This is a genomic window from Xanthomonas sp. NCPPB 2866 (assembly GCF_041475745.2).
GTDB classification, from domain to species: Bacteria; Pseudomonadota; Gammaproteobacteria; order Xanthomonadales; family Xanthomonadaceae; genus Xanthomonas; species Xanthomonas arboricola.
On sequence record NZ_CM192975.1, the window covers coordinates 4,179,063 to 4,290,821 of the forward strand.

General features: G+C 66.8%; 102 protein-coding genes, 1 tRNA gene, 1 other RNA gene and 4 pseudogenes (2 of these 108 running past the window's edge). 52 read left to right on the forward strand and 56 right to left on the reverse strand.

Annotation, left to right across the window (positions count from 1 at the left end):
• The 4 genes from ACCQ04_RS17680 to ACCQ04_RS17695 form a co-directional block, all read right to left on the reverse strand.
• Positions 1-212 carry the beginning of a UdgX family uracil-DNA binding protein gene (locus ACCQ04_RS17680; protein ID WP_226427585.1) on the reverse strand. The gene continues 1,225 nt to the left of window position 1, outside the view, so the window shows 212 of its 1,437 coding nt (coding positions 1-212); its start codon is at positions 210-212; its stop codon lies beyond the left edge, outside the window.
• 203 nt (positions 213-415) lie between these two features.
• Positions 416-1,660: a putative DNA modification/repair radical SAM protein gene (locus ACCQ04_RS17685; RefSeq protein ID WP_016900902.1), complete on the reverse strand. Its 1,245-nt coding sequence runs from the start codon at positions 1,658-1,660 to the stop codon at positions 416-418.
• Positions 1,661-2,051: 391 nt separating this feature from the next.
• Positions 2,052-2,882 carry a dioxygenase family protein gene (locus ACCQ04_RS17690; RefSeq protein ID WP_046344515.1) on the reverse strand — a complete coding sequence of 277 codons (831 nt, stop codon included), beginning with the start codon at positions 2,880-2,882 and terminating at the stop codon, positions 2,052-2,054.
• Positions 2,883-2,913: 31 nt separating this feature from the next.
• Positions 2,914-3,324 (reverse strand): DoxX family protein, encoded by a 411-nt coding sequence (locus ACCQ04_RS17695; RefSeq protein WP_226427506.1) that lies wholly within the window; start codon positions 3,322-3,324, stop codon positions 2,914-2,916.
• Between the two features lie 105 nt (positions 3,325-3,429).
• Between ACCQ04_RS17695 and ACCQ04_RS17700 the strand changes: the two genes are divergently transcribed.
• The 5 genes from ACCQ04_RS17700 to ACCQ04_RS17720 all read left to right on the forward strand — a co-directional run bounded on the left by ACCQ04_RS17700 (position 3,430) and on the right by ACCQ04_RS17720 (position 9,295).
• Positions 3,430-4,323, forward strand: a complete 894-nt coding sequence (locus tag ACCQ04_RS17700) for a LysR family transcriptional regulator (protein ID WP_039525174.1) — start codon at positions 3,430-3,432, stop codon at positions 4,321-4,323.
• Between the two features lie 95 nt (positions 4,324-4,418).
• Positions 4,419-4,988 (forward strand): flavodoxin family protein, encoded by a 570-nt coding sequence (locus ACCQ04_RS17705; protein ID WP_039518741.1) that lies wholly within the window; start codon positions 4,419-4,421, stop codon positions 4,986-4,988.
• A gap of 278 nt (positions 4,989-5,266) precedes the next feature.
• Positions 5,267-6,262, forward strand: a complete 996-nt coding sequence (locus tag ACCQ04_RS17710) for an aldo/keto reductase (protein WP_024940767.1) — start codon at positions 5,267-5,269, stop codon at positions 6,260-6,262.
• Between the two features lie 117 nt (positions 6,263-6,379).
• Positions 6,380-7,075: a glycosyltransferase gene (locus tag ACCQ04_RS17715; protein WP_039510084.1), complete on the forward strand. Its 696-nt coding sequence runs from the start codon at positions 6,380-6,382 to the stop codon at positions 7,073-7,075.
• Positions 7,076-7,225: 150 nt separating this feature from the next.
• Positions 7,226-9,295, forward strand: a complete 2,070-nt coding sequence (locus tag ACCQ04_RS17720; RefSeq protein WP_226427586.1) for a M13 family metallopeptidase — start codon at positions 7,226-7,228, stop codon at positions 9,293-9,295.
• A 50-nt stretch (positions 9,296-9,345) separates the two neighbouring features.
• Here ACCQ04_RS17720 and ACCQ04_RS17725 read toward each other — a convergent pair whose 3' ends face one another.
• Entirely contained in the window at positions 9,346-10,272 is a 927-nt protein-coding gene (locus ACCQ04_RS17725) for an oxygenase MpaB family protein (protein WP_065032927.1), read from the reverse strand.
• A gap of 446 nt (positions 10,273-10,718) precedes the next feature.
• Here ACCQ04_RS17725 and ACCQ04_RS17730 point away from each other — a divergent pair.
• Positions 10,719-11,440, forward strand: a pseudogene (locus tag ACCQ04_RS17730) (hypothetical protein).
• Positions 11,441-11,688: 248 nt separating this feature from the next.
• Here the strand turns inward: ACCQ04_RS17730 and ACCQ04_RS17735 are convergent.
• The 4 genes from ACCQ04_RS17735 to ACCQ04_RS17750 form a co-directional block, all read right to left on the reverse strand.
• Positions 11,689-13,284, reverse strand: coding sequence for an APC family permease (locus ACCQ04_RS17735; protein ID WP_024940772.1), 1,596 nt, complete (start codon positions 13,282-13,284; stop codon positions 11,689-11,691).
• 162 nt (positions 13,285-13,446) lie between these two features.
• A complete protein-coding gene (locus ACCQ04_RS17740) occupies positions 13,447-13,818 on the reverse strand; it encodes a hypothetical protein (protein ID WP_024940773.1) in 372 nt (123 codons plus the stop codon).
• A 35-nt stretch (positions 13,819-13,853) separates the two neighbouring features.
• Positions 13,854-14,630, reverse strand: a complete 777-nt coding sequence (locus ACCQ04_RS17745; RefSeq protein ID WP_104608206.1) for a LytR/AlgR family response regulator transcription factor — start codon at positions 14,628-14,630, stop codon at positions 13,854-13,856.
• Positions 14,627-15,922, reverse strand: a complete 1,296-nt coding sequence (locus tag ACCQ04_RS17750) for a sensor histidine kinase (protein ID WP_180968612.1) — start codon at positions 15,920-15,922, stop codon at positions 14,627-14,629. Before ACCQ04_RS17750 ends, ACCQ04_RS17745 begins: the two co-directional genes overlap by 4 nt.
• 311 nt (positions 15,923-16,233) lie before the next feature.
• On the opposite strand from ACCQ04_RS17750, the gene ACCQ04_RS17755 reads away from it, so the two are divergent.
• Positions 16,234-17,448: an FAD-dependent oxidoreductase gene (locus ACCQ04_RS17755; RefSeq protein WP_226427507.1), complete on the forward strand. Its 1,215-nt coding sequence runs from the start codon at positions 16,234-16,236 to the stop codon at positions 17,446-17,448.
• 23 nt (positions 17,449-17,471) lie between these two features.
• On the opposite strand, the gene ACCQ04_RS17760 is transcribed toward ACCQ04_RS17755, so the two are convergent.
• Entirely contained in the window at positions 17,472-17,666 is a 195-nt protein-coding gene (locus ACCQ04_RS17760; protein ID WP_039513305.1) for a hypothetical protein, read from the reverse strand.
• 545 nt (positions 17,667-18,211) lie between these two features.
• Here ACCQ04_RS17760 and ACCQ04_RS17765 point away from each other — a divergent pair.
• A complete protein-coding gene (locus tag ACCQ04_RS17765; RefSeq protein WP_016900918.1) occupies positions 18,212-18,718 on the forward strand; it encodes a YciE/YciF ferroxidase family protein in 507 nt (168 codons plus the stop codon).
• Positions 18,719-18,853: 135 nt separating this feature from the next.
• A complete protein-coding gene (locus ACCQ04_RS17770; RefSeq protein WP_046344546.1) occupies positions 18,854-19,753 on the forward strand; it encodes a manganese catalase family protein in 900 nt (299 codons plus the stop codon).
• Positions 19,754-20,009: 256 nt separating this feature from the next.
• Here ACCQ04_RS17770 and ACCQ04_RS17775 read toward each other — a convergent pair whose 3' ends face one another.
• Entirely contained in the window at positions 20,010-20,582 is a 573-nt protein-coding gene (locus ACCQ04_RS17775; protein ID WP_046344548.1) for a hypothetical protein, read from the reverse strand.
• 264 nt (positions 20,583-20,846) lie between these two features.
• Positions 20,847-24,401 (reverse strand): CheR family methyltransferase, encoded by a 3,555-nt coding sequence (locus ACCQ04_RS17780; RefSeq protein WP_372358579.1) that lies wholly within the window; start codon positions 24,399-24,401, stop codon positions 20,847-20,849.
• Positions 24,402-24,599: 198 nt separating this feature from the next.
• Here ACCQ04_RS17780 and ACCQ04_RS17785 point away from each other — a divergent pair, with 198 nt between their 5' ends.
• Positions 24,600-24,983 carry a response regulator gene (locus ACCQ04_RS17785; protein WP_372358580.1) on the forward strand — a complete coding sequence of 128 codons (384 nt, stop codon included), beginning with the start codon at positions 24,600-24,602 and terminating at the stop codon, positions 24,981-24,983.
• Here the strand turns inward: ACCQ04_RS17785 and ACCQ04_RS17790 are convergent.
• The 3 genes from ACCQ04_RS17790 to ACCQ04_RS17800 all read right to left on the reverse strand — a co-directional run bounded on the left by ACCQ04_RS17790 (position 24,977) and on the right by ACCQ04_RS17800 (position 27,233).
• Positions 24,977-25,204 (reverse strand): hypothetical protein, encoded by a 228-nt coding sequence (locus ACCQ04_RS17790; RefSeq protein ID WP_024938476.1) that lies wholly within the window; start codon positions 25,202-25,204, stop codon positions 24,977-24,979. The two genes, ACCQ04_RS17785 and ACCQ04_RS17790, sit on opposite strands and share 7 nt — an antisense overlap.
• A complete protein-coding gene (locus tag ACCQ04_RS17795; RefSeq protein WP_046344551.1) occupies positions 25,204-26,484 on the reverse strand; it encodes a sigma-54-dependent transcriptional regulator in 1,281 nt (426 codons plus the stop codon). The genes ACCQ04_RS17790 and ACCQ04_RS17795 overlap by 1 nt, the downstream gene beginning before the upstream one ends.
• Positions 26,485-27,047: 563 nt before the next feature.
• Positions 27,048-27,233 carry a hypothetical protein gene (locus ACCQ04_RS17800; protein WP_016900925.1) on the reverse strand — a complete coding sequence of 62 codons (186 nt, stop codon included), beginning with the start codon at positions 27,231-27,233 and terminating at the stop codon, positions 27,048-27,050.
• Between the two features lie 216 nt (positions 27,234-27,449).
• Here ACCQ04_RS17800 and ACCQ04_RS17805 point away from each other — a divergent pair, with 216 nt between their 5' ends.
• A complete protein-coding gene (locus ACCQ04_RS17805) occupies positions 27,450-28,316 on the forward strand; it encodes a glucose 1-dehydrogenase (RefSeq protein WP_372358581.1) in 867 nt (288 codons plus the stop codon).
• Positions 28,317-28,372: 56 nt separating this feature from the next.
• Positions 28,373-29,548: pseudogene (locus ACCQ04_RS17810) on the forward strand (ABC transporter ATP-binding protein); the annotation flags it as partial.
• Between the two features lie 194 nt (positions 29,549-29,742).
• Here the strand turns inward: ACCQ04_RS17810 and ACCQ04_RS17815 are convergent.
• Entirely contained in the window at positions 29,743-30,387 is a 645-nt protein-coding gene (locus ACCQ04_RS17815; RefSeq protein ID WP_039518702.1) for a DUF4142 domain-containing protein, read from the reverse strand.
• 261 nt (positions 30,388-30,648) lie between these two features.
• On the opposite strand from ACCQ04_RS17815, the gene ACCQ04_RS17820 reads away from it, so the two are divergent.
• Complete coding sequence (locus ACCQ04_RS17820) at positions 30,649-31,812, forward strand: zinc-dependent alcohol dehydrogenase (protein ID WP_024938479.1); 1,164 nt, start codon at positions 30,649-30,651, stop codon at positions 31,810-31,812.
• A 75-nt stretch (positions 31,813-31,887) separates the two neighbouring features.
• Here the strand turns inward: ACCQ04_RS17820 and ACCQ04_RS17825 are convergent, their stop codons facing one another.
• A complete protein-coding gene (locus ACCQ04_RS17825; RefSeq protein ID WP_372358582.1) occupies positions 31,888-32,055 on the reverse strand; it encodes a hypothetical protein in 168 nt (55 codons plus the stop codon).
• A 350-nt stretch (positions 32,056-32,405) separates the two neighbouring features.
• Between ACCQ04_RS17825 and ACCQ04_RS17830 the strand changes: the two genes are divergently transcribed.
• Entirely contained in the window at positions 32,406-32,738 is a 333-nt protein-coding gene (locus tag ACCQ04_RS17830; RefSeq protein ID WP_226427509.1) for a YkgJ family cysteine cluster protein, read from the forward strand.
• Positions 32,739-32,748: 10 nt separating this feature from the next.
• Positions 32,749-33,015, forward strand: a complete 267-nt coding sequence (locus ACCQ04_RS17835) for a hypothetical protein (protein WP_024938480.1) — start codon at positions 32,749-32,751, stop codon at positions 33,013-33,015.
• A 183-nt stretch (positions 33,016-33,198) separates the two neighbouring features.
• On the opposite strand, the gene ACCQ04_RS17840 is transcribed toward ACCQ04_RS17835, so the two are convergent.
• Positions 33,199-33,411: a hypothetical protein gene (locus tag ACCQ04_RS17840; protein WP_024938481.1), complete on the reverse strand. Its 213-nt coding sequence runs from the start codon at positions 33,409-33,411 to the stop codon at positions 33,199-33,201.
• Between the two features lie 267 nt (positions 33,412-33,678).
• A complete protein-coding gene (locus ACCQ04_RS17845; protein WP_024938482.1) occupies positions 33,679-34,590 on the reverse strand; it encodes a LysR family transcriptional regulator in 912 nt (303 codons plus the stop codon).
• Between the two features lie 103 nt (positions 34,591-34,693).
• Between ACCQ04_RS17845 and ACCQ04_RS17850 the strand changes: the two genes are divergently transcribed.
• From ACCQ04_RS17850 to ACCQ04_RS17870, 5 genes are all read left to right on the forward strand, one after another.
• On the forward strand, positions 34,694-35,893 hold the full coding sequence (locus ACCQ04_RS17850; protein ID WP_372358583.1) for an MFS transporter: 1,200 nt from the start codon (positions 34,694-34,696) through the stop codon (positions 35,891-35,893).
• Between the two features lie 281 nt (positions 35,894-36,174).
• Positions 36,175-36,924, forward strand: coding sequence for a DUF3348 domain-containing protein (locus tag ACCQ04_RS17855; RefSeq protein ID WP_372358584.1), 750 nt, complete (start codon positions 36,175-36,177; stop codon positions 36,922-36,924).
• Between the two features lie 10 nt (positions 36,925-36,934).
• The gene (locus tag ACCQ04_RS17860) at positions 36,935-39,607 is read left to right on the forward strand and encodes a DUF802 domain-containing protein (RefSeq protein WP_372358585.1); all 2,673 of its coding nucleotides are present in this window, start codon (positions 36,935-36,937) and stop codon (positions 39,605-39,607) included.
• Positions 39,604-40,278 (forward strand): OmpA family protein, encoded by a 675-nt coding sequence (locus ACCQ04_RS17865; RefSeq protein WP_065032939.1) that lies wholly within the window; start codon positions 39,604-39,606, stop codon positions 40,276-40,278. Before ACCQ04_RS17860 ends, ACCQ04_RS17865 begins: the two co-directional genes overlap by 4 nt.
• On the forward strand, positions 40,275-40,925 hold the full coding sequence (locus tag ACCQ04_RS17870) for a DUF2894 domain-containing protein (protein WP_065032940.1): 651 nt from the start codon (positions 40,275-40,277) through the stop codon (positions 40,923-40,925). The genes ACCQ04_RS17865 and ACCQ04_RS17870 overlap by 4 nt, the downstream gene beginning before the upstream one ends.
• A 230-nt stretch (positions 40,926-41,155) precedes the next feature.
• Here ACCQ04_RS17870 and ACCQ04_RS17875 read toward each other — a convergent pair whose 3' ends face one another.
• The 3 genes from ACCQ04_RS17875 to ACCQ04_RS17885 are packed head-to-tail and all read right to left on the reverse strand — an operon-like array spanning position 41,156 to position 44,597.
• Positions 41,156-42,424 carry a DUF3526 domain-containing protein gene (locus tag ACCQ04_RS17875; RefSeq protein WP_372358586.1) on the reverse strand — a complete coding sequence of 423 codons (1,269 nt, stop codon included), beginning with the start codon at positions 42,422-42,424 and terminating at the stop codon, positions 41,156-41,158.
• Positions 42,424-43,860, reverse strand: coding sequence for an ABC transporter permease (locus ACCQ04_RS17880; RefSeq protein WP_372358587.1), 1,437 nt, complete (start codon positions 43,858-43,860; stop codon positions 42,424-42,426). Before ACCQ04_RS17880 ends, ACCQ04_RS17875 begins: the two co-directional genes overlap by 1 nt.
• Positions 43,857-44,597: an ABC transporter ATP-binding protein gene (locus ACCQ04_RS17885; RefSeq protein ID WP_184551759.1), complete on the reverse strand. Its 741-nt coding sequence runs from the start codon at positions 44,595-44,597 to the stop codon at positions 43,857-43,859. Before ACCQ04_RS17885 ends, ACCQ04_RS17880 begins: the two co-directional genes overlap by 4 nt.
• Positions 44,598-45,010: 413 nt before the next feature.
• Between ACCQ04_RS17885 and ACCQ04_RS17890 the strand changes: the two genes are divergently transcribed.
• Positions 45,011-46,858: a M14 family metallopeptidase gene (locus ACCQ04_RS17890; RefSeq protein ID WP_372358588.1), complete on the forward strand. Its 1,848-nt coding sequence runs from the start codon at positions 45,011-45,013 to the stop codon at positions 46,856-46,858.
• 276 nt (positions 46,859-47,134) lie between these two features.
• Here ACCQ04_RS17890 and ACCQ04_RS17895 read toward each other — a convergent pair whose 3' ends face one another.
• A complete protein-coding gene (locus tag ACCQ04_RS17895) occupies positions 47,135-48,061 on the reverse strand; it encodes a LysR family transcriptional regulator (protein ID WP_372358589.1) in 927 nt (308 codons plus the stop codon).
• Positions 48,062-48,188: 127 nt separating this feature from the next.
• On the opposite strand from ACCQ04_RS17895, the gene ACCQ04_RS17900 reads away from it, so the two are divergent.
• The 5 genes from ACCQ04_RS17900 (at position 48,189) to ACCQ04_RS17920 (ending at position 54,181) form a co-directional block, all read left to right on the forward strand.
• Positions 48,189-48,590 (forward strand): Rid family hydrolase, encoded by a 402-nt coding sequence (locus ACCQ04_RS17900; RefSeq protein ID WP_126966576.1) that lies wholly within the window; start codon positions 48,189-48,191, stop codon positions 48,588-48,590.
• Positions 48,591-49,116: 526 nt separating this feature from the next.
• Positions 49,117-50,286: a hypothetical protein gene (locus ACCQ04_RS17905; RefSeq protein WP_372358590.1), complete on the forward strand. Its 1,170-nt coding sequence runs from the start codon at positions 49,117-49,119 to the stop codon at positions 50,284-50,286.
• A gap of 10 nt (positions 50,287-50,296) precedes the next feature.
• Positions 50,297-50,725 carry a type 2 periplasmic-binding domain-containing protein gene (locus ACCQ04_RS17910; RefSeq protein WP_024938495.1) on the forward strand — a complete coding sequence of 143 codons (429 nt, stop codon included), beginning with the start codon at positions 50,297-50,299 and terminating at the stop codon, positions 50,723-50,725.
• A complete protein-coding gene (locus tag ACCQ04_RS17915) occupies positions 50,722-52,854 on the forward strand; it encodes a methyl-accepting chemotaxis protein (protein WP_372358591.1) in 2,133 nt (710 codons plus the stop codon). Before ACCQ04_RS17910 ends, ACCQ04_RS17915 begins: the two co-directional genes overlap by 4 nt.
• Before the next feature lie 589 nt (positions 52,855-53,443).
• On the forward strand, positions 53,444-54,181 hold the full coding sequence (locus tag ACCQ04_RS17920; RefSeq protein WP_039518674.1) for a DNA/RNA non-specific endonuclease: 738 nt from the start codon (positions 53,444-53,446) through the stop codon (positions 54,179-54,181).
• Between the two features lie 39 nt (positions 54,182-54,220).
• Here ACCQ04_RS17920 and ACCQ04_RS17925 read toward each other — a convergent pair.
• The 4 genes from ACCQ04_RS17925 to ACCQ04_RS17940 form a co-directional block, all read right to left on the reverse strand.
• A non-coding RNA gene (locus tag ACCQ04_RS17925) (sX9 sRNA) lies at positions 54,221-54,297 on the reverse strand.
• Between the two features lie 157 nt (positions 54,298-54,454).
• A complete protein-coding gene (locus ACCQ04_RS17930; RefSeq protein ID WP_039525078.1) occupies positions 54,455-54,796 on the reverse strand; it encodes a hypothetical protein in 342 nt (113 codons plus the stop codon).
• Positions 54,797-54,847: 51 nt separating this feature from the next.
• Complete coding sequence (locus ACCQ04_RS17935) at positions 54,848-55,081, reverse strand: DUF1653 domain-containing protein (RefSeq protein ID WP_226427521.1); 234 nt, start codon at positions 55,079-55,081, stop codon at positions 54,848-54,850.
• Between the two features lie 126 nt (positions 55,082-55,207).
• Positions 55,208-55,414 carry a hypothetical protein gene (locus ACCQ04_RS17940; protein ID WP_024938500.1) on the reverse strand — a complete coding sequence of 69 codons (207 nt, stop codon included), beginning with the start codon at positions 55,412-55,414 and terminating at the stop codon, positions 55,208-55,210.
• A 176-nt stretch (positions 55,415-55,590) separates the two neighbouring features.
• Between ACCQ04_RS17940 and ACCQ04_RS17945 the strand changes: the two genes are divergently transcribed.
• On the forward strand, positions 55,591-55,836 hold the full coding sequence (locus tag ACCQ04_RS17945; RefSeq protein WP_226427522.1) for a hypothetical protein: 246 nt from the start codon (positions 55,591-55,593) through the stop codon (positions 55,834-55,836).
• On the opposite strand, the gene ACCQ04_RS17950 is transcribed toward ACCQ04_RS17945, so the two are convergent.
• The 5 genes from ACCQ04_RS17950 to ACCQ04_RS17970 all read right to left on the reverse strand — a co-directional run bounded on the left by ACCQ04_RS17950 (position 55,789) and on the right by ACCQ04_RS17970 (position 61,896).
• Entirely contained in the window at positions 55,789-57,267 is a 1,479-nt protein-coding gene (locus ACCQ04_RS17950; RefSeq protein ID WP_226427523.1) for a SulP family inorganic anion transporter, read from the reverse strand. The genes ACCQ04_RS17945 and ACCQ04_RS17950 overlap by 48 nt on opposite strands.
• 407 nt (positions 57,268-57,674) lie before the next feature.
• Positions 57,675-59,474: a chloride channel protein gene (locus ACCQ04_RS17955; protein ID WP_167709784.1), complete on the reverse strand. Its 1,800-nt coding sequence runs from the start codon at positions 59,472-59,474 to the stop codon at positions 57,675-57,677.
• A gap of 167 nt (positions 59,475-59,641) precedes the next feature.
• Positions 59,642-60,418 (reverse strand): type I methionyl aminopeptidase, encoded by a 777-nt coding sequence (map, locus tag ACCQ04_RS17960; RefSeq protein ID WP_046344586.1) that lies wholly within the window; start codon positions 60,416-60,418, stop codon positions 59,642-59,644.
• Positions 60,415-60,627 (reverse strand): ParD-like family protein, encoded by a 213-nt coding sequence (locus ACCQ04_RS17965; RefSeq protein WP_024938505.1) that lies wholly within the window; start codon positions 60,625-60,627, stop codon positions 60,415-60,417. Before ACCQ04_RS17965 ends, map begins: the two co-directional genes overlap by 4 nt.
• A 132-nt stretch (positions 60,628-60,759) precedes the next feature.
• On the reverse strand, positions 60,760-61,896 hold the full coding sequence (locus ACCQ04_RS17970; protein WP_226427588.1) for an MFS transporter: 1,137 nt from the start codon (positions 61,894-61,896) through the stop codon (positions 60,760-60,762).
• 294 nt (positions 61,897-62,190) lie between these two features.
• Here ACCQ04_RS17970 and ACCQ04_RS17975 point away from each other — a divergent pair, with 294 nt between their 5' ends.
• From ACCQ04_RS17975 to ACCQ04_RS17995, 5 genes are all read left to right on the forward strand, one after another.
• Positions 62,191-62,802, forward strand: a complete 612-nt coding sequence (locus ACCQ04_RS17975) for a TetR/AcrR family transcriptional regulator (RefSeq protein WP_166773092.1) — start codon at positions 62,191-62,193, stop codon at positions 62,800-62,802.
• Between the two features lie 225 nt (positions 62,803-63,027).
• Positions 63,028-63,366 carry an ArsR/SmtB family transcription factor gene (locus ACCQ04_RS17980; protein ID WP_081400636.1) on the forward strand — a complete coding sequence of 113 codons (339 nt, stop codon included), beginning with the start codon at positions 63,028-63,030 and terminating at the stop codon, positions 63,364-63,366.
• Positions 63,367-63,426: 60 nt separating this feature from the next.
• Entirely contained in the window at positions 63,427-63,837 is a 411-nt protein-coding gene (gene arsC / locus ACCQ04_RS17985; protein WP_080931373.1) for an arsenate reductase (glutaredoxin), read from the forward strand.
• 14 nt (positions 63,838-63,851) lie between these two features.
• The gene (arsH, locus tag ACCQ04_RS17990) at positions 63,852-64,559 is read left to right on the forward strand and encodes an arsenical resistance protein ArsH (RefSeq protein ID WP_184379437.1); all 708 of its coding nucleotides are present in this window, start codon (positions 63,852-63,854) and stop codon (positions 64,557-64,559) included.
• Positions 64,560-64,576: 17 nt separating this feature from the next.
• A complete protein-coding gene (locus tag ACCQ04_RS17995) occupies positions 64,577-65,881 on the forward strand; it encodes an arsenic transporter (RefSeq protein WP_255618567.1) in 1,305 nt (434 codons plus the stop codon).
• 88 nt (positions 65,882-65,969) lie between these two features.
• Here ACCQ04_RS17995 and ACCQ04_RS18000 read toward each other — a convergent pair.
• Positions 65,970-66,433 (reverse strand): annotated as a pseudogene (locus ACCQ04_RS18000) (DNA methyltransferase); the annotation flags it as partial.
• Between the two features lie 573 nt (positions 66,434-67,006).
• Between ACCQ04_RS18000 and ACCQ04_RS18005 the strand changes: the two are divergent.
• Both ACCQ04_RS18005 and ACCQ04_RS18010 read left to right on the forward strand, forming a co-directional pair.
• Positions 67,007-67,243, forward strand: a complete 237-nt coding sequence (locus ACCQ04_RS18005) for a hypothetical protein (protein ID WP_104568914.1) — start codon at positions 67,007-67,009, stop codon at positions 67,241-67,243.
• A complete protein-coding gene (locus ACCQ04_RS18010; protein ID WP_226427526.1) occupies positions 67,240-67,518 on the forward strand; it encodes a hypothetical protein in 279 nt (92 codons plus the stop codon). The genes ACCQ04_RS18005 and ACCQ04_RS18010 overlap by 4 nt, the downstream gene beginning before the upstream one ends.
• 131 nt (positions 67,519-67,649) lie before the next feature.
• On the opposite strand, the gene ACCQ04_RS18015 is transcribed toward ACCQ04_RS18010, so the two are convergent.
• The 4 genes and pseudogenes from ACCQ04_RS18015 to dtd form a co-directional block, all read right to left on the reverse strand.
• Positions 67,650-67,725: transfer RNA gene (locus tag ACCQ04_RS18015), tRNA-Ile, on the reverse strand.
• 283 nt (positions 67,726-68,008) lie between these two features.
• A pseudogene (locus ACCQ04_RS18020) lies at positions 68,009-68,322 on the reverse strand (hypothetical protein).
• Positions 68,323-68,508: 186 nt separating this feature from the next.
• Positions 68,509-70,383, reverse strand: coding sequence for an RNA polymerase sigma factor RpoD (gene rpoD / locus ACCQ04_RS18025; protein ID WP_016902493.1), 1,875 nt, complete (start codon positions 70,381-70,383; stop codon positions 68,509-68,511).
• Between the two features lie 107 nt (positions 70,384-70,490).
• A complete protein-coding gene (gene dtd / locus ACCQ04_RS18030) occupies positions 70,491-70,931 on the reverse strand; it encodes a D-aminoacyl-tRNA deacylase (RefSeq protein ID WP_046344664.1) in 441 nt (146 codons plus the stop codon).
• On the opposite strand from dtd, the gene ACCQ04_RS18035 reads away from it, so the two are divergent.
• The gene (locus tag ACCQ04_RS18035; protein WP_226427527.1) at positions 70,930-71,946 is read left to right on the forward strand and encodes a lauroyl acyltransferase; all 1,017 of its coding nucleotides are present in this window, start codon (positions 70,930-70,932) and stop codon (positions 71,944-71,946) included. The genes dtd and ACCQ04_RS18035 overlap by 2 nt on opposite strands.
• Positions 71,947-72,000: 54 nt before the next feature.
• Here ACCQ04_RS18035 and ACCQ04_RS18040 read toward each other — a convergent pair whose 3' ends face one another.
• Positions 72,001-72,522: a GNAT family N-acetyltransferase gene (locus ACCQ04_RS18040; RefSeq protein WP_226427528.1), complete on the reverse strand. Its 522-nt coding sequence runs from the start codon at positions 72,520-72,522 to the stop codon at positions 72,001-72,003.
• Positions 72,523-72,766: 244 nt separating this feature from the next.
• Between ACCQ04_RS18040 and ribA the strand changes: the two genes are divergently transcribed.
• From ribA to ACCQ04_RS18055, 3 genes are all read left to right on the forward strand, one after another.
• Positions 72,767-73,900: a GTP cyclohydrolase II RibA gene (gene ribA, locus ACCQ04_RS18045; protein WP_054591098.1), complete on the forward strand. Its 1,134-nt coding sequence runs from the start codon at positions 72,767-72,769 to the stop codon at positions 73,898-73,900.
• Between the two features lie 139 nt (positions 73,901-74,039).
• Positions 74,040-74,516, forward strand: a complete 477-nt coding sequence (locus ACCQ04_RS18050) for a PH domain-containing protein (protein ID WP_024938517.1) — start codon at positions 74,040-74,042, stop codon at positions 74,514-74,516.
• Positions 74,513-76,018: a PH domain-containing protein gene (locus ACCQ04_RS18055; protein WP_226427529.1), complete on the forward strand. Its 1,506-nt coding sequence runs from the start codon at positions 74,513-74,515 to the stop codon at positions 76,016-76,018. The genes ACCQ04_RS18050 and ACCQ04_RS18055 overlap by 4 nt, the downstream gene beginning before the upstream one ends.
• An 88-nt stretch (positions 76,019-76,106) precedes the next feature.
• On the opposite strand, the gene ACCQ04_RS18060 is transcribed toward ACCQ04_RS18055, so the two are convergent.
• Complete coding sequence (locus ACCQ04_RS18060) at positions 76,107-77,165, reverse strand: CDP-glycerol glycerophosphotransferase family protein (RefSeq protein ID WP_184632661.1); 1,059 nt, start codon at positions 77,163-77,165, stop codon at positions 76,107-76,109.
• Here ACCQ04_RS18060 and ACCQ04_RS18065 point away from each other — a divergent pair, their 5' ends adjacent.
• Complete coding sequence (locus ACCQ04_RS18065; RefSeq protein WP_226427530.1) at positions 77,166-77,990, forward strand: glycosyltransferase family 2 protein; 825 nt, start codon at positions 77,166-77,168, stop codon at positions 77,988-77,990.
• A 122-nt stretch (positions 77,991-78,112) separates the two neighbouring features.
• On the opposite strand, the gene ACCQ04_RS18070 is transcribed toward ACCQ04_RS18065, so the two are convergent.
• From ACCQ04_RS18070 to def, 5 genes are all read right to left on the reverse strand, one after another.
• Positions 78,113-79,390 (reverse strand): O-antigen ligase family protein, encoded by a 1,278-nt coding sequence (locus ACCQ04_RS18070; RefSeq protein ID WP_184615234.1) that lies wholly within the window; start codon positions 79,388-79,390, stop codon positions 78,113-78,115.
• Positions 79,391-79,543: 153 nt separating this feature from the next.
• Positions 79,544-81,265 (reverse strand): ArnT family glycosyltransferase, encoded by a 1,722-nt coding sequence (locus ACCQ04_RS18075; protein WP_226427531.1) that lies wholly within the window; start codon positions 81,263-81,265, stop codon positions 79,544-79,546.
• Between the two features lie 48 nt (positions 81,266-81,313).
• Complete coding sequence (gene rsmB / locus ACCQ04_RS18080) at positions 81,314-82,624, reverse strand: 16S rRNA (cytosine(967)-C(5))-methyltransferase RsmB (RefSeq protein ID WP_226427532.1); 1,311 nt, start codon at positions 82,622-82,624, stop codon at positions 81,314-81,316.
• On the reverse strand, positions 82,624-83,547 hold the full coding sequence (gene fmt, locus ACCQ04_RS18085) for a methionyl-tRNA formyltransferase (protein ID WP_104646464.1): 924 nt from the start codon (positions 83,545-83,547) through the stop codon (positions 82,624-82,626). The genes rsmB and fmt overlap by 1 nt, the downstream gene beginning before the upstream one ends.
• A gap of 307 nt (positions 83,548-83,854) precedes the next feature.
• Positions 83,855-84,367 (reverse strand): peptide deformylase, encoded by a 513-nt coding sequence (def, locus tag ACCQ04_RS18090; RefSeq protein WP_024938525.1) that lies wholly within the window; start codon positions 84,365-84,367, stop codon positions 83,855-83,857.
• 131 nt (positions 84,368-84,498) lie between these two features.
• Here def and ACCQ04_RS18095 point away from each other — a divergent pair, with 131 nt between their 5' ends.
• From ACCQ04_RS18095 to ACCQ04_RS18135, 9 genes are all read left to right on the forward strand, one after another.
• A complete protein-coding gene (locus ACCQ04_RS18095) occupies positions 84,499-85,635 on the forward strand; it encodes a LysM peptidoglycan-binding domain-containing protein (RefSeq protein ID WP_102250988.1) in 1,137 nt (378 codons plus the stop codon).
• Between the two features lie 71 nt (positions 85,636-85,706).
• Entirely contained in the window at positions 85,707-86,843 is a 1,137-nt protein-coding gene (gene dprA, locus ACCQ04_RS18100) for a DNA-processing protein DprA (protein ID WP_046344682.1), read from the forward strand.
• Between the two features lie 43 nt (positions 86,844-86,886).
• Positions 86,887-87,360, forward strand: coding sequence for a DUF494 family protein (locus ACCQ04_RS18105; protein WP_003484452.1), 474 nt, complete (start codon positions 86,887-86,889; stop codon positions 87,358-87,360).
• 37 nt (positions 87,361-87,397) lie between these two features.
• Positions 87,398-88,132, forward strand: a complete 735-nt coding sequence (locus ACCQ04_RS18110) for a pilin (RefSeq protein ID WP_226427533.1) — start codon at positions 87,398-87,400, stop codon at positions 88,130-88,132.
• Between the two features lie 27 nt (positions 88,133-88,159).
• Positions 88,160-89,392, forward strand: coding sequence for an RDD family protein (locus ACCQ04_RS18115; RefSeq protein WP_226427534.1), 1,233 nt, complete (start codon positions 88,160-88,162; stop codon positions 89,390-89,392).
• Positions 89,393-89,574: 182 nt separating this feature from the next.
• On the forward strand, positions 89,575-92,073 hold the full coding sequence (locus ACCQ04_RS18120) for a DNA topoisomerase I (RefSeq protein ID WP_226427535.1): 2,499 nt from the start codon (positions 89,575-89,577) through the stop codon (positions 92,071-92,073).
• 9 nt (positions 92,074-92,082) lie between these two features.
• Complete coding sequence (tsaC, locus tag ACCQ04_RS18125) at positions 92,083-92,643, forward strand: L-threonylcarbamoyladenylate synthase type 1 TsaC (RefSeq protein WP_226427536.1); 561 nt, start codon at positions 92,083-92,085, stop codon at positions 92,641-92,643.
• Between the two features lie 90 nt (positions 92,644-92,733).
• Positions 92,734-93,501 (forward strand): DUF4124 domain-containing protein, encoded by a 768-nt coding sequence (locus tag ACCQ04_RS18130; protein WP_226427537.1) that lies wholly within the window; start codon positions 92,734-92,736, stop codon positions 93,499-93,501.
• On the forward strand, positions 93,498-94,157 hold the full coding sequence (locus ACCQ04_RS18135) for a DUF4124 domain-containing protein (protein ID WP_226427538.1): 660 nt from the start codon (positions 93,498-93,500) through the stop codon (positions 94,155-94,157). The genes ACCQ04_RS18130 and ACCQ04_RS18135 overlap by 4 nt, the downstream gene beginning before the upstream one ends.
• Before the next feature lie 271 nt (positions 94,158-94,428).
• Here ACCQ04_RS18135 and ACCQ04_RS18140 read toward each other — a convergent pair whose 3' ends face one another.
• Positions 94,429-95,205, reverse strand: a complete 777-nt coding sequence (locus tag ACCQ04_RS18140) for an SDR family oxidoreductase (protein ID WP_047129492.1) — start codon at positions 95,203-95,205, stop codon at positions 94,429-94,431.
• 106 nt (positions 95,206-95,311) lie between these two features.
• Here ACCQ04_RS18140 and ACCQ04_RS18145 point away from each other — a divergent pair, with 106 nt between their 5' ends.
• Positions 95,312-95,527 carry a hypothetical protein gene (locus ACCQ04_RS18145; protein WP_226427539.1) on the forward strand — a complete coding sequence of 72 codons (216 nt, stop codon included), beginning with the start codon at positions 95,312-95,314 and terminating at the stop codon, positions 95,525-95,527.
• A gap of 277 nt (positions 95,528-95,804) precedes the next feature.
• Here ACCQ04_RS18145 and sppA read toward each other — a convergent pair whose 3' ends face one another.
• The 4 genes from sppA to ACCQ04_RS18165 form a co-directional block, all read right to left on the reverse strand.
• Entirely contained in the window at positions 95,805-97,706 is a 1,902-nt protein-coding gene (sppA, locus tag ACCQ04_RS18150; protein WP_226427540.1) for a signal peptide peptidase SppA, read from the reverse strand.
• 84 nt (positions 97,707-97,790) lie between these two features.
• A complete protein-coding gene (locus ACCQ04_RS18155) occupies positions 97,791-99,167 on the reverse strand; it encodes an MATE family efflux transporter (protein ID WP_054591083.1) in 1,377 nt (458 codons plus the stop codon).
• A gap of 355 nt (positions 99,168-99,522) precedes the next feature.
• Positions 99,523-100,125, reverse strand: a complete 603-nt coding sequence (locus ACCQ04_RS18160) for a DUF3106 domain-containing protein (protein ID WP_065032964.1) — start codon at positions 100,123-100,125, stop codon at positions 99,523-99,525.
• Positions 100,112-101,146: a hypothetical protein gene (locus ACCQ04_RS18165; protein WP_226427541.1), complete on the reverse strand. Its 1,035-nt coding sequence runs from the start codon at positions 101,144-101,146 to the stop codon at positions 100,112-100,114. The genes ACCQ04_RS18160 and ACCQ04_RS18165 overlap by 14 nt, the downstream gene beginning before the upstream one ends.
• Positions 101,147-101,616: 470 nt before the next feature.
• Here ACCQ04_RS18165 and ACCQ04_RS18170 point away from each other — a divergent pair, with 470 nt between their 5' ends.
• Entirely contained in the window at positions 101,617-103,839 is a 2,223-nt protein-coding gene (locus tag ACCQ04_RS18170; protein ID WP_024938890.1) for a primosomal protein N', read from the forward strand.
• 347 nt (positions 103,840-104,186) lie between these two features.
• On the opposite strand, the gene ACCQ04_RS18175 is transcribed toward ACCQ04_RS18170, so the two are convergent.
• Genes ACCQ04_RS18175 through ACCQ04_RS18185 form a run of 3 tightly spaced genes read right to left on the reverse strand, consistent with a single transcriptional unit; the run spans position 104,187 to position 106,188 of the window.
• A complete protein-coding gene (locus tag ACCQ04_RS18175) occupies positions 104,187-104,843 on the reverse strand; it encodes a glutathione S-transferase family protein (protein ID WP_160955060.1) in 657 nt (218 codons plus the stop codon).
• 2 nt (positions 104,844-104,845) lie between these two features.
• Positions 104,846-105,676 carry an NYN domain-containing protein gene (locus tag ACCQ04_RS18180; RefSeq protein WP_024938888.1) on the reverse strand — a complete coding sequence of 277 codons (831 nt, stop codon included), beginning with the start codon at positions 105,674-105,676 and terminating at the stop codon, positions 104,846-104,848.
• The gene (locus tag ACCQ04_RS18185; RefSeq protein ID WP_226427542.1) at positions 105,673-106,188 is read right to left on the reverse strand and encodes a hypothetical protein; all 516 of its coding nucleotides are present in this window, start codon (positions 106,186-106,188) and stop codon (positions 105,673-105,675) included. Before ACCQ04_RS18185 ends, ACCQ04_RS18180 begins: the two co-directional genes overlap by 4 nt.
• A gap of 118 nt (positions 106,189-106,306) precedes the next feature.
• On the opposite strand from ACCQ04_RS18185, the gene ACCQ04_RS18190 reads away from it, so the two are divergent.
• Positions 106,307-107,599 (forward strand): NAD(P)/FAD-dependent oxidoreductase, encoded by a 1,293-nt coding sequence (locus tag ACCQ04_RS18190; protein ID WP_026064621.1) that lies wholly within the window; start codon positions 106,307-106,309, stop codon positions 107,597-107,599.
• 52 nt (positions 107,600-107,651) lie between these two features.
• Positions 107,652-108,266, forward strand: a complete 615-nt coding sequence (locus ACCQ04_RS18195; RefSeq protein ID WP_016903683.1) for a trimeric intracellular cation channel family protein — start codon at positions 107,652-107,654, stop codon at positions 108,264-108,266.
• A gap of 150 nt (positions 108,267-108,416) precedes the next feature.
• Here ACCQ04_RS18195 and rpoH read toward each other — a convergent pair whose 3' ends face one another.
• From rpoH to ftsX, 4 genes are all read right to left on the reverse strand, one after another.
• Positions 108,417-109,292 carry an RNA polymerase sigma factor RpoH gene (rpoH, locus tag ACCQ04_RS18200; protein WP_024938885.1) on the reverse strand — a complete coding sequence of 292 codons (876 nt, stop codon included), beginning with the start codon at positions 109,290-109,292 and terminating at the stop codon, positions 108,417-108,419.
• Between the two features lie 200 nt (positions 109,293-109,492).
• Positions 109,493-110,218, reverse strand: coding sequence for a uracil-DNA glycosylase (ung, locus tag ACCQ04_RS18205; RefSeq protein WP_226427590.1), 726 nt, complete (start codon positions 110,216-110,218; stop codon positions 109,493-109,495).
• A gap of 5 nt (positions 110,219-110,223) precedes the next feature.
• Entirely contained in the window at positions 110,224-111,066 is an 843-nt protein-coding gene (locus ACCQ04_RS18210; RefSeq protein WP_016903686.1) for a response regulator, read from the reverse strand.
• 8 nt (positions 111,067-111,074) lie between these two features.
• Positions 111,075-111,759 carry the 3' portion of a permease-like cell division protein FtsX gene (gene ftsX, locus ACCQ04_RS18215; RefSeq protein WP_046344707.1) on the reverse strand. It continues 266 nt past the right edge of the window, so only the last 685 of its 951 coding nucleotides appear in the window; its start codon lies beyond the right edge, outside the window; its stop codon occupies positions 111,075-111,077.

Consider the following 111,759-nt stretch of genomic DNA (forward strand, 5'->3'; position numbering starts at 1 on the left):
ACCGCTCCGGCCATCTGCAGGAACTCCGCCGACACCCGCGGCGCTGCAGCCACGGCCGGCAAATCCAGCAGCCCCTGCCCCATCAACAAGCCGCCCTGCGCTCCGCCAGTCCACGCGATGGAGTCGGGCTCCACCTGCGCGCACCACCCCGCCCGCGCCAGCGCACGCCATGCTTCAAGGCTCCAGCCCGGCTCGACGTCAGCGTTGAGCATCGCGGTGGTCAGCATGGAGAGGTGGGATTGGGGATTTAAGATTGGGGAGTCGCAAAGCGTCGCGTTCCTGTGTCAGCAATGGCGTTCGGTGGCAGCTTTGCGCCTGATGCGACCCTTCTCCGCACTTCGAGCAGCTTGCCCGGCAACACGGCAGACGCCAGCGGACGCGGCGGATCGCCGGACGCCGGCGACCAGCTGCGGTTTCAATCGAACAGACTCGCCTGCCGGGGTGCCGGCGCCAGTTGCGCGCGCAAGCGCACCGGGTCGTCCAGGCGCTGGCGCGGATGATGGTCCAGCACGCTCACAAACGGCAGCAGCTTCTTCATCGGCACCCGCAACCGCGCCAGGTCGCCCACCCGCAAGCGCGCATGCCGGCGCGACAACAACAGGCGCTCCACATTGCGCGTGCCCAGGCCCGGCACCCGTAGCAGCATCTCGCGCGGCGCCGCGTTCAGATCCACCGGAAACCGCTCCGGATTGCGCAGCGCCCAGGCCAGCTTCGGATCCACGTCCAGATCAAGCATGCCGCTGGACTGCGCCGGTGCGATCTCCTCCACGCTGAACTCGTAGAAGCGCAGCAACCAGTCGGCCTGATACAGCCGGTGTTCGCGCTGCAACGGCGGTGCCTGCAGCGGCAATTTGGACGAGGCATCCGGGATCGGGCTGAAGGCCGAGTAGTACACCCGGCGCATCCGGTAATTGCCGTAGAGATTGTGGCTGGTGTCCAGGATGCTGCGGTCGTTGGCATCGTCGGCGCCGACGATCATCTGCGTACTCTGCCCGGCCGGCGCAAAACGCGGCGGCTTGGCGCGGCGCAGCTTTTCGGCCTTGCGCTCCAGCTGGTTTTCTTCGATGCGCCAACGCAGTTCACCCATTGCCGAGCGGATGCCGCCAACGCTTTTTTCCGGCGCCAGCAGCGTCAACCCCTGCTCGGTCGGCAGCTCCACATTGATGCTCAGGCGGTCGGCGTAGCGGCCGGCGGCGGCCAGCAATTCCGGCGTTGCATCGGGGATGGTCTTGAGGTGGATGTAGCCGGCGAAGTGATGCACCTCGCGCAGCTGCCGCGCCACTTCCACCAGCTGCTCCATCGTGTAATCGGAGTTGCGGATGATGCCGCTGGACAGGAACAGGCCTTCGATGTAATTGCGCTTGTAGAAGTCCAGCGTCAGCGTGACCACTTCTTCCGGCGTGAAGCGCGCACGGCGCACATTGCTGGACACGCGGTTGACGCAATATGCGCAATCGAACACGCAGAAATTGGTGAGCAGGATCTTCAACAGCGACACGCAGCGGCCGTCGGGCGTGTACGAGTGGCAGATGCCCATGCCCTCGGTGCTGCCGATCCCGCCGGTGCCGAGCGAATTGCGCTTGTTCGCGCCACTGGAGGCGCAGGACGCGTCGTATTTGGCCGCATCGGCCAGCACTGCGAGTTTGTCGAGGATTTTCACGCAAGCAGCATGTCGTGAAGGCGTCTCAGCCTATGAGACTGCACCGCACTTCATCGTGAATGCTTCAGAGCGCTGCGCTGCCGGCTCTCGTCGGCAGCATGCCTGGTCGCTGCGCTGCCGGCTCTTGCGGGCAGCATGCCTTGTCGCTGCGCCGCCGGCTCTTGCGGGCAGCATGCCCGGTCGCCGCGGGCCGGTGCGCCGTAGGTACCAAGCCGTATCGCCATGGGTCTTGCCTGGTGTAGCCACCGCACCACAGCGGTTTGCAGCGGCAGTAACTGGCCACATGTCATGGCTTGCAGGCGGCTGGGCAGTGCCTCGAGATTGCGGGGACGGCATGCCGCCTGCACAGGCGATGACAGCGACGGTGCAAGCGTGCTGCGGCCGCCAGGGCTCAGGCGGCGACCGGGCCCGCAAGCGCGCGATCATCACCGGGATCGCCGTCGAACCGGTAGATATCCATCGCCAGAAACCCCGCGTCGATGCCGGCATCGATGCGCTGTGCGCCGAGCCGGTCGGCGCCGGCGGCGCCCATCGCCACGTACAGCGGCAACAGGTGCTCGTCGGTGGGATGCGCCCGTGCCGCATGCGGTGCCTGCCGGCGATAGTCCAGCAACGCGGCGATGTCGTCCTCCACCAGTTTGCGCTCGGTCCACTCGATGAAGGGCCGCACATACGGCGCCTCGCGCTCGGCGCTGTAGCCATGGCGGAAGTCGTGCAGGTTATGGGTGATGCTGCCCGAGCCGATTACCAGCACCCCGTCCTCGCGCAGCGGCGCCAGCGCGCGGCCGACCGCAAACTGGTGCGCCGGGCCCAGCTCGGGCTGGATCGACACCGACACCACCGGAATGTCGGCGGCCGGATACAGCAGGCGCAGCGGCACCCACACGCCATGATCGAAACCGCGCTGCGGGTCCAGATGCGGATGCAGGCCGGCCTGTTCCAGCCGGCGCAGGATCTGCTGCGCCAGCGCCGGCTCGCCGGGCGCAGGATATTCCAGCTCGTACAACGGCGCCGGAAAGCCGCCGAAGTCATGGATGGTGGGCGGCCGCGCCGCGCCGCTGACCAGCGGGCGACGGCCCAGCCAGTGCGCGGATGCAACGACGATCGCGCGCGGCCGCGGCAAGGTCTGCGCGAGCTCGGCCAGGCGCTCGCCGACCTGCCCTGGCTGCAGCGCAGTCATCGGCGATCCGTGCGAGATGTACAGGGAAGGCAAACGGGTCATGGCGTACTCCTCGAAAGAACGACAGGCAGCCTCAACGCGCCGGCTTCAGCGCCCACGCGCCTTCGCCGAGCAGGGCTTGCACGATCAGCAACACCGCCCACAGCGCCGGGTATTCCCAGCCGCCGCCCGGATTGGAGAAACCGAAGCCGTTGCCGCCGTGCACGCTGACGATGGTGCCCAGCAGCAGCGGCACGCCCAGCAGCCCGATCCAGCGCGCATAGATGCCCAGCAGCAGGGACAGGCCCAGGCCCAGTTCCAGCGCGATGGTGAGATAGGCCAGCGCGCCCGGCAGGCCCAGCGAGTGGAAATAGGCCACGGTGCCGGCCGGGGTGAACACCAGCAACTTGATCAGGCCGTGGGCCAGGAACAGCGCGCCCAGGCTGATGCGCAACAAGCCGGCGCCATAGGCAGCGGTACGCGGGGAAGCAAGCGAGGTGGACATTGGACGGACTCCAGTGAGGACCTGCACAGCCTATTGCTTACAAATTTCTGATAAATAGTTTTAGTTCGGATAATTTATTGCGATCAAAGCAACAATCGGACATCCATGGATACCCTCGATGCGATGCGCGTGTTCGCAGCAGTGGCCGAACGCAGCGGTTTCAGTGCTGCCGCCGATGCGCTGGACCGCTCTACCGCCAGCGTGACCCGGCAGGTCGCCGCGCTCGAGCAACGGCTGGGCACCCGCCTGCTCAACCGCACCACCCGGCGGGTCAGCCTGACCAGCGCCGGCACCGCGTATTACCAGCGCTGTCTGCAACTGCTGGCCGACCTGGACGATCTGGAGGCCACGGTCGGCGCGCAGGCGCTGGAGCCGGCCGGGGTGCTGCGGGTCAATGCGCCGGTGAGCTATGGCATCGAGCGCCTGGCCGCGCTGCTGCCGGGCTTTTGCGCGCGCTACCCGCAGGTGGAACTGGACCTGTCGCTGTCGGACCGGCTGGTGGACATGGTCGAAGAAGGTTTCGATGTCGCCATCCGCATCACCCGGCAGCCGGCGCCGACGCTGATCGCCCGGCGCCTGGGCACGGTCCGCCTGGTGCCCTGCGCGGCGCCGGCCTACCTGGCACGCGCCGGCACCCCGACGCATCCATCCGACCTGGCCGGCCACGACTGCCTGCTGTACCACTACTCGCCCAACGGCGACGAGGTGCGCTTCCATGGGCCCGATGGCGATAGCGATGTGCGCATCCACGGCAGCCTGCGCGCCAACAACGGGCATGTGCTGAGCGCGGCGGCGGTGGCCGGCCTGGGCATCGCGATGCAGCCGGACTTCCTGGCCGACGAGCATCTGGCCGCCGGCCGGCTGGTGCGCATCCTTCCGCAATACGCACTGGGGGAGATCGGCATCTTTGCCGTCTATACCAGCCGCAGCCACCTGGCCCCGAAGGTGCGCAGCTTCATCGACTACCTGGTCGACAGCATGGGCGATCCCGGGCGCTGATGAGCCCGGCAACAGTACGTCCCGTCGATGGTCATTAACCTGACACGGCATGTGTGGTCACAATCGGGCCCCCACCCGGATCAACAGGATTGCGCATGAGCAAGATCGCCATCATCTACTTCAGCGGCTACGGCCACACCGTCAAACTGGCCGAAGCCGTGCATGCCGGCGCTGCCAGCGTCGGCGAGGCCACGCTGTACCGCATCGATCAGGACGGCAACCTGCCCGACGACGCCTGGGAGGCGATCGGCGCAGCCGACGCCATCATCTACGGCAGCCCCACCTACATGGGCGGGCCGGCGTGGCAGTTCAAGAAGTTTGCCGACGCCAGCTCCAAGCCGTGGTTTGCGCAGGCCTGGAAGGACAAGATCGCCGCCGGCTTCACCAACTCGGCCTCGGTGAACGGCGACAAGTACGCCACCATCCAGTATTTCTGGACGCTGTCGCAGCAGCACGGCCAGGTCTGGGTGGGTACCGGCCTGCTGCCGTCCAACACCAAGGCGCACGGTCCGCAGGACATCAACTGGACCGCCGGCTCGGCAGGCGCGCTGGCGATCTCGCCCTCCGATGCCTCGCCGGAAGAAGCGCCGCGCAGCGGCGATCTGGAAACCGCCAAGCTGCTCGGCAAGCGCGTGGCCGAATTCGCCGGCAAGCTCAAGGGCTGAAGCGGCCAGTGGTAGCGCCTACGTAAGAACACCCGTGCATGGCGGTGGGCCCTGGCCTGCCGGCATGCGCGGGTTCTTGCGTTGAGTCGCGTCGCCCGCCCGCGTTTTGCGCGCTGTGCTGCCGACTGCTTGGCTGTGCGCCGTTTGCCTGTGCGCCCAGCGGACGCCACGGCAGCCCGCCAGCCGCCCACAGCGCCGTCATCGCACGGGCCACATCGTGCTAACGCGCGCCGCCGCATCCTCCCCTGACTTGTTCGCCGCACGGAGTTTCCTCCACCATGCAAACCCGCACGCTTGGCCGTTCCGGCCCCACCGTCTCTGCGCTCGGCCTCGGCTGTATGGGCATGAGCGCGTTCTACGGCGATCGCAGCGACGAAGCCGGCTCGATCGCAGTGATCCATCGCGCCCTCGACCACGGCGTCAGCCTGCTCGACACCGCCGACATGTACGGCCCGCACACCAATGAAATCCTGGTCGGCAAGGCCATTGCCGCGCGCCGGCACGAAGTGTTTCTGGCCACCAAGTTCGGCATCAAGCTCGACCCCAACGATCCGTCGGTGCGCGGCATCGATGGCAGCCCGGACTATGTGCAGGCGGCCTGCGAAGCCAGCCTGCGCCGCCTGGGCGTGGAGCACATCGACCTGTACTACCAGCACCGCGTGGACCCCAACGTGCCGATCGAAGACACCGTCGGTGCGATGTCGCGTCTGGTCGAACAGGGCAAGGTGCGCTTCCTGGGGCTGTCGGAGGCCGCTGCAGCCACCATCCGCCGTGCGCATGCGGTGCATCCCATCACCGCGGTGCAGACCGAATACTCGCTGTGGTCGCGCGAGCCCGAGGACAACGGCGTCTTCGCCACCGTGCGCGAGCTCGGGATCGGCTTCGTTCCGTATTCGCCGCTGGGCCGCGGGTTCCTCACCGGTGCATTTGCCTCCCCGGACGACTTCGAGGCCGACGATTACCGTCGCCATTCGCCGCGTTTCCAGGGCGAGAACTTCACCCGCAACCTGCAACTGGTGGAGCAGGTCAAGGCGATCGCCGCCGACAAGGGCATCACGCCGGGGCAGCTGGCGCTGGCCTGGGTGCTGGCGCAGGGCCAGGATCTGGTGCCGATCCCTGGCACCAAGCGGCTGGCCTACCTGGAAGAAAACCTCGGCGCGCTCGATGTGGCGCTGATGCCGGACGAACTCGCACGCATCGATGCGATCTTCCCGCTGCAGGCCGCGTCCGGTACGCGGTATCCGGAAGCGATGATGGGCGCGCTCAGCCGCTGAGCGTGCTCACGTGAGTGCACGCAGTCGCAGCTGTGCGGCGATTGCATGCGCTCACGCCATCGCACCGGTATGGCTCGCACACTTGGCATCACCACCGTCCGAGTGACACGTCCTGCCATGCTGTCCTTCGTGATCCCCGCCCATGACGAGGCCGTATTGATCGGCCAGACGCTGCAATGCCTGCACGCCTGTGCGCAGGCCATGCAGCTGGACTACGAGGTCATCGTGGTGGCCGATGCCTGCGAGGATGACACCGCCGCCATCGCGCGCGCGGCCGGTGCGCAGGTGCTGGAGGTGCAACTGCGCCATATCGCCGCCACCCGCAATGCCGGCGTGCAGCAGGCGCAGGGCGATCGCCTGCTGTTTCTGGACGCCGATACGCTGATCAACCCGCAAGTGGTCGGCGCGGCGCTGGCGGCGCTGGATGCCGGCGCGGTCGGCGGTGGCGCGCAGGTACATCTGCAGGGCAGGCGCGCGTGGTTCGAACGCATGGCGCAGGCGACGTTCGGCTGGCTGTTCCGTCTCAGCGGCATTGCCCCGGGCTGCTTCCTGTTCTGCACGCGCGCGGCATTCGTCAGCGCCGGCGGCTTCGATACGCGTTACTACGCCGGCGAAGACGTAGCATTGAGCCGCGCGCTGGCACGCTGCGGGCGGTTCGTGATCCTGCGCCAGACCGTGCACACCTCCGACCGCAAGCTGCGCAGCTTTTCCAAGCGCGAGCACCTGAGCCTGCTGCTGCGCTTTCTGTGGCGAGGGCGCGGCATGCTGCAGACCCGCGATGCGCTGGGTTTCTGGTACCAGCGCCGGCGCTGAACCGCGCGTGTCCGCACGCCGCCATGCCGGCCGCGCGCTGCCATCGCGTCGGGACGTGGCGACGGCGGCAATTTACACTGGTATGTCTGTTTTTCGTTTCCGAGTTGCACTCGCATGGCTCTTCTGCACCGTCCTGTCCTGATCGCTGCGCTGTCGGCTGCCCTGCTGAGCACCGCCGCGTGCCACCGCGATGGCACCTCACCGGCAACGACGACGCACGCCAAGCCCGCGCCCACCACGCCCAAGCTGGGCGATTTCGGTTTCGATGCGGCAGGCATGGACCGCAGCGTGGCACCAGGCGACGACTTCTTCAGCTACGCCAGCGGCAACTGGGTCAGGACCACCCAGATCCCGGACGACCGCTCCAGCTTCAACAGCTTCGTCAGCATCGCGATCGAGACCGAGCAGCACAGCCGCGACATCATCGAGGGCGCCGCCGCCAACGACCGTGTCACCGGCGAAGACAAGCAGATTGGCGATTACTACGCGGCCTACATGGACGAAGCCGGGATCGAGGCCAAGGGCGTGCGCCCGGTGCAACCGGAACTGGACGCGATTGCGCAGCTGGATGACAAGCAGGCGCTGGCGCGCACCCTGGGCGGCCAGCTGCGCGCCGATGTGGATCTGCTCAACTCCACCAACTTCCATACCGACCGGCTGTTCGGTCTGTGGATCTCGCAGGATCTGCATCATCCGGGCCGCTACGTGCCGTATCTGGTGCAGGGCGGCCTGGGCATGCCGGACCGCAGCTTCTATCTGGACGACGGGCGCATGACGCAGATGCGCGACGCCTACCGCGCGCATATCGTCAAACTGCTGGAACTGGCCGGCATCGATGACGCGGCGGCCAGGGCCGAGCGCATCCTGGCCCTGGAAACCGCGATGGCGCGCGTGCACGCCACCGCCGAACAGACCAACAACGTGCAGGCCGGCGCCAACCCCTGGAAACAGGCCGATTTTGCGCATAACGCGCCCGGCCTGGACTGGGCGCCGTTCTTCGAAGCGGCCGGCCTAAAGGCGCAGCAGGACTTCATCGTCTGGCAGCCCGGCGCGGTAACCAGGTTGTCGGCGCTGGTGCGCTCCGAGTCGCTGCAGACCTGGAAGGATTACCTGAGCTTTCGCGCCCTGGATCGCGCCTCGCCGTATCTGTCCAAGGCCTTCGCCGATGAGCGCTTTGCGTTCTACGGCACCACGCTGGAAGGCACGCCGCAACAACGGCAGCGCTGGAAGCGCGGCATCGACGCCACCAACGCGGCCCTGGGCGAAGCGGTGGGCGAGCGCTATGTGCAGAAGTACGTCAGCGCCCAGACCAAGACGCGTGCCGAGGAGATGGTCAGGAATATCGTCGCCGCCTTCGGCAAACGCATCGATGCGCTGGAGTGGATGAGCCCGCAGACCAAGCAGCATGCCAAGGCCAAAATTTCCGGGCTGACGGTGGCGGTGGGCTATCCGGACACCTGGCGCGACTATAGCGCGCTGGATGTGCGCCGCGACGACGCGCTGGGCAATGTGCAGCGCGCCGAGCTGTTCGAGTACCGGCGCAATCTGGCCAAGCTGGGCAAGGCCGTGGATCACCGCGAGTGGTACATGCTGCCGCAGGAGGTCAACGCGCTGAACGTACCGCTGGAAAACCGCCTGCTGTTTCCGGCCGCGATCCTGCAGCCGCCGTTCTTCGATCCGGCCGCCGACGATGCGGTGAACTACGGCGCCATCGGCGCGGTGATCGGCCATGAGATCAGCCACAGCTTCGACAACATGGGCGCGCAGTTCGACGAACATGGCGAGCTGCACAACTGGTGGACGCCGCAGGATCTGAAAAAATTCGAGGCCGCCGGAAATGCGCTCGCCGCGCAGTTCAGTGCGTACAAGCCGTTCGACGACCTGAGCGTCAACGGCAAGCTGACGCTGGGTGAGAACATCGCCGACGTCGCCGGCCTGGCCACCGCCTATGACGCCTATCAGCTGTCGCTGCAGGGCAAGCAGCCGCAGACCATCGACGGTTTCAGCCCGGACCAGCGCTTCTTCCTGGGCTTTGCCCAGGCCTGGCGCGGCAAGTACCGCGACGAGGCGCTACGCAATGCCGTGCTCACCGACGTGCACGCACCCGGACGTTTCCGCGCGCAGACCGTGCGCAACCTCGATGCCTGGTATCCGGCGTTCAATGTGCAGCAGGGCGAGCAGTTGTACCTGCCGCCCGAGCAGCGGGTGCGGATCTGGTAGCCAGTCCCCGCGTCACACCACCGCCCTGCACACCAGGCAAGCACCCGCACTCACTGCGCCCCGGGCCACTCCAGCAACATCGTCTGCGGCAGCTGCATGCGGCGGCAGGCGCGTGCGGACAGCCCGTCGCGTAGCGCGGTGCGGAACAAGGGCGACAGGCTGCGCAACAGCCGCGCCGACGCATGTGCCTGTGCGCGCTGCGTGGTGGTGCGGCCGAGCATGTCGCTGGCCCAGCCCGGCAACAGGGCGGTACCGGCACCGAGAAACACCCCGCGCGACAGACCGGCCGCCGGCACCGGCAACTGGATGCTGGTGAGGATGTCGAGCACCTCGCGCGAGCGCGTGTCCATGCGCAACTGCCCGCGCACGGTGGCGAAATACGCATCAACCTGCGCTTCGCTGGCAGGCACATCGGCGGCGCCCAGCGCTTCGGCGACGCGGCGCGCTTCGTCGTAGTAACGATCGGCAATGTGCGCCGGCACGTCGCGGCAATAACGTCGGCAGCCCTGCAGAAAACCGTAGGCTTCGGTGACGTGCACCCAGGTCAGCAACTGCGGGTCGTTGGCGTCGTACGGCACGCCGTCGGCGGTGTGGCCGTGGATATGCGAATGGATGCTGCGCACGCGGGCGATCAGTTGCTCGGCCTCGGCGCGCGGGGCATAGGTGGTGCCGGCGACGAAATTGGTGGTGCGCCGCAGCCGCCCGATCAGGTCTGCGCGGAAGTTGGAATGGTCGTAGACCCCGGCCAGCGCGCGTGGATGCAGCAGTTGCAGCATCAATGCGCACAGTCCGCCGGACAACATGCCGGGGAATTCGGAATGCACGCGCCAGGTGACGCTGTCGGGCCCGAAGATGCCGGGATCCCCGAGTGGCTGGTCGTAATCGATGGTGCTCTGGCCACGCGGAAACGCGCCCAGCACCCAGCGATGGATCTGCCTGGCGGCGGGAGCAGTGAGGGTACGCAGGACGGCTGACATGCGCGCAAGGATACCTAGGCGGTTGCAAGAGCGCGTCGTGGTGCTGAGGGGCTGGGATTGGGGATTGGGGAGTTGGGATTGGTGAAAGGCGGCGGCGTGTGCGCTGCTCGTCTCCATGCGTGCCGACATTCTCGGCGGGTGCTTGCCCGCCCGTCGTGGGACCTTGCGCGGCATGCGTGCTTGCGCGGCGCTCACGTGATCTGTACGCCGGACTGGGTCGCGCCGGTCGCAACCGCCGCGGATGCAATCACGCAGGCGCGAGTGTGCAGTGCAACAAGAATCACGGCGCACCGCAGCTGCAATCGCCCGGCAAACGCTTCAAATCGCCTGAATACCGCGATTTGTGCGCCGGTACGCAGGATTGGCTGGCCTTCGGCGCGCAGCAGGCATTGCCAAGCACGGCGAAAGTGCTAGAACTAGGGCCGTCCGTGTACCGGCCAGCATCACTGCCAGCCGGTGCCCGGTCGCTCCAGGGCACCGGCGCGTTGCCGGGTGCAGCAAGTCGTTCGTACCAGCCATCCGTCAGGAGCTTGTCATGATCGCTTTGTTCCAGGGTTTGGGCCTGCTATTGCAGGACAACGCACTCCATCGGCTCTCCTTCGACGAGCAGGTCGCGCACTGGCGCGAAAAGACCGACGAACAGCTCGACCAGGAGCTCAATCTGCTCAAGGTGGCCAAGAAACAGTGGGTGATCGCCTCGATCATCGGCTGGCAGGCGATCTCGCTGGTGCTGCTGGGCGTGATCACCCACCAGCTGTGGCAGAACGACTACCACCTCACATTCAGCCGCGTGGTGATCATCTTTACCTCGTGGGCCTCGATCCTGTTCGTCATGTGGTACATCGCCGATCTGTTCGATCACAGCGCCGGTTTCGAACGCTGGCTGCGCGCCTTCAACAGCCGTGCACGGGTCACCCCGGATGCCGATTCGGTCGAATGCGTGGCCGATGCGCTGGACATGACCCGCCGCTACCCGGAAGTGCTGCGCTACAAGCAGGAGGTCAGTTCCAAGCGCGAGCTGCGCCACGAGGACATCGTCAACATGCGCGAGATGGGGCGGCTGCGTCGCTACACCGAATTGCTGCGTGATCTGGACCGCTTCGATGGTGCGCCGCGGCTGGTGACCAATACCGCTCCCCACAGCGCGGCGGCGGGGACGCTGGCGTAGCGGTGTGGCGATGGATGCGGTGATTGCCGCAAGGCATCGGCAAGGCCGCGCGCCTGACGAAACGTTCTGATTGATCTGCCCGACGTCCGATTGCAACACGGCGTGCGCTGCCAGGCGGCGCCGGTCGCTGCACTCCATCGCGTGCGTGACGACCAACAAAAAACGGCCGGTGCAGTGCACCGGCCGTTTTTTGTTGGCGGCGTCCGGAGACAGACGCCTTGTTTCAGCAGCAATCAGCGATCAGGCGCTCACGCCTGCGCGACGGCCTTCTCCACCGACGGCGTACGCCAACCGCTGCGCACGCCCCAGATGTAGAACACCGCGCCGACTGCAGCCACTACCGCAAGATCGGTGCCGTAGCTGAGATAGCCATGGCCGCCGAAGTCGCTGCTGCCGGCCCAGGACAGCAGCGCGATCGTCGGCAGGTAGCAGATCATCCAGGCCGCGCCCTTGAGGTTGCGCCCAAGATCCGGCCAGCCCTGCTTGGCCTGGTAGTAGCAGTACACCGGCAGCGCCACGACCATCAGCAGGATGATCTCGCCGGTCAGCGGCCAGCGCGCCCAGTACAGCAGCTCGGTCGCCATCACGAAGGCCACGCCGGCCAGCACCGGCAGCGCGGCGATGCGCAGCGGGCGATGCAGCTCCGGCGCGTGCCGGCGTAGCGCCATCGCGCTGATCGGGCCGGTGAGGTAGGAAATGATGGTCGCCACCGAGATCACCGCCGCCAGCGTGCCCCAGCCGCGGAAGAAGAACAGGAACACGAACGACACCGCCAGGTTGAAGAACATCGCCATGCGCGGCACGCCCCAGACCGGGTGCAGCTTGCCCAGCACCGACGGCATGGTGCCGTTCTTTTCCATGCCGTAGACCATGCGCGCGGTGGTGGCGGTATAGGTGATGCCGGTGCCGCTGGGGCTGACGAACGCATCGATGTACAGCAGCATCGCCAGCCAGTGCAGGTTGACGATGATGGCCAGCTCGGCGAACGGCGAGCGGAAATCGATGCCGTGCCAGCCGGCCTTGGCCAACAGGTCCGGCGGCACCGCGCCGATGTAGGCCACCTGCAGGATCACGTAGACCACCGTGGCCAGCGCGATCGAGCCCAGCACCGCGAACGGAATGCTGCGGCCCGGGTTGCGCGCTTCACCGGCCAGGTTCACCGGGCTCTGGAAGCCGTTGAAGCTGAAGACGATGCCGGCGGTAGCCACCGCGGTAAGCACCGCGGCCAGGTCGATCACGTGCGCGTCGCCGTGGATGCCGACGCTGAAGTTCTCGCTGTGGAACCCGCTGGCGATCAGGGCCACGCCGGTCGCCGCCGGCACCACCAGCTTGAACACGGTGATCAGCGTATTGGAGCGCGCGAACAGCTTGACGCTCCAGAAATTGAGGAAGAAATACACCAGCACCAGCACTGCCGAGATCAGCAGGCCGGGCACCGACAACTCCCCGGCCCCGCCGGGTGCCTGCACATACAGGCCCTGCGCCCAGGCCCATGGCCAGGAGGCCATGTACTGCACCGAGGCCTCGGCCTCGACCGGGATCACCGACACGATCGCGATCCAGTTGGCCCAACCGGCGATGAAGCCCACCAGCGAGCCGTGCGAGTAATGGCTGTAGCGCACCATGCCGCCGGACTCGGGAAACATCGCGCCCAGTTCCGCGTAGGACAGCGCGATGGTGGTGATGATCGCCGCACCCAGAATCCAGGCCCAGATCGCACCGGGGCCAGCCAGGCCGGCAGCGCGCCAGGCACCGAACAGCCAGCCGGAACCGATGATCGAGCCCAGGCCGGTGAGCATGAGGGCGAAGGGGCCAACGTCGCGGCGTAGCGATTGTTCGGACATGAGAAGCCTGGCAGTGAGGACGCCGTGAACCGGCAACAAGCCGGCAATCATCGCAGAAGCGGCCGCTGATCGTCAGTGCGTATTCAGGCTTGCGTCCGGTTACAGCATGGCTTGCTACATAGTTGAAACATGTTTTCGCCTAGCAAGGACTTCAAGGCCCGCTCAGCCATGGCAATCGGCGCTGGGCGCGCTGGTATCCACACAGGTGTGCGCCTGACGCGGAATGCCGCGCAGTTCGCGCACCTGCCCCGGTGTCAGCGCAAAGCTGTCCAGCGTCCTGCGTGCGCAGGCCGGCGTGCCCGTCGTGTTGCCCGCGGCAGGCGCGGCGCAGTGTTCCTCGTACACCAGGTAATGGCAGCGACCGCTGCTGCTGGCCAGGCAGTGCACATTGAGGTCGGTAGCGGTGGCCAGGGTCTTGCTGAAGATCACGTCCTGGCCATTGCTGGTGGCGCGGGTGATGGAGGTGGTGCCATTGCGGTCGTGACAACCGGCCAAGGCAAGCAGGCAATACACGAGGGAGGCGATCAGGCGCATATCAGCAATCCTTTCAGTCGATGCGATCGGGGGAATTACATGCCGCGGAACAGGCTCATGAAGGGCTGGCTGACGGTGAGCGTTTCGCTGCGCCCGCGCAGTGCCAGCCGGCCCTTGCCGGTGTCCTCGCGCACCACCGAGGCGACCGCCTTCATGTTGACGATGGTGGAGCGGTGGATCTGCTTGAACACCTGCGGATCCAGCACGTCGAGCAACTCACGCAGCGGCGTGCGCAGGATCGCCTCGCCGGCGGCGGTCATCACCGTGGTGTATTTCTGGTCGGCCTGGAAATACGCCACCTCGTCCAGCGCGATCAGGCGCGTCTCGCGGCCGCTGCTGGCGGTGAGCCAGGCCAACGGCGGCGCGGCGCTGGCGGCAGCAGGGCCCGCGGACAGGCGCTGCAACAAGGCCTCCAGCAGCTGGCCGTCCGGCTGGCCGGCGGCAGCGCGTTGCTGCACGCGCTGCCAGGTGGCCTGCAGGCGCTCGCGGCTGATCGGCTTGAGCAGGTAGTCCACCGCGCCGTGTTCGAACGCATCGATGGCGTACTGGTCGTAGGCAGTGACGAACACCACCTGGGTACGCGGGCTGACCTCGCGCAGCGCACGCGCCACCTCGATGCCGGTGAGCCCGGGCATGCGGATATCCAGGAACACCACATCCGGCTGCTGCGCGGCGATGGTCTCCAGCGCGCCGGCGCCGTCTTCGCATTCGCCCACCACCTGCAGCTGCGGGCACACCTCGGCCAGCAGCGCGAGCAGGGACTGCCGCAGCAACGCTTCGTCTTCGGCGATCACCGCACGCAGCGCGCTCATGCCTGCACCTGCGCGGTGGAGCTGTGCGTGCCTGGCAACGGCGGCGGCATGCGTGTGGCGGTCATCTGCGCCGGCAGCGGCAGGCTGATGGTGGCGGCCACGCCGCTGGGGAAATTGGACACGATGGCAAAGCTGGCCTTGCCGGCGTAGATCAACTGTAGCCGCTCGCGCAGGTTCTTCAGGCCGATGCCGGTGCCCTGGGTGTGGGTGCCGAAGCCCTGGCCATCGTCGGCCACGGTCAGCGTGGCATGGTCGTCGACGCGACGCGCCAGGATCCATATCGTGCCGCCGCCGGGCTTGGGTTCCAGCCCGTGCTTGATCGCGTTCTCCACCAGGGTCTGCAGCATCATCGACGGCAGTTGCAGCGCGCGCAGCTCGTACGGCACCTCCACCTGCAGGGCCAGCCGCGTGCCCATGCGGATGCGCAGGATTTCCAGATAGGCCTGGGTGCGTTCGAGTTCCTCGCCCAGGGTGGAGATGGCCCCGTCGGCGCTGGGCAGCGAGCTGCGCAGGTACTGGATCAGGTGCCCGATCATGATCTCCGCGCGCGGCGGGTCGGTGCGTGCCAGCACCTGTGCGCTGGCCAGCGTGTTGTAGAGAAAGTGCGGCTCGACCTGGGCATGCAGCAGGTTCAGGCGGGCCACCGCCAGTTCCTTTTCCATCACCGATTGCTCGGCCGCGGCCTGTTCGTCGCGACGTTGCTCGCCGACCCGGCGCACCACCGCGCGATTGATCGCCTCGGCGTTCTCGTAATTGCTGCCTTCGTCCACCGCAAACAGGTCCACCCAGGCGCCGGCGTCGGGCTCGCACAACACCGTGACGCTGCTGGTGCCCTGCCCCGGCGTGATCGTCACCAGTACCTGATTGCGCTTGATCGCAAAACGCGCGAACAGGTTCCAGCGCGAGGGCTGACGTCCTTCGTAAGGGTCGATGCGGCGCACCTTGGCGCGGATCAGCAGGCTGCCGGGCGCGCATTCGATGTCCTGCACGCGCGGCAACGCGCGCACGGCCTCTTCGACCACGGCAAAGCTGGCCTGCACGTCCAGCGGCACCTCGATCTGGCGGCGCTGGCGGGTCGACAAGGTGTCGTGATCCAGCCGCCCGGCGATCAGGCGCACCCGGCGCACATGCGTGATCGCACTCATCAGGGCAAGCGTCAGCAGCACCACGCAGATCAGCCCGAAGAACGCGCCGGTGGAGCCGAACAGCTGCGCCCACATGATCGCAGCCACCAGCAACGCGGCGGCCCAGGCGAACACGATACGCACGATCAGGAAGACGCTGGCAGACACGGGTGGGAGCTCGTTGGGTTGGGACGCGGCGAGCATAGCCGGCAAGCGATCGGGCGAACGCCCCCGGGCGACGAATGGCCGCTGGCGCGGCTTCAACTGCCCGGATCGCGGTGCGAAACCGGCCTGGTCGACGGTGGCAGGCACAGATGCGCGCGGTATGCTCGGCGTGCGCGACCGACGATGCTGCGGGGTGCGGGTCGCTGGCGCGCAGCGCAGGGCCTGGCGTTTACCGGTACTGCACCGCGCGCTACGCGTGGCCGGTCACGCAGGCGCCGTTACCAATCACTTTCTGCACATCGCTCAGGAGCCGCATGCACCGTCGTCATTTCCTGCACAGCGTCGGCATCGCGCTCGCGGCCGCTTCCACCGGGAGCTGGGCCGCGACCGGCAAGGTGGCCGCTACGCCGTCTTCGCCGCTACCCGCCATGCCGCCGGGCGCCTCGCCCGACCAGTTCGCCGCAGCGCCGCCGCTGGCGCCGATCCGTGCGGCGGTGGATCGCATCATCGCGATCAACGGCTGCACCCGCCCGTTCCGTGCGCAGGGGCCGCGGATCGAGGCCGAACGCATCGGCCGCAAGACGGTGGTGCACAACTATGGACATGGCGGCAGCGGGTGGTCGCTGTCGTGGGGCGCGGCCGAGCATGCGCTGCGGCTGGTGCAGGCCGCCGATGCGGATGCGCGCGAGCTGGCGGTGATCGGCTGCGGCGCGATCGGGCTGACCACCGCGCTGGTGGCGCAACGTGCGGGCCTGCGCGTGCGCATCTATGCGCGCGAGCGCCTGCCGGACGTGCGCTCGTTCTACGCCACCGGCGTGTGGTCGCCGGACTCGCGCGTGTGCACCAGCGAGCACGCCAGCGCCGATTTCAGGACCCGCTGGGAAGAGATGGCGCGCATTTCGTTTCGCCGCTACCAGACCCTGCTGGGCCTGCCGGGCGAGCCGATCGAATGGCGCGATGGCTATGCGTTGTCGGATGTGCCGTTCGATCAACCGAGCGCGTCGGCCGAAGCGCACGAGCCGGACTACCCGCCACTGGAGCGCGACCTGCTCGACGATCTCGGCCCACGCTCGCAACCGGTTGCGCCCGGCAGTCATCCGTTTCCGGTGCCGTTCGTGCGCCGCTACAGCCAGCTGACCTTCAACCTCAGCGCCTACGCGCGCCTGCTGATGGACGACTTTCTGCAGGCCGGCGGCGAGCTGTACACGCGCAACTTCGAGCATCCGCGCCAGTTCGGCCAGCTGCGCGAAAAGATCCTGGTCAATGCCACCGGATATGGCGCGCGCGCATTGCTTGGCGACGACAGCGTCATCCCGGTACGTGGGCAGACCGCACGCCTGATTCCGCAACCGGAAGTGACCTACGGGTTGGTCTGGCGCGGCCACAATCTCAATGTGGTGCCGCGTCGCGATGGCTTGCTGGTGCAGTCGCAAGGTGCCCACGATTTCAACAACCCCGATGCCACGCCGGATCATGCCGCGTCCGCAGCAGCAGTCCGCGAGCTGGCACGATTGTTTCCTGCGCGCTGAATCGTTCTGCCCGCGCGTTGCGCTCAGGACTCGCCAAGCGAGGCCTGCAGCGCGCGGGCCAGTGCGGCATCGCCGCTGACCAGTTCGTCCCACCGCAAGGCCACGCCTTTGCGTCGGCCTTTTTCGACCAGCTTCAAGCCCTGCGGGTCGATGACCAGGGTATAGGCCTGCTCGCCGATCTGCAGCTCGCGGCGTAACGGTTTGTCCAACGGCGTCATGGCAGCTCCAGGGGCAAGGACCAGCCATCGGTTGTAGCGCATCGGTCTGCAACGGCGTGCATTCCCGGCAGTGCATGCCGCACGGTGCCGGTGCAATCGCTGCGCGCGTGAGTCGATATCCGTGCAATGACGCGAGATCAGCACAGGTGTGGCGGTGATGCGACATGCGCGGCCGTGGTCATGCGCCCTGCACGCACGCGTCTCAACAAGCCGGCATCAATTTCGGTCGGTTGCAGTGCGGTTGCCACGGCGCGCGCTGGCGAATCGATTACCTGCGCATCATCACCGCGCCGCTCACGGCACAGGTCGTTATCGCCTTGGCGTCACCGCATCCACCGATCGCGCTAACACGCCGACGATTAGCGTAGCGACCATGCGAGGCAGCGTGAGCAAGCACGACAACAACGCTGCATTGCGGGCTTGGCGTCACGCCAGGCACTGCGATGCCGCAGTGACGACGCAGCTGGTCCGCACGCAAGCGCAGGCAAGACGCACACACGCTGCACCGCATCGTTTATCTACCTATCCATCCAAAGGAGCCGCCCATGGCGATCAAGACAATTGAAGAGCTTTTCGTCCACGAGCTGTCGGACATCTACAGCGCAGAAAAGCAGTTGACCAAATCGCTGCCGCGCCTGGCACGTGCGGCCACCGAACCCAAGCTGGTGGAAGCGTTCAAGCTGCACCTGGAAGAAACCCAGGGCCAGATCGAACGCATCGACCAGATCGTCGAACTGCTCGGCATCAAGCTCAAGCGCATCAAGTGTGCCGCGATGGAAGGCCTGGTCGAGGAAAGCCGCGAGGTGATCGACGAGATCGAAGAAGGTCCGGTACGCGATGCGGCACTGATCGGCGGCGCGCAGAAGGTGGAGCATTACGAGATCGCCTCGTACGGCACCATCGCTGCGATTGCGAAGCAGCTGGGCTATACCGATGCGGTCAGCCTGCTGCTGTCGACGCTGGAAGAAGAAAAGGCCACCGATGAAAAGCTGACCCTGCTCGCCGAGCAAGGCGGCAATCAAAAGGCATCCAAGGCTAGCAAAGCGGCCTGATGCATCGCGCGGGCGGCGCTGCCGCCTGCGTTTGTCCGCATCCCGCGGGCAACCCCCAACCCATAGCCAGCCTCAGGTTTCTGCGCGCATGCCGCGTTGCAATCGTCGTCGGGCGCCAGCCAGGAAATACCATCCATGTTTATGCATAACAAGCGTCTGATGTACACCGTTCGCGTGGCCGAACCCAATCCGGATCTGGCCACGTTGATGCTCGAGCAGTTCGGCGGACCGCAGGGCGAGCTTGCTGCAGCAATGCAGTACTTCACCCAGGCATTGGGCGAAGACGACCCGGGCCGCAAGGATTTGTTGTTCGATATCGCTACCGAAGAACTGAGCCATCTGGAAATCATCGGCTCGATCATCGCCATGCTCAACAAGGGCCCCAAGGCCGTGTTGTCCGAGGGCATGGAAGAGGCCATGGAGATGCGCTCCATGACCCAGAACAGCACCAGCCACACCCAGCAGATCCTGTACGGCGGTGGCCCGGCCCTGGTCAACTCCAGTGGCGTGCCGTGGACCTCGGCCTATGTCGATTCGATCGGTTGCCCGACCTCGGACATGCGTTCGAACATCGCTGCCGAAGCACGCGCCAAGCTGGTCTATGAGCGCCTGATCACCGTCACCGATGATCCGGGCATCGTGGATGCGCTGCGCTTCTTGATGACGCGCGAAGTGGCGCATCAGAAGTCGTTCGAGAAAGCGTTGTACTCCATCGAGCCGAACTTCCCGCCGGGCAAGCTGCCGGGCGACCCACGCTTTACCGACATCTACTACAACATGTCGCAGGGCGAAGGCGACACGATTGGCCCGTGGAATGCCGGCGAGCAGTGGGACGTGGTGGCAGACCGTGAGCTGCAGTCCGCAGTCGACGGTGGCGATGGTTCGGCCACGGTTGCGCTGGATGCGACCCAGACCGAGGCACTGGATGCGATGTCGCTGCGCCTTCTGTCCAATCCGGAGCTGGATCGGGTGACCGGTGCAGACCTGGGCGCAGGCCCGGGCGCCGGCTCCACCACCGGCGACATCCAACGCTGATCTTCAGCGCTAGCAGTTGCCGAGACTGGCCCGGGTCGTTCGCGACCCGGGCTTTTTGATGCACGCAACTGCGGCGGATGGCCGGCGAGATGGCGCCGGTCGGCATCGCGGCGACGTCGGCGTATCACCTGCGACGACCATGCAGCACGGATGTGGTTCGATACAAGACGCCGACGCGTGCGCAAGGTGTTACCGAACGACTGAAAAGAAAAGAGGCCCCGACAGGCCTCCTGGTGTCAGCGCGTGCCCGCGCCGCTCATACCGGCGCGGTGTGCGTGGCATGCGCTTCGCTGGCCCACTCCGGCCGCACGCCTGCTGCCGTGGTGCAACGCTCAAGCCGCCACGGCATCAAATGACGCATCGCCTCCTCGCCACTGACCTGCAACCAGTGCGTGGCATCGCCTGCGACGCATAGTGGGCGCTGTGTCGGCAGGCTGGTCGAGGAAGCGACCAGCAGCGAGAACCCCATCTGCAGGCGACCGCCAATGTCCATGACATTGCGCAGGCCCGCGGCATACAACGCCCCGCCATCCTGACTCAACCAGGTCGCCGACGTGGCACCATCAGCCGATGCGGCGCAGACAAAGCCACACAGCGGGATCAGGCAGCGCTGGGTTTCCCAGATGGCGAGGTCCACGCGCCCCAGCCACTCCGGCTCCTGGGTATTGATCGAGCGCTGCTGTCCCGGAGCACGTCGACCGAAGGTTGCACGCTCCTCGCGCTTGCCGCCACGGTCGGCAACCAGAATGTCGGCATCGGCACCGACACCGATCTCGACCCAGGCATTGCTCGCAACGCGGCCCGACAACTGAAGAATGCGCGTAATCATGTTTACTCCACTGTGCATCTGGATGACAGCAGGAGCTACGCACAATACGCGCCAAGTTTTAGGGATGCCGCGCACTGATGCACCGCAATGGTCCTGCATGACGGCCGTGGCATCGGCATCGTTGCGAGGTGCGAATCCGTCGCAACATGTGCACGCACGCGCAGGAATTTCCGTGAGGGGCGCGTCGGGATGCGCAGCATTTTGCACATCGGCATGGCCGCGCCTGCCAGAGTGCGCACGGACTGCACGCGCGCGTGCAGGTCTCTAGCGCTCGTGCAGCGAGGTCAACGGCAACTGGATCTCGCATTCCAGGCGTGTATCGCTGAGCTCGTAACGCGTCTGTGCGCCATGGCTGTACGGCAGCGCCTTCTCGATCAGACGGCGGCCGAATCCGCCCGCCTGGTCGCGGTCGTCGCGCCGCTGCTGGCTGGCACCTTCCTCGATCCACGACAGCACCAGACGCGCAGAGGCGTCGTTGGTGGACACCACGTCCCAGCGCACCGACAGCGTGCCGGTCTCCACCGCCAGCGCCCCGTACTTGAGCGCATTGGTTGCCAGTTCGTGCAGCGCCAGCGCCAGCGTCTGCACCGTGGACTTGCGCAGCGCCACATCCGGGCCTTCCACCACGATGCGCTGTTGGTCGGGCTCGGCGCCGAGCGCATCCAGCTCCATGCGCAGCAGCGCACCGATGGTGGTGGGCTCGTTGTCCGACTGCGACAACAGTCCTTGCACACGCGACAACGCAGAGAGCCGGTCGTCGAACCTGCCGGCGAATTCCGGCATGCTGTGGCTGCTCTGGACGGTCTGCTTGGCAACCGACTGCACCACGGTGATCAGGTTGCGGGTGCGGTGCTGCAATTCGCTGACCAGCACGCGCTGTTCGTCCTGCAGGCGGCGCAAATTGTCCGATTCGGTGGAGGTTCCCAGCCATTCCAGCACCTGGCCGCGCTCGTCCAGCACCGGCGCGCTGCGCGTATGGAACCAGCGGTAGCCGTCTTCGGCTGCGTTGAACAGGCGGTGTTCCACATCCAGCCCGCCGGTACGCGCACTGTCGTGCCAGGCATTCAGGGTCAGCTCGCGCTCGTCCGGATGCACCACCTGCAGCCAGCCCAGTTCCAGGCTCTCGCCATCGCGCTGGCCGGTGTAGCTGGACCATTGCGGGCTGGACCAGGTCCAGCGGCCGCCATCGAGCGAGCGCCACACCAGTTGCGGAATGCCTTCCATCAAGGTGCGCAGGCGCTGCTCGCTGCTGCGCAACGCGCGCTCGGCGCGTGTCAGCGGGGTGACGTCCATGAAGGTCAACACCGCACCGCCGATGAAATTATTGACGGTGCGGTACGGCAGTACGCGCACCATGTAGCGCGCGCGCGTGGCGGGGTTTTCCACCTCGCGGTCCAGCACCGCCAGCGTGCGGATCACCCGGCGCACATCGTCCTGCAGTTCATCGTAGGCCACGTGCAGCTTGATGTTGCTGATCGGCCGGTGGATGTCACTTTCCACCAGCGGCAGGATGTCGGTGACCGCGGGAGTGAAGTTGGTGACGCGCAGCTCGTTGTCCAGGAATACGGTGGCGATCTGGGTGCTTTCCAGCAGGTTCTTCAGGTCGCTGTTGGCATGCGCGAGTTCCTGCACGCGGTGGGCCAGCTCGCCGTTGACCGTGGTGACCTCCTCGTTGACCGACTGCAGCTCTTCCTTGGAGGTTTCCAGCTCTTCGTTGGCGCTCTGCAGTTCTTCGTTGAGCGACTGGTACTCCTCGTTGGAGGACTTGAGCTCCTCGTTGGTGCTTTCCAGCTCCTCGATCATCGACTGCAGGCGCTCGCGGGTCATGCGCAGCTCGTTCTCCAGCGCCTGCACGTGTGCGTTGTCGGACACGGTATCTTTCGGCGGCGCCAGCTCGGCCAGTTCACGTGCTTCCACTTCCTGGAACAACACCACATAGCCGCGCGGCACCTCCGAATCGGAGGTCGGCTCCACGAACAGGTCCACCGCCAGGGTCGCCGCGTCCTCGTGCATCTGGATGCCCCTGGCCTGCACCGGCGTCATGTCCGCTTCGGCACGGCTGAGCGCGCTGCGCAACTCCAGCCGCAGGTCGCGGTGAACCAGGTTGAGCAGGTTGAGGCTGGGCGCGCCACCGCCGGGACGGATGAAACGCCCGGCCTGGGAAGAGAAATGCAGCACGTCGAAATGCTCGTCCAGCACCGCATAGGCCGGGGCATAGCGATCGGCGATGCGCTCGCCGGCGCGCACCAGTGCATTGCTGACACTGCGCTGCTGGCGGTTGGCCGCCGGTGCATGGCCGTCCAGTCCGAGCGAAGACGACGGGAAGGTCGCATGCATGCGGCTGTCGGCATCGATCTTCTGGAACACGCGGAAGCTGCGCTCCACCGGTGCGAACAACTTGGCATGCCGCGAGACGTTTTCGGCATTGCCCAGGAACAGATAGCCGCCCGGCTTGAGGGCGAAGTGAAACACCGGGATCACCCGGTTCTGCAGCTCGGCGTCCAGGTAGATCAGCAGATTGCGGCACGACACCAGATCCAGCCGCGAGAACGGCGGGTCCTTGACGATGCTGTGCTGCGAGAACACGCACAGCTCGCGCAGCTGCTTGCTCACCACATAGGTATCGCCCTCCTTGACGAACCAGCGCTGCAGGCGCTCCGGCCCCACGTCGGCGACGATGCTGGACGAATAACGCCCCACCCGTGCGATGGCCAACGCCCGCCCGTCGATGTCGCTGGCGAAGATCTGGATGCGCGGCGCCACGTCCAGCGTCTGCGCATGCTCGCGCAACAGCATCGCCAACGAATAGGCCTCTTCGCCGGTGGAGCAACCCAGCACCCACACCCGCAGGTGATCGCCCGGCTGCTTGCCCTGGAACAGGCGCGGAATCACCTGCTGTTCCAGAAATTCGAACTCGCGGCGGTCGCGGAAGAACTGGGTGACGCCGATCAGCAGATCGTTGAACAGCAGCAGCGGTTCGTCGAAGCGGCTGCGCAGCTGCTCCAGATACTGCTCCAGCGTATCCACCTGCACCACCTGCATGCGTCGCTGCACGCGGCGCAGGAACGTGGCGCGCTTGTACCCGTGGAAATCATGGCCGGTGGCATTGCGCAGGATGCTGGCGACCTGGCTGAGCTGATCGTTCTCGCTGCCGTTGCGCACGCCCACCGGTGCCGGATGACCGAAGCGATGGTGGCGTTGCATATGCGCGGCGATGCGTGCGGCCACGCGCGGCAGCGGCAGGATATCGTCGCTGATGGCGGCCGGGTTGCCGGCACTGCGCAGATCCATGCCATGTAACGACGGGTCGTCCACCGCCAGCGCCAGACCGCCACATTCCTTGATCGCGGCGGTGCCCAGGGTGCCGTCGCCATCGAAGCGGCCCATGATCAGGCCGATCACGTTGCCGTCCTGGTCGTGCGCCATCGAAACGAAGAAACTGTCGATCAAGCCGTGATCGCTGGCTTCCTCCAACGGGCGCAGCCGCAGCCGGCCCTCTTCCAGGGTCACCAGGGTCTGGCTGGGCGGTAGGTAAATGCGCCCGGGATGCAGCGCATCGCCGTCCTCCGGCGCCAGCAGCAGGCTGGATTGCGGGCCGAGCAACTCGCGCAGGCGCGGCTCGTCCAGCAGGTGGCGATCGCGCAGCAACAGCATGATGACCAGATTGGGCGCCCCGGCGACCGCGTCGAGCAGCTCGGCCAGGCGGGTGGCATCCAGGCCATCGGCGCCGACACCGAGAACGAATAACGGCGGTGGCGCCACGGCGTCGTGCACGGGGGTCGCTGTGGTGTCGTCGCAGGAAGTGTCGTCGTCAGTCATCGCATCGATCGCGTCGGGTGTGAGGCGCAATCGTCAATGATGGCGCAAACCCGCCTCTACTGCTACGCGGCGTCTGAGCGGTACAGCTGCCTTGCACGACCGGTTCTGGAAGCGCCTGCTTACGCGCGGCGTTAACCGACGCGACGCGCACTATGGCTTGCGCGTCGCCAGACAGCGCCACCGCTCCAGGAGCTCGCCATGCAGGACAATCCACTCAACGGCCGTCGCATCCTCGTGGTCGAGGACGACTATCTGCTGGCCGAATCGCTCAACGATCTGTTGGTGGAAGCCGGCGTCTATGTACTCGGGCCGGTGGGCAATGTGCTGGAGGCATTGTCGCTGGTGGCCTCCGGCCAGACCATCGATGGCGCTTTGCTCGACGTCAATGTGCGTGGCCAACCGGTGTTTCCGGTCGCCGATGCGCTGCTGGAGCGCGGCGTGCCGTTCTCGTTCTGCTCCGGCTACGACCGCTACACGCTACCGCCGCGGTTTGCGCATCTGTCGTACTGCATGAAGCCCTACAACCCGCGCACCATCACCGCACTGCTCAGCAACCAGACCCAGCCTGCCGAGCATTACTGATCGGCGCTGTCGGTGGACATCGCATCGTCCTGGCGCAGGGCGCGCTCTTCTTCGCCCAGTTGATTGAGCAACTCCACCGCCGACTGATGGGTGGTGCGCAAGGTCTCCATGGGCTTGGAGGTCTCGTTGCGTAACGCATACAACGCAAAGCCCATCACGTTGAGGCGGTTGCGCAGCTGATGCAGCAGCTCGCGCCGCCGCCCCTGGGATGCATCGCCCACTACGCGTCCTTGTCGCTGAGCCGGTTGTGCAGGGTGCGCACACTGATCCCCAACTCGCGCGCCGCCGCCTTCTTGTTGAAGCGCGTGCGCGCCAGTGCTGCCTCGATCATGGCGTCCTCGGCCTGGCGCATGGTCCATCCCGCCGGAATCAGCAAGCCGTCTTCATCGGCCTGCGGCACGGTCTGCACCACATCCGGTGCGCTCAGCAGGTCGCCGTCCGCGCGCAGGTACAGATAGCGGATGAACGAGCGCAGTTCGCGCACGTTGCCCGGCCAGGTGTGGTAGGCCAGATAGCGCAGCAACGACTTGGTCGGCAGCTTGCGGGTGCCGTACTTGACGTTGAGCTCATCGATCACGCGCAGGCCCAGCAGCCGCGCATCGCCACGACGCTCGCGCAGCGGCGGCACCTGGATCGGGTACTCGTTGAGCCGGTAGAACAGATCCTCGCGCAGCACGCCGTGCTCGCGTTGCACATGCTGGTGGGTTGCCGCGACCACGCGCGCGTCCAGCGGGATCTCCTCGCTGCCACCCACGCGCATGAAGCTGCGCGACTCGATCGCGCGCAGCAGGTAGACCTGCAGCCGGGTCGGCATCTCGCCGATCTCATCCAGGAACAGCGTGCCATCGGCGGCCTGCTCCAGGAAGCCGGCGTGCCGACGATCGGCACCGGTGAAGCTGCCGCGCTCGTGGCCGAACAACTGGCTGGCGAGCAGCTCCTCGGGAATGGCACCGCAGTTGACCGGCACGAAGCGACCACGCCGGCCGGAGACCCGGTGGATCGCGCGCGCGACCAGATCCTTGCCGGTGCCGGTCTCGCCGGTCACCAGCACATTCAGATCGGTCGGCGCCACGCGCAGGATGTCCTTGCGCAGCAGCACGATGCTGTCGCTGTTGCCGATGATGCCCAGATTGCCCTGCTGCGCGTCGCGCAGGCCGCCGAGCACGCGCTCCAGCCGCTCGGGCGCAAACGGCTTGGTAAGGAACTCACTGACGCCGAACTGCTGCGCGCGGCCCTGGGTTTCGTAGGCGTAATCGCCCGAAACCACCACAATCTGCGGCGTGTGATCCGGGTCGAGCCGTTCGATGAGATCGAAACCGCTACCGTCGGGCAGACCAACGTCCACCACCAACAGGTCGGGGAAGTTGCTGTCCAGCCAACGGCTGGCTTCGCCAAGGGTGTGGATGCCCTTGGCACGGAAGCCGCTATCGGTGGCTAACTCAACCACCTGATCGCAGAACTCCACGTCGTCGTCGATGATGGCGCAGGAAAGACGGTCCATGGGCGCTTCTGTCCGCAATGACTAATACATGTTCAGTTGAGAATTGTGACGGCTGCGCGAAAAACGCGCCTGTACGTCACCACGAGATGGCACATCCGTGTCACGGCCATCCGGCCGTATGGCGCCCGCTTCCCCCCAAGTCGAGCTCGCCGTAAATGGTCGACCGAAGTACGCATGGCGGCGCTGGATTACGCCAGTGCCAAGCGTCATGGTCGGGGTCGGTCAGCGCGTCGTCTTGGGCGAAACGCCAAGGAGCGCAAGGTTTGCGGGAGATGGAGGGCAACCCGGACACGGGTACCGTTGGACTGAGCTGACGGATCAGCTCGCTTGGCTTGCGCTACGACGCGCCTGCTGGACTGTCGGCTCGCGCCGACGTGGATCATTGCCGGTGGATGCCTTGCGCACGCCCGACCGCGAGCCGTCGGGTGCGCTGTGTTGCAAATAGCCTACGCACCGGCCGTGGAGAAAATGTGCATAGAGCTGCCAAGGCCGGCGCTGTGACACGACGGCAGAGTTGCGTGCGCCTACATCGCGAACGCCGGAACTGCAGCGTCGAGCGCGACTCAGCGCTTCTCGGAGCCGTCCGGTCGCTCGTAATCGTGCTCGGGGTCGGCCTTGTTCACATCGCGGTCTTCGTCGGGCATGTCGTGCACCTTCCACTCGACATCCTCGTTGCGCTGTTCCTGCGGCGTAAACGGCTTTTGCTGGTCGTCGTCCGGGCCCCATGGCTTTTTCGGTTCACTGCCCATCGTCGTTCTCCTGCGTTTGTGGTCGTGAGCCCACGCTAGGCCGGCGTGCATTGCACAGCAGTGAACAAAGCTGCGCGATGGCGTGAAGCAATTGCCGCGTGCATAAGCGGCGCCATCGTCAACACACACGCCGCCGACATCGCCTAGCCCGCCCGTTTACGTCTGCGCACGCACACTGCCGTTCATCGTGATGCGTCACACCGCCAGGAGACTGAAATGCCCGTACCCAATTACCCGCGCCCGCCATTCAAGCCGCAGCAGCAGAACTTTCCCGGGCGTACCGAGAAGATGGACCCGCGCCCGGATCACGGCGAAGACAGTTACGTCGGTCATGGGCAGCTCACCGGCAAGCGCGCATTGATCACCGGCGGCGACAGCGGCATCGGTGCGGCCGTGGCGATCGCCTATGCACGCGAGGGTGCCGACGTGGCGATCGCCTATCTTCCCGACGAGCAGGAAGACGCCGCCAGAATCGGCGCATTGATCGAAAAGGCCGGCGTCAAGGCCTTGCTGGTGGGCTGCGACATCAGCGACCCGGCCCAGGCGGCTGCGTTGATCGAACAGGTCAACAGCACGTTCGGCGGCCTGGATATCCTGGTCAACAACGCCGGCTATCAGAAGTATTTTGAGAACTTCGAAGACATCACGCTGGACGAATGGCGCAAGACCTTCGACACCAACGTGCATGCCGTGTTCCACCTGGTGCAGTTGTCGGTACCGCTGATGAAAGACGGCGGCTCCATCATCAATACCGCCTCGGTGCAGTCCAAGAAGCCGACGCCGAACATCCTGCCGTATGCCGCTACCAAGGGCGCGCTGGCCAACCTGACGATTGGCCTGGCGGGCGTACTGGCCGAAAAGCACATCCGCGTCAACGCGGTGCTGCCGGGTCCGATCTGGACGCCGTTCATTCCGGCCGGCATGGACGAGGAGTCGGTGGAAAACTTCGGCGGGCAGACGCCAATGGGGCGCCCCGGGCAACCGGTGGAGCTGGCATCGGCGTACGTGATGCTGGCTGCCGATACCGCCAGCTACACCTCGGGCACCTTGCTCACCATTGCCGGTGGCGCGGTCACGCTGTAACGCCGTCCTGCGCTGCAGCTGCTCGCAAAGCCCGCCTCGCTTGCTTAGCGAGGCGGCAGGCCGCGCGCGTAGGCGGCGAGCTGGTAGATGCGGTGTCCACTGTGTGGACGATCAAGGCGTTTGCCGCACGCGATCGCGAAAGCGCGCGGCTGGCCGAGCAGATCGGCGACGAGGCGGTCGCCCATCGCCGCAGCTGGATGTACGTGGAAAAGGCCCGCGTGATCCACGACATTTGCCTGTCGGTGATGGCCGGCGGCATGTTGATCTGGGCGATCAGCATGCGGCGCGCCGGCACGGTGAGCGCGGGCGACGTGGTGCTGGTCAGCGCGCTGACCTTCCGCATCCTGCACGGCTCGCGCGACCTGGCGCTGACGCTGGTGGACACCACCCAGCAGCTGGGCGCCATCGCCGACACGCTGCAGATCATCCTGCAACCGCATGCCATCGTCGGTGCGGACGCACCGCTGGCCCTGGCCCAGGACAATGTGCGGTTCGAAGAGGTGCGCTTTGCCTATCCGGAGCGGGCAGCAGTGCTGGATGGATTGAACCTGCACATCCCTGCCGGCCAGAAGGTCGGCATCGTCGGGCCCTCGGGTGCCGGTAAGTCCACCTTGATCGCGCTGATCCAGCGCCTGGACGATGTGCAATCCGGACGCATGCTGATCGATGGCCAGGACATCCGCAGCGTCAGCCAGGACAGCCTGCGCGAAAAGATTGCGGTGGTGCCGCAGGAAACCGCGCTGTTCAATCGCAGCATTGCCGACAACATCCGCTATGGCCGCCCGGAGGCCAGCGATGCGGAAGTGCAGGACGCTGCGCGGCATGCATTCTGCGATGGCTTCATCCGGCAGCTGCCGCAGGGCTAAGACACCCAGGTCGGCGAACGCGGGGTCATGCTCTCCGGTGGTCAACGCCAGCGTCTGGGCATCGCCCGTGCGTTCCTGAAGGACGCGCCGATCCTGATCCTGGATGAGGCCACCTCGGCACTGGACACCGAGTCGGAAGCGGAAATCCAGGCCGCGCTGGATCACCTGATGCGCGACCGCACGGTACTGGGGGTGGCGCATCGCCTGTCCACGGTAATCGGCTTCGATCGCATCGTGGTGCTGCAGGAAGGCCGCGTGGTCGAAGACGGCAACCCGGCACAGCTGCGTGGTCACGGTGGTGTGTTCGATGGCCTGTGGCAGCGCCAGGCGGCGGGATTCGAGCAGGCTGCGCCTGATCAGCAATGACGACTGCTTGGAGATGAGATCGCCCAGCACTCGCTAAGCATGTTGCGTGTTGCGTGTTGCGTACCGCATGTCGAATGTCGCGAACCTGATCGACGCGTGCCACCCATGCCCACAACGACAACAGGCAGCCGAAGCTGCCTGTTGTCTGCATCGCACCGCGCATCACGCGGTGCCCGATCAACATCTCCGCCTGATCAGTGCGGCTGGTTCGACTTGGCACGCAGCGACTTGGCATGCTCCAGATGCTGGGCGATGGTCTCGCGTGCGCGCTGCAGTTCCTTGCCCAGATCGCTCGAACCCGGCTCGCTGGCCAGCTGCGCATCCAGCAACGTCAACGCCTGCTCATGGCTGGTCACGCTGGCCTGCAGGTACTGCGTTTCGAACTCCTTGCCGTTCAAGCCTTCCAGACGCTTGCGGGTGCCATCAGCGCGGGTGGTTGCAGCCTGCGCCAGCGTGCCGCTGCGATCCGGTGCAAAACGGCTGAGATCGGTGAGCGCCGCACTGTGGGCCTCGTCCATCTTGCGCGCAAACTGCAAGGTCTCGCCACCGAGTCCCTTGACGACTGCCAATTGCGCCAGCGTGCGCTCCTGCTCGTTGAAGACCACCAGCGCACCAAGCGCCTGCTTGCGATCACCGGAGATTGCAGCGGCATCACGCAACGGGTCGCCATGCGGCGGCGTGCTGCCCGCATTGGCCGGCGCGCTCAGCGTCTGCTGTTGAATGTCGCGATCGTTGTTCTTTGGGCTGGCTGCTTCACCGGACTCGTTCTGACGACGCTGCCATGCCTTGTAAGCCACGTAGCCCACTGCACCGGCGGTCACCATCTTGAAAATTCCCATCGTTGTCTCCTGGTTGATCGCGCAAGGCACGATCGTTGATTGTCGGGGTCGCATGGTCGCTGCACGCATGAGCTGCGAACGATCAGCGTGGCATTCGAGAGTGCGAGCGCGCGGGTTATCCAGGCGTGACACACGCATCAACGCCGCGTCGCCAATCGAACGCGTCCACACCGTGCGCACGTGCCGTGCTGACGGACTTAACGGCGCGCTACCGACACTGGCTGTGTTGCCGCACACCGACGGCCTTTCCGGAGAACCCCCATGCTCGCCCTCAACTACCACGGCTCACGCGATGTCCGGGTCGAAACCGTGCCGGACCCGGTCCTGGTCGAACGCGACGATCTCATCCTGCGCGTGACCGCCACCGCCATCTGCGGTTCGGATCTGCATCTGTACCGCGGCAAGATTCCGGATCTGCGGCACGGCGATATTCTCGGCCATGAGTTCATGGGCATTGTCGAAGACGTGGGCCCCGACGTCACCGCCGTCAAACGCGGCGACCGCGTGGTGATCCCCTTCGTGGTGGCCTGCGGGCGTTGCTTCCACTGCATGCTGCAGGAATTCTCCGCCTGCGAGACCACCAATACCGGCAAGGGCGCGGCGCTCAACCACAAGGACATGCGGCCGCCGGCGGCGCTGTTCGGCTTCAGTCATCTGTATGGCGGTCTGTCCGGCGGGCAGGCCGAATACGTGCGCGTGCCCAAGGCCAATGTCGGGCCGTTGGTGGTGCCCGATGCACTGCATGACGAGCAGGTACTGTTCCTGTCCGACATCCTGCCGACCGGCTATCAGGCCGTCATCGATGCCGGGGTCAAGCAAGGCTCGACGGTGGCGATCTTCGGTGCCGGCCCGGTGGGCCTGATGGCGGCAGCATGCTGCCGCATGCTGGGCGCCGAGCGCATCTTCATGGTCGACCGGCATGCCTACCGGCTGGACTTTGCGTCCAAGGCCTACGGCATCATTCCGATCAACTTCGACGAGGTCGACGACCCGGCCGATGTCATCGTGTCGCAAACCGATGGCCGCGGCGTGGATGCCAGCATCGAAGCGGTGGGCTTCGAGGCCGAAGGCAGCGCGATCGAGACTGCGTTGACCAACTTGAAGCTGGAGGGCAGCAGCGGTGTTGCAATCCGCCAATGCATCGCGGCAACGCGCCGCTGCGGTGTGGTCAGCGTGCCGGGCGTGTATGCCGGCTTCATCCACGCCTTCATGTTCGGCGATGCCTTCGACAAAGGACTGAGCTTCAAGATGGGCCAGACCCATGTGCAGAAGCACATGCCGCACTTGCTGGAATGCATCGGCAATGGCGACCTCAAGCCCAGCGCGATCATCTCCCATCGCATGCCGCTGGCCGATGCGGCGCGTGGCTATGAACTGTTCGACAAGAAGCAGGACGATTGCCGCAAGGTGGTGTTGACGCCGTAACAGCCAGCAACGCTGCAAATGCAAACGGCGCGGTCGATGACCGCGCCGTTTGCGTTCCCGGCTAGTGTGGCCGGGTCAGTCCAGCGGTTTGGCCGGCACGAACGGCGACACCGGATCGCTGGCCGGAAAGGTTTCTTCCAGCGCATCGTCCTGCAAGGCGTCCTGTTTTTCCTTCTCGCTGCGTTGGTCTTCGTGATCGCCGGCAAGATCGAGCGCAGTTGCGTGTTGATGGGCAGTATTCATGGGATCTCCTGTCGCATTGATGCAGACCACCCAACGCTACGGTGGTCTGCCAACGGCACAGGTGAAAGAGGTCTTCGCATCGGCGCGACAAAGGCAACCGTTTAGGCAAACGTCGGGTGCATCGGCGCGTTCTCGCAGCATAGCGATCGTACGCAGGCGGACCACAGCATGATTGAGCGCGCAGCATGCCGATGCTTGCGTCCACAGGCACACACGCAAAGCACGGCACTGCCGGCAACGCGATCATCGCGTTTTTGCGCCGCGAGAAAACAGCTTGCTGCCGCCACGGCGGGGACCGGTTCACACCGCGGCGCGCCCAGGGTGTATGGTGCAAGGGCGGCCGGACTCCGGTGTCGCCCTCACTCTATCTGGCCTTCTCCATCAAGAATCTCTGCGAACGTTGCGACGCCGTCTGTTGCCGGCTCACCGTCATGGTCGATCCATCCGACCGCATCCCCAACCACTTGACCAGCGTGACACCGCAAGGTTGGCACGTGATGGCGCGTGACGAGGAAGGCTGGTGCGTGGCCATCGATGCGGCGCGCATGTGTTGTTCGATCTACGAGACGCGGCCGGCGATCTGCCGGCGTTTCGTCATGTCCGGGCCGTATTGCCGCGACGTGCGTGCCACCTACGACGACCAACGCCGGCGGGGCATTCCCTTGACGCTGTACAACGCATGAGGATTTCGCCATGAACAACTCCCGCCGTCAGTCGATGACCGTGAGCAATCAGCCAGGCAAGCCGCGCTTGTCCGAGCAACGGCTGGCTGCCGACCTGGAGGCGTTCCAGCAATCCGGTGGCGCGATCGAACGTCTGGGCGATACCCCGCTGCGTCGCGACAAGAAGCGCGGCGAGCCCGAGGCCGCTCCTGCCAAGGCAGTCAAAAAACCCGCTGCCAAGGCAACCGACGCGTCCGACGCAGAGACCGCGACAACCGCAACAACCGACGCCGAGTAAGCGCGTCGCAGTGGCAGCACACCTGCGTTGTGGCTGTCGCTGTTGGAGTTGGAGTTGGGCGATCGATGCCGCGCTGCGTGCACACACCGCAGCCGGCTGAACCCACAGCGCCGGCATCGTCGGCTTCGAAAAAATGACCGCCTTCCGGCACGCAGACCCGCGTCGCCAACAGGCAAGCGCGGATTACAGCAGTTGCGCGTGTTTGGTCGCGCCCAGTCCCTGTGCCAGCGAAGCCATCTCGTTGGCCAGTGTGATCAGATCGCCGCCGGCTTGCGCGGCAAGAGTCATGATGCGTTGATACGCGTCCCAGAAGTCCGGTCCACTGCCATAGGCGTCGTGGAACCCTTGTAACTCCAGGACCATGAGATCGGACACCTGCATGTCGCAGCGGTCCATTGTGGTCACCTCGTTGGGGAGTCGTCCCCGGACCGGCAGCCTACACGCGTTCACCTTACAAAACAGGGTCGGCCGTGAGACAGCGCAGTTGGAGCTGAATTGGTCAGAGAGCAGGCGCAGACCGGCGTGATTGCGCTTGATCGGGCCCGCTGCTGCGTGTGCTGGCATGTGCGCTGACCCGAACCTGGCGCTGCATTGCGGCGCGTCGATGTGCACCATGCGCAACCGCTGCCGCGATCATGCACGACCCCACGCCAGGCGCCGCACTCACGCCGCATCCTGCAAGCCCTGTTGCAGGCATTCCAGCAACCGGCTCAGCTTGGGCAGCAACTGGCGCGCGCGCATCCACACCAGATGCAGCGGCAGGCCTTCGGTATCGCATTGCGGCAGTACCGCGACCAGGCTGCCGCGCTGCAGATGCTGATCGATCAGCCAGGTCGGCAGCTGTGCGATACCCAACCCGGCCACCACCGCATCCACCTGTGCCTCGGCATTGCCGAACACCACCCGCGCGTCCATCGCACGCTGTTCCACCGGCCCTGCGCCATGCCGCAGCAACCACGGGCTACTGCTGCCGTCGGCCTTGCCGTAGAGCACCGCATCGTGCGCCAGCAAGGCGGCAATGCTGTCGGGCGTGCCGCGCTGCGCCAGATACTGCGGTGCGGCGCAGAACACGCGTTTTTCATGGCCCAGATAGCGGTGCCCCAGGCTGCTGTGCCACTGATCCGGACCGCCGATGCGCACCGCGATGTCGATGCCTTCTTCGGCCATGTCGACGAAGCGATCGGTGAACGAAATGACCGGCTGCAGGCCGGGATAACGCTGGAAGAATGGTAGCAACACCGGCAACACCTTGTGCCGGCCGAAGCTCACCGGCAGGTCCAGCCGCAGCCGGCCGGTGGGCGCCTGGCCTTCGGCGCGCAGCACGTGCTCGGCCTCCTCCAGCTCGTCGAGCACCTTGACGCAGACCCGGTAGAACGCCGCGCCTGCGTCGGTCAGCGCCAGCCGCCGGGTGGTGCGTGCGAACAGGCGCACGCCCAGACGCGTCTCCAGGCGTGCGATGGCTTTGCCCACTGCCGAGCTGGTCAGGCTGAGCCGCTCGGCGGCGGCCGTGAAGCTGCCGGCATCGGCGGCGCTGACGAAGATATCGATGCCTTTGACGCGTTCAGAGGGATGCATGGATACACATTCAAGAACTGAAGTCCGCAATGTACGGAAAATACTCCCGATATACGATCTTAATTCTTTCCTATGATGGCCGGCCCACACTGCGGCGCATGCCATGTCTGCTGTCGGCTCTACTTCCTCCCCCGTTTCCGCCACCGCGGCACCGGCCGCTGCTCGCAGCGGCCTGGCGATCTTCATCCTGGCGTTTGCCGCGTTCGCGATCGTCACCACCGAGTACCTTATCGTCGGGCTGCTGCCCGGCCTTGCACGCGACATGGAAATTTCCATCTCCGCGGCCGGCCAGCTGGTGACGTTATTCGCCTTCACCGTGATGCTGTTCGGCCCGCCGCTGACCGCGTGGCTGTCGCATCTGGATCGCAAGCGCCTGTTTGTCATGATCCTGCTGGTGTTTGCGGTCTCCAACGCGGTGGCCGCGCTGGCGCCCAATATCTGGGTGCTGGCCTTTGCCCGCTTCGTACCGGCGCTGGCGCTGCCGGTGTTCTGGGGAACCGCCAGCGAAACCGCCGGGCAACTGGCTGGGCCGCAGCACGCAGGGCGCGCCGTGTCGCGGGTGTATCTGGGCATTTCGGCGGCGCTGCTGTTCGGCATTCCGCTGGGCACGGTGGCCGCCAACAGCATCGGCTGGCGTGGCGCGTTCTGGATCCTGGCTGCCCTGTCGCTGGCGATGGCCGCGGCGCTGGCGCTCTGGATGCCGACCGTGGCCCGCAGCGAACGGGTGAATCTGCGTCAGCAGGCCGGCATCTTTGGCGAGCGCTTCTTCCTGGCCAATGTGATCCTGTCGGTGGTGGTCTTCACCGCCATGTTCACCGCCTACACCTATCTGGCCGACCTGCTGGAACGCAGCGTGGGTGTGCCGGCGGCGAATGTGGGCTGGTGGCTGATGGGCTTTGGCGCGATCGGCCTGATCGGCAACTGGCTGGGCGGGCGGGTGGTGGATCGCTCGCCGCTGCGTGCCACGGCGGTGTTCCTGCTGCTGCTCGCGCTGGGCATGGCCCTGTGCGTGCCGGTGGCCAAGACCGGCGTGCTGCTCTATCTGACCCTGGCGGTCTGGGGCATTGCCTACACCGCGCTGTTTCCGATCAGCCAGGTGCGGGTGATGAACTCGGTGACCCACTCGCAGGCGCTGGCCGGCACCACCAATGTGTCGGCGGCCAATGCCGGCATCGGCATCGGCGCCATCATCGGCGGGCTGGTGATTCCTGCCTGGGGGCTGGGCAGCATCGGCTATGTGGCCGCGGCGGTGGCGCTGCTGGGGGTGGTGCTGATTCCGTTGGTACATCGCGCCCGAGGCTGAGATGTCGCGTTGCGGGCCAGGCGCCCCTGGCCCGCAGCGTTGGTCGCGCTCGCTGCGCACGACCACGGGAGCGCAAGCCAGATACCGCTACAGATGGACTTGATCCTTGGGCGCTGCGCCTACTGGATCGCTGCGCTGCACGCTGCAATCGCACGCACACCCCCACACCAGGCCGGCTGAATGCCGCCCGGGCCGGCCTGCGCGGCCAAGCCCGCAGCTGCCGGGCAAAGCGCCGAACCGCGCAGCTTCCCGTGTAAAATGCGCGGTCTTTGACCGGAACAATGGCGAAAGCTTCTCCACGGGCGCCCCTGTCGGGCCCGGCGTTCATTCGCCTGCTTGCTCGCCTCACCGATGCCCACGTGGCCCAGTCCAACCATGCGCTCGCCGACCGGCTCAGCCAATGGATCGACTGGACGCGTGCGGTCGCCGTGTCCAAGGCGCTGGATGGCAAGCTGCCGGAGATCGACGCGCTGCCCGACACGCGCAGACTCGACACCGAGGCCTGCGCCCGCGTGCGCACCGGGCTGGCGACCAGCAGCGTGGTCGAGCTGGATGCCGTGCTCGCGCGCACGCGTCGTGATGCGCGCAGCGCCGCCGCTGTCGACATCGACGCAGCGGCAGCGCCGCCCGCGCTCGACTATGCCCCGTTCCGGCAGCACTACCTGGCGATGCAACGCGCGATGCGCACTGCCACCGGCGACCTGCGTGGCCGCCTGCGCGACATGCTGGCGCTGGAATCGGCGCCGATGGCGCGGCTGGCCGAGGTGGATGCGGTGATGGAGCTGACCTTGAGCCCGCGCGAGCAGACCCTGCTGAATCACGTGCCGAACCTGCTCGGCGCGCATTTCGAGCGCCTGCGCGATGCCGCGCAGGCGCAGAACCCGGCACCCGACGGCGAGGCCGCGCCACGCGCGCGCTCCGACGGCTGGCTGGATGTGTTTCGCAAAGACATGCAGAGCGTGTTGCTCGCCGAACTGGATGTCCGTTTTCACCCGATCGAAGGCCTGCTCGCAGCGCTTCGTACCCGCTAACTGGGACCTCATGTTCAGAACTCTCGTCCACCTGTGTGTGTTTGTCGTCGGCCTGTTGGCGGTTTGCTGGGTCGGCATCGGTTATCTGGGCTCCAATCCGCTCGGCGCCTGCGTCGCGGCAGTGATCGGCGCCTGTTATGTGGCCGGCGCGCTGGAGCTGTACCGCTATCGCCAGGCCAGCGCGACGCTGGATGCTGCCGTCACCGCATTGACCACCGCGCCATCGGCGTTGGGCGAATGGCTGGAGCGCCTGCATCCGAGCCTGCGCAATGCGGTGCGCCTGCGCATCAAGGGCGAGCGCGTGGCGTTGCCGGCACCGGTGCTGACGCCGTATCTGGTCGGCCTGCTGGTGTTGCTGGGCATGCTCGGCACCCTGCTCGGCATGATGGCCACGCTCAAGGGCACCGGCTTCGCATTGCAGAGCGCCACCGACCTGCAGGCCATCCGCGGCTCGCTGGCCGCACCGGTGGAAGGCCTGGCGTTTGCGTTCGGCACCTCGATCGCCGGCGTTGCAACCTCCGCAATGCTGGGGCTGTTGTCGGCGCTGTGCCGGCGCGAGCGGCTGCAGGCAGTGCAGCGGCTGGACCTGAAGATCGCCTCCGAGCTGCATCCGCATTCGGACGCGCATCAGCGTGGCGAAGTGTTCAAGTTGCAGCAGCAGCAAAGCGCACTGATGCCAACGCTGATCGATCGCCTGCAGACGCTGATGCACAGCATCGAGCAGCAGAGCATTGCCGCCGACGAACGCCTGGCCGCGCAGCAGGCCGAGTTCCACGCCCGGAGCGAGGCGGCCTATGCGCGCCTGGCCACGGCGATGCAGCAATCGCTGCAGAGCGGCGTGGCAGAAAGCGCACGCGCGGTGGGCGCGGCCTTGCAGCCGGCAATGGAAGCGACCATGACCAGCATCGCGCGCGACACTGCCGCCCTGCACGAGCGCCTCACCCACGCCGTGCATCAGCAACTGGACGGCATCACCAGCGGCTTCCAGCACAGCGCCAGTGCCGCAGCCGCGCACTGGACCAGCGCGCTCGCCGCACAGGAACGCGCGCAGCAAGCGCTCGACACGCGTCTGCAGACCACGCTGGAGCAAGTCACACAGCAGACCGCTGCCGTGCAGGACGGCGTTGGCACCGCCGTGCAGCAGCAGTTGCACGCGCTCAACGACGGCTTCCAGCACAGTGCGCAGACGGCCGCCGAGCACTGGCAGGCCGTGCTGGCCGCGCAGGACCGTGCGCAGCACGCGTTGACCGAGCAGTTGCAGACCACGTTGGCGCAGATCGATCAGCGCAGCATCGCGGTGCAGGATGGCGTGACCCACGCGGTGCAGCAGCAGTTGGCCGCGCTCAATGACGGATTCGAACGCAGCAACGCCGCCACGGCCGAGCACTGGGCCGCGGTGCTCGCCGAGCAGCAGCGCGCAGGCGCAGCGTTGAACGCGCAATTGCAGGCCACGCTCGCACAGCTCGCGCAGCAGAGCAGCGCACTGCAGGACGGCGTGCAGCAGGCCGTGCAGCAGCAACTCGATGGACTGAGCAGCGGCTTCGAAAGCAGCACAGCCGCTGCCGCCGCCACCTGGACCGCGGCGGTGGCCGAACAGCAACGTGCAAACCACGCGCTGACGCAGGAGCTGCAGGGCACGCTGACCCAGTTCGCCAGCACCTTCGACGCGCGCTCCAGCGCCCTGGTCGATGCGGTGTCCAGGCGCATGGATCAGTCCAGCAGCGAGACCGCCAGCGCCTGGAACGCCGCGCTGGCGCAGCAACAGGACGCCAGCGCCGCCTTGGCCGCCCAGCACCAGGGCGCACTGGCAGCCGCCACCGCCAGCTTCGACGCGCATGCCGCCGCCCTGGTCGGCACCCTGCAGCAATCGCACACCGAGCTGCAGGCCGCACTGGAAGCCCGCGACACCCAGCGCCTGGCGCTGTGGAGCGAGCGCTTCAGCGCGATGAGCGCAGACCTGAGCACGCAGTGGGAGCGCACCGGCGAACGCGTCACCCAGCAACAGCAGGCGATCTGCGACACCCTGGCCAGCACTGCCAGCGAGCTGTCCACGCAGGCGCAGGCACAGGCCAGTGCCACCATCAGCGAAGTGGCGCGCCTGATGCAGATCGCCTCCGAAGCGCCCAAGGCGGCCGCCGATGTGGTGGCCGAGCTGCGCCAGAACCTGTCCGAGAGCATGGTGCGCGACACCGCCATGCTGGAAGAACGCAGCAAGCTGCTCGCCACCCTGGACACCTTGCTCAACGCGGTCAATCACGCCTCCACCGAGCAACGCGCAGCGGTCGATGCGCTGGTCACCACCTCGGCCGACCTGCTGCAACGCGTGGGCACCCAGCTCACCGAGCAGATCGGCAGCGAGACCGGCAAGCTCGGCGCGGTGGCCGCACATGTCAGCGGCAGCGCGGTGGAAGTGGCCAGCCTGGGCGAAGCCTTCGGCGTGGCGGTGCAGCTGTTCAGCGGCTCCACCAGCGAACTCAACGAGCGCCTGCAGCATGTCGCCAGCGCACTGGATGCCTCGCTGGCCCGCAGCGACGACCAGCTGGCGTATTACGTGGCGCAGGCGCGCGAGGTGGTCGACCTCAGCATGCTGTCGCAGAAGCAGATCATCGAAGAACTGCGCCAGCTCGATCGCGGTCGCGGCGATGCCGGTGAGGCCGCTGCCGGCGAGGCCAGCGCGGCATGAGCGACGAGATCGACATCGACGGCGAATCGGGCACACCGATCTGGGCCGCCTTCGGCGACCTGATGTCGGTGCTGCTGGGCGCGTTCGTGCTGATCCTGGTCGGGGTGATCGGCGTGCAGCTGCAGCTATCCAGCCGCCTGGACGAAGAGGTCAAACAGCGTCAGGCCGAAGCGCAGCGCCGCAAGACGCTGGAGCAGGCACTGGCGGCGCCGCTGGCCGCCGGCCGCGTGACCCTGATCGACGGCCGCATCGGCATCCGCGGCAATGTGCTGTTCGCCTTCAATTCCGATCAGTTGCAGCCGGAAGGCCGCGAGGTGCTGAAGACGCTGGCCGCGCCGTTGACCGAATACCTGGCGGCACGCGAGGAGATCCTGATGGTCAGCGGCTTTACCGACGACCGCCCGGTGCTGGGCGGCAACCGTCGCTACGCCGACAACTGGGAACTGTCGGCCCAACGCGCACTCACGGTGACGCGTGCATTGATCGCCGAAGGCGTGCCCGCAGCATCGGTGTTTGCCGCAGCCTTCGGCTCGCAACAGCCGGTGGATTCCAATGCCGATGAAACGCGCCGCGCCAGGAACCGCCGTGTGGAGATCGCACCGATTGCGCGCCCGTCCACCTCGCGTGCGTCTTCTGCCGTCAAGCCGACAGCGGCCACAGGCACGCGATGAGCACGCAGGCGACATCCGCGCACGCGCGCCTGCAGCGCTGGCGCAGCCAGGGCGCCGACCGGCTGGACCCGGTACGTTTCCATTTGATGGAAACGCTGGCCGCGCGTGCCGGCACACAGGCCGAGCCAGTGCGCGAGGTGCTGGAAGAAAAGCTGGGCAAGCTGGTCGATGCGTACGCGGCGACGGTGAAGCAGGCCGCGCGCCGCCGCGTCGCCAGCGCTGCCGCACAGCCGTCGCAACGCAGCGCGCTTGGCGCGTTAGCCGACCGGATGGCAGGCCACGCCGCGTTGATGGAAGTGGACAGCAGAAAGACCGCCAGCGCCGATGCCACGCAGTTCCCCGAGCTGCCGGCGCTGGAGGATTTTCGCCGCACCTGGACCACGGTGCGCACCGCCAGCCAGGTGCGGCAGTCGCTGCAGGACGCCCCCAAGGACGCCGGCCCGCTCAATTCCAGCGTGCTGGTGCATCGCTGCATCAGCCTGATGCGCGAGTGCTCACCGGGCTATCTGCAGCACTTCCTCGGCTATGTCGATGCGCTGTCGTGGCTGGAACAGCTGCACAGCGGTGGCGCGTTGGCCAGCGAGGATGCCGCGCCGGTGGCGCCGGGCAAGAAGCGCAGCAAGCGTGCCCCCACGCGGCGCAGCTAGCGCAACCGGTCAGTCGCGCTGGTGCTGCACGCACATGGCCGTTGGCTGAAACCCGCCTGGCGCAGGTGTCCGGCATGATCGCAGCCAGTGCGCGGGTCGTTCGCATCCGCCCGACCGGCGCTGGCGCGGTCCATCAAACGCGCAGGGGCGACTGTCGCCAGTCGGTGTCGTCAGCCAGCGACGCAGCGTGGACAACGCAGGCGGAGGCGGAGGGTGAATCGCAGCTGCCGCTATGACGCAGGATCGGCGCTTGCATCAAAACGTGGCGCGCGCCCGAAGTCCTCGCGCGTAAACGGGCGGTCGCGGAACAGATAGCCGTAATAGAACGTCCGCAGTGCCTGGTGGTAGGCGCGGATGCGGTCCTGGTACGCCAGTTGCGCGCGCAGATCGGTGCCTGCCAGGCGCGTCAATGCAGCCTGCAACGCCACCGGCGGCAACACGCTGGCCACGCGCTGCGCCAGCGCCTCGCGCCGCTGCAAACCTTGGCGATACGCCCCGACCTGCGGGGCCACCTGTTGGTCGCCGTTTTCGTGGAAGGCGAAATACCACTTGTAGTGGAACGCGCCGGTCAGCGGCGCCGAGTCCGCCCACTGCGGGTTCTGCGCGTAGAAGGCCCGCATGGTGTGCTGGCGCGGAATGTCCCAGGCGTGGTTGACCGCCTCGCGCTGCAGCCGCGCGATCTCGCTGCCTTGGTTGACCGGCACTGCCTGATTGATCGCCACATGCGCCAACGCCGGTGCGACCAGCGCCAGCACCACCCAGCAGGTCGCCAGGGCGGTGGCATGCGCGGCCGGGCGCCAGTGGAGGCGCCCGACCAGCACCGACAGCAACACCCAGAACAGCAGATAGGCGCAGGTCATTGCCAGCACCGCGAGCTGCTGCAGCAGCGGCACCGCATTGAGGGTTGCGGCAATCACAAACGGCACACTCAGACACACCAGCACGGCAGCGGCGCGTACCGCCACGCGCCGCACCAGCAACGCGGTGCCCGCGCCCGGCAATGCGGCGAGCATGCGCGCACGCCCGGCCTCGCGCTCGCCCGAGCGCAGATCGAACAGCAGCGCGATCACGAACAACGGCAGCAGGAACACCAGCACGAAGGCGTAGTCGAAGCGCCCGGCCAATGCCAGCTCCGGGTTGTAGCTGTCGCCATCGTGGATCTGCGCTTCCAGGCCCAGCGCACGCACACGCAAAATGTACGGCGAGACATCGCGCATGCCCACCGCAGCAAATGCCAGTGGCGTGGGCACATCCCAGGTCGGATGGAAGCTGTAGTAGGCCGCGCTGCCGGCGTCGTTGGAGCGCGCCACATAGTCTTGCACCGCTGCGATGTCCTCCTGCTGCAGCGCTGCAATGTGCGCGATGTTGGCGCGTTGCGCAGCGATGAGGTGCTGGCCGGAGAGCAGGCTGCACACGGTCAACACCGCCAGCAACAGCAAGCCGGCCAGCGCGGCGCGTGCGCGCAGCAACAGCAGCAGTTCGTATTTCCACAGCAGCATCAGCGCGCCACTCCCACACGCCGGCCGGCCACCACCAGCATGCACAGCGCCGCCAGCAGCCAGGCACCGACCAGGCCGAGCGCCGCGCCTGCGGCGCGCAGCACCTCGGTGGTGGCCGGCGGCTGGAATGCGAACACCGGGATCGCATGCCAATGCGCGGAGGAGATGCGCTTGCGTTGGTCGGCACCGGCATCCTGCGCGGTGTCGTCGGCCATGCTCACCGCATCGGCCTGCAGCTGGTTGAGCTGCTGCACCAGCGTGTAGCGGTAATGCTCGGCCTGGGCGAGAAACCGCTCGTGCGCACGCAGGTCGGTTTCTGCCAGCGTCATCGACAGCTCGCGCAGCGCAACCGTGGGGCTCAGCAAGGCGAACGTGCGCACCAGCAGATGCTGTTGCTGCTGGATGGCCGAATCACGCGCCGCATAGCGCTCGAACAGGCTCGCGGTGAGCCGCTCGCCTTCCAGCGCCAGCAGGCCCTTGTAGTTGACAGGCAGCTCTTCCACCCGCTGCACGCCATAACGCGCCAGCGTCTGCTGCTTGAACTGCGCAAAGTGCGGGTCATCCGGGTTGTGGCTGTCGCCTAGCGTGCGCAGATCGCGCTGGATCGCCACATCGGTCTCCAGCCGCGTCGGCAGGCGGTGCGCCGCACTGGCCACATCCGGCGCCACGCGCGGCACCAGCAGGGCCAGCCACACCCACACCGCCAGCGACACCAGCAACGCATCGCGGCCACGCCGGCACAGCATCGACACCGACAGCACCAACGCGCACCACACCAGCAGATACACCGCATACGCCAGCACCAGCAGCGCAACCCGCAGCGCCTGACCCGGCAACGACGCGATCGGCAGTAACCCGACCAGGGCCGGCAACAGGCAGGCTGCGGCCACCACCGCGAGCGCGAGATATTTGCCACCGAACAGTTGCCCACGCGTGGCCCCCTGCAGCAACAGCGCGCGCAAGGTGCCGGTCTCCTGCTCGCGCGCCACCGCGCCATAGCCGAGAAACACCAGCAGCAGCGGCGCCAGCACCTGCAACACGAACGCCGGGGTGAGCTGGCCGAAGCGCACCAGCAGCGAGCTCTGACGCACATCGCCAAAGTTGGCGGTGTTCTGGCGATGGCCTTCCAGGAACATGCTGTTGCCGGTGAACGCGTCCACGCCGGCATCGAAGGCGGCCAGCGCCGGCAACGGGCGATAGATGAAGTGGCCGTAATGCACCACCCGATGCGGGTGGCGGTCCGGCTGCGCTTCGAAGGCCTGCTGCGCGGCCAATTGCTGGCGTGTGCGGAACTCGGCCACCTCGCGCTGATGATGCGCGGCGGTCAATGCCGCCACCAGCGTGAGCAGCATCAGCAGCACCACACCGATGGCAGCGGAACGGTTGCGCGCCATGAAACGCAGTTCCTCGCGCGCGACCAACAGCACAGGACTCATGCGGCCCGATCCTGCGCACGCGCAAAACGCGCATGCAAGCTGCGCACGTCGAAGCCGCTGTCGCCGGCACCGATCTCTTCGGCAATGCGCCCGTGTTCCAGGAACCCGATCCGATCGGCGACATCCACTGCGCCGAGCAGGTCGTGGGTCACCATCAACACCGCGCCCCCGCGCTCACGCACGCTGCTCACCAAGCGGTTGAAGTCACCAATGGCGCGCGGGTCCAGGCCGGAGGTGGGCTCGTCCAACAGCAACACCGGCACCTGGCGCAGCGTGGCCACCGCAATCGCCACCTTCTGGCGCATGCCCTTGGAAAACCCCGCCAGCCGCTGGCGCCAGGCCTCACGCTGCAGACCGGCGGCGGCCAGCGCCTGGCCGATCTCGGCCTGGCTGCGGCGCTGGCCGGCCAGTGCGAGCAGGTAGTCGGCATTTTCCAGCGCACTCAGGTGCTCGTAGAGCGCCACGTTTTCCGGCAGATAGGCCAGCCGCGCACGTGCGCCGCCAGGGTCGGCGACCGGGTCGATGCCATCGACCCGCAGGCTGCCGGAGGTGGGTTTGACAAAGCCGAGCAAGCTGGAAAGCGTGGAGGACTTGCCGGCGCCATTGCCGCCCAGCAAGGCGTAGACACTGCCGGCGGCAACCTGCAGATCCAGCCCCTGCAGCACGGCGCGGTCGCGGTAGGCCACGTGCAGGTTGCTGATTGAGATGGCAGGGACGGCTTGAGAACTGGAAAGCATGGCAAGGCAATGGATTAACGAAATGATACGTTATCACATTGCGTTCGACGCCTGCAGGGGACCGGGCGACGCCGCGCAAGCGCCCGCCGGAGAGGCGAACGCGTGGTGCGATCCCGCTTGGACGACAGCACCACAGGAAGCAGGCTGGCCGCTGCGGCTGCGCGACCGTCGACGCGAACGCGGTCCGTCAAATGTTACTGTATTACGCAAATATCCTGCGGGTTGCTGCAGTGCCGGAGTAGGAACTCCCTGCACCGCGCGACCCGCGCCCAGGGACCAGCCCTCCGACGCACGCAGCCTGGTGCAACGCGTCGACGCGGCATCGCGCCGTCGAACGCCGCCGCCGGTGCGGCCACCCAGGAGCAGCAAGCCTTGCCACGTTCTCCCTGCAATCGAGATCCCGTACGTCCCACATGACTTCCGATACGCGCCCCTCTGCCCCGCACGCCTCGCCCCCTCCCGCACCCGCTTCCGGCAACGCCGCCGGACCTGCCAGCCGCAGCACCACACGTGCCGCCGCCGGTCTGCTCGCCGCAACCCTGTTCAGCGCCGCACAGGCCAGCGCGCAGTCCATCGACACTAGCGCGCCGCTGCCACCGGTACGTGCCTGGCATGGGGCCAGCGAGGCGTTGATCGTCACACCGGACGATCCGTGGAGCACCCCGGCAGAGCGCAACGATTTCGCCAGCACGCCCAGCTATGACGAGACGCGCGCGTGGCTGGAACGCCTGGTCGCCGCCTCGCCGCTGCTGTCGCTGGAGGTGTTCGGCAAGAGCAGCGAGGGCCGCGACCTGCTGCTGGTCCGCGCGCACAAGGGCGCGCCCGGCAAGCCGGTGGTGCTGGCGCAGGCCGGCATCCACGCCGGCGAGATCGATGGCAAGGATGCCGGCCTGATGCTGCTGCGCGATATCGCGCAACGCGGCAAGGACCACCTGCTCGACCAGGTGGATCTGGTGTTCGTACCGATCTTCAATGCCGACGGTCATGAGCAGCGCGGCCCACTGATCGGCGCCGCATTGCGCGGCCCACAGCAGATGGGCTGGAACACCACCACGCGCGGCATCAATCTCAACCGCGACTACCTCACCCTGGAAGCGCCGGAAACGCGCGCGATGGTCGCGTTGCTGCATCGCCTGGATCCGGCGCTCTATATCGACCTGCATGTCAGCGGTGGGCTGGATCACCAGTACGACATCACCTTTACCTTCGCCGGCTGGGGCACCTATGCACGCTCGCGCGCCACCGCCGACTGGCTGCAGCAACGCTTCACGCCGGCGGTGAACAGCGCATTGCGCAAACAGGGCCACGAACCGGCCATCTACCCGAGCCTGATCGACGAAAACGAGCCGCGCTCGGGCCTGCGTTACGCGCCGGAAGGCCCGCGCTATTCCACCGGGTATGGCGACTTTGCCGGCATCCCCACCGTGCTGGTGGAGAACCATCGCCTGAAGTCGTACCGGCAGCGCGTGCTGGGCGACTATGTGCTGCTGGAAGCAGCACTGCGCGTGGTTGCCCGCGATGCAGGCAACATCGATGCGGCCAAGCGCGCCGATCGCGCCGCCCGCCCGCAGGAACTGATGGTGGCCTGGGAACGCCTGCAACAGCCGATCGCCCAGGTGCCGTTCAAGGGCGTGAGCTACACCCGCGCGTTGTCGCCGGTGTCCGGGCGGCAGGAACTGCGCTGGGAGGGCCGCGATGAAACCTGGACCATGCCGGTGATCGGCTATCGCCAGACCCAGGCGGTGCGCTACCCGCTCGCCTGGTGGATCCCGCCCGGCAACGACGATGTGGTGGAACTGCTCAAGGCGCACGGCATCACTTACGAACGCCTGCAGCAGCCGCGCCAGCTCCAGGTGCAGCAGATCCGCGTCGTGAAGGATGCCGGCACGCAAACGCCGCACGCCGAGCCCGTGGAAGAAACCTTCGCCGCCGGCAGCGTCCGCGTGCCTGCCGATCAACCGATGCGCATGCTGGCGGCCGCGTTGCTGGAGCCGCAGAGCAGCGACTCGTTGCTGGCCAGCGGGCGTTTCCGCAATGCCGGCAGCCCCGACAGCGGCTTGTACGGCGCCGAGTTGGTGGACTTCAGCGAGCGCGTGCTGCGCAGCGACGCCGCCCTGCGCGCCGCCTTCGAACGCAAGCTCGCAGACGATGCCGCATTCCGCGCCGATGGCGATGCGCGGCTGCAATGGATCTATGCGCGCTCGCCGTATGCGGCGATCAACGGCTGGCGTTATCCGGTGCGGCGCCAGCTGGCGGAGTGACCCTGCGCATTGCCGATTGCACGCTGTGGGATCGGCAATGCGGCTTGAGCCTCTTTCGTATCGCGCATTGCGCAAGGCCAGTGGCAACGGCAACGGCAACGGCAACCGCAACCGCAACCGCATCGGCATCGGCATCGGCATCGATACCGGCAGCAACGTCGCTTGCATGCCGGCAGACAGGACGCTTCACCACGCACTGCGCACTCCATCATGCGTGCGTGCCCTCGTGTCTGGCGTGCACGACCACGACCACATCAGCCACGCCACGCAGCGCGCTCAGCGCAGCGCCGGCGCTTCCACTGGCGCATGCTCGGCCATCAACGCACTCACCCACTCGATGAACACACGCAGCTTGGCACTGACATGCCGGTTGGGCGGGAACGCGATCGACAGCGGCATCGGCTCCATCCGCCAGTCCTCGAACAGCGGCACCAGTTCGCCACTGGCCACGTGCGCCCTGGCCATGTACACCGGCAACCACAGCACGCCCATGCCGGCCAGCCCGGCGGCCAGATAGGCATTGCCGTCGTCGGACGCCACCACGTAACGCCCTTGTAGATGCACCGCCTCGCTGCCGCGCTGCATGACATAGGGCACGGTCTTGCTGCTGCGCCAGCGCATGAAGCCGACACAGCGATGCCGGGTGTTTTCCAGCTCGCGCGGATGTGCCGGCATGCCCAGCCGCTGCAGATATGCCGGCGCCGCGTACACGCCCGCCTGCAGGTCGCCCACGCGGCGCGCGATCAGCGACTGATCGGTGATGGTGCCGCCACGCACCACGCAATCCACGTGCTCGCCGATCAGGTCCACGCGGCGATCGCTCACGCCCATGTCCAGCTGGATATCCGGATAACGCGCATGAAAGGCCGGCAGTGCTGGCATCAGGATCAGGCGCGCCAGCGGGCTGGGCACATCCACGCGCAGGCGCCCGCGCGGCAGCGCCGATGCATCGGACAGGCTGGTCTCGGCATCGTCCATGTCCGCCAGCAGCCGCAGCACGCGTTCGTAGTACGCCGCGCCATCGGCGGTGACACGCACCTGCCGCGTGGTGCGGTTGAGCAGCCTCACGCGCAGGCGTGCCTCCAGCTGCTGCACCAGCTGGGTCACGCTGGCCCGGCTCATGTGCAAGGTCTCGGCCGCCTTGGTGAAGCTACCGGTCTCCACCACCCGCGCAAACGCCTGCATCGCGTCGAACCGGTCCATCGCCACTCCCGACCCCAAGATTGTTTGGATTCTACAAACAGTGCTGCTCGCCATCGCCGATTTATCGCGCGCAGGCAAGCACCTACGCTGCCTGCCTGTTCCGATTCGCCACCCGATGGAGGTCACCATGGCAACACGTGAGGCAGTTTTTCCGCAGGGGCGGCACGCGCTGTACGAGCGCCACCGCTATTCGCCGGCAGTCCGCGCCGATGGCTTGCTGTTCGTCGCCGGCCAGGTCGGCAGCCGCGACGACGGCTCGCCGGAGCCGGAGCTGGAGGCAGAGATCGCCCGTGCCTTCGCCAATCTCGATGCCATCCTCGCCGCAGCCGGCTGCAGCACACAGGACGTCGTCGACGTCACGCTGTTCATGCTCGACCCCGACGTGGTGTTCGAGGCCATGTGGGACAAATGGGTGAGCTACTGGGGCCCGGCGCCCTACCCCACCGTCACCGCAGTGGGCGTGACCTGGCTGGCGGGCTTCCGGTTCGAGATCAAGGTCGTGGTGAAACTCCCGACACGGCAGCAGTAAACGTTTCCAGTAACTTGCCGGCTGTATCTCGTTGCGTCTGCATGCAGCCGAAGCAAATCTTTGTTGGCCGCATCGCACTGGCGATAAGTAACTGGCGCGCCCACGCGAAATAATTCAAAGACCGCCACGCCTGGCTCGCCAGTGCATGGCGTTTTTTTTGCGTGCGCACTTCGGAGCAAACGCCTCTTTGTCGATTTCCCCCGGGAAAAATTCGGTTTTTTGCTTACCTCGCCCTTCACCGGCTGCGCTACTCATCGGCAGGCCTGCGATGCGGACGATTATGTCCGCCGATATTCATCCCAGCTGTTTCAAACACCTAAATCGTGCGCCTCGATAGGGCAAAACTATCGTCAGATTCTTGTGGCGCTTTGCTTTCTTAACCGGTTTTTCCAAGTTGTAAAAATCTCGCTAAAGCAATGATGCAGACGGCCGCTACCGCAATCCAGGGCGTTGCGACGCTCATTACCGTTCTGCCCGCGCGCCTCCCATGGCGCTGCGTCCATCACCCACTCAGCCGAGATTCTCAATGAAATTGACCGTCAAGCTTCTCAGTGGCGCCATCGCCCTGGCGTCGTCGACCTGCGCCTACGCGCAGCAGGACTCGATGTTTTCCTTCAGCGGCTTCGGCACGCTGGGCGTGGTGCATTCGACCGAGGACCAGGCCGACTTCACGCCCGACATCCAGACCGTGGAAGGTGCCGGTGCCAGCCACTCCACCTCGGCACGTCCGGACTCGCGTATCGCCGGCCAGGTCAATGCCAACTTCACCGACAAGTTCACCGGCGTGTTGCAGGTGACCAGTGAGTACGCCGAACGCGGCGATTACGATCCCAAGGTCACGCTGGCGCATGTGAAGTATCAGTTCGGCCCGCAGTTCGCCGCGCGCCTGGGCCGCATCACTGCGCCGCTGTACATGCTGTCCGAGTACCAGCGCGTCGGTTACGCCACCCCGTGGGTGCGTCCGCCGTACGAGGTCTACAACTACCTGCTGCCGATGGACGGCGTCGAAGGCGTGTACACCATCAACGCCGGCGAGAGTGTGGTCAGCGTGCAGGGTTTCTACGGCCGCATCGATTCGAAGAAGGCCGATGTGTACGCCATGCGCGGCCTGGCGCTGGGCCTGGAATCGGGTGCGTCCACGTTCCGCGCCGCCTACATCGTGGGCACCACCGATTTCGATACACCGTCGCTGGAGCGCCTGTTCTCGGTCTATCAGCGCATCAATCCCGCACTGGCCGATCGCCTGACCACCTATGGCGTGGACGGCAGTTTTGCCAGCCTGGGTTACGCCTACGATCCGGGCAGCTGGTTTCTGCGCAGCGAAGTGATCCGCGCCGATTACTCGCCCTCGCTCAACGGCAAGACCACCTCCGGTTACCTCAGTGTCGGCGGTCGCTTCGGCACGCTGACGCCGTCGATCACCTATGCCAACGTCGATCGCAAGGGCCCGACCATCGCGGCCGGCCAGGATCCGGTCGGCGTGATGACGCGCGCACTGGCGCAGGCCGAGAGCGGCCGTCACAGCTTTACCGCATCGCTGCGTTGGGACGCGCGTGAAAGCGTCGCGTTCAAGCTGCAGGCCAGCCACATCAATAACAACGCGGGCTCGTTCGGATCGTTGAACAACATCCAGCCGGGCTTCCGTCCGGGCGGCAGCTACAACCTGCTGTCGGCCTCCGTCGACTTCGTGTTCTAAGAGAGCCCCCATGACCATTTCCAAGTGTTTTGCAGTCTCCCTGCTTGCCGCGTTGTCGCTGAGCGCGTTCTGCGCCAATGCCGATGTCGTGGTGGTGATGTCGGCCAAGGGCGGCCCGGACAGCCTCAGCGCCGCGCAGGTGTCGCAGATCTTCCTGGCCAAATCCAACAGCCTGCCCGGTGGCGGCGCGGCGGTGCCGATCGATCAGGAAGAAGGCGTCGCCACCCGCGATGAGTTCTACAAGAAAGTGGCCTCACGCGACGCGGCACAGCTGAAGTCGTATTGGTCGCAGCTGATGTTCACCGGCAAGGCGCAGCGTCCCAAGCGTGTCAGTGGCGACGATGCGGTCAAGAAGGCCGTTGCCGCCACGCCCGGCGCCATCGGTTACATCAGCGCCAGCGCAGTCGACGCCAGCGTCAAGGTCGTCCTGAAGCCGTGACCCGCCACCTGCTCGAGACTCAAGTCATGAGACGCATCCTGTCGCTACCGTTGTTCTGGAAAATCCTGATGCCGGCCGCGGTGGCGATCCTTTGCCTATCGAGCTATGTGGCCTTCAGTACGCTGGTCTTTCACCGCAACAACGACCGCCTGGAAGCGGTACGCGACGTGCATTTTCCGATGCTCGACGCCATGACACGCAACGTGGCTGCGCTGGACAAGCTCATCAACGGGCTCAACGGCGCCGCTGCCGCCGGCGATGCCGACATGTTGGCGGCCACCAAGCCGGTGGCCGACGAGATCCACGCCTCCTACGTGAAACTGCAGAAATCCGATCCTGCCAATGCGACGGAGCTGGCACGCCTGGGCAAGGAGTTCGATCAGTACTACAGCCTGGCGCACGGCGTGGCCGCCGCGTTCGTGGAACAGCGCGAACCCGATGCGGCGCAGATGAGCGCCATGGCACCGGCACTGGAAACCTATCGCACCACCCTGACCGCCATGCAGAAGCGTGCCGATGCACGCTTCCGCGGCACCGTGCAGGAAGCGGTGGACAGCTCGGTGGCGGCAAGCATCGGCGGGCTGGTGCTGGGCCTGGTCGGTGCGGTGCTGTGCATCGCCTTCGGCTGGATCGTCGCACGCGCCATCACCCAGCCGCTGAACCGTGCGGTGGGCATTGCGCATGCGGTGTCGTCGGGCAAGCTGGACAACAGCATCTCGATCGACCGCAACGACGAGGTCGGCCAGCTGCTGCAGGCGATGGACAGCATGCAGCGCCAGCTGCGTCGCGTGATCCAGGCGCAGACCGACATGGGCGACAAGCATGAAGCCGGCATGGTCAGTCACCGTATCGCCGAGCAGGAATTCCCCGGCGAATTCGGCAGCATGGTGCGGGCCAGCAACGCGCTGGTGTCCAGCCATATCGCGGTGACGATGCAGATCGTCGCATTGACCGAGCGCTATGCCGCCGGCGACCTGTCGCAGCAGCTGGAGCCGCTGCCGGGCGAGAAGGCGGTGATCAGTCAATCGATCAACGATGTGCGGGCCAGCCTGTTGTCGATCAATGGCGAGATCAAGCGGCTGGCATCGGCGGCGGCGGCAGGCGACTTCAGCGCGCGTGGCGACGAGACCGCGTTCGAGCATGATTTCCGCCAGATCGTGGTGGACCTCAATCACCTGATGAGCAGCTCGGACCAGAGCCTGGGCGCGGTGTCGCAAGTGTTGCAGGCGATTGCGAGCGGCGACCTGACCACGCGCATGCACGGCGACTTTGCCGGCGTGTTCGCGCGCATGCGCGACGATGCCAACACCACGGTGGACCGCCTGACCGACATCGTCGGGCGCATCCAGCATTCCTCGTCGGAGATCGATACTGCGGCCGGTGAAATTGCCGCCGGCAATCAGGACCTGTCGCGGCGTACCGAACAGCAGGCGGCCAGCCTGGAAGAAACCGCCGCCTCGATGGAGGAACTCACCTCCACCGTCAAGCAGAACGCCGAGCATGCGCGACAGGCCAACGAACTGGCACGCAATGCAGCCGGTGTGGCCTCCAAGGGCGGCGAGGTGGTCAGCCAGGTCGTCGGCACCATGTCGGGCATCGAAACCTCCTCGAAGAAGATCGCCGAGATCATCAGCGTCATCGATGGCATCGCGTTCCAGACCAATATCCTGGCCTTGAACGCGGCGGTGGAAGCCGCCCGTGCCGGCGAACAGGGCCGCGGCTTTGCGGTGGTGGCCTCGGAAGTGCGCACGCTTGCGCAGCGTTCGTCCGCTGCGGCCAAGGAGATCAAGGAGCTGATCGACGCCTCGGTGGGCAAGGTGGCCGAAGGCTCGGTGCTGGTGCACAAGGCCGGCACCACCATGACCGAGATCGTCGCCAGCGTGAATCGGGTCACCGACATCATGGGTGAGATCACCGCCGCATCCAGCGAGCAATCGGCCGGCATCGAACAGGTCAACCAGACGGTGATCCAGATGGACGAAACCACCCAGCAGAATGCAGCGCTGGTGGAGGAAGCGATGGCCGCAGCACGGGCGATGGAAAAGCAGTCCAGCACCCTGACCCAGCTGGTCTCGTTGTTCCAGCTGCAGCCTGCCAGCGCACCGCAACTGGAAAGAGAGGTCGCATAGTCGACCGAGCGGATCGTCTCGCGACGTATCCGATGCCCTCTTCTGCATTGAATGCAGAAGGGGGCTTTTTTGTGCCCACCGGTGGCGAACGCAGCGCAGGCCTGGCACCGTCTCAAGGCGAGCCGCGCACATCCTGCGCCGATGACCGGCCCTGCGGTGTTCGCGACTGCACTCCCACGGTTGTCCATCTGACCACGGGTGCCGGCATACCCCGACCTCCACGCGGGCGGTTGTCCGACAGCAGCAACCGCGCTCTGCTGATGGCGCAGCTATGCGTCATCGCAAAAACCCTGGCGCGGAAGCACATCCGCACGCTCCAGGCATAACCAGGGGCTTATCGCCTGTCAGCCCGTATGCCGCCCAATGCGCGAGACCGGTCACAGTTTTGCCGGAAAAACTGACGCGACTGCACATTCCTCACGCCTACGTCACCACCAAGCAACATTTGCATGCGATAGCTGTCGCGCTCGCTAAAAAGGCGAGCCAACTGTCCCCCTTCCAGCGCGCGTTCCGCTGAGCGTCGATCTGCCCCCCGGCAGCCGGCGGTGGCGTCGTGCGTCCGATTGATTTTCCAGGAGATTCACTGCCCATGCGCTTCCGGACTTTCTTCGCCGTTCTGCTGTTCACCGCTGCCAGTGCCAGCGCAAACGCCCAGGTCGTCACCCTCAACAAGGGCGGCTACACCTTGCGCTACGACTGCACCAACCACACCGCGTTGCGCTACGAGTACGTGCTGCAGGCCGATACCGGCTCGGCCGCGCGCCCGTCCAGTTTCAATCTGGACACCGAACTGCCCAGCGGCTGCGCCGGCCAGACCTCCACCGCCTCCTACGCCAGCGTGCGCACCGGCTACGATCGCGGGCACCTGGTGACCTCCAACCACATGGACTACAACGCGACCTACATCCGTCGCGCCAACCTGATGTCCAACATCGTGCCGCAGGTGTCCAGCTTCAACCAGGGCATCTGGGTACGCGCCGAGAACGTGGCCGAGTGTTACCGCGACATCGCCAGCGTGCAGGTCTACGGCGGTGTGATCTACAGCGACACGACCAACGATTACTTCCTGAGCAGCCACGGCATCCGCACCCCGGACTTCTTCTGGAAGACGATCATCACCGCCAACCCGGGCGGCGGCACCCGCGCGATCAGCTGGCTGATTCCCAACAGCGCCAACCTCGGTTCGCTGGACAGCTACATCGTCAGCATCGACGAACTGGAAGACCTCTACGGCGCCAGCACCATCGGCATCACCGCACCAGCCGCCGTCAAGGCCATGCTGCCCGCCACCACCTGGCCGCAGCCGAGCAATTGCGACCTGGGCTGAGGCCGGCTGCCCGCTTCTCCAGCCACGTCGATCAAGGGCGGCTGACACCCATGTTGCGAGCAGTCGTCAGGTGGGTACGAACGGCGCCTCCGGCACCGGAGTGTCCGAATGGCCCTGCCGATGTCGGGCACCGGCCGTGCCCATCTGGCGCTGAGCGCAGCAGCTTGCTCAGCCGCTCTACATCGCTGGGCGGTTGATCCAGCAGACAAGGCCCGGGATTCCCGGGCCTTGTCGTTGCAGGCAGCACCACGCCTGGCCCGCTGCAACGCGCACTCAGGCCTCGGGCGCGGCAAGCGCCGCAAACCAGTCCGCGTATGGCGTGTTCTTGACCAGATGCCGATTGAAGTCTTTGGCACCATCGCTCCACCACACCGGGCCGCGCTCTCCCAGCGCCGTCTTGGCACGATCGACCGCCGCACGCGCTGCAGCCAGCCGCCCGGCATCCTCGTCGCGCTTGGCCGCCTTGACCGCGCGTCGCGCGTCCATCAAGGCGCCGACCAGCCCGGCACGCACGTCTTCGCGCAGATGTGGGTTGGCGGTACGCCAGAGCCGGCCACGCACGATCAGATACCGGCCATCGGGCGTGGTGACGGGCGCAGCGGCGGCAGCCGTCATTGCCAATGCACTCGCCAACAACCAAGTAACGTCGTGCAGACCAAGCCGCGCCTACTCGACCCGCGCAAAGCGGGGACGCGCAACGCCGTCCACCTTGACCTGCTCGACGAACATCGCATACGGCCGCACCCACAGACCGACCTCGCTGTCCAACGGGCGATAGAGCACCAGCGGGGCCAGCGTTTCGCTGCAACGCACGACGCCGAGCACGTCATAACGGCCGCCCTTGAAGTGGCGGTACTGGCCCAACGCGATGTTGGGCAATGGCGACAGGGAGGTGTCCATGGATGTCACAGGATGGGCAATCCGCAAGTCTAGGCAGCATGGCCGGCCACAGCCAGCACATGCCGCGCAACCGGTGCCCTCTGCCGGGTTCAGCGTTGCACGGCCGCGTGCAACGCTGCCACGCGCTTACTGGTCGTCGTCTTCGTCTTCGTCGTCTTCCGCGCCCAGATCGTCATCGTCCTCGACCGGGTCTTCGATGCCATCGTCGTCATCGATCTCGCTGTCCTGTGCAGGCCCTTCCTGAATCGGTGTGTTGTCGCTGCCCGGTGCCTTGATGCCATTGGGCGGGGTCGGATCGTCTACGCCGCGGTTGCCGTTTTCGTCGTTGCTCATGGTCTGCTCCAGCGGTAAAAGACCGCACGGCCACCCTCCTCCCGCCGATGTGACGCGCACGTGTGTCCTGCACGATGGCAGCGCGCCCGTGCGGCCACGCGTGAGGCGAACGAGCGCGACTGCATCCGGCCGGCGCCTGTGGCCGTAGTGATGAGAACGCCCACGGAGTCACCCGCATGCCGAGCCTGATCTGCGACCTGAAAGACCTGCTCGCCGCCTGGAAGGCCGAAGCCGGAACCTTCGATGCCTGCAACATGCCCGCCTCCGCGCTGGCCTTCCGCGACTGCCATCGTCGCCTGTCCGCGCTGCTGGACGACCATGCGCGCCACGCGGCGGCGCCGACGGCCGCGCTGGCTGCGCACGAGCAGCCGGGCTCAGTGCCCCAGCTGCAGGCGCGCGCCATCGCGTCGATGGGTTCCTAAGGTTTCGATCAGCGTGTCGCTGGCCTGATTCACGCCGATTACCTCGACCTCGGCGCCGTGCGCGCGCAGCTTGAGCACCACCCGATCCAGCGCCGCCACCGCGCTGATGTCCCAGAAGTGCGCGTGGCTCAGATCGATCAGCACCTTCGGCGGCGTGCCCGGGAAATCGAAGCTGGCCACGAACTGCCCGGCCGATGCAAAGAACACCTGGCCGCGCACCGCATACACGCGCACTCCGTCGTCACGCTCGCTGGCCTGCACCTGCAACATGCGCCCGACCTTGCGCGCAAAGAACAGCGCCGACAGCAGCACCCCGGCCAGCACGCCGCGGGCCAGATCGTGCGTCCATACCGTGACCATGACGGTGCCCAGCATCACCACCGACGAACTCCCCGGGTGCGTGCGCAGATCGCGTAGCGAGCTCCAGCTGAAGGTGCCGATGCTGACCATGATCATCACCGCCACCAACGCCGCCATCGGGATCTGGCGCACCCAGGGCGCGCCATACACCACCATCAGCAGCAGGACGACACCGGCCACCAGGCACGACAAACGCCCGCGCCCGCCCGAGCGCACATTGATCACCGATTGCCCGATCATCGCGCAGCCGGCCATGCCACCGAAGCACCCGGCCAGTAGGTTCGCCAGCCCCTGCCCTGCACATTCGCGGTTGCGCTGCGACGGGGTGTCGGTGAGGTCTTCGACAATCTGCGCGGTCATCAACGACTCCAGCAGGCCCACCACGGCCAGCGTCGTCGACACCGGCAGCAGGATGCGCACGCTGTCCCACGTCAGCGGTACGTCCGGTAGCAGGAACACCGGCAGGCTGTCGGGCAGACGGCCCATGTCGCCCACGCTGCGGATGTCGATGTGCCAGTACGCGCACACCGCCGTCAGCACCACGATGGCGACCAGCGGCGAGGGAATCGCCGTGGTGAAGCGCGGCAGCAGATAGATGATGGCCAGGCCCGCTGCACACACCGCATGCACCGGCCATGGCATGCCGACCAGCTCCGGCAACTGCGCCAGGAAGATCAGGATCGCCAACGCATTGACGAAGCCGGTGATCACCGAGCGCGAAACAAAGCGCATCAATGCGCCCAGGCGCAATGCCGCGGCGATCAGCTGCAGCACGCCGGCCAGCACGGTGGCCGCCAGCAGGTACTGCAGGCCGTGGTCCTTGACCAGGTCCACCATCAACAACGCCATTGCGCCGGTGGCGGCCGAAATCATGCCGGGCCGGCCACCGGCGATCGAGGTCACCACCGCAATGCAGAATGCCGCGTACAGCCCGACCTTGGGGTCGACGCCGGCAATGATCGAAAAGGCAATGGCTTCGGGAATCAGCGCAAGCGCGACCACGATGCCGGCGAGCACATCGCCACGCACGTTGCCGAGCCATTGCTGGCGCAACGAGAAAACTCTGGACATTGAAACGACTCCGCGCACCGGCAAACACACGGCGCGAATACATGAACGTCAAACACCTGGACCTTCGCAGCAACTGCGAGCGCGTGATGCCTTAGGTCAGGGTGGTGTCATGTGTCGGAGGAAATCGCTCTGGACGAGGCTGCATGCTAACGCGCTGAGGTCGGTCTGCACAACCCGATGGCGCGCTGCTGCACACGCGCGTCGAGCCGAGCAACGCTGCCAATGCATGAGCAACATCAACGCACAGGCCGCTGGAAGCTGCGTGCTGGCATCGCATGCTGCCGCTGGCGAGGGCAAGCTGCATGCGTCGCGGGCGCACGGCGTTGCGTGAGACACCGTCTGCACGCGGTAGATCTACCGGGCCAGCATGCGCCCCGTCGCTTCAGCCGCTGCCGGCAGCGCGTGGCTCAGTCGTCGCCGAGCACACGCTCGCCCATCAGTTCGCGTTCGCGCTTTTCCAGTTCTTCGGCATAGCGCTTGCGCACGAAGCCTTCCGACAACACGCCCAGCACCTTGCGTTGTGCATCGATCACCGCCAGCTCGTCGGCCTGCGTAGCGTCGAAGACCTTCATCACCGCCACGATGTCGGTGTCTGCCAGCAATGCCGCATCGCGGTGCTTGGCGTAGTCGCTCACCGGCGCATCGGCCTGCACGTTGTCCGCGTACAGCACCGCCAGCGGCACCACACCGGCGTAATGGCCGGCGGCGTCTTCCAGCACCACGCGCTGCGTGGATCCCAATGGAAACCGCCGGCGAAACTCGCTCACCGTGGTGTCGTGCGCAGTGTGGTTGGCGTCCTTGCGCATCATCTTGCCGGCCGACAGATTGCGCACCCACCCCACGTCGCGTGCGCTGCGGATGTTCTCGCCACGCAGATGCAGGCGCCAGGTGGAGAACGAATAGCCAAACACCTGGCGCACCACGGTGTTGGCCACCAGCACCGCCACCATCACCGCGCTCGCCAGCACAAAGTCGTGCGTGCCTTCCAGGATCAGCATGGCCATCGTCATCGGCGCGCCGACAATGGCTGCCGCCAACGCGGCCATGCCCACCAACGAAGCGCTGGTGATGTCCACTGCCGCGGCACCGACCAGCAGGTTCAGGAACACCGCAAACAGGCTGCCCACCAGCGAGCCCATGAACAGCGAAGCGAAGAACAGGCCGCCACGGAAGCCGAAACCCAGCGAGATGCCCGACGCGATGCATTTGAGCACCAGCAAACCGGCCAATACCTGCAGCGTGCTGCTGCTGGTCAGGTCCAGATGCAGGGCGCCATGTCCCGACGACAGCACTTGCGGCGAATACATCGCCAACGGAATCAGCAGCAACCCGCCCACCACCGGGCGTCCCCAGATCGGCAGCTCGATCCGTCCCACGGCGCGTTCGATACCGGCCACCAGCCGCATCACCGCGATGCCGATCAACGCACAGGTCAGCCCCAGCGCGATGTAGATCGCATAGTCGCGCGGCTGCAATTGATAGGCGACCGCCGCCGGCAACGAATACGGCGCGGCACCGAGCGCGTTGGCCATGAACGCGCCGGCCAGCGCCGCTGCGGCCACCGGCGCAAGCGCCGACGGCGTATAGGCGCCGATCACGATCTCGAACGCGTAGAACGCACCGGCCAGCGGCGCCCCGAACGCACCGGCGATCGCGCCTGCCGCGCCGGCACCGACCAGCGTGCGCATGTCGGCCCGGCGTACCCGCAGGACACGGCCCAGCTGCGAACCGGCGCCTGCGCCCATCTGCGTGTAGGTCGCCTCCAGCCCCACCGATGCGCCAAAGCCGTTGGACAGCAGCGTCTGCACCGCAACGATCAGGTTGTCGCGCATCGACATGCGCCCGCCGTGCAGGGCGTTGGCTTCCACCGCATCCACCAGCGGCCGCTTGCGCCGCCGCGCCAGCAAGGCCACCAGGCCCACCAGCAGGCCGCCCAACGGCAACACCAGCAACTGGGTGGCGGTGATCGATTCGGCGGTACTGAGCCGCTCGCCCGGTGCAAGCGCGTACAGCCAGGCCTGCAGCGCATGCGCCATGCCGGCCTGCACCACCATCAGTGCCGCCGCGATCAGCCCCACCACGGCTGCCAGCCCGATGAACCACAGATCGTTGGCGCGCAACTGCCGGCGCAACCACTCCAGCGGCCGTCGCCAGGATGCTGCCGCCGGGTGCACGGCGTGCGTGGGGGTGTGAGGAAGTGGCTGCATGGAAGACCAGCGCTCCGCCGGATCAGGGTGCCGGCGCACGGGAGACGTCAGCGATGCGGCCTAGTGTGCAGCAACCTGGCTGACCTGCCGCAGTCTGGCCGCGGCAGTGCACGCAACGAACACAGCGACAGCAGCGGGCGCAGGCCGCGCGCCGGGGGACGACACTCTCACCCCAGTGCACACAGCGGCGTTTCCCCGGGGCGCAAGGTCAGCACACGCACACCGGTACGCGTCACCGCCACGGTGTGCTCGAACTGCGCCGACAACTTGCCGTCGCGCGTATGCACCGGCCATTGGTCCGGCTCGGCGCGGATCGCCGCCCTGCCCTGATTGATCATCGGCTCAATAGTGAACACCATGCCTTCCTGCAGCTGCATCCCCGTGCCGGCATGCCCGTAGTGCAGGATCTGCGGCTCTTCATGCATCTGCCGGCCGATGCCATGCCCGCAATATTCCTTCACCACGCTATAGCCCTGCTCGCGCGCATGCCGCGCGATCGCATGACCGATGTCGCCCAGCCGCGCGCCCGGACGCACCGCCGCAATCCCCTTCCACATCGCCTGATAGGTGGCCTGCACCAGCCGCCGCGCCGGATACGCCACCTCGCCCACCAGATACGTCGTGCTGGAGTCGGCGATATAGCCGTCCTTTTCCAGCGTGATATCCAGATTGACGATCTGCCCGTTGCGCAGCACGTCCGCGGCCGCGGGCACGCCATGGCACACCACATCATCGATCGAGGCGTTGAGCACGAAGGGGAAGTCGTACTGGCCCTTGCTGGCCGGCCGCGCGCCCAGCTCGTCGACAATCATCCGCTCGACGAAGTCGTTGAGTTCCAGCGTGCTGCGGCCTGCCAGCGGCAGCTGATCCAGCGCATGGAACACCTGCGCCAGCAGCGCACCGGCGTTGGCCATCAACGCAATCTCCGCCGGCTGCTTGATCATGTCCGCGCCGGTTTCAGGGATTGCGGCCGCACGCCTGCCGCGCGCAGTTCCTGCGCCACGATGTCCTGGAACGAGGATTCCGGATGCATCTCGCACAGCATGCCGACCTTGATCCAGAAAGTGGCCTGCGCGTTGATCGACCGGCTGGTCACCGTGCACGCGCGGCGCAGTTGATCGTGCAGTTCGTCATCGATATTGACGATGCCCATGCAAGCTCCTGTGTCATGAATATACGAATCGTATATGAAACGTATAAATTCCCGCAATGCCGGCAGTTGCCTGCGGCTGCGCTCGCCGGGTACCAGGCGGACGCAGCCGGGAAGACACCAGGCAGGGCAGCGCTAGTGACCGGCAACCGGCGAGCGTGCGCCCGCCGCAAAGCCGTGCTGTCGGGCACGCCATGCAATCAGCAGCCCGATTGCCAGCAGCAAGGCCATGGCAACCGGAAAGGTCTGCGCGCCCCATTGGTCCAGCAGCACGCCGCCCACCACCCCACCGCCGGCGATGACGCTGTTCCAGGCAACCACGTTGAGCGACAGCGCAACATCGGCGCCGTCGCCTGCGCTGTCGGCAAGCGCGGTCTGCAGCAGGGTCGCCGCGCCACCAAAGGTCAGGCCCCACACCGCCACACAGACGTAGACCACAGGCTGCACGTCTTGCAGCAACGCCAGCACCACTGAGATCGCAAGGAACGTCGCCAACGACACCAACACCGTGCCACGCAGGTGCTGCTCCACCAACTTTGCTGCCACGCCGATGCCGACCAGTGCCGCAACGCCGAAGATCAACAGCAACACGTCCACGCGATGTGCCAGCCCCGCGTGTGCGGCGAACGGCGCCACATAGGTGTACAGGATGTTGTGAGCCAGCATCCACGCCATCACGGTGGCGAGCACCGGGCGCACGCCGGGCGTGCCGAGCACCTTGCGCAGCGGCACCCGCTGCGCTGCGGACTGGCCGGGGTAGTCGGGCACCTTCAGCAGCACCCACACGATCAGAATGAGCGTCAGTCCGGACATCGCGGCGAACGCGCTGCGCCAGCCCAGTATGCCGCCCATCCAGGTGCCCAGCGGCACGCCGAGGGAAAGCGCAACCGGCGTGCCCACCATCGCAATCGCCATGGCCCTGCCCTGCTGGTCCGGCTGCACCATGCGCCGCGCGTAACCGGCAAGCAGGCTCCACGCCAGGCCTGCCGCTGCGCCGGCAAACAAGCGCGCCACCAGGGTCAGCGCGTAACTGGTCGATAGTGCGGTGACCGAGTTGAACAGCAGGAAGCCGACGATGGTGAGCAACAGGACGTTACGCCGCCTCCACTGCTGGGTCGCAATGGTCAGCGGAATTGCGGCAATCACCGACCCCAGCGCGTAGGCGGTTACCGTCTGCCCGGCCAGTGCCGGGCTGATACCAAGGCCTGCGGACATCTGCGGCAGCAGTCCTGCCGGAAGGGTTTCGGTCACGATACAGATGAAGCCGGTCATGGCCAGCGCCAACAGCGCGGCGACTGGCAATGGCGGCGGGATCGCGCTGGCAGTGGATGCAGTTGGAGAGGTCACACGCTGTCCTTTGTTGGGGAGGGGGATGCCGGTCAGGCCGCTATATATATATCGATCGATACACATAAAGACCGAAAAAAGCAGGTCTTCGTCCTGAGACCTGCCGGCGGCACCACTGAGTGCCTACATATGTATCGCTCGATATATATATCTACAGGTTGGCTGCGTTGTCAACGACATCTGTATCGATTAGTCTTGATGTAGAGATCGGAGGGCGCCATGGCGCAAATGGGAAGGCCACGCAGCTTCGACCGTGACGCCGCGGTGGAAGAAGCGCTTCACCTGTTCTGGGAACAGGGCTACGAGTCCACCTCGTTGAGCCAGCTCAAGGCCGCGATTGGTGGCGGCATCACCGCGCCCAGCTTCTATGCCGCCTTCGGCTCGAAGGAAGCGCTCTTCAAGGAATGCATGGACCGCTACCTGGCGACCTACGCCAAGGTGACCCACTGCTTGTGGGACGCCGCGCTCGGCCCCAGGCAGGCGGTGGAGCTTGCGCTGCGCCGCTCCGCCAAGATGCAGTGCGAGCGTGGCCACCCGAAAGGCTGCATGGTCACGCTGGGAGTGATGAGCGCGCCGTCGCCGGAGCTCTCGGCACTGTGCACACCGCTGACGCGCTCGCGCGCACGCACGCGCGCCGGCATCCGCGCCTGCGTGGACCGCGCCATCGCCGGCGGCGAACTCGGGCCCGCCGTGGACGCCGCCGCACTGACCTGCGTGTTCGACAGTTTCCTGCTCGGGCTATCCACGCTGGCCCGGGATGGCATGAGCTTCAAGGCGATGGATGCCGCGATCACGCAGCTCATGGGGCTTTGGGACGCCCAGGCGCGCTAGGTAGGCAGCGCTTCGACCTTGCCGCCGAGCAAGGCTGGAAGTCGATGCGCGTGTGCTCAAGCGTATCCGCAAGTGCTGTGCTGGAGCCCCAGCCACAGCCGGTGGCCCCGGCCAATCCCTGATGCACTGGTCCTACGGCGGTTGGTGCGCGGCACCGGCCTCCGCCGTGCAGGCGCAAACTGAGCCAACTATTGCACTTTGCAACTATATTTGTAGAGTAGCGCAATGAAAGACGATTCCGCTGTCGCAGCCCTCTCTGCCCTCGCACACACCGATCGACTGGCCGCATTCCGAATGCTTGTTCGCGCAGGCCCTGACGGCATGCCGTCAGGGGAGATTGCCGAGCGGCTTACGATCCCACCAACACGAATGAGCTTTCACCTCGCAACGCTGGAGCGTGCTCGCCTGCTGCGCTCCTGGCGCGATGGGCGACGTGTCCTTTATGCGGCGAGCTACGAGGACATGCGCCAGCTGCTCTCGTTTCTCACCGAGGACTGCTGCTCGGGCAACCCAGAGATCTGTGGTGTGGCCCTGACTCGTTGCGCACCGGAAACCTGCGTTTGAGCCTTCCTCAGCCTTAATGCCCGTCGGCCTGACACGGCCCAGCTCAAGGAGATCATTGCGATGCTGACGATCTATCACAACCCTGCCTGCGGCACGTCCCGGAACGTCTTGGAGATGATGCGCCAGTCTGGCGAGGACCCTGAAATCATCGAATATCTGCACACCCCCCCGACGCGCGAGAAGCTGGTCGAGCTAATTGCCGCCATGGGCATCGCGCCGCACGATCTGTTACGCCAGAAGGGAACCCCGTACGCGGAGTTGGGCTTGGACAATCCTGCCCTCACTGACGAACAGCTGGTGGACGCGATGATCGCGCACCCAATCCTTATCAATCGTCCCATCGTCGTTTCCGATCGGGGCGTGGCGCTCTGCCGGCCATCCGAGAAAGTGCTCACGTTGCTGGCCCACCCGGTCGCGTCCTTTACGAAAGAAGACGGCGAAGCGGTGACGACAGGCGGAGCGTCGAAGTGATGGGTGGCGTTGCCATGGATCTACCCGGCATCGATCCGACACACCTCACCCCAATCGACGTCAACGCACTGGCCACGCCCGGCGACCCCAGACATCCGCCCCGCATCCTCATCCTGTACGGCTCGTTGCGCGAGCGCTCCTATTCGCGGCTGCTGGCAGAGGAAACTGGACGCTTGTTGCGCTGGTACGGCTGCGACGTACGCATCTTCGATCCGCACGACCTGCCGCTGCCCGACGGGGCGGCTCCAGACCACCCGAAGGTGAGTGAATTACGCGAGCTCGCCTACTGGTCGGAGGGTATGGTTTGGGTCAGTCCGGAGCGCCATGGCGCGATGACAGGGATCATGAAAGCGCAGATCGACTGGATTCCTCTCACCGAGGGCGCCAAGCGCCCGACGCAGGGCAAGACGCTGGCCGTCATGCAGGTTTGCGGCGGTTCGCAAAGCTTCAACGCTGTGAACCAGCTGCGCGTGCTCGGCCGGTGGATGCGCATGCTCACGATCCCGAACCAGTCATCCGTTGCCAAGGCGTTTCAGGAGTTCGATGAGTCCGGGCGGATGAAGCCGTCTGCCTACTATCAACGCGTCGTCGACGTTTGCGAGGAACTGGTCAAATTCACCTGGCTTGTGCGTGGCCGCTCGGCGTATCTGACCGATCGCTATTCTGAGCGAGTTGAAAACGCCGAAGAATTGTCCAAGCGTGTAAATCAGCGCTCCATCTGACCACTGCGGAGCGCTGCATGCTTGCCCTCGCGATTTTCATCGTCACCCTTGTTTTCGTCATCTGGCAACCGCGCGGGATTGGCATCGGCTGGTCGGCCCTCGCCGGTGCAGCAGTCGCTTTGGCTACCGGCGTCGTCGGGTGGAACGACGTCGGCACCGTGTGGGGGATCGTCTGGGATGCGACCTTTACCTTCGTCGCCCTCATCATCATCTCGCTCATCTTGGACGCGGCCGGCTTCTTTGCCTGGGCAGCACTGCACGTGGCTCGATGGGGCGGCGGCAATGGTCGGAAACTGTTTCCACTGATCGTTCTGCTAGGCGCCACGATCGCTGCGGTTTTCGCTAACGATGGCGCGGCACTTTTGCTGACGCCCATTGTTCTCGCCATTTTGCTGCGCCTGAATTTCCCACCTGCCGGCGCGCTCGCGTTCACGGTGGCATGTGGTTTCATCGCTGACACGGCAAGCCTTCCGCTCGTTGTCTCGAATCTGGTCAACATCGTCACGGCGAACTTCTTTGACGTGTCATTCGGACGCTATGCAACGGTCATGGTGCCGGTGAATCTAGTGTCGGTCGTAGCGACACTGATCGTGCTGTGGCTCTGGTTCCGGCGCGACATTCCTCGCACGTATCCGGTCAGCGATCTCGAAGCGCCGCGTGAGGCGATACGTGACACGGCGGTCTTCCGTGCTGCCTTGCCACTTCTCGCGTTGCTACTTGTGGCGTATTTCGTGACCGGGCCGCTCGGTGTACCCATCGCTCTGGTGACGGGCGCGGCCGCACTGATGCTGATGGCAATTGCTGGCCGCTGGGCGACGGGCGGCAGAGGCGCCACGATGCAGCTGACGAAGATCCTGCGCGAAGCGCCCTGGCAGATCGTGCTGTTTTCGGTTGGCATGTATCTGGTGGTCTACGGACTCGGCAATGCTTGGCTAACTAAAGCGGCAAGTGCGGTCCTTGAGTGGCTGGCGGCGCAGGGAAGTTTTGTGGCCACGATCGGCACCGGCTTCGCAGTGGCGGGACTCGCCTCGATCATGAACAACATGCCGGCAACGCTGGTGGGCGCGCTCGCGATCGATGGGGCCAACGTTCCCGATGCTACCCGCGAATTGATGATCTATGCCAACGTCGTGGGCAATGATTTGGGTCCTAAGCTCACCCCGATCGGCTCGCTCGCGACGCTTCTATGGCTGCATGTCCTAGCCGGAAAGGGCCAACGAATCACGTGGGGCCAATACATGAAGGTGGGACTGATACTGACGCCGCCCGTTCTTTTGGCCACCCTCGTCGCGCTTTGGATCTGGCTGCCGCTATCGCAATGATGGTCTGGGCGGTTGCTTGGACTGATGCGCAACAGGTTGATGATGGCGCAGCGAAATCGGGGCCGAGAATTCTCAGCTCCCGTGAGTTTTACAGGGAGCCTAACCGCTCGGACGCATAGCCCACATAGTGGCTAGTCATCTCCACACCGGTCCAGCCGTACCCTCAAGCTCGGCCGCTACCAGTGTCGTGCCGCTGCCGGCGAAGGAATCCAGGATTCGTCCGCCTGTCTCGCAGATCTTGACCGGCTGCCGCATCAAGTCGGCGGGTTTGCCGGTCAGGTGATGCTTGTCAGCCTTGCGCACCGATTCACGGATGACCCCCGGCAGCACAGGCGCGCGGCGATCCAGTGGCATGTTGCCCTTGCTGCCCCACACGATGTGTTCGGCTTGGTTCCAGCAGCGCCCCAACTGCGGCCACACGCCTTCGGTCTTGTCCCACACAGTGATGTCGCGCCAGGCAAAGCCGGCGATCTACAGCGCGTCGGTGAACAGCAGCACCGGCGCGCCATCCTTGAGCACGCGCGCGCACTCGGACAGCCACAGGTGCATCCACCCCGGCCTTGCACAGCAGGCGGGCGCATTCGCCACAACGGAGGTTCTTGAGCATTGCGTGGTCTTGCGGTGGGACGGGATTACGCCGCTGCTCGTGGCGTAATTCGGTCAGGCTGGCACTACTGGAACTGAAAAGTTGCTGCGTGGAGTGATGGCGCAATTCGCGCCGGCATACGCCTATGTCGGCCAACACCGCCTTAAGGATCGCGGCGCTGACCAATCGTTTCGGCACCGCCACCGCTATGAAGTGTGTTGCCTCGAGACTATTGCTATAGCGTTGCGGATTTTTCCGTTGACACGCGCCGTGAGCTGGAGCGAGTATTCGGGCGTCGCCGCATATTCGGCGACCGGGATTGGCGTCCCGTAACCTGAGGCGCACCAGCGCCCATCGATCGATGCATGGCGCTTTTTTATCGCCCGCATCGTCGCGGGCGCATGCCGGCCAGCTTTATGGCGGGCGGTGCGCGGGGGCCGCAAGGCCCACCGGTCCTCAGGCCGGCACGCCAACCGCGTACCGTCCGCCACCCGGATTGGCGTCGGGGTGACGGATTTCCAAAACCTGAGGAGACCCGTATGTCCTACAACACCCAAGGAGCGCCCGCGTCTGCGGCGCGTCAGATGCCCCAGCATTTGGGCATGATCGCCAACACTCTCGAATGCAGCAATGCAGCGTGGCTGGGCCTGATAGCGCGCCTCGCAAGTGCACGCAAAGCCTTCCACACCTCCACGTTTGCCGACGCTGCTGCAGCGATCGCTGCAGTCGATGCCTTAGATGCCTTAGATGCCTTAGATGCGCAGGTGCGGCGATGAGCACTAGCAAACAGTTCCGCGTCTGCACCGGCGTCACCCTCAGCTTCGAAATGATGCAGGGCTATGTGCTGGCCATGTTGCATTCCCACGCGCAGCCTGGTCTGCCGCCGGTCCTGATCGCCTGCGAAGCCACCGGCCTTGATGACGTCTTGCCGGGCGGCGATACGCAGAGCGTCGTACTGGGCCGACTGCATGTCTGTATGCATGAAGACCCGGCAGTTGACGTCCTTACTTGGCTGCGCAAGCAAGCGCACCGCAACGGAGCGACACGATGATTACCACACACGCAAACGCTTATCCAGAAGACGCCGACTACGCGATCAGCGAAGAAGAACACGACGTGTCCCGGTAGTTTCCGAGCCACAAAAAAGGCACTTGGCCGCGCGTCCAAGTGCCTGCTTTCTATTGGTGGGCCCACCAGGATTCGAACCTGGAACCAAAGGATTATGAGTCCTCTGCTCTAACCGTTGAGCTATAGGCCCGGCGGGGTGGGTGGCGAGATGCGGGGCATGTCGGACCGTCCAGCTGAGGCGAAAGTTTACCTGTCCGCGCGCGTCGCTGTCTGCTGACATCAGGCATCGATGAGGAGAAGCGCCCGCACCCGCCTGTGCCCGTGCATGCCCACAAAAAAAGCCCGGCGCGAGCCGGGCTTCTAAATTTGTATGCGATGACCGCGCCTTGCGCACCATTCGCGGTAGGTGATCCGGTGCTACAAGCACCTCAGCAATCAGCGCCTCAGCAATCCCGAATCCCCAATCCCGGCTACTAAGCCACCTCAAGCTGCGCATCGACCAATTGCCGGCCTGCACGGAACCCCTGCGCGATGGCTTCCTGGTAGGTCTCCCATCCCTGTTCCCGGCCACCGATGCGTGGCTGGCGTTTGCCGCCCAGTGCGTACACGTCGACCCACAACGTCCACCTGGCACCCGGGGACGCCTGCTCGGTGCGTACGCGAATCTCGTGCTCGCGGTATGTGGTGGTTTCAAAGCGGCTTTGCCTGCTCATACGACGGCCTCGTTCCATTCGTCCATCAACTTAGAAGCCACGGCTAGAACGTCACGTGAGTCAGGCAGAAACATCGGCTTCATGTTGCGCCGCTGTCTGGCTTCGTCGCCGGGGCGTGAATGTCGCCTGCGCCATCCCCGGCGCGTCGGTGCTTCGGCGACGTCCACCCGGGCAAGCATAGCGCGCAGCATGCCCCACAACGCAACAGCCCCGCATGTGCGGGGCTGTTGTGTGATCACTGCACCGATACGGCTACCGGATCAGTCGATGTCCAGGAACGAGCGCAGCTGTTCCGAACGGCTCGGGTGACGCAGTTTGCGCAACGCCTTGGCCTCTATCTGACGGATCCGCTCGCGGGTGACGTCAAACTGCTTGCCCACTTCTTCCAGCGTGTGATCGGTATTCATGTCGATACCGAAGCGCATCCGCAGCACCTTGGCCTCGCGCGGGGTCAGTCCTGCCAACACGTCCCGCACCGTCTCGGAGAGATTGATGTTGGTGGTGTTGTCGATCGGAGACTCCACGTTGGTGTCCTCGATGAAGTCGCCCAGATGCGAATCCTCGTCGTCGCCGATCGGGGTTTCCATCGAGATCGGCTCCTTGGCGATCTTCATCACCTTGCGGATCTTGTCCTCGGGCATGTCCATTTCCTTGGCCAGCTCCTCCGGCGTGGCCTCGCGGCCGAACTGCTGGAGCATCTGGCGGGAAATGCGGTTCAACTTGTTGATCGTTTCGATCATGTGCACCGGAATACGGATGGTGCGCGCCTGATCGGCGATCGAACGGGTGATGGCCTGACGGATCCACCACGTCGCATACGTCGAGAACTTGTAACCGCGGCGGTATTCGAACTTGTCCACGGCCTTCATCAGGCCGATGTTGCCTTCCTGGATCAGGTCGAGGAACTGCAGGCCGCGGTTGGTGTACTTCTTGGCGATGGAGATGACCAGGCGCAGGTTGGCCTCGACCATTTCCTTCTTGGCCTTGCGTGCCTTGGCTTCGCCATAGGCCATCGCGCGGCTGATCTCCTTGATCTCGCCCAGGGTCAGGTAGTTGGCCTTCTCCATCTCGATCGAGCCCTGCTGCTCGGAGACGATCTGGTCCTTGACGTCGCGCAGCGCCGACGACCACTTCTGCTTGCGCTTGAGTGCGTCTTCCACCCATTCCAGGTTGGTCTGGTTGCCTTCCCAGGAACGAATGAAATCCTTGCGCGGCATGCGTGCCACGGTGGTGGCCAGGTGCAGCACCTTGCGCTCGTGATCCTTGATGCCGTTGACCACGCCACGCAGCTGGGTGACCAGCGCATCGGTCAGCGGCAGCGGCAGCTTGAGCGTGGTGAAGATGGCGGCCATGTCTTCGCGCGCCTTGACCACCAGCTTGTGCTCGGCGCCGTTCTTGGCATAGATCTTCTTGAACTTGGCGTATTCGTTGGCCAGGTTCTCCATGCGCGTGGCCACTTCCACCGGGTCCGGACCGGTCGGGCCGGCCTCTTCCTCGGCAGCGTCGTCATCGCCGTCTTCGTCGTCGTCTTCATCGACCGCGTCTTCGTCCACGGCGACCGGGCCGGCGGCGGCCAGCGCAGCAGCGGCGGCGTCGGCTTCTTCGATCAGGTCGTTGAAACCGACCACGATCTCGGCCAGACGCTTCTTGCCTTCCTTGTGCGCTTCGTAATCGGCCAGCAGCATTTCGGTCGACAGCGGGAACACGCCCAGCGCTGCCTGGACCTGGCTCAGGCCTTCTTCGATACGCTTGGCGATGGCGATTTCGCCTTCGCGGGTCAGCAGCTCGACCGTGCCCATTTCGCGCATGTACATGCGCACCGGGTCGGTGGTGCGGCCACCTTCGGTGTCGAGCGCGGTCAGCGCGGCGGCAGCTTCTTCGGCTGCGGTGTCGTCAACCTCGCGGTTGCCGGTGTTGCCATCGTTGAGCAACAGGGTTTCAGCATCGGGGGCAACTTCATGGACATCGATGCCCATGCCGTTGATCATGCTGATGATGTCTTCGATCTGCTCCGGGTCGACCAAGTCGTCGGGCAGGTGGTCATTGACTTCGGCGTAGGTCAGATAGCCCTGTTCCAGGCCCTTGCTGATCAGTAGCTTGATGTCGGATTGCTGGGCAGGACGTTCGTTGGCCATGAGTGCTCGCGCCACCGGCTTTGAGATTGGAAAGAGAACCTAGCATTATACCAGCGTGAAGCCCGGTCTGCCGGATTCAAGACAGGACCGCTGGTGGACGTGGGTTTCTAGGGTCTGAGAAGGAAGGTCACCGGGCCATCGTTGACCAGGTCGACAACCATATGGGCACCAAAGCGCCCGGTTTCCACCCCGCCGCGATGTTTTTGCCGGCAGATCGCCACCAATTGATTGAACGCCCGTTCAGCCTCCAACGGCGGCGCCGCCGTGCTGAAGCCGGGGCGATTGCCGGAACTGGTGTCTGCGGCCAGGGTGAACTGGCTGACCAGCAGCAGGCCGCCGCCGGTGTCGGTGAGTGAGCGGTTCATCTTGCCGGCGTCGTCGGCAAACACGCGGTAGCCGAGCAGGCGCTCGGCCAGGCGCCGGATCTGCGCGTCGCTGTCGCCGGGCTCGACCCCGACCAGGGCCAGCAGCCCGGGACCGATTTGCCCGACGGTCTGCGCATCGACCGTGACGGCGGCGCGGGTGACACGTTGGATCAACGCAAGCATGGGCACTCTCCGGCAGCAAACTGTGCCGCGCAGCATGCCCAGCACGGTTGGCACTGTCACGCGCGGGTCATCGCCGGCCGCGCTGTTTAGAATTGCGCGGATGAAACCCGATGTTCGCGCTCGCCTGCTCTACGCTACCGCCGCCACCGTGGGCCGCCTGCCGTGGCCGTTGCTCAAACGTGTGGCCGACGCGCTGGCCTGGAGCTGGCGCAAGCTCAATGCGCGCGAGGCGCGCGTGGCACGCCGCAACCTGGAACTGGCGTACCCGGAACTGGATGCCGGCCAGCGCGCGCAGCTGCATGCGCAGGTGCTGCGGTCGACCGCGCGGCAGACGCTGGAAGTGCTGCGCACCTGGACCCGCCCGCCGACCGAGAACCTGGCCCGGCTGCAACGCAATGGCCAGGCGCTCTACGATGCCGCACTGGCTTCCGGGCGTGGTGTCATCGTGGCCGCGCCGCACTTCGGCAACTGGGAGCTGCTCAACCAGTGGCTGTCCGAACGCGGGCCGATCGCCATCGTGTATCGCCCGCCCGAATCGGACGCGGTGGACGGTTTCCTGCAACTGGCACGCGGCGGCGACAACGTGCGCCAGGTGCGTGCCGAAGGCCCGGCGGTGCGGCAGTTGTTCAAGGTGCTCAAGGACGGTGGCGCGGTCGGCATCCTGCCCGACCAGCAGCCGAAAATGGGCGATGGCGTGTTTGCGCCGTTCTTCGGCATCCCCGCCCTGACCATGACCCTGGTCAACCGACTGGCCGAGCGCACCGGCGCGATCGTGCTGTATGGCTGGTGCGAACGTGCCGGTGGCGACCTGCAATTCGCGCTACATGTGCAGCCGGCCGACCCGGCAGTGGCCGACGCCGACCCGGTGCGCGCCGCCAGCGCGCTCAACGCGGGCATCGAACAGATCGCCCGGCGCGACCCGGCGCAATACCAGTGGACCTACAAGCGCTACACGCTGCGCCCGCCGGGCAGCGGCGAGCCCAACCCGTATGCGACCGAGCGGCATCCGCACTGACGCCGGCTGGCTGAAGACGGATCCGCCTGCGCATGGCGCGGCGTCGGCAGCGGCTCAATCGTCGTGCGGAGCGGCCGGCGTGGCGAGGATGCGCTGATAGAACGCCAGGTCCAGCCAACGGCCGAACTTGAAACCGGCCTCGCGCACGGTGCCGGCATGGGTGAAGCCGAACTGTTCGTGCAGGGCGATGCTGGCCTGATTGCTGGCATCGATGCCGCCGACCAGCACATGCACGCCGCGCTGTTCCGCCGCCGCGATCACGCCCTGCAACAGCAGGCGTCCGAGCCCCTTGCCGCGGTGGTCGCGGTGCACGTAGATCGAATGCTCCACGCTGTACTTGAACGCCGGCCAGGCGCGGAAGGTGCCGTAGCTGGCGAACCCCATCAGGCTGCCGTCGGCAGCTTCCACCCCGATCACCGGAAAGCCGCCCGCGCGCTTGGTCGCAAACCAGCCGACCATGCTCTCCAGTGGCCGCGGCTTGTAGTCGTACAACGCGGTCGAGTTGGCGATGGCGTCGTTGAAGATCTCCAGGATGGCGCTGGCGTGGCGGTCTTCGCTGCAATCTATGAGAGACATGGGGTCCGGTGCGGGCAGAGGGTCTTGGGATTAAAAGGCATTGCCGGGCGATGAACAACGCAGCCGGCATGCAACCAATCCACGCCTGCCGCGCAACTCAAACGGCGGGCGCTGGATGCAGCGTTCCACCCGGCCGTGGCGACTGGCGCTTGCGAACCACGCGACAATGGCCGCACGCGGCAGGCAACGGCCGCGGCGGCGTCCGCCTTGAAGCGGCCGTGGCAATCCCCATCTGGAGTCGTGCATGAGCAGCCCCGTCCCCTCCCCCAGCGCACAGGCCTTCGGTGATCCGGCCGCGATCCGTTGCGAGCGCGCCGCCTCCGAGCTGCGCGCCGGCCGCCCGGTGCTGCTGACGGCGGCCAACGGGCAGGCGCGCGCGGTGCTGGCGCTGGACAGCAGCACCGCGCAGTCGTACGCGGCCTTCGCGCGTGCGGCACAGGGGCGGCACTATCTGTTCGTCACCCCGACCCGCGCCCAGGTGCTGGGCCTGAGCGCGCCGCAGGGCGCACGCGTGGCGCTGGTCGAACACGACTACGACCAGCTCGCTGCCCTGGCCTACCTGCGCGACACCCCGGTACCGACGCAATGGACCCCGGGCGATGCGCTGGATGCCGGCGCGGTGGAAATCGCGCGGCTGGGCCTGCTGCTGCCGGCGATGCTGGCCGTGGAACTGCACGGCGCGGATGACCACGCCGCCTTTGCCGGTTGCCAGTCGCTGGCACTGGACGATCTGGGCAGCGGCTGCGCCAAATCCGCCGCGGCCGGCTACGAGTTGGTCACCCGCACGCCGGTGCCGTTGCGCGGACTGGGGATGAGCGAGTTCGTGGTGTTTCGTGGCGGAGTGGCGCAGCGCGACCAGGTGGCGATCGTGGTCGGCCAGCCCGACCTGTCGGCGGCAGTGCCGGTGCGCGTGCATTCCTCCTGCCTGACCGGCGATCTGTTCGGTTCGCTCAAATGCGATTGCGGCGACCAGCTGCGGCATGGCCTGGCCAAGCTGAAGGAACTCGGCGGCGGCGTGCTGCTGTATCTGGATCAGGAAGGCCGCGGCACCGGCATCGCCGCCAAGATGCGCGCGTACGGCTACCAGCATGCCGGCCTGGACACCATCGATGCCGACGCGCAACTGGGCTTCGGCCCGGACGAGCGCCGCTATGGCAGTGCGGTGGCGATGCTGCGCGGTCTGGGCATCGGCCGGATCCGGCTGCTGACCAACAATCCCGCCAAGGCCGAGCGCCTGCGTGCGGCCGGCATCGCGGTCGAAGACCGCATCCCGGTGACCGGCGACATCACTCCGGAGAACGAGCAGTACCTGCGCACCAAGGCCGCGCGTGCCGGGCATGCGCTGGATGTGGATGCGCTGATTCTGGCCGCGCAGTAAGCACCGCCTGCGCCGGATGCGCCCGTCCGCGGCGCCCGGCTATGCTTGCGCACCGCTCCTGCAGGCCAACCTTGTGCACGACGCTCCACCGCCGCACCCCGAGGTCATCGTCGCTGCCGCGCCGGCACAGGCTCCGGCGGTGGACCACACCCAGTGGCAACCGCTACCGCAACGCGGTGCGTATGTGGCCGGCGTCAACGGCGCGCTGGGCGGCGGATGTGCCGGGCTGATCGCCGCCGGCGCAACCGTCGCCGTGCTGCACGCCTGGCATGACTGGCCGGTGGTGCTGGGCGTGACCGTGGTGGCCGCGCTGCTGGGTGCGTGGTTCGCGGTCAAACGGCATCGGCTCACCCACTGGAAACTCGACCAGCACGGCCTGGCGCTGCAACGCGGCCATCTGTGGCAGAGCGACACGCGCATTCCGATTTCGCGCGTGCAACACGTGGACCTGCGCCGCGGCCCGATCGAACGCGCCACCCGGCTGACCACGCTGGTGGTGCATACCGCCGGCAGCCGGCTCAACGCGGTGGCCTTGTCCGGCCTGGATCAGGGCGATGCCGAACGCCTGCGCGACCGCCTCGCCCGCCAGCTCGATCACGACGACGACGCGCTGTGAGCGCCATCGAACACCCCGGCCAGGACGAGCAGCGCCTGCATCCGCTGTCGTGGGTGTTCGTGTTGTTGCAGCAGATCCGCCAGTTCCTGATTCCGCTGGCGGCCCTGGTGCTGTTCGGCAGCCGCGATGGCAGCCGCGACTCGGCCGACCATATCGCCACCGGCATGGTAATGGCAGTGCTGGTGGCAATCTCGGTGCTGCGCTATTTCACCTATCGCTACCGCATCGGCACCGATGGCGTGGCGATCCGCAGCGGGCTGCTGGAACGCAGCCGGCGCGATATCCCGTTCGCGCGCATCCACAACGTGGTGGTGCATCAATCGCTGCTGCACCGGCTGGCCGGCGTGGCCGAGGTGCGCCTGGAATCGGCCGGCGGCCACAAGCCCGAAGCGGAAATGCGCGTGCTGCGGCTGGACCAAGCACTGGCGCTGGAAGACCTGATACGTCGCCGCACGCATGACGCCGATGCCAGCACGCCGCAGATCGAGGCCGACAGCAACACGCTACTGCGCCTGCCGCTGGGCGAAGTGATCCGGCTGGGGCTGATCTCCAACCGCGGCATGGTGGTGGTGGCTGCCAGCTTCGGCGTGATCTACCAGATGATTCCGCGCCGCACCGTGTCCAACTTCGTCGAACACAACGGCGAGCTGGCCTACCGCTACGTCAGCCAGATCCATCCGGGGGCGGCAGTGACCGCCGCGTTGGTGGTGCTGGGCGCCCTGGCCGTATTGGTCGCGATGCGCGCGCTATCGGTGGCGCTGGCGGTGGCGCAGTACCACGGCTTTCATCTCAGCCAATCCGAGCGCCGCCTCACCGTGGAGCGCGGCCTGCTGACGCGCATCCGCAGCAGTGTGGCGCTGCGGCGCATCCAGTCGTGGACGCTGTACGAAAGCCGCCTGCATCGCCTGTTCGGCCGTCGCCAGTTGCGGGTGGAGACTGCAGTAGCCGGCAGCGCCGACCGCGAAGGCAGCGCATTGAAGGAGCTTGCGCCGATTGCCGACCCGCAGCGCTGCGATGCCTTGTTGCAGCGCCTGCTGCCGGGGATTGCCTGGCCGCCGGCACAGTGGCAGGCGATCGCCACGCATTGCTGGTGGCGATTGAGTCTGCCCACGCTGCTGTTGCTGCTGCCGCTGGTGATCGGCCTGGCCTGGCAATTCGGCAACCAGGCGGCGTGGTTGCTGCTGTGGTTGCCGTGGAGCGCATTCAAGGCGCATCGCCAGGTGCACCGCATGGGCTACGCGGTGGATGCGCGGTTTGTCGCCGTGCGCGGTGGCTGGTGGAAACGCTGGTGGCGGCTGGCCGAGCTGGACAAGCTGCAGGCGCTGCAACTGCAACGCTCGCCGCTGGACCGTCTGTCCGGCACCGCAACGCTGTGGCTGGACACTGCCGGCGCCAGCGCGGCCGGCCCGGGGTTGCGGCTGCGCTTCGTGCCGTTGGCGCAGGCGCAGGCGCTGCAGGCGCAGTTGGGTGCCGCGTTGGCGCGACGCAAGCTGCGTTGGTGACTGGGAATCGGGATTGGGGAGTCGGGAATCGGGATTGGGTGAAGTGCTGATTGGCAGCGGTATCTCGTCGATGCGCAACTCGCAGCGATCAGCGTTGTGCCGGGCCCCAGTATCCGAGTTCGCGGCGGATCTGCAGGCCTCGCCACACTGCGCCCAGCGGCTTGCGCCGCAGTGGGCCGAGCTTGCCGGCGATGAAGTCCTCGGTCGCTGCGATCACCCGCTCCGACGACTGCCCGTCGCGGTACGGGTGGATCGCGTCGGCATAACGGGCGAGCGCATCGCGCAGCGACGCATCAGGCGCCAGCGCGCGCGCCAGCTGCTGCGGCAATTGCCCGGGCTGCTGGAAGTCCAGCATATGCGGCTGCGGCACGCGGTTGCGGAAGGTCACCACCGGCTTGTGCTGCACCACGAACTCGGACACGATCGACGAGGTATCCGACACCAGCACATCGGCCGCACGCTGCGCGGCCATCACTTCTTCGGGTTCGACAAAACGGGCATGCGGCCCGGCCAGCGCGCGATAGCGATCGAACAGCTCCGGCGCGCACTTCGGATGCAGCGTCAGCAGCCAGTAATGCGCACCGCGCGCGATATCGGCGGCGATCTCGTCGTAGAGCGCGGGCGCAGCGCTCAAGCGCTCGGTAAACGTGGAGCCGAACAGGATCACCGGCCGCCCGTTGGCGGGCGCGCGCAGTGCAGCGCTGCGGCCGCCATCGTCGCGGAACACCGGGTCGAGCTTGGGCCAGCCGGTTTCGACCACGGCAAAATGCCCTTCGCGCTCGGCGAGTGCACGAAACGGCGCCGTGGTGGCCGGGCCTTGCGTGCAATAAAGATCGAACAGCCCGCGCACGCGGAAGTGCCCGCGGTTGTCTTCGCGTTTCTGCACATTGAACCCATGGAATAGCTGCACCTTGGTGCCCGCAATGAACGGCGGCACCCAGTTGGCCGCGCTGAACACCGCACGCGGGCGCAACGCCAGCGCCTCGCGCAGGCCGACCTCGCGCACCTCCGGCAACACCAGCCCGCGCGCACCGCCCTCGAACCACGCCGACACGGCGTGCCCGCGGGCCTGTAATGCCTGCGCCAATGGCGCCAGAATAGGCAACGCGTAACGTTCCGTTGCGAACAGCAGGTATTGAGCCATCACATGTCCTCTTCGACCGCACCCGATGAACGGCCGCGCATCAGCGCCTGCATTATCGCGTTCAACGAGGCCGATCGCCTACGCGACTGCCTGCGCTCGCTGGCGTTCTGCGACGAGATCGTGGTGGTGGACTCCGGCTCCACCGACGCCACCGTGACGCTGGCCACCGCACACGGCGCACGCGTCCTGCAGCGCGCCTTCGATGGCTACCGCAGCCAGAAGGCGTTCTGCGTTGCGCAGGCCAGCCACGACTGGGTGCTGTGCCTGGATGCCGACGAACGCGTCAGCGATGCCTTGCGGGCGTCGATCGTTGCCGCGCGCGATGGCGGCTTTGCCAATGCCGCAGGCTATCGCTTCGCACGGCTGTCGGATTATTTCGGCCGGTTCCTGCGCCATGGCAATGCCTATCCGGATCGGGTGCTGCGCTTGTTCGATCGACGCCGCGGCGGCTGGCGCGGCAGGCGCGAGATCCACGAGGCGGCCAGTGTCGACGGTGCAGTGGTGACCCTGGCGGGTGATCTGATCCACTATCCGTACCGCTCGCTGGCGCAGCAACTGGCCAAGACCCAGCGCTACGCGCAGATGATGGCCGAACACGACCACGCCCGCGGCAAGCGCGCGACCTGGAGCAAGCTGGTGCTGGCGCCGGCCTGGCGCTTCTGGCGCGGCTACCTGCTGCGCGGCGGGTTTCGCGATGGCTGGCACGGGTTGATCTATGCCTACGTGCGCGCCAACTACGTGCGCCAGAAGACCATCATGCTGTGGCTGCTGCAGCACAACCAGCCGGTGCAGGACCCGCCGCGTGCGGACGAGCGGCGCGGCGACTGAGAGCGGTCAGCAACACGACTGCGCTCGCCGCTACGTCGGCGCAAGACGCGCTCGAAGCCGGCAGTCCACCACATCAATTCCGGTGACGAGCGAATAACCCATCGCCACCGCAAGCCCGCTTGCTAGACCTTGTCGGCCGCTCGAGCCGGGAACTCCTGCGCCTGACGCGCTGCCAGCCCGACCAGCACACCGACCATCGCCGTGTAGAAGCTGGCCGACACCTGGTGCGCAAACATCGACTGGGTCAGTCCGCACAGCGCATAGCTCACCACGATCATCACCCCGGCCGCGGCCGGTCCGCGGAACTGGCGCTGGCCGCTGCGGCGGTGCAGCCGCACGAAGATCCACAACGGCACCCCGTAGACCGCAAACAGCAGCAACAGGCCCGGTACGCCCTGGGTGGCGCCCCACTCGGCCAGATCGTTATGCGCATGGCCCAGATGGCAGCGCAGCAACCAGGTGTCGCCGGCGCACACCGGCAGCTCGCGCATCGCATCGTCGAAGCGCCCGACGCCGATGCCGGTGAGCGGATGCGCGCGCAAGGTGTCCCAGGCCACATGCAGGCGCTCGATCCGGGCACCGGCGGACGAGTCGCTGTCGCCGACCTCATAGCGCTGCAGGTCGCTCTGCAACTCGCCCAGGCGCATCTGCTGGGTCAACGCCGGCACGCTGAGCACCACGCCTACCGCCAGCACCGCACTGCCGACGAAGGTCAGCAAGCGCATGCGTGCGCTCTGCCAGGGCGCGCCCCAGATCAGCACGCCCAAGGTCACCAGCAGCGATAACCACACCCCGCGGCTGCCGCTGAGCACGATCACCACCACCGTAGCGATGGCTGCGCCCACCAGCCAACGCACCTTGCCAGGCGGGCGGCAGAACACCGCCACTACCAGCAACATCAGCGCGATATCGGCAAACACAATCGCATTGGTCCAGCCTTCCGCGCGGTCGGCACCGTTCATCACCTGCAGCATGGCGATCAACATTGCCGCGAACACGCCGGCCAGCGCGCCACGCCATAGCCAGACCTGGCGCGGCCGCAGTGCGTACGCCCACACCGCCGCCCACGGCAGCACCAGAAAGCGCGAGCGGTTGTCGACATCGCGCAGCCCGTGTTCGAACAGCACGATCGACAACAGCGACATCGCGATCACCGCCGCGGCCAACCACCCCAGCGCACGCAGCGACCAGGGGCGCATGGCAACGCCTGCGCGCAGGCTGCGCCATCCCACCAGCGAGCCAAGCAACAGGCACAGCCCGAAGGGCAGCAACCCGCTCGGCATGCTGACCACCAGCGCGGTCAACGCGAACACGCCCAGTTCGGCAATGCCCACACCTGCGGGTGACGCGATGGGGGCCGACGAGGAAAGCGCAGCGGGCTGGGTGGGCAAGGAATTCATTCAGACATCGGTGGCAAATGGGGGTGACATCGGGCGACACGCGTCAGCGACGCCGGCCAAGCTAACGATGCCCCGCATGAATCCATGCTAGACAGCGGCCGGCGACGGCATTGACGGGCCGCCGATCGCGGCAGACACCTGCGCTGTGCCGGCTCATTCGGTGTCCAGGTTGCCCTGCTCCTGCGCTTCCACTGCCCGCTGCTCGGAGCTCGCCACGCAGCTGCCGTGCATGGCATCGGCCGGTACCAGCCACCAGCGACGGCGGTTGGCCACCCCCACCATTTGGCTGCGGCTGCGGTCCACGCAGGCCAGCAGCGCGGTCTCCTGCGCCATCAGCCAACGTCGATCGGGACGCTCTGCCTGCCAGGCCACTGCGCGCTGCAGCTGTTGTTCCCACGGCACCTTGAAGCCGAAGGTCTGCGCGGGGCGGTCGGCCATCAGCAGGTTCTGCTCTTTCCAGGCCACCAGCCCGAGCTGCGCGTCCGGGCCGATCCGGCGCCCGGCCTCGCGCATCACCGCGCCCGCCGAACTGGAGTCGTTGAAGATCGGATAGCAGACCAGGCCGAACGCCACCCACCACGCGCCCAGCAGCGATGCTGCGGCAAGCGCAGAGCGGCGCACCCGCATCAGCAACAGGCTGGCCACGCCCCATAGACCGACTGCCAGCAGCAGCCAGCCGAGCGGGTCGGTGGCCTCGCTGCCGACCCCGCGGCTGTCCATGATCTTCTGCTCGAAGCCCGGGTGCCCGATCAGCATCGCCGCGCCGCCGGCAGCGAAGGCCACCGTCAGCAGCAGCACGAATCCGAACAGCAGCCGCTGCACCCCGGCGCGACGCAGCAGGCCTGCCGCCAGCGGCGCCAGCGCCAGGCAGAACATCGGCAGCGCCGGCAGGATGTACACATCGCGCTTGCCGCTGGGAATGGTGAAGAACACCAGCACCAGCAGCCACCAGGCCAGCGGCAACAGATAGCGCGCATCGCGTCGCTTGAGCCGGCGCCACCAGGCCGGGATCGCCCAGGGCAGCACCAGGATGGTCGGCAGCCACATCGTGGCCATGCCCTTGAAGTGGTACCAGACCGGCTGCGCGTGATCCCAGGAATTGGCATAGCGCTTGGCGGTCTGGCGCAGCAGGATGTCGTTGAGATAGACGCGGTACTCGGGCTGGCCGGCAGTCAGCGCGGTCACCATCATCGGCACGAACCACAGCAGGATCGCGACGAAGAAGAACAGCGGCCCCAGCCAGAAACGCCGATCGCGCACATGCACGCGCACACCCGGCCAGCCGCGCGCCGCCGCGATGCCGGCCGGGATCAGCATCAGCAAGGCGATGATGCCGACCCCCTTGGTGATCACGCCCAGCCCGGCGGCAAACCAGCCCAGTGTCCACCAGCGCCAGGCCGGCCCCAGCAGCAGGTGGCGCAGCAATCCGTAATTGGCCAGGGTGATCCAGAACACCACCAGCGGATCGATCTGCGCCTTCTTGGCCTGGAAGGTGAAGTGCAGCGTGAACAGCAACATCCACGCCGCATAGGCGCCCACGCGCCGGGTCCACAGGCGCCGCCCCAGGTCGTACACGCAGGCCAGCGTGCCCAACGCCGCCAGCAACGACGGCAGCAGGAACGCCACCCGCCAGTTGCCCAGCAGCGTGTAGAACAGCGCCTGCAGCCACATCAGCATCGGCGGCTTGTCCGAATACAGCTCGTTGCCGCGATGCGGGAACAGCCAGTCGCCGCTCATCACCATCTGCTTGGCGACCAGTGCAAACCGCGGCTCGTCCGACGGCCAGGGGTCGCGCAGTCCCAGGCCGGCGCCGATCACCAGAACGGCGGTGATGGCCAGCAGCCAGAAATCCTTGGAAGCACGAGTCTTGAGCATGACGGGCGGCAGTGGATGCACAGGTGGAGCGCCGGGATCGGCGCGCGGTCAGGACGCTTTTAGCAAAAGCGCGTAGAAAAAACCGTCGCAGTGCTGCTCGCCGGGAAAACGCTGGCGTCCGGCACCGGCCGCATGACCGAATTGCGCGCCCAGCGGCTGCGCCTGCGCATCGGCAGTGCGTTGCAGGAATGCCTGCACCTGCGCCTGATTCTCGCGCGCCAGCAGGGAACAGGTGGTGTAGAGCAACTGCCCGCCCGGCCGCAGCGTGCGCCAGGTGGCATCGAGCAGACGCGCCTGCAACGCGCACAAGGCGTCGATATCGTCGGCACGGCGATGCAGCAGCACGTCGGGCTGACGGCGCACCACGCCGGTGGCCGAACACGGCGCATCCAGCAGCACCGCATCGAACGGCTGGCCGTCCCACCATGCGGCGGTATCGGCGGCGTCAGCGGTGTGCAAGGTCACCTGCGCGGCCGGCACGGTACGCTGCAAGGTCTGCTGCACCCGCTCCAGCCGGCGCGCATCCACATCCAGCGCGGTGAGCTGCAGGCCAGGATGACGTTCCAGCAGATGCGCGGCCTTGCCGCCGGGCGCCGCGCAGGCATCGAGCACGCGTGCCGACGGCGCCAGCGCCAGCGCATCGGCAACCTGCTGGGCAGAGCCGTCCTGCACCGAGACATCGCCGTCGGCAAAGCCCGGCAACTGGCTCACCGGCACCGCCCCGTGCAGACGCACCGCATCCGGCAACAGCGCCTCCGTGTCCGCGCCGATGCCCAGCGCGGCCAGCCGGGCGACATAGCCGGCCGGGTCGATCCGCGCGCGCTGCACGCGTAGCCACATCGGCGCCATCTGCGCGCTGGCCACGAAGATGCGTTCGGCCTGCTCGCCCCAATCGGCGCGCAGTTGCTTGCGCAGCCAGGACGGCCAGCCCGCATCGGCGGACACCGCCGGAAACCCCTCGCGCTGGGCGCGCCGCAGGATCGCGTTGACCATGCCAGCCTGCCGCGGCCGGCCCAGCGCGCGGCACGCGTCCACGGTGGCCGACAAGGCCGCATGCGCGGGCAGCTGCAGCACGTCGAGCTGGGCGAAGCCGGCCATCAGCAGCGCTTTCAGTTCCGCATCGCGCGGCGGCAACGGGCGTTCCAGCCACTGCCGCAATGCCACGTCATAGGCCGGGCGGCGGCGCAGCACCGCAAAGCAGATCGCCTCCACCAGCGCGCGGTCGCGTGGATCATCAAGACCGGGCAAGGTCGCGGCCAGTTCGGCCTTGAGCGAGCGGCCCTGGTCGAACACCGCCGTCAGCACCCGTGCTGCGGCCAGACGCGAGCCGACGCCGGCGGTTGCGGTCTCTGCCGACATCAACGCAGCGCCGGCAGGTCGCGGCGCGCGTTGAGGTAGTCGGCAGCGGTGATCGCCTTGCCGCCCTCGCGCTGCAGCACGCGCACCCGCAGCGCGCCCTGCCCGCAGGCGATGTCGATGCCCTGCTTGCTGGCGGCGAGCAGGGTGCCCGGCGCCTGCTGATGGGCCAGCTCCAGCGCCACCGCACCATGCAGGCGCACGCGCTCGCCGGCCAGGACCGCCTCGGCCACCGGCCATGGATTGAATGCGCGTACCCGCCGCGCCAGTTCCTGCGCCGGCTGGGTCCAGTCCAGCCGCGCCTGCGTCTTGTCCAGCTTGTGCGCATAGGTCACGCCCTCGGCCGGCTGCGGCTGCGCCACCGGGCGGATGCCGGCACGCAGCAGGCCCAGGCCATCGGCCAGCACCTGCGCGCCCAGCGCGGCCAGGCGATCGTGCAGCTGCCCGCCGGTTTCCTGCTCGCCGATGGCCAGCCGCTGCGACAGCAGCACCGGGCCGGTATCCAGCCCGGCTTCCATCTGCATCAGGCAGACGCCGGTTTCGGTATCGCCGGCCTCGATCGCGCGCTGGATCGGCGCCGCGCCACGCCAGCGCGGCAACAACGAGGCATGCACGTTCCAGCAGCCATGGGTCGGCGCGGCCAGCACCGCCTTGGGCAGGATCAGGCCGTAGGCCACCACCACCATCAGATCGGCATTGAGCGCGCGCAGCGTGGCCAGGGCCTCCGGCGAGCGCAGCGTCTGCGGCTGGAAGACCGGGATGCCGCGCGCAATCGCGTCCAGCTTGACCGGCGACGGCGTCAACCCGCGGCCACGGCCGGCCGGCCGATCCGGCTGGGTGTAGACCGCCACCACTTCATGCCGCTGCGCGGCTGCGCGCAACGAGGCGACGGCAAAATCCGGCGTACCGGCGAATACGATTCTCATAGGGTGGGGATTCGGGAGTGGGGATTGGGGAGTGGCAGCGGCGGCGGCGGGGAGGGGGGATTCGGGAATCGGGATTCGCAGCAGGGGGCTTGGGCAACAGAACTAATGGTTAGCCCATTCCACATTCCCAATCCCGAAGTTCGCCCCATCCGAGTACGCGGAGCGCGCGCGGTGACTGCCTGCGCCGTCGCCCCAATCACACGCAAGAGTGCCGCGCCTAGCGATTGGGCATGGGGACCAACGGACCGGCAAGCAGCCAGAAAACCCGCTTCACCAATCCCCAATCCCGACTCCCCAATCCCTGCCCTCAGGCCACATGCTTGCGCTGCTTGGCCAGTTTCTTGCGCACCATTTCGCGCTTGAGCGGCGACAGGTAATCGACGAACAACTTGCCGTCCAGATGGTCCATCTCGTGCTGGATGCACACCGCCAGCAGGCCGTCGGTGCTCAGTTCCTGCGCCTTGCCCTGGCGGTCGAGATAGCGCACGGTGATCGCATCGGCGCGGGCGACGTCGGCATAGATGCCCGGTACCGACAGGCAGCCTTCCTGGTAGACCTGCTCGCCCTGCCTGCTCACGATCTCCGGGTTGATGAACACCTGCGGGAGCGTCTTCTCCTCGCTGACGTCGATCACCATGAAACGCTTGTGCACGTCCACCTGACTGGCGGCCAGGCCGATGCCGGGCGCCTCGTACATGGTCTGGAACATGTCGTCGAGCAAGGTCTGGAATGCCGGGCTGGTGAGCTCGGCAGCGTCGACCGGCACGGCCTTGGTGCGCAGCCGCGGATCGGGGAATTCGAGAATAGGGAGCAAAGCCATGGGATTACCCGTCTGGGAACACCGGCGCTGCGCCGGCAAGACGCTGTCATTCTAGCGCAATGCTTGCGTGACGCCCCGGTTTCTGGACTATAGTGCGCAGACCTGTTGGGGAATCAGGCAAGAAGGCACTCATGTTGAACCGACTTCGTACGGTCGTCGCTGCGGCGATGCTGACCGTCGCGACCTACGCTGCCGCGCAAGCGGTGGGCGAGCATCCAGAGACTTACGTGGTCCGCAAGGGCGATACCCTGTGGGACATCGCTGGACGTTTCCTGCAAAAACCCTGGTTGTGGCCGGAAATCTGGCAGGCCAACCCGCAGATCCAGAATCCGCACCTGATCTATCCCGGTGACGTGATCAGCCTGGCCTACCTGGATCGCGTCGCCAAGGGCACCGTCCAGCCCGGTCCGCGCCAGGAAGCGCCGATCAATGCGATTCCGCTGGCCGATGTCGAGCCGTTCCTAAAGAACCTGCGCGTCACCGACGACTTCGACCAGCTGCCGTATGTGGTGGGCCTGGAAGGCGGCCGCGCGCGCGCCACCACCGGTCAGGTGGCCTATGTGGTCGGCCTGGACGATGCACAGCCGGGCCAGCGTTTTGCGGTGGTGCGCCCGACGGTGAAGTTCAGCCTGCCCAAGCACAACGAAGACCTCGATGCGGCCGGCAACATCACCGCAGGCGCCGGCAACATCTGGAAGAACTACATCGCGCCGAGCACGCGCCGCGAGTTCCTCGGCTACGAACTGGCGCAGGTCAACGTCGGCACCATCACGCGCAGCGCGGCGGGCGGCAACTCCAAGGCGGCCACCCTGCTGCTGCAGGACAGCGGCCGCGAAGTGCGCGCCGGCGATCGCATCGTCGCCGTCGAGGCGCAGCCCTACGACCTGCAGTTCATCCCGCATCCGCCGTCGGAACAGGCCCTGCAGACCGAATTGCGGGTACTGGCCATCTCCGATGCCTTCACCGTCGGCGGCACCCGCGACGTGATCGCCATCTCCGGCGGTGCCCGCGAAGGCATCAACAACGGCACGGTGTTCTCGATCTGGCGCAAGGGCCGCACGGTCAGCGACCGCGTCAAGCACTCGCGCTTCTCGCGGACCGACGACGACTTCAGCGGCCCGGCCGGCTCCACCGTCGGCCTGCCCGACGAATACGCCTCGCACGCGATGGTGTTCCGCACCTTCGACAAGGTCAGCTATGCGCTGGTGATGGAAAGCGTCAAACCGACCGGCCTGGGCTACTTCGTCAAGCATCCCGACGCGCAGTAAGCGAAAATTCCGATGCGGTAATACGACGGCGCCTGAGGGCGCCGTCGGCGTTTGCGGTTCAGGCTGGACGCATGGCCCTCCCCACTTCCGACCTGCGCGCGCTCCTGACCCTGCTCCTGGCGGGCGGCCGCAGCCCGCCGCGCCACGCGCTGCTGGACTGCTTCGCCAGCCCGGCCGAGCTACTGGCGGCCGGGCCAGAAGCCTGGCTTGCCGCCGGCTGCGACGAGTTGCAGGCGGCCCGGCTGCAGACTCCCGATGCGCGCGCCCTGGACGCCGCCCTGCAGTGGTGCGAGCAGCCCCGCCATCACCTGATCGGCCTGAACGATCCCGACTACCCCGCCCTGCTGCGCCACATCGTCAATCCGCCGCTGGCCCTGTTCGTGGACGGCGACCCGAACGCGCTCTGGCACCCAGGCGTGGCCGTGGTCGGCAGCCGCTCCGCCACCGCCGGCGGCCGCGACCACACCCGCGCGTTCGCCTCCGGCCTGGCCGGCGCCGGGTTGGCCATCGTCAGCGGCATGGCCGCCGGCGTGGACGCGATCGCACACGAGGCCGCGCTTGCCCGTGCCGGGGCCATCACCGTGGCGGTGGTGGGCACCGGCGCGGATGTGGCCTACCCGGCAAATCACCACTCCCTGCGCGATCGCATCGCCGCGCGTGGCGCGGTGGTCAGCGAATACCTGCCCGGCACCGGGCCGGTCGCGGGGCACTTCCCGGCCCGCAACCGGATCATCGCCGGGCTGGCCCTGGGCACCCTGGTGGTGGAAGCGGCCATGCGCTCGGGCGCGCTGATCACCGCGCGGCTGGCGGCGGAGGCCGGGCGCGAGGTGTTCGCCCTGCCCGGCTCGCTGCACAATCCGCTCGCGCGGGGCTGCCATCACCTGATCCGGCAGGGCGCCACCCTGGCCCAGGAGCCGGCCCAGGTCATCGACGGCCTGCGACTGCTGTCGGGCGAACTGGCAAGCGCCTTGCGCCAGCGCCTGGCCGCCCCCACTGATCAGGCCAGGACACCGCCGCAAGCCGGCCCGGCGCGCCCGGATCCGGACTACCAGCGCTTGTGGCAGGCGCTGGGCCACGACCCAACCCCTATGGATTCCCTGGTCGAACGCACCGGATTGACGGCCGCCGCGCTGTCCTCCATGCTGCTCATCATGGAACTGGAGGGAGACGTGGTCACCGAGCACGGTCGCTATACCCGCAATCCCTAGTTTCTTCACCTCCACAGCGTCGCGCGACGCAGGCCGAGGGGCAATGAAAGAGAGCATTCTTGATGTACTGCTGTACCTGTTCGAACATTATTTCAGCGAAGATGCGGACCTGGTCCGCGACCGTGACTCGCTTCAGAATGGCCTGATCCAGGCCGGTTTCAGCCCCGCAGAAATCAGCAAAGCCTTCGATTGGCTGGACGCGCTCTCCGAGCAGCGGCCCAGCGTGGCGCGCCCGCATGTCGATGGACCGGTACGCATCTACCACGGCCCGGAGCTGGACAAGCTCGATGTGGACTGCCGTGGATTCCTGCTGTTCCTGGAGCAACACCGCATCCTCGACGCCGACCAGCGCGAGCTGGTGCTGGATCGCGCCATGGCGCTGGACCAGGACGAACTGGACCTGGACGACCTCAAATGGGTGGTCTTGATGGTGTTGTTCAACCAGCCGGGTGCCGAAGCGGCCTACGCCTGGATGGAAACGCAGATGTTCCTGGACGAGCCTGAACCCGTACACTGAGACGGAAGCCGCAACGGACGCGTGCGAGGGGACGGCAATGAGTAGTTGGTATTACGCCGAGGGCAACCGCCACCGGCGTGGCCCGGTGGCCGACGAGGCCTTGCTGGCGCTGTATCGCGATCACGCGATTGCACTGGACACCCTGGTCTGGCGCGAAGGATTTGCCCGATGGGTGCCGCTGTCTGCATGCGCCGACGAGCTCGGGCCACCGATTTCCACCGATCTGCGCGCCGCAGCGCTGCCGCCGCCCCTGCCGTCGTTTCCGCCAGCGGCTGTTCACAACGCACCCGCCAGTGCACCCTCTTCGTCAGCACATCGCCTGCCTGGCAACGGGCCGGGGTGGCCGCTGGCGTTGGTGCTGGGCGCGGTGGTGGGCATGTTCGTGCTGGTGGCGATGATCGGCATCCTGGCGGCGATCGCGCTGCCGGCATACCAGGACTACACCACGCGTACCAAGGTCGCCCAGGCGATCGCGGCGCTGACGCCCCTGAAGCCGCAGATCGCCGAATTTCTCGCGCAGCAAGGCCGTTGCCTGGTCAACGGCGACGCCGGCTTTCTCGCGCCCGAGCAGTATGCAAACGATGTCCTGAGCGGCGTGCGGATCGGCCGTTTCGACACCACCAACTGCGGAGTCGAGGCGCTGCTGCATGCGCCGAAAATGACGAGGATCGACGGCAAGGCGCTGTGGCTGGATTTCGACGCGGACGCCGGCAGCTGGCAGTGCAGCTCCGAGATCGACGACAACCAACTTCCGCCGGACTGCCGCGGCTAGTCAATCGCTCTACGCAAGGGGACTTCAATGACGCAGTGGTATTACGCCGACGCACAACGCGAGCGCCAGGGGCCGGTGGACACGGACACGCTTCGCGCGCGCCTGTCGGAAGGCCTGATCGATGCATCCAGCCTGGTCTGGCGCGAAGGCTTTCCGCAGTGGGTGGCACTTGGCGAGGTCATGGCCGAGCTGGGGATCGACACCGCCGTTCCAGCGCCCGCCGCGCCGAGCGTCGGAGATGCGCCGGTGAACGTTGCGCACAGCGAGCCGCAGGCGACGGTTCACCCGACCAGCGTCGCGGTGGATCACACGCCTGCCGCAGATGCGCCGTTTGCCGGCCCGGCGGCAGACGCTGCGCTCGGGCGGTCCGACTCCGGCCTTGCCGATCACCCTCCCGTAGCCGACCACCTGCAGCGTCCGCCGAGCGGGCAGGCTGCGCTGACAGATCCAGCGGCGTGGCTCACCACGCCGGCAGACCCTGCGGTAACCCCGGCGGCATCGAGCCCGCTCCTGACCGACACCTCCCACGCGCCTGCAACACCCGCGCATGCCGTGTCGCAACCACCGGCCGGCGCGCCGCTTCCAAGCGCCTGGGATTCCGTCGCCGCGCCCGCGGCAAGCGTCGCATTGCACGATGCCCCGGTCGTCTACGCCGGCCTGTGGCGGCGCGTGGCCGCCAGCATCCTGGACAGCCTGATCACCAGCTTTGCGGTGTACCTGATCGTGATCCCGCTGGTGTTCGTCGTGGCGCTGGCGACCAGCCGGGGTGATTCCGGCTCGGCGCTGGACGACGGCAGCGCGCTCAGCATCGCCATCCTGGTGATGTCCTACGGCATCGGCCTGGCGATCCCGACGCTGTATTTCGCCTGGATGCAGTCCAGCCGGCACCAGGCCAGCCTGGGCAAGCTCGCCTGCGGCATCAAGCTGGTGCGCGCCGACAGCAACGGCGGCCGGGTCGGTTTCTGGCGCAATGTGCTGCGCTACTTGGCCTACATGCTGATCAGCGTGCTCACCCTGGGCATCGGCGTGGTCGTGGCCGCGTTCATGGCCGGCATGACCGCGCGCAAGCAGGCTCCGCACGACAAGGTCTGCGACACCCTGGTGGTGGACCGCTGGGCGTTTACGGATCACCCGGAGCGCCAATCCAGGGGTCTGGACACGGTCACCATCGTGGTGCTGGCCATTTATGCGGTGATGCTGGTGATCTCGGTAGTGGTGGTGGGCTTCATGCTGGCCGCCATCGGAATGAGCCAGAGCTAGCAGTTGGCAGCCCTGGCCGCTTGACACGGCGGCGTCCGCCGTGATCTTTCTAATAAGAGAACTGAACGCCCGGGCTCGTTTCCCGGGCGTTGACCTGTGGGAAACGGTCGATCTGCTTCCCTCCACCGGCCAATTAGGCCACGCTACCCGCCCCCCGGGCCCTGCCCAAAGAATTCGCCACCATGCCCAAGCACCTGCTCATCGTCGAATCGCCTGCCAAGGCCAAGACGATCAATAAATACCTCGGCAAGGACTTCACCGTCCTGGCCTCGTATGGGCACGTGCGCGATCTCGTCCCCAAGGAAGGCGCGGTCGATCCGGACAACGGCTTCGCAATGCGCTACGACCTGATCGAGAAGAACGAGAAGCATGTCGAAGCCATTGCACGCGCGGCCAAGAGCGCCGACGACATCTATCTGGCGACCGACCCGGACCGCGAGGGCGAGGCGATCAGCTGGCACATTGCCGAGATCCTGAAAGAGCGCGGGCTGCTCAAGGACAAGACGATGCAGCGGGTGGTGTTCACCGAGATCACCCCGCGCGCGATCAAGGAAGCCATGCTCAAGCCGCGCGCGATCGCGGCCGATCTGGTCGATGCGCAGCAGGCCCGTCGCGCGCTCGACTACCTGGTCGGCTTCAACCTGTCGCCGGTGCTGTGGCGCAAGGTGCAGCGCGGCCTGTCGGCTGGCCGCGTGCAGTCGCCGGCGCTGCGCATGATCGTCGAGCGCGAAGAAGAGATCGAAGCCTTCATCGCGCGCGAGTACTGGTCCATCGATGCGCATTGCCGGCATCCGTCGCAGCCGTTCAATGCGCGCCTGATCAAGCTGGACGGGCAGAAGTTCGAGCAGTTCACCGTCACCGACGGCGACACCGCCGAAGCGGCGCGGCTGCGCATCCAGCAGGCCGCGCAAGGCGTGCTGCATGTCACCGATGTGGCCAGCAAGGAGCGCAAGCGTCGCCCTGCCCCGCCGTTCACCACCTCCACGCTGCAGCAGGAAGCCTCGCGCAAGCTCGGCTTCACCACCCGCAAGACCATGCAGGTGGCGCAGAAGCTGTACGAAGGCGTGGCGCTGGGCGACGAAGGCTCGGTCGGTCTGATCAGCTATATGCGTACCGACTCGGTGAACCTGTCGCAGGACGCGCTGTCGGAAATCCGCGATGTGATCGCGCGCGATTTCGGCACCGCCTCGTTGCCGGACCAGCCTAACGCCTACACCACCAAATCCAAGAACGCGCAGGAAGCGCATGAGGCGGTGCGCCCGACCTCGGCGCTGCGCACCCCGGCGCAGGTGGCGCGCTTCCTGTCCGACGACGAGCGCCGCCTGTACGAGTTGATCTGGCGCCGCGCCGTGGCCTGCCAGATGATCCCGGCCACGCTCAACACCGTCAGCGTCGATCTGTCGGCCGGCAGCGAGCACGTGTTCCGCGCCAGCGGCACCACCGTGGTGGTGCCCGGCTTCCTGGCGGTCTACGAGGAAGGCAAGGACACCAAGAGCAGCGAGGACGAGGACGAAGGCCGCAAGCTGCCGCTGATGAAGGCCGGCGACAACATCCCGCTGGACCGCATCGTCACCGACCAGCATTTCACCCAGCCGCCGCCGCGCTTCACTGAAGCGGCACTGGTCAAGGCATTGGAGGAATACGGCATCGGCCGGCCGTCCACCTACGCCTCGATCATCCAGACCCTGCAGTTCCGCAAGTACGTGGAAATGGAAGGCCGCAGCTTCCGCCCCACCGACGTGGGCCGCGCGGTGTCCAAGTTCCTGTCCGGGCATTTCACCCGTTACGTGGATTACGACTTCACCGCCAAGCTCGAAGACGACCTGGATGCGGTCTCGCGTGGCGAGGAAGAGTGGATCCCGCTGATGGAGAAGTTCTGGGGCCCGTTCAAGGAACTGGTCGAGGACAAGAAGGATTCGCTGGACAAGACCGACGCCGGCAGCGTGCGCGTGCTGGGCACCGACCCGGTCAGCGGCAAGGAAGTCAGCGCGCGCATCGGCCGGTTTGGTCCGATGGTGCAGATCGGCACCGTCGAGGACGAGGAAAAGCCGACCTTCGCATCGCTGCGGCCGGGCCAGAGCATCTATTCGATCTCCATCGAAGATGCGCTGGAGCTGTTCAAGATGCCGCGCGCGCTGGGCCAGGACAAGGACCAGGACGTCAGCGTCGGTATCGGCCGGTTCGGCCCGTTCGCACGCCGCGGCAGCGTCTATGCCTCGCTGAAGAAGGAAGACGACCCGTACACCATCGATCTGGAGCGCGCGGTGTTCCTGATCGAGGAGAAGGAAGAGATCGCGCGCAACCGCGTGATCAAGGACTTCGAAGGCAGCGACATCCAGGTGCTCAACGGCCGCTTCGGCCCGTACATCAGCGATGGCAAGCTCAATGGCAAGATCCCCAAGGATCGCGAGCCGGCGTCGCTGACGTTCGAGGAAGTGCAGCAGCTGCTGGCCGATACCGGCAAGCCGGTGCGCAAGGGCTTCGGCGCCAAGAAGGCCACGCTCAAGAAGAACGCGGTGAAGGATTCGGCCAAGGAGGCCAAGGACGCCGCAGCCAAGAAGACCGCGGTAAAGAAAACCGCCACCAAGACCGCGGCGAAGAAGGCGCCGGCCAAGAAGGCCGCTGCCAAGAAGGCCACCAAGCGCGTGGTCAAGAAGACCGCGAGCAAGGCCGCAAGCTAAGACCGCCACATGCACACGCTCAGCCTGGACAGCGCCGTCGCCACCCTGACCCGGGGCGGCGTGATCGCCTATCCCACCGAAGCGGTGTGGGGGCTGGGCTGCGACCCGCGCCAGCAGGACGCCGTGCTGCGACTGCTGGAGATCAAACGCCGCCCGGTCGACAAGGGCGTGATCGTTGTGGCCGCCAGCGTGGATGTGCTGCACGACTGGGTGGATCTGGACGCGCTGGCGCCGGCCCGCAAGCAGGAGGTGCTGGCCAGCTGGCCAGGCCCGCATACCTGGATCCTGCCGATCACCGCCCAGGCGCCGCGCTGGGTCACCGGCGCGCATGACGGGCTGGCGGTGCGCATCAGCGCACACCCGCTGGTCGCCGCGCTCTGTGCGGCCTGGGGCGGCCCGTTGGTGTCCACCAGCGCCAACCTGGCCGGCGAACCACCCGCGCGCAGCCGCCAGGCGCTGGACCCGGCCCTGCTGGCCAGCATCGACGGGGTGACGGATGGCGAGGTGGGCGCATTGGCGCAACCGACCCAGATCCGCGACGCCCGCAGCGGACAGATCCTGCGCGACTGAGCAGTCGCCACGCGCCGCCTGTCGGCGCGCTTGGCCATGAACACCGCCTGCCCCTTTGCCCACAGCCGGGTAGACGCGCACACTGCGGCCATGCGTACCGTCCTGACCCTTCTGTTGCTGGCCACCGCGCTGCCTGCGTCGGCGGCCAGTACCGCCAGCAAACCGGATCCGAATGTGCGGATCTACCGCTGCGTCAGCAGCACCGGCACCGTCGCCTTGCAGGATGCGCCATGCAGCAGCGGCCGCCAGCAGGTGCTGGACCTGCAGCGCCCGCAGGATCCGCCGCCGCAACCGCAGCGCACCGTTGCCGCCCCGGCCGCCGTCGCGACGCAGCCACCTCGCGAGGTGCGCATCGTCACCGTGCAGCCGCCACAGCCGATGTACGAGTGCACCACCGAAGACGGCAACCGCTATACCAGCGACAGCCCGGAAGGCAATCCGCGCTGGGTGCCGACCTGGGGCCCGGCCTATGTGGGCAACGGCATTGCCCCGCCGGTCAGCGGCGGCGGCATCCAGCGCCCGCCGATTTCGGTCCGCCCACGCCCGGCGGTCTCGGCGCAGGGAAGCGCCGGTCGCGGTGGAAGCCTGCGCGGCAGCGCAAGCTTCGGCGACGGCGGTTATCAGGGCGGCTACAACGGCGGCGGCTACGGCGGCACGGTGATCGTGCCGTACGGCAACGTGCAGATCCGCGACGAATGCCATGCCCTGCCCGAACAGGAAGTCTGCGCGCGCCTGGCCGACCGTCGCTGGGAACTGATCCGCCGCTACAACAATGCCCTGCAGAGCGAGCGCCAGGATCTCAGCCGCGAACAGCGCGGTATCGACGCGCGCCTGCAGCGCGATTGCGGCGGCGCATGAGGCGCTGGCCGTGGGCGGTATTGCTGGCGTGTGCCTCGGTGGCCGGCGCACAGGAAGTGGCGATCTACCGGTGCACCGACTCCAGCGGCGCGCTTACCGTGCAGAACATGCCCTGCCCGAAAGGCATGCAGCAGCAGAAGAAACTGATGACGGCACCGGCCGCGGTACCGTTGACGGCGGGTGGATTAGGCGCAGCATCGCCTGCGCGTAGCACGCCCGCTGCGCAGCCCCCCACCATGCCCAAGACCGATGTGCCCGCCGCCGTCCCGGCTGCAACGCCGGCACCGACGCCACCTGCCGCGGCCTCGACCTCCACGCTGCCACCGCCACCCTTGTTCGAATGCACCGCGCACGACAACGGGCGCTATTTCACCGAAGACCGCGAGCCGGCCACGCGCTGCCTGCCGATGCAGACCACCAACCTGGCGGGCGGGCCGGCAACCGGCGGCGGCAGCGCCTGCGAAGTGGTCACCGACCGCTGCGCACCGGTGCCGGACCAGAGCCTGTGCGAGGCCTGGCGCCAGCGTGCCGAGCAGGCCGAATCGACCTGGCGCTTCTCCGACGAGGCGCAAGCGGCCGAGCGCAAGCAGCGCTATTTGCAGATGCGTCGGGTGCTGGACGAAAGCCGCTGCGCGAATCCGTCCGCCACGCCATGACGCTGCAGCCGGCGTGGCAGCGCATGCCAGCCAGTGTGCCGGTGCAGTGCTTGCCGGGCTGATTCTTTCGAGCCACTGCAACCGTTAGCGATCACCGGATGACCTGCGCAGTGCAGCGAGCCGCATGCAAGCAAGCCCGCCGCACTGTCGCCTGCGTTGCGTGCAGACGCGGCGGGCGAACACTGCAGGCGCAGCGACGGTTCGGCGCCTGCCTGCGCAGCTTCCGATGCCATGCGCAGGCACTGTCCGCGCGACCACGCACGCAGGCCTGTCAGAACCCGTAGCGCAGGAAGCCGCCATCCACCGCGATGCATTCGCCGGTGATGTAACTGGCGGCCGGCAGGCACAGGAAACCGACGGCGGCGGCCACTTCTTCCGGTTCGCCGATGCGGCGCATCGGGGTGCGATCGATGACCTGCTCGTAGTAATCCGGATCCGACAACGGCCCGGAGGTGCGACGGGTGCGGATGTACCACGGCGCCACCGCGTTGACGCGGATGCCGTCCTCGGCCCATTCCACCGCCAGGTTGCGGGTCATCTGCTGCAGCGCGGCCTTGGTCATGCCGTACGGCGCGCCGCTGCGCACATGGGTGATGCCGGAGACGCTGCCGACGTTGACGATTGCCGACGCCGCGTGACGGGTCAGCAACGGGTGCGCATAACGCGACAACTCGAAAGCGGCGAACACATTGGTTTCGAAGATGCCGCGCCACTGGTCTTCGGTGTAATCGATCGCCGCGCGGGTGATGTTGCCGCCGGCATTGTTGATCAGCAGGTGCAGGCCATCGGCATGGTCTTCCACCCAATCCAGAATCGCGCGCCGCTCTTCGTCGTCGGCCACATCGGCGGCCAGCCCATGCAGCTCGCGCTCGGGAAATTCCTCGGCCAACTCGTCACGCGCCTGCGCCAGCGCATCGGCATCGCGCGCCACCATCAGCAGATCCGCGCCGAAGGCCAGCAATTCGCGCGCGATGGCAAAGCCAATGCCGGCGCTGGCGCCGGTGATGAGCGCGGTCTGTCCATCCAGCCGCCAACGGTGGGTTGTCACGTGGGTCATCCTCTTTCAAGACGCAGGAAACGGCCGCAGCAGCGCGCTTGACGCATGCCTGCGGCCCGGGCGTTAGGATACCGCCACCCCGAGCGAGGTCACGACGATGAAACGGCATTGGATTCTTGCGATCAGCCTGACGTTGCTGCTGGGCGCCTGTCAGCGGCCGCAACCTGCGCCCACCGAGCGGAAGCCCGAGCCGCAGGCCAATGCCCTGCGCGACCACATCCAGGAACCGTTGAACAAGGCGCACGCAGTGCAGGCGGCAAGCGATCAGGCCGCAGACGATCAACGCAAGGCGATCGATGCGGCCACGCAGTAACCGAAGCCTGCTGTCTGAAGCACGCGCGTTTTTTGTCGACGCAGCAACTGCACGTGCGCGCCTGCGATTGAGCGCAAGACGATCGCTGCACCTGCGCGCACGGCAATCACGCGTGAGGTCGCTCGACCGATGGCTGATTGCCTGTGACCGCGGCGCCGTGCGTTCTGCCATTTTTGCGCTGTTGGCGCGCCCGCATTGCTGCATCGCCTGAGCGCAGATACAACAACGCCGGCACAGGGCCGGCGTTGTCGATCCATCAGGTTGCGAACCTGCCGCGTCAGAAGCCGCAGAAGCAGTACGCCAGCGACTTGACCGGAGTGCCGCCCGCCTTGCTGTCGTGCACGGCGTCTTCGACAAAGCGCAACTGCGTGTCCACTTCCGGCAGCGAGCGCGCCAACAGTGCGCGCGCCATGCCCGAATCGCCCAGCATCCAGGCGCCCATGCGGCTGCCGGCAAATCCGCTCATGAACTGCGAGAACGGCGTCGCCGGCTTTTCCACATAGCGCACGCGGAACTTGCCGCGGCTCAACTTGGCGCGGTCGGCCGCATCGGCCACCGCTTCGGACATGCCGCCGAACGCGTCCACCAGGCCATGCTGCCTGGCCTGCGCACCGCTCCACACGCGGCCGCGTGCGACCTTGTCGATGGCGTCCACCGACTGATGCCGCGCCTGCGCCACCTTGCCGGTGAAGTCGGCGTAGCCCTTGTTGATCACCGCCTGGATCACCTGGCCGGCGGACGGGTCCAGCGGACGGGTGATGTCGAAGGCACCGGCAAAGCGCGTGGTGCCCACGCCATCGGTGTGCACGCCGATCTTGTCCAGCGCGCGGGTCAGGTTGGGCACCATGCCGAAGATGCCGATCGAGCCACTGATGGTCGACGGGTCGGCATAGATGCGATCGGCGTTCATGCTGATCCAGTAACCGCCCGAGGCGGCCAGATCGCCCATCGACACCACCACCGGCTTGCCGGCCTGCTTGAGCGCGACCACCTCGCGACGGATCTGCTCTGAAGCGAACACTTCGCCGCCGGGCGAATCCACACGCAGCACCACCGCCTTGACCTCGTCGTCGTCGCGCGCCTGGCGCAGCAACGCAGCGGTGGACTCGCCACCGATGCGGCCGGCCGGCTGCTCGCCACCACTGATCTCGCCAGCGGCCACCACCACGGCCACCTGCGGACGGCTGTCCATCGGCGAACGCTGCGCCTGCAGCTGGCTCAGATAATCGTTGAAGCCGATGTTGCGAAAGCCGCTGTCGGCATCGCTGTCGGCCACACCGCGCTTGGTCAGCAGCGCGTCGACGTCCTCGCGGGTCTTGAGCCCGTCGACCAGCTTCTGCTGCAGCGCGAACTTGGCCAGATCGCCACCGGCGGCGGCCACACCCTCGGGCAGCGTGTCGATGCCGGCGGTCAGCTGCGCCGGGCTCAGCTTGCGCGCCTTGCCGACATCGGCCAGGTAGCGCTGCCACACGTCGTTCATCCAGAACAGGTCCGCTTCCTTGGCGTCGGCCGAAGCGGCATCGAGAATGTACGGCTCGGCGGCGGACTTGTACTCGCCCACGCGGAACAGATGCACGTCCACGCCGAGCTTGTCCTGCAGGCCCTCGCGGAAATACTGGCGATAACGGCCAAGCCCTTCCAGCAGCACGCTGCCCATCGGGTCGAGATAGACCTCGTTGGCCTGTGCGGCCAGCAGGTACTGGCCCTGGCTCATGCTCTCGCTGAAGGCGACGATCTGCTTGCCAGAGGCGCGCAGCTTCTGCAACGCCGCGGCCACTTCGCGCTGCGAGGCGAAACCGGCGGGCTGAAACTTGTCCAGGTTCAACACCACCCGCTCGATCTTGCGGTCCTTGCCGGCCGCCTCGATCACCCGCACCAGGTCGCGCAGCTGCACTTCCTCGGCGCTCTTGTCACCGACCGCCTTGGCCAGCGACCGGCTCACCGGGTCGGCGCTGAACTGCTCGACCAGCGTGCCTTCGGGGTTGATCACCAGGGTGGTGCGCTCGGCCAGCGGCTTGCTGCCGTCGCCACGCGCGATCGCCACCACAAACAGCAGCAGCACCAGGAACAGGAAGCCGAAGAACACCAGGTTGAAGATCAGGCGCCGGGTGAAATTCATCACATCCCACAGGCCGACGAAGAAACTGGCGATGGGACTGCGACGCACGGGGTGGTTCATGGAAAACTCCGTCGAAAGACGCTGCATACAATTCAATGGTGTCCAGCATACCGGCTGCGCGGCGCGCGCGGCATGCGCTGGAAGTCAGGGGGCCGTGCCGGCAGTCAGCCGCCGGCTGGTCTGCCGGAAGCGCAAGCCCATCAGGACCGACGCCACGGTCAGGCCCAGAATCAGGCCGATCCACATGCCTTGCGGCCCCCAGCCCAGCCCCAGGCCGAGCCCGGCGCCGATCGGCATGCCGACACCCCAGTACGAGAACATCGCCAGGAACATCGGCACACGGGTGTCCTTGAGCCCACGCAGCGCGCCGCTGGAAAGCACCTGGATGCCGTCAGGGAACTGGAACGTGGCGGCAAACAGCAGCAGCACCGAGGCCAGCGCGGCCACCGCCACATCGTCGGTATAGACGCTCACGATGGCATCGTGGCCCAGCAACAGCACGCTGGCCGACAGCGCCTGGGTGCCCAGCACGATGGCGTAACCGGCCCAGGCCGCGCGCCGCATGCCGAGCGGATCGCCGCGCCCGACCGCATGCCCGACCCGCACGGTGGTCGCCTCGGCCACGCCCATCGGAATCATGAAACACAGCTGCGCGACGTTGATCGCAATCTGGTGCGCGGCCGCTTCGGTGGAGCCGAGCCGGCCGATCAGCAAGGCAGTGACGATGAACAGGCCGCCCTCCATCAGCACGGTGATGCCGATCGGCAGACCGGTGCGCAACAGATCGCCGATCGCACGCCAGCGCGGGCCTTCGAAATGGGCGAACAACTGCAGGTGCGCAAACCGGCGCGAGCGCCAAAGATACAGCGCAAACACGCTGGCCTGCACCCACATGGTGACCGCCGAGGCCATGCCCAGGCCCTGCGCACCGTGCTCGGCAAAGCCGAACTTGCCATAGGTCAGCGCATAACCCAGCGGCGCCAGCACCAGCAGGCCGCCAAAGCCCAGCAGCATGGTCGGCAGGGTCCAGTGCATGCCCTCGCTGAGATAGCGCATGCAGAAGTAGAACGTCAGCGCCGGCCCGCCCCAGCGCACCGCGTGCAGGAAGTCGGTCGCGCCCGGCACGATGTCCGGCGCAATCCCGAAGGTGGGCAACAGCGGCGGCACCGCACTGAGGAACGCGAACATCACCGCGCCCAGTCCCAGCGACAGCCACAGGGCCTGGCGGAACAGCGGGCCGATCTCGCGCTCGCGGCCGGCACCGCGCAGCTGCGAGACCGAGGCGGTCAACGAGATCAGCGTGCCGATCGGCACCAGCATCGGCAGCCACAGCAGCGAGGTGCCGATGGTGACCGCCGCCAGCGTGGCGGTGCCGTGGTGACCGGCGATGACGTTATCGACAAATCCGATCAGGCCGGTGGAGACGTGACCGAGTACCAGCGGCAATGCGAGCAGGCCGGTGGTGCGCACTTCCGCGCCGAAACGCGGCGTCGCGGAGGTGGGTACAGGAGAGACAGACATGACAACCGATCGCTGCGCGGACTACGGCCGTGCCGGGAGGCGCTGGCACCGGGTCGCGTGGGGCCGCTATCTTACCCGCACTTGCGACACGGGCAGCGGCAAGGCGCAAGGCGGGAGATGCGCGGCAATGAGCGGCCGGCGTGGCTGGTCAGCGGAACGGGATGCCCGGGCTTCAGCGCGGTCCGTGTCCTTCGTGACGCCCGCCGCTTCGCGCACGCATCGCCGAAGGCGGCAGCCCCGCAGGCTCTCGGCTCGGTGTCCGGCCCGACTGCCCGGTATCGAGGATGGACACCGAGCACGCGTGGAGACGACGCCGACGCAGGGGGCTGCAGCGGCGCAGTCCCGCCGCTGCCAATCAGCGCGCCAGCTGGCGTTTCAACCAGGCGCTGCGCGTTGCCGGCGCCTGCGCAAGCAGGGCATCGCGCAAGCCATCGCGCTCCTGCGGCGGTGTGCGTTGTGCCAGCATCGCCAGCTGTTCCAGCTGCCCGGCGTCCAGGCTGCGCAGCGCCGCCAGCAGCGTGTCGCGCTGCGCTGGCGGCACGTAGCCGATCAGGGGCTGCAACTGCGGATAGAACGCGCCCAGCTGCGAGCCCAGGCGCCAGCCATCGCGATGCAGGCGATCCATTGCGGTGAACTGCGTGCGCAGCGCGCGCTGCTGGTCGTCGGGCAAGCCATGCAGACGCTCGCGTGCCTGCCGCAATACCACCCGGTCGGTGGCGGTGAGCCCTTTCCAGGCCGCATAACGGGCGCGCAGCTCGGCCCGCTGGGCCGGCGTCAATGCGTCCCAGCGCGCGCGCTGCTGCGCGGCGCTCGGGGTTGCGGCAGTGGCGGCGGCGGGCGTCGGCATGCCGGCGGGCGCAGTCGCGTTGCCTTCCTCCAACGGCGCCGGCAGGGTCTGCGCAGCGGCCATGCCGACAACAGCAAACGCCAGCAGGCCGCACCACTTAATTGTCGTCATCGACGGTCTCCAGGGTGGCGGCAGGCTGGTCAGCGGTGGTGGCATGCGCGCCGGATTCGTCGGCCGGCACCGGATGGCCGGCCGCATACCAGGCGTAGAAATCGGCCGAACGTGCCAGTTCCAGGTCCGGGTCGGCCAGCATCGCCTGGTCGCGCGGATCCAGGCCGGGGTTTGCCACCGCCTCCGGCAAGTCGGCGGCGGGAAGGTCTTCCACCAGCACCGGCGCGGCATCGGTGACGTGCAGCACGCCGGCCGGGGCCTGCGAGACCGGCTCGGGCGGCAGGGCCGGGCGGCGATGCGTCCACCACCAGCCCAGCGCCGCAAGCAGCAGCGCCAACGCCAGCACGGCCAGCACGAGGCCGGCGTGGCGGCGGTCGATCCGCGGCCACTGCCACTGGCGTGCAGGACGGCGGCGCGGCGCGGCCGGGCGGCGCGCTTCGGCGGCGGCCACAGGCGCGGCCGCGACAGGCTGCAGCGGCATGCCGGCCAGGGCCGACTCGCGGAGCTGTGCCAGCCGGCTGACCTGCGCCGGGCTGAGCTCGCGCAACTCCTGCTGCGCCGCCTCGGCCAGTGCCCGCCAGGCCTGCGCATCCGGGTTGCCGGCCGCATCGCGCGGGCAGGCACGGGCCAGCGACTGCCGATAGGCCGCCACCTCGATGCCCTGCACCTCGCTGGCAGGCTCTTCTTCCAGCCCGGCCACGATACGCAGCAGCAGCGCCAGCCGGTCGCTGGTCTGCATCCGCCCCAGTGCGGTAAACGGCGGCAGCCAGGTCCCCGGCATGGGCTCGCGCCGCAGCGGCGGTGCCGTTGCCAGCAGGCTCCAGAAGCGCATCGGCCAGCCGGCCATCGGGCGACCCGCCGCCTGGCTGCTGAACGCACGCAACGCCGCCGCCAGGGCCCGCTCGGCCGCCGCGCCATCGCCGCATTGCAGTTGTGCGAGCACCAGACCCCGGCGTTCGACACCGCGCAGGAAAGCAGACAGCGCGGCAGGGGTGACGGGGGCGTCGGGGACTACGGTCATGGGAACTCCAGCATCGGCCGGCATGATACCGACGCAATCGGCCCCCGCCGATGGCTTGACAGATCGACCTGGCTGCGCTGCGTCCCGGTGCCATCGACTGCCGTCACCTGCGCAGGTTGTGCACAGCGGCAGACATGCCGATACGCGGGCGTCTGTCAACTGTTGATTTTTCTTTGTTGCATTCGTGTTTCACGCCTAAGTGATTGATCCTTATCGCTTTAAGCCGATTGGCGAAAAAATGTCCAACAGGTTGCAGAGGCTAGTGAATCCGCCTTCACAGCGTGGAGCACGAGACTAATTCACAGGCTTATCCACAGGCAGTGTGGATAAACCCGTTTCCCTAGCCCTCACATAGGTTTACGTCGGATTTATCACTTCCGTCACACAAACGCGTCGTAAGCCGAAGCACCGATTCGGAGACGACCGAGCGGCGTCTGCCGGGTACTGGACAGGGTCGGTAGACTGACCGGATGTCTTCGACCGTCGCCACCCTGCGCGTCGCCCTGCCGGTGCCGCTGCCCCAACTGTTCGACTATCTGCCTCCGGCCGACGCGCCGCTGACCGACCCCGCGCGGGTCGGCTGCCGGGTGCGGGTGCCGTTCGGGCCGCGCGAGCTGGTCGGGGTGGTGGTGGAGATCGGCCAGTTGGCCTCCGCCGAAGGACTGCGCCCGGCGCTGGCCTGGTGCGACGACGCCCCGCTGCTGGTCGAGGAGCTGGCGCGTTCGCTGCAGTGGCTGGCGCGCTATACCCACGCCCCGCTGGGCGAGGCCCAGTCCAGCGCCCTGCCCGGCCCGTTGCGCCGCGGCGAGCCGCTGGCCGACACCCATGCCTGGGCCTGGCAGCTCACCGAGGCCGGGCGCACCGGCGCCGCCAGCCTGCGCGCCGGCAGCCGCCCCGCCTTGCTGGCCGCCCTGCTGCTGACCGGTGCGCTAGGCGAAGAACAGCTGGACCCCTTGCTGCCGCAGTGGCGCGAGGCCGCACGCAGCCTGGCCAAGCGCGGCCATGCCGAGCGCGTGGCGGTGCCGGCCGACAGCATCCCGCCCCGTCCCGGCAGCGGCCCGCAGCTCAACGACGAACAGCAGGCCGCCGCCGACGCCATCCGTGCGCAAAGCGGTTTTGCCACCTATCTGCTCGATGGCGTCACCGGCAGCGGCAAGACCGAGGTCTACCTGCAGGCGATCGCCGACTGCCTGGCGGCTGGCCGCCAGGCGCTGGTGCTGGTGCCGGAGATCGGCCTGACCCCGCAGACGCTGGGCCGCTTCCGCGCCCGCCTGGGCGTGCCGGTGCACGCGCTGCATTCGGGGCTGTCCGACGGCGAACGGGCGCGGGTGTGGGCGGCGGCCTGGCGCGGCGAGGCCAAGCTGGTCGTCGGCACGCGTTCGGCGGTGTTCACCCCGTTGCCGAATGCCGGGCTGATCGTGATCGACGAGGAACACGACGGCAGCTACAAACAGCAGGACGGCATCCGCTATCACGCCCGCGATTTCGCGCTGGTGCGCGGCAAGGCGCTGGATGTGCCGGTGATCCTGGGCAGCGCCACGCCGTCGCTGGAGAGCCTGCACAACGCCTATTCCGGCCGCTACCGGCATCTGCGCCTGTCGCGCCGCGCCGGCGAGGCGCGTCCGCCGCGCGTGCGCGTGCTCGACGTGCGCAAGCGCCCGCTCAAGGACGGCCTGTCGCCGGAAGTGCTGGCCGGCATCGGCGCCACCCTGGCGCGCGGCGAGCAGGTACTGGTGTTCAAGAACCGCCGCGGCTATGCGCCGGTGCTGCTGTGCCACGACTGCGGCTGGACTGCCGCCTGCCAGCGCTGCAGCACGCCGCTGCACCAGACCCCGATGACCGTGCACGCCGGCGGGCGGCGCCTGCAATGCCATCACTGCGGCGCGCGCCAGCAGGCACCGCTGGCCTGCCCGGCCTGCGCCAGCCTGGCGCTGCAGCCGCAAGGCATCGGCACCGAGCGGCTGGAAGAACGCCTGACCGAAGCGTTCCCGGAGTTTCCGGTGGTGCGCATCGACCGCAGCACCACCCAGCGCCGCGACGCGCTGGAGACCCAGCTGGCGCGCCTGGGCAGCGAGGCCGGCATCCTGGTCGGCACCCAGATCCTGGCCAAGGGCCACGATCTGCCACGGCTGACCATGGTGGTGGTGGTCGGCATCGACGAAGGCCTGTTCTCGGCCGACTTCCGTGCCGCCGAAAAGCTCTCCCAGCAGCTGATCCAGGTGGCCGGACGCGCCGGGCGCGCCGACCGCCCCGGCGAGGTCTGGCTGCAGACCCATCACCCCGAGCACCCCTTGCTGCAGACCCTGGTCAACGGCGGCTACCACGCCTTCGCCGATGCCGAATTGCAGCAGCGCGAGGCCGCGGGATTTCCGCCGTTCGCGCATCTGGCGCTGTTCCGCGCCGAGGCCAAGGACGTGGCCGCGGCCAACCAGTTCCTGATGGCGGTGCGCGGCCTGACCACGGCAGACAGCACCGCGCAATCGCCTGCGTTTGCCGCAGTGGAGTGCTACGGCCCGATGCCGGCACCGATGCCACGTCGCGCCGGTTTCCAGCGCACCCAGTTGCTGTTGTCCGCGCAACAGCGCTCGGCGCTGCATCGTCTGCTGGATGCGCAACTGCCTGCGATCTATGCGCTGCCGCAGGCGCGGCGCGTACGCTGGTCGCTGGATGTGGATCCGATCGATCTGTATTAGGGCGGGCGTATCGCACGCGGGGCTGCAGCCAGACCACCGTGTACCAGCTTGTAGGAGCGCACCTGGGCGCGATGTGGCGTTACCGGGAATGCCCTCGCGCCCGGGTGCGCTCCTACAAACAAACGCGAGCGAACAGGCCACAAGTGTCCCCACGTTTTCGTAGGAGCGCGCTTGCGCGCGATGGGGCTTTACTGGGAATGCCCTCGCGCACAAGTGCGCTCCTACAGAGAACGCGGGCTATTTGGCCGCGCGATGTACGAGGCGCATGTCCTTGCAGCAACATGCCGTGTCGGCAGCGCGTGCTGTGTCTGCCATGGGCCATGCTGGCCTGAGCGGAAACGCGAAACTCAGGTCAGCGCGGTCATCACGCCACGCTGGTACGCAGGCCGTGCGCGCAGGCGCTGGTACCACGCCTGCAGATGCGGCAGCTCGGGCCGCTCGATCGGCATTTCGAACCAGGCGTAGATGAAGCTGCCCAGTGGAATATCGCCCATCGCAAATTGCGCGCCGGACAGATACGGCTGCTGCGCCAGGGCCGCATCCGCGCGTGCGAGCAGGTCGCCCGAGTGCGCCAGCGCCGCGGCGATGCGCGCAGGATCGCGCTCGGGTTCCGGTGTGCGCAGCACGCCCCAGAACAGGTCGCGAAACACGCCGGCAAACGTCGAGGTGGTCCAGTCCATCCAGCGATCGCCCAGCGCGCGTTCGGCCGGTGCCTGCGGATACAGGGCCGGCGCATATTGCGCGGCAAGGTAGCGCACGATCGCATTGGACTCCCACAGCACCAACTCACCATCCTGCATCGTCGGCACCAGACCGTTGGGATTCAACGCGCGATACTCGGGCGTGTCGTTACGACCAAACGCACCACCGACTTCGATCGAGGTATAGGGCACCCCGGCTTCTTCGGCGCACCACAGCACCTTGCGCACATTGCTGGAATTGCGCCGCCCCCATAGCGTGATCGAGGCGTTTCCTGCCGCCGGTTGCATTGCAGCGTCAGCCATCGTCATTTCCCTGCTGGCGGTTTGGGCGTCGCGCGCGCCGGACGCTTCGCGGTGGACGCCTGCGTGGCGACGGCGGCAGCTGGCTGCGCTGCTTTCGCCCGCCCGCCCTTGGGCGCATCGCGCACCCACAGGGCCTGCTCGTCCTGCTTGATCTCGAACAGGCCGATCGCACGCACCAAGTCGCTGAGTTTGCGATAACCGTAGTTGCGTGGGTCGAACGAGGCCTGGTTGGCCACCTGCTTGCCCACCGCCCCCAGATGCGCCCAGCCATCGTCTTCGCAGGCACTGTCGATCGCATTGCGCAGCATCTGCACCAGCCGGGTGTCGCCGCGCAGCGCGGTGGCATCCTTGCGGCCGGCGGCGGTGTCGCTGGCCGCTGCCGCCTGCTCGCCCAGCGCTTCGACATAGGTGAACTTGGAACAGGCATTGACGAACGGCGCCGGGGTTTTCTTCTCGCCGAAGCCGTACACCTTCATGCCATCGGTGAGCAGACGCATCACCAGCGGAGTGAAATCCGCATCGCTGGAAACGATCGCAAAGCCATCCAGATTGCGTGCATACAACAGGTCCATCGCATCGATCACCATCGCCATGTCCGAGGCGTTCTTGCCCGAGCTGTAGGCAAATTGCTGGATCGGCCGGATCGCGTATTCGTGCAGCGCCGCTTCCCAGCTCTTCAGGTGCGGACTCTTCCAGTTGCCGTAGGCGCGGCGCACGTTGGCCACGCCATAGCGCGCCACTTCGGCCAGCACCACGTCGATCTTGCCGGCCGGCGCGTTGTCGGCATCGATCAGCAAGGCGATGCGTTTGTCGGGATTGTCGATCATGGTCATTCCTCGAAGGTGTCGGCAGAGTCGGTATCGATTTCGGTGTCGGCGGCATCGGCCGACGGCAGCGTGTACTGGCTGCCGTCGTGCATGGTCAACACCCCATCGCTCAGGATCTCGCGCTCGGAGCCGCCGCTGACCCAGGTGGCATGCACGCGGCCGCGGCCACGATCGCCTTCCACCGTGAACACGAAATCGTCGTCGCCCGGCGCCAGACCGGTGCGCACCAGATCCACCCGCATCGTGTGGATCTGGCCGATCTGTTCCTGCACCACCGCATCGCCCTGCAGTGCGGCGCGTGCCTGGTCGGCAAACAGCGACCAGCCGAACACGATCAGCCAGCCGAGCGCGCCCAGCACCAGCATGCCAAACAGCACCACACAGGTCGCCAGCCCGATCAGGCCGAGTGTGACGCCGCTGAGTTTCTGTCCGGGCGCACGCGCGACAGCCGGTGCCATCGCCGGCGAAGCGGATGGCGGTGGCGACAGCGGCGGCAACGGCGGCGGTAGTGACGGCATGCGGTCATCATGTGGATGAGATGCGACATGATGCCGCAGGCAGGCCGGATCCAGGCGGCATGTTCATTACCGATGCGGCATGCTGATGAGCCCGCGTCGCAATCCATCGGACCTTACGATGACTTCTTCCCCCTCCCAAGCTCCGCTGCACCTGGTTGTGGTTGGCGGCGGTTTCGCCGGCTTATGGGCCACCCGCGCACTCGACGATCCCGGCATCCGCATCACCCTGATCGACCGCCAGAACCATCACCTGTTCCAGCCGCTGCTGTACCAGGTCGCCACCGCCGGCCTGTCGGCACCGGATATCGCCGCGCCGCTGCGCCACATCCTGCGCGAGCAGCGCAATGTCGAAGTGCTGCTCGGCGACGTCGCCGAAATCGCACCGGCGCGCCGTGAGGTGGTGCTCGCCGACGGCAGCACGCTCGGCTACGACATGTTGCTGCTGGCCACCGGCGCCACCCATGCCTACTTCGGCAACGATCAATGGGCCGAGCATGCGCCCGGCCTGAAGACGCTGTACGACGCGCTGGTGCTGCGGCGCAAGTTGCTGCTCGCCTTCGAACGCGCCGAGGCAGAGTCCGACCCGGCCGCACGCGCAGCCTGGCTGAGTTTTGCCGTGGTCGGCGGCGGCCCGACCGGCGTCGAGCTGGCCGGCACGCTGGCCGAGATCGCCCGCCACACGCTCAAGAACGAATTCCGCCATATCGACCCGCAGCAGGCGCGCGTGCGCCTGGTCGAAGCCGGCCCGCGCGTGCTGCCCTCGTTCCCGGACGATCTCACCGCCAAGGCGCGCAAGCAGCTCGAACGCCTGGGCGTGGAGGTGCACACCGGCACGCCGGTCACCCACATCGATGCGCTGGGCTATCAGCTCGGCGACACCTTCGTGCCTGCACGCACCGTGGTGTGGGCCGCCGGCGTGGCGGCATCGCCGCTGGCGCGCACGCTTGGCGTGCCGCTTGATCGTGCCGGCCGGGTGCTGGTGGAGCCGGACCTGAGCGTACCCGGTCACCCGGAGATCTTCGTCGGCGGCGACCTGGCCTCGGTCCAGCAGGACGGCCGCCCGGTACCAGGTGTGGCACCGGCAGCAAAGCAGATGGGCAAGCACATCGCCAAGGCGATCCGCGCCCGCCACCGCGGCCAGCCTGCACCAGCCTTCCGTTACCAGGACTACGGCAACCTGGCCACGATCGGCCGCATGGCCGCCATCGTGCATGTCGGCAAGCTCAAGCTCTCCGGCATCGTGGCCTGGTGGTTCTGGCTGGCCGCGCACGTGTACTTCCTGATCGGTTTCCGCAACCGGTTCGTGGTGCTGGTGAACTGGGCGATGGCGTACTGGAGCTACCAGCGCGCCGCGCGCATCATCTTCGGCGGTGCCACCGACGATCCGCCGCCCAGCAGCAAGGACGGATGACAGCGGCGCAGGCCGTGCGCGATGCTGTGCGGCCTGATGCGACGGTCTGATCGTGACCACTCTCCTGTTCCTGCTGGATCTGCTCGGCACCTTCGTGTTCGCCCTCAGCGGCGCGACCGTGGCGGTGCGCAATCGCCTGGATCTGTTCGGCGTACTGGTGCTGTCGTGCGCGGCGGCGGTGTCCGGCGGGATCGTGCGCGATGTGCTGATCGGCGCCACCCCGCCGGCCGCACTGGTGCATCCGCAGTACCTGCTGGTCGCCTGCCTGGCCGGCGTGGCCGGTTTCTACTGGCATGCGGCGGTGGAACGGCTGCGCAACCCGGTGCAGTTGTTCGACGCGGCCGGGTTGGCGCTGTTTGCGGTCTACGGCACCAGCAAGGCGCTCGATTACCAGCTCAGCCCGCTCAGCGCGACCTTGCTCGGCATGCTCAGCGGCATCGGCGGCGGCATCGCGCGTGATCTGCTGGTGGCGCGGACGCCGGTGGTGCTGCAGGCCGAGCTGTATGCGGTCGCCGCGCTGGCCGGTGGCGGCCTGGTCGCGATCGGGCACATGCTCGCAGTGCCGCAGGCCTGGTCGCTGGCGACCGGCGCGCTGGTCTGTTTCGGGCTGCGTTTCATGGCCATCCGCTACGGCTGGCATCTGCCGGTGGCGCGCCTGCCGGAATAGCGCCGGCGGGCGCAGCGCGCGGTCGATCATCGGCGAACGACCACGACGAACCACCGCGCGTCGTCGGACTCGACGCAGCACAAGCAGCCCACATGCAAACGGCCCTGAAAACCGGGCCGTTTGTGCAACACCTGGGGCATGATCGAAGGATCAGGCCACGAACAGTGCCTTCATCTTCTTCAGCGCATTCGCCTCGATCTGGCGGATACGCTCGGCCGACACGCCGTATTCGTCGGCCAGCTCCTGCAGCGTCACCTTGGAGTCGGAGTCCAGCCAGCGGCGCTTGACGATGTCGCGCGAGCGCGTGTCCAGGCCGGCCATGCCTTCGCGCAAAAGCTGCAGCTGATTGTCTTCGCTGTCGTGGCGCTCGTAGGCCTGCGACGGATCTTCGTCGTTTGCCACCAGGTAGCTCACCGGTGACGGCGGACCATGATCGTCGTCTTCGTCGGACGAGGCATCGAAGCCGATATCGCGACCGGACAGACGCGACTCCATCTCCATCACTTCGCGCTCGGAGACGTTCAGGTCCTTGGCGACCGCAGTCACCTCGGACGCATTGAGCCAGCCCAGGCGGGTCTTGGACTTGCGCAGGTTGAAGAACAGCTTGCGCTGCGCCTTGGTCGTGGCGACCTTGACGATGCGCCAGTTCTTCAGGATGAACTCGTGCATCTCGGCACGGATCCAATGCACCGCGAAGCTGACCAGGCGCACGCCCATTTCCGGGTCGAAGCGCTTGACCGCCTTCATCAGGCCGATATTGCCTTCCTGGATCAGGTCGCCCAGCGGCAGGCCGTAGCCGTTGTAGCCGCGAGCGACGTGCACCACGAAGCGCAGGTGGGAATGGACCAGCTCGCGCGCGGCGTCCAGATCCAGCTCGTCACGGAAGCGACGGGCAAGATTCTGTTCCTCATCGACCGACAGCACCGGGATCTGGTGCACGGCACCGATGTAGGCGTCCAGCGAACCGAGCGCACTGGGAATCGGGAGATTGTTTGCCACTAGGGCAGTCGAGGTGATCTGGTTCATAGGGCACCATCTTAGCAGTCGAACTATTGGACTGCCGGGTACAGAAAGAGTTCCCAGCGTTCCATTTATAGGACGTTCGGGCTTTTGGCGTTGCCGTCGTTCTACGGCGCAACTCCCGACTTCGAGCACCTACGCTACCACCGCCGACCTGGGTAGACCGTGACAAAGCCGCCGCGAAAAGGGGCCGGCGCCGGTACCGTTCAGCCGCTGGCCGGAGTGGTGTCCAGCGCGTTGCGGGGCGGCAGCGACCAGTCGATCGGGCCCAGCCCGCGGCGCTGCAGGTGCTCGTTGGTCTTGGAGAAGTGCTGGCAGCCCAGAAAGCCGCGATGCGCCGACAACGGCGAGGGATGCGGGGCCTTGAGCACGCGATGGCGCGCCTGGTCGATGACCTTGCCCTTGGACTGCGCGTAGCTGCCCCAGAGCAGGAACACCAGGCCTTCGCGCTCGCGGTTGAGGGTCTCCACCACATGGTCGGTGAAGCCTTCCCAGCCCTTGTTCTGGTGCGCGCCGGCACGGCCCTGCTCCACCGTCAGCACCGCATTGAGCAGCAGCACGCCCTGGCGCGCCCACGGCATCAGATAGCCATGGTCCGGACGCGCGATGCCCAGGTCGTCCTGGATCTCCTTGTAGATGTTGAGCAGCGACGGCGGCACCGGCACGCCGGGCAACACCGAAAAGCACAGCCCATGCGCCTGGCCTTCGCCGTGATACGGATCCTGGCCCAGGATCACCACCTTGACCTGTTCGAACGGGGTGGCGTCGAAGGCCGCAAAGATCTGCGGGCCCGGCGGGAATACCCGCGCCCCGGCCGCCTTGCGCTGGCGCAGGAATGCGGACAGCTCCTGCATTTCCGGGCGCAGCAACCAATCGCCCACCCGCGCCTTCCACGACGGTTCCAGCTGGATACGCGCTTCCACTTCAGCCACTTCGGTCATAGCGTGACAGCCTGGTCCTCGAGCCGTGCCAGGCGCAGCTGGAACAGCACCTTGGTCACCAGCAGACGTTCTTCGATGGGTTTTTGCACCAGGTCGTTGGCGCCGGCGCGCAGCAGCTCGGACTGGTTGCGCGGATTGGTGTCGCCGGTCATCACCAGCACCGGCAGGCGACGTTTGCCGTAAGCGAAGTCGATGCGGATGCGCTCGACCACGTCGCGGCCGTTGAGCTCGCCCTTCAGGGTCACATCGGTCAGCACCACGTCGATGCGGCGCTCGGTGCGGCCCAGCGATTCGGCGGTGAGCAGCGCAAAGGCATCCTCGGCGGTGAGCACATGCACCACCTTCAAGCTCTGCCGCTCGAGCATGCGCTTGGTCGCCTCGGCCACCACGCGGCTGTCCTCGATGTACAGCACGGTCGCGCCGACCACCGGCTCGGGCTGCACATAGCCGCGGATGAAGGTCGCCAGGGCTTCGTGGCCCAGCGCCTTGTCGAAATAATCGGTGACGTATTCGGTGAAGCGGCGCTCCACCAGATGCTGCTGCGCATCGCCGGAGACCACGATCACCGGCACATAGGCCTGGCCGGCCGCTTCGCGCACGCTGCGCGCCAGGGTCAGGCCATCGCCATCGGGCAGCGACAGCGAGGTGGTGACCAGATCCACCGCCCCGGCTTCCAGCGCCTGGCGCGCTTCGGCGATGCTGGAGCAGCCGATCACCTGCACGTTGGGCAGATCGCGCTGCAATACATCGGCGATCAGCTTGCGCACCAGCTTGGAGCCATCGACCACCATCACGCGCGGCGCGTCGCTGATCAGGTGCTTGAGATCCGGTGGATGCATGGCAGGCCTCAGGTCTCGGTGGGACGGGTCTGGCGAAGGAAATGGCCGGTGACCAGCCAGGCGCCCAGCCAGCCCAGGACCAGGGTGCCGACCAGCACCAGCGCAGAATGCAGCAGATCCAGCCCGTGCAGGGTAAAGGAGCTGCCGTAACTGTCGGCCAGGGTCGCCAACGGCGCGCGCAGCGCCAGCCCGGAGGCGGCGATCAGCGCGAGCGCCACAGCGCCGGCACCGAGCCCGTACCAGGCCCCCAGGTACAGGAACGGACGCCGGATGAAGCCATCGCTGGCGCCCAGCAACTGCAGCACGCCGATTTCCTCGCGCCGCGACTGGATGTCCAGCCGCACCGTATTGCCGACCACCAGCACCGCGCCGACACCCAGCAGTGCCGACAACACCTGCACCAGTCGCTCGCCGAAGTGCAGCCAGCCATCCAGGCGCTTGCGCCACAGCGCGTCGTGCTGCACCTGGTCGGCCTGCGGCAAGGCCTGCAGCGCACCGGCCAGCTGCGCATCGTCGGCCGTCTCGGTGGGCGTGACGACCAGCAGCGTCGGCAGCGGGTTGTCGCCCAGCGCATCGATCGCCTCGTCGAGCTTGGCGCTCTCGCGCAGCTCGGTCAGCCCCTGCGCCGGCGTGCGCAGCGCGACCTGGGCAACGTCCGGGCGCGCGCGCAGTTCGCCGGCCAGGGCCTGCGCG

Excerpts from the sequence above, each read along its gene's own strand:
- ACCQ04_RS17690 (WP_046344515.1), bottom strand. The coding sequence starts at position 2,882 with ATGACCCGTTTGCCTTCCCTGTACATCTCGCACGGATCGCCGATGACT.
- ACCQ04_RS17695 (WP_226427506.1), bottom strand. The coding sequence starts at position 3,324 with ATGTCCACCTCGCTTGCTTCCCCGCGTACCGCTGCCTATGGCGCCGGC.
- ACCQ04_RS17700 (WP_039525174.1), top strand. The coding sequence starts at position 3,430 with ATGGATACCCTCGATGCGATGCGCGTGTTCGCAGCAGTGGCCGAACGC.
- ACCQ04_RS17705 (WP_039518741.1), top strand. The coding sequence starts at position 4,419 with ATGAGCAAGATCGCCATCATCTACTTCAGCGGCTACGGCCACACCGTC.
- ACCQ04_RS17710 (WP_024940767.1), top strand. The coding sequence starts at position 5,267 with ATGCAAACCCGCACGCTTGGCCGTTCCGGCCCCACCGTCTCTGCGCTC.
- ACCQ04_RS17715 (WP_039510084.1), top strand. The coding sequence starts at position 6,380 with ATGCTGTCCTTCGTGATCCCCGCCCATGACGAGGCCGTATTGATCGGC.
- ACCQ04_RS17725 (WP_065032927.1), bottom strand. The coding sequence starts at position 10,272 with ATGTCAGCCGTCCTGCGTACCCTCACTGCTCCCGCCGCCAGGCAGATC.
- ACCQ04_RS17735 (WP_024940772.1), bottom strand. The coding sequence starts at position 13,284 with ATGTCCGAACAATCGCTACGCCGCGACGTTGGCCCCTTCGCCCTCATG.
- ACCQ04_RS17740 (WP_024940773.1), bottom strand. The coding sequence starts at position 13,818 with ATGCGCCTGATCGCCTCCCTCGTGTATTGCCTGCTTGCCTTGGCCGGT.
- ACCQ04_RS17745 (WP_104608206.1), bottom strand. The coding sequence starts at position 14,630 with ATGAGCGCGCTGCGTGCGGTGATCGCCGAAGACGAAGCGTTGCTGCGG.
- ACCQ04_RS17755 (WP_226427507.1), top strand. The coding sequence starts at position 16,234 with ATGCACCGTCGTCATTTCCTGCACAGCGTCGGCATCGCGCTCGCGGCC.
- ACCQ04_RS17760 (WP_039513305.1), bottom strand. The coding sequence starts at position 17,666 with ATGACGCCGTTGGACAAACCGTTACGCCGCGAGCTGCAGATCGGCGAG.
- ACCQ04_RS17765 (WP_016900918.1), top strand. The coding sequence starts at position 18,212 with ATGGCGATCAAGACAATTGAAGAGCTTTTCGTCCACGAGCTGTCGGAC.
- ACCQ04_RS17770 (WP_046344546.1), top strand. The coding sequence starts at position 18,854 with ATGTTTATGCATAACAAGCGTCTGATGTACACCGTTCGCGTGGCCGAA.
- ACCQ04_RS17775 (WP_046344548.1), bottom strand. The coding sequence starts at position 20,582 with ATGATTACGCGCATTCTTCAGTTGTCGGGCCGCGTTGCGAGCAATGCC.
- ACCQ04_RS17780 (WP_372358579.1), bottom strand. The coding sequence starts at position 24,401 with ATGACTGACGACGACACTTCCTGCGACGACACCACAGCGACCCCCGTG.
- ACCQ04_RS17785 (WP_372358580.1), top strand. The coding sequence starts at position 24,600 with ATGCAGGACAATCCACTCAACGGCCGTCGCATCCTCGTGGTCGAGGAC.
- ACCQ04_RS17795 (WP_046344551.1), bottom strand. The coding sequence starts at position 26,484 with ATGGACCGTCTTTCCTGCGCCATCATCGACGACGACGTGGAGTTCTGC.
- ACCQ04_RS17800 (WP_016900925.1), bottom strand. The coding sequence starts at position 27,233 with ATGGGCAGTGAACCGAAAAAGCCATGGGGCCCGGACGACGACCAGCAA.
- ACCQ04_RS17805 (WP_372358581.1), top strand. The coding sequence starts at position 27,450 with ATGCCCGTACCCAATTACCCGCGCCCGCCATTCAAGCCGCAGCAGCAG.
- ACCQ04_RS17815 (WP_039518702.1), bottom strand. The coding sequence starts at position 30,387 with ATGGGAATTTTCAAGATGGTGACCGCCGGTGCAGTGGGCTACGTGGCT.
- ACCQ04_RS17820 (WP_024938479.1), top strand. The coding sequence starts at position 30,649 with ATGCTCGCCCTCAACTACCACGGCTCACGCGATGTCCGGGTCGAAACC.
- ACCQ04_RS17825 (WP_372358582.1), bottom strand. The coding sequence starts at position 32,055 with ATGAATACTGCCCATCAACACGCAACTGCGCTCGATCTTGCCGGCGAT.
- ACCQ04_RS17835 (WP_024938480.1), top strand. The coding sequence starts at position 32,749 with ATGAACAACTCCCGCCGTCAGTCGATGACCGTGAGCAATCAGCCAGGC.
- ACCQ04_RS17840 (WP_024938481.1), bottom strand. The coding sequence starts at position 33,411 with ATGGACCGCTGCGACATGCAGGTGTCCGATCTCATGGTCCTGGAGTTA.
- ACCQ04_RS17845 (WP_024938482.1), bottom strand. The coding sequence starts at position 34,590 with ATGCATCCCTCTGAACGCGTCAAAGGCATCGATATCTTCGTCAGCGCC.
- ACCQ04_RS17850 (WP_372358583.1), top strand. The coding sequence starts at position 34,694 with ATGTCTGCTGTCGGCTCTACTTCCTCCCCCGTTTCCGCCACCGCGGCA.
- ACCQ04_RS17855 (WP_372358584.1), top strand. The coding sequence starts at position 36,175 with ATGGCGAAAGCTTCTCCACGGGCGCCCCTGTCGGGCCCGGCGTTCATT.
- ACCQ04_RS17860 (WP_372358585.1), top strand. The coding sequence starts at position 36,935 with ATGTTCAGAACTCTCGTCCACCTGTGTGTGTTTGTCGTCGGCCTGTTG.
- ACCQ04_RS17865 (WP_065032939.1), top strand. The coding sequence starts at position 39,604 with ATGAGCGACGAGATCGACATCGACGGCGAATCGGGCACACCGATCTGG.
- ACCQ04_RS17870 (WP_065032940.1), top strand. The coding sequence starts at position 40,275 with ATGAGCACGCAGGCGACATCCGCGCACGCGCGCCTGCAGCGCTGGCGC.
- ACCQ04_RS17875 (WP_372358586.1), bottom strand. The coding sequence starts at position 42,424 with ATGCTGCTGTGGAAATACGAACTGCTGCTGTTGCTGCGCGCACGCGCC.
- ACCQ04_RS17880 (WP_372358587.1), bottom strand. The coding sequence starts at position 43,860 with ATGAGTCCTGTGCTGTTGGTCGCGCGCGAGGAACTGCGTTTCATGGCG.
- ACCQ04_RS17885 (WP_184551759.1), bottom strand. The coding sequence starts at position 44,597 with ATGCTTTCCAGTTCTCAAGCCGTCCCTGCCATCTCAATCAGCAACCTG.
- ACCQ04_RS17890 (WP_372358588.1), top strand. The coding sequence starts at position 45,011 with ATGACTTCCGATACGCGCCCCTCTGCCCCGCACGCCTCGCCCCCTCCC.
- ACCQ04_RS17895 (WP_372358589.1), bottom strand. The coding sequence starts at position 48,061 with ATGGACCGGTTCGACGCGATGCAGGCGTTTGCGCGGGTGGTGGAGACC.
- ACCQ04_RS17900 (WP_126966576.1), top strand. The coding sequence starts at position 48,189 with ATGGCAACACGTGAGGCAGTTTTTCCGCAGGGGCGGCACGCGCTGTAC.
- ACCQ04_RS17905 (WP_372358590.1), top strand. The coding sequence starts at position 49,117 with ATGAAATTGACCGTCAAGCTTCTCAGTGGCGCCATCGCCCTGGCGTCG.
- ACCQ04_RS17910 (WP_024938495.1), top strand. The coding sequence starts at position 50,297 with ATGACCATTTCCAAGTGTTTTGCAGTCTCCCTGCTTGCCGCGTTGTCG.
- ACCQ04_RS17920 (WP_039518674.1), top strand. The coding sequence starts at position 53,444 with ATGCGCTTCCGGACTTTCTTCGCCGTTCTGCTGTTCACCGCTGCCAGT.
- ACCQ04_RS17930 (WP_039525078.1), bottom strand. The coding sequence starts at position 54,796 with ATGACGGCTGCCGCCGCTGCGCCCGTCACCACGCCCGATGGCCGGTAT.
- ACCQ04_RS17935 (WP_226427521.1), bottom strand. The coding sequence starts at position 55,081 with ATGGACACCTCCCTGTCGCCATTGCCCAACATCGCGTTGGGCCAGTAC.
- ACCQ04_RS17940 (WP_024938500.1), bottom strand. The coding sequence starts at position 55,414 with ATGAGCAACGACGAAAACGGCAACCGCGGCGTAGACGATCCGACCCCG.
- ACCQ04_RS17945 (WP_226427522.1), top strand. The coding sequence starts at position 55,591 with ATGCCGAGCCTGATCTGCGACCTGAAAGACCTGCTCGCCGCCTGGAAG.
- ACCQ04_RS17950 (WP_226427523.1), bottom strand. The coding sequence starts at position 57,267 with ATGTCCAGAGTTTTCTCGTTGCGCCAGCAATGGCTCGGCAACGTGCGT.
- ACCQ04_RS17955 (WP_167709784.1), bottom strand. The coding sequence starts at position 59,474 with ATGCAGCCACTTCCTCACACCCCCACGCACGCCGTGCACCCGGCGGCA.
- map (WP_046344586.1), bottom strand. The coding sequence starts at position 60,418 with ATGATCAAGCAGCCGGCGGAGATTGCGTTGATGGCCAACGCCGGTGCG.
- ACCQ04_RS17965 (WP_024938505.1), bottom strand. The coding sequence starts at position 60,627 with ATGGGCATCGTCAATATCGATGACGAACTGCACGATCAACTGCGCCGC.
- ACCQ04_RS17970 (WP_226427588.1), bottom strand. The coding sequence starts at position 61,896 with ATGACCGGCTTCATCTGTATCGTGACCGAAACCCTTCCGGCAGGACTG.
- ACCQ04_RS17975 (WP_166773092.1), top strand. The coding sequence starts at position 62,191 with ATGGCGCAAATGGGAAGGCCACGCAGCTTCGACCGTGACGCCGCGGTG.
- ACCQ04_RS17980 (WP_081400636.1), top strand. The coding sequence starts at position 63,028 with ATGAAAGACGATTCCGCTGTCGCAGCCCTCTCTGCCCTCGCACACACC.
- arsC (WP_080931373.1), top strand. The coding sequence starts at position 63,427 with ATGCTGACGATCTATCACAACCCTGCCTGCGGCACGTCCCGGAACGTC.
- arsH (WP_184379437.1), top strand. The coding sequence starts at position 63,852 with ATGGATCTACCCGGCATCGATCCGACACACCTCACCCCAATCGACGTC.
- ACCQ04_RS17995 (WP_255618567.1), top strand. The coding sequence starts at position 64,577 with ATGCTTGCCCTCGCGATTTTCATCGTCACCCTTGTTTTCGTCATCTGG.
- ACCQ04_RS18005 (WP_104568914.1), top strand. The coding sequence starts at position 67,007 with ATGTCCTACAACACCCAAGGAGCGCCCGCGTCTGCGGCGCGTCAGATG.
- ACCQ04_RS18010 (WP_226427526.1), top strand. The coding sequence starts at position 67,240 with ATGAGCACTAGCAAACAGTTCCGCGTCTGCACCGGCGTCACCCTCAGC.
- rpoD (WP_016902493.1), bottom strand. The coding sequence starts at position 70,383 with ATGGCCAACGAACGTCCTGCCCAGCAATCCGACATCAAGCTACTGATC.
- ACCQ04_RS18035 (WP_226427527.1), top strand. The coding sequence starts at position 70,930 with ATGGGCACTCTCCGGCAGCAAACTGTGCCGCGCAGCATGCCCAGCACG.
- dtd (WP_046344664.1), bottom strand. The coding sequence starts at position 70,931 with ATGCTTGCGTTGATCCAACGTGTCACCCGCGCCGCCGTCACGGTCGAT.
- ACCQ04_RS18040 (WP_226427528.1), bottom strand. The coding sequence starts at position 72,522 with ATGTCTCTCATAGATTGCAGCGAAGACCGCCACGCCAGCGCCATCCTG.
- ribA (WP_054591098.1), top strand. The coding sequence starts at position 72,767 with ATGAGCAGCCCCGTCCCCTCCCCCAGCGCACAGGCCTTCGGTGATCCG.
- ACCQ04_RS18065 (WP_226427530.1), top strand. The coding sequence starts at position 77,166 with ATGTCCTCTTCGACCGCACCCGATGAACGGCCGCGCATCAGCGCCTGC.
- ACCQ04_RS18070 (WP_184615234.1), bottom strand. The coding sequence starts at position 79,390 with ATGAATTCCTTGCCCACCCAGCCCGCTGCGCTTTCCTCGTCGGCCCCC.
- ACCQ04_RS18075 (WP_226427531.1), bottom strand. The coding sequence starts at position 81,265 with ATGCTCAAGACTCGTGCTTCCAAGGATTTCTGGCTGCTGGCCATCACC.
- rsmB (WP_226427532.1), bottom strand. The coding sequence starts at position 82,624 with ATGTCGGCAGAGACCGCAACCGCCGGCGTCGGCTCGCGTCTGGCCGCA.
- fmt (WP_104646464.1), bottom strand. The coding sequence starts at position 83,547 with ATGAGAATCGTATTCGCCGGTACGCCGGATTTTGCCGTCGCCTCGTTG.
- def (WP_024938525.1), bottom strand. The coding sequence starts at position 84,367 with ATGGCTTTGCTCCCTATTCTCGAATTCCCCGATCCGCGGCTGCGCACC.
- ACCQ04_RS18095 (WP_102250988.1), top strand. The coding sequence starts at position 84,499 with ATGTTGAACCGACTTCGTACGGTCGTCGCTGCGGCGATGCTGACCGTC.
- dprA (WP_046344682.1), top strand. The coding sequence starts at position 85,707 with ATGGCCCTCCCCACTTCCGACCTGCGCGCGCTCCTGACCCTGCTCCTG.
- ACCQ04_RS18105 (WP_003484452.1), top strand. The coding sequence starts at position 86,887 with ATGAAAGAGAGCATTCTTGATGTACTGCTGTACCTGTTCGAACATTAT.
- ACCQ04_RS18110 (WP_226427533.1), top strand. The coding sequence starts at position 87,398 with ATGAGTAGTTGGTATTACGCCGAGGGCAACCGCCACCGGCGTGGCCCG.
- ACCQ04_RS18115 (WP_226427534.1), top strand. The coding sequence starts at position 88,160 with ATGACGCAGTGGTATTACGCCGACGCACAACGCGAGCGCCAGGGGCCG.
- ACCQ04_RS18120 (WP_226427535.1), top strand. The coding sequence starts at position 89,575 with ATGCCCAAGCACCTGCTCATCGTCGAATCGCCTGCCAAGGCCAAGACG.
- tsaC (WP_226427536.1), top strand. The coding sequence starts at position 92,083 with ATGCACACGCTCAGCCTGGACAGCGCCGTCGCCACCCTGACCCGGGGC.
- ACCQ04_RS18130 (WP_226427537.1), top strand. The coding sequence starts at position 92,734 with ATGCGTACCGTCCTGACCCTTCTGTTGCTGGCCACCGCGCTGCCTGCG.
- ACCQ04_RS18135 (WP_226427538.1), top strand. The coding sequence starts at position 93,498 with ATGAGGCGCTGGCCGTGGGCGGTATTGCTGGCGTGTGCCTCGGTGGCC.
- ACCQ04_RS18145 (WP_226427539.1), top strand. The coding sequence starts at position 95,312 with ATGAAACGGCATTGGATTCTTGCGATCAGCCTGACGTTGCTGCTGGGC.
- sppA (WP_226427540.1), bottom strand. The coding sequence starts at position 97,706 with ATGAACCACCCCGTGCGTCGCAGTCCCATCGCCAGTTTCTTCGTCGGC.
- ACCQ04_RS18155 (WP_054591083.1), bottom strand. The coding sequence starts at position 99,167 with ATGTCTGTCTCTCCTGTACCCACCTCCGCGACGCCGCGTTTCGGCGCG.
- ACCQ04_RS18160 (WP_065032964.1), bottom strand. The coding sequence starts at position 100,125 with ATGACGACAATTAAGTGGTGCGGCCTGCTGGCGTTTGCTGTTGTCGGC.
- ACCQ04_RS18165 (WP_226427541.1), bottom strand. The coding sequence starts at position 101,146 with ATGACCGTAGTCCCCGACGCCCCCGTCACCCCTGCCGCGCTGTCTGCT.
- ACCQ04_RS18170 (WP_024938890.1), top strand. The coding sequence starts at position 101,617 with ATGTCTTCGACCGTCGCCACCCTGCGCGTCGCCCTGCCGGTGCCGCTG.
- ACCQ04_RS18175 (WP_160955060.1), bottom strand. The coding sequence starts at position 104,843 with ATGGCTGACGCTGCAATGCAACCGGCGGCAGGAAACGCCTCGATCACG.
- ACCQ04_RS18180 (WP_024938888.1), bottom strand. The coding sequence starts at position 105,676 with ATGACCATGATCGACAATCCCGACAAACGCATCGCCTTGCTGATCGAT.
- ACCQ04_RS18185 (WP_226427542.1), bottom strand. The coding sequence starts at position 106,188 with ATGCCGTCACTACCGCCGCCGTTGCCGCCGCTGTCGCCACCGCCATCC.
- ACCQ04_RS18190 (WP_026064621.1), top strand. The coding sequence starts at position 106,307 with ATGACTTCTTCCCCCTCCCAAGCTCCGCTGCACCTGGTTGTGGTTGGC.
- rpoH (WP_024938885.1), bottom strand. The coding sequence starts at position 109,292 with ATGAACCAGATCACCTCGACTGCCCTAGTGGCAAACAATCTCCCGATT.
- ACCQ04_RS18210 (WP_016903686.1), bottom strand. The coding sequence starts at position 111,066 with ATGCATCCACCGGATCTCAAGCACCTGATCAGCGACGCGCCGCGCGTG.